The sequence below is a fragment of the Algoriphagus boritolerans DSM 17298 = JCM 18970 genome (genome assembly GCF_900108085.1).
Classification (GTDB): domain Bacteria; phylum Bacteroidota; class Bacteroidia; order Cytophagales; family Cyclobacteriaceae; genus Algoriphagus; species Algoriphagus boritolerans.
In genome coordinates this window covers 57,672-142,542 of record NZ_FNVR01000009.1, presented here as the reverse complement: position 1 = coordinate 142,542, position 84,871 = coordinate 57,672, and the positions used below count along the sequence as shown (strand labels likewise).

The window sequence follows — 84,871 nt, the reverse complement described above, 5'->3', positions numbered from 1 at the left end:
CGGAGAGTTAAAAAACGCACATGGATTTGGAAGGGCAATAGCTTACGGGATAAATAACATGGAAATGCAAGCCGCCATAGCTTTATTCACCGTCAATGTTAAAAGAATCTTAAAACTAGCCCAGTTATAATCAAAAAATAGTTTACAATCGCTGAAAATCATCAAAATTAGCTCAGTATAGGCTTTTTATAGAGAAAATTTAAAAGCAAGCGGCGAAAAAAAAGAAAGCGACTAAGTCACTCTTGTCCGTGACCTAATCGCTCTCAAAATTTTACCTTCAATTTTAGCTACTTTTTCAGTGGCCTCGTCTCAGAGTGGTTTCCTTTAATCTAGTCTCTTGTTTCTCGTTTCTAAATCTTGATACTAATCTCTAGTTACTTGATACTTTTTAGACAACGTCTTCCCCTCTCAGCTTCACCACTGCACCTTCTAGAATATCTCCGATTCGGATCTGGCAGGCAAGGCGAGAGGTAGGGAAGTATTCCGGCAGGTTTTCCAGTTGATCAAGCTCGATGTCTGTGGCATCGCCTAAACCGTCTTTGCCTTCCAACACTTCCACATGACAGGTAGCACAAAGGGCCATTCCCCCACAGGTTGCCAAAACTGGATATTCGGAAGCCTTCAGGATTTCCATCAGGCTGAAGCCCATATCATCCGGCGCTTCGATTTCTTGGCGATTGCCTTCTTGGTCTTCTACAGTGAATTTGATCATGGCTGGGGAGGAATGGTTAGAATGCGTTTACACCGTTGACAGTGGTGTATTTGAAGCTGAGTTTTTGGTCTGGATAAACGTATTTGAAGGCTGAGTGCATCATGATGGCCGCCTCATGGAATCCGCAAAGAATGAGCTTTAACTTGCCGGGATAGGTATTGATATCCCCGATGGCGTAGATTCGCTCCACCCCGGTTGAGTAGTCACGAGTGTCTACTTCAATGGCATTTTTGTCAATACTCAAGCCCCAGTCAGCGATGGGTCCCAGTTTTGGGCTAAGCCCAAAAAGTGGAATCAGGTAATCTGCATCGATACTGAGATCTTGCTTGTATTTGTCCTCTAAAATCACCTTTTCAAGACTTCCGTTTCCTGTTACTTCTTTCAGGTTGGCCGACAGGATCAAATCGATTTTGCCACGATTTGCCAAGTCGAATACTTTGGCAGCAGAATCAGGTGCACCTCGGAAGGTTTCATTTCGGTGCACGAGTGTTACGCGCTTTGATACTTTTGCGAGAAAAATGGTCCAATCAAGCGCTGAATCTCCACCACCGGCGATCACCACATTTTTGTCCCGGAAAGTTTCCGGATTTTTCACCATGTAGCTGATTCCTTTTCCTTCAAACTGTTCCAAGTTGGTCAAAACAGGCTTTCTGGGCTCAAAGCAACCCAATCCGCCCGCAATGATGACTACCTGACAATGAACATGTGTTCGATCGCTGGTAGTTACGATAAAACTTCCATCTGCTTGCCTGTCCAAGTGATCTACACGCTCGCCAAGAGTGAAAGTAGGCTGAAATGGCTTTGCCTGCTCCATTAGGTTGTCAACCAAATCCTGCGCTTTCACTTCAGGATATCCCGGAATATCATAAATCGGTTTTTGGGGATAAATCTCGGAAAGCTGACCTCCCACCTGTGGTAGGGCATCGATCAGGTGACATCTCATCTTGAGCAATCCTGCTTCAAAAACAGCAAACAGCCCAACCGGGCCGGCTCCGATTATGCAAAGGTCAGTATGGATTGTGTTAGTGTTCATGATTTTTGGGCTTTAACCCACATAAATTCCAAATTGTTCGTACAAATATAATTAGTATGCTAAATATTTTTATTCTTCGATGGGATGCCCATCCAGATTTTTATAAATGGTATCCAAAATCCGCTTGAACTCCTCAAAATCTTTTGGGGTCAGATTTTCCCAAGCTTTTTCCCTGATCTCTAGAATTTTAGGTTTCAGTTCACCGACTTTTTCCAAGCCTGAATTAGTCAAATGAAGCTGAAAACTTCTCCTGTCCTGGGGATGTGGAATCCGCTCCACGTATCCTTTTTTGCAGAGCAAATCAATGATCCGTGTTAGGGTGGGGTGATCTTTGAAAACGAGATTGGCCAATTCCGTTTGGCTTAACAGTTCGTTTTCAGAAAGGTTTTTCAATACCAGCCATTGATCTACCGTAACATCGAATTCTCCAGTCTTAAACTGATGTTGGGCATATTGCTTCACCTTTCGAGCAGTACGATCGAGCAGGAAGGAATACCGAGCAAACAGTTCTTGTGTCATACCAATAGTTAGTGTGACAAATATATGAATTTTAAGTAAATCAGGCGTTTGCGAATGAGGATTTGTAAAAAAGATGACTGATTTGGTTCTTTTTGAGGATTGTTCAGGGAGTAGATACAATTAAAGTGATTAATCCTGTTAATTTTAATCCGCTTAATTCATTTCATTTCATGGAGCCGATATTTCAGGCTTTACCCAGACTAAACTAATACTACCGATGAACTGGAATTCCGTAATCGACAAGGCTCTTGAAGTCTTGCGAACATCTGACCGTGGCTATGTGCTGATGGACATGTACAATAATATCTTAACCCCGGAGGAGGCCGCATTCAACAAAGTTCAGGTGACACCCTACAATGCGCTGAAATTTATCACATCCCAATTCTCGGCTATGGGCTTGGATATCTCGGACAAACACGTCCGGATCAAGCTTATTGCTTTGCTTGAGGAGTATGAAAGACTTCAAAAAGAGCGAATCAAATAGGTTTCTTTTTGAGAATAAAGGCAATAAAAAAGGCGACCGTCGGTCGCCTTTTTTATCTTTATCTTCAAAAAGACTTTATTACTTGGCGAAAGAAGCCTTGATAGCCTCTACGTCTACGTTTTTAATTACTGGCTTAGCACTTAACTGCTTGATTTTAATCACGCGTGCAGTCTGTCCTTGTCTTTTTCTTTTCAGTTTTCTCTTCAGTGTAGTTACTGCCATGGGAGTATATGTTTTAATTTTCTCGAATTCGAAACGAAGTGCAAATGTAAAGAAACAATTCTTTTCCGCCTACAAAACTTTGGATTTTATTCCTTTATTCGAGCAGGATTTAATCAGGTGTTTGGTGATTTTTAGATAAATTTGAACTTCAATTACCAAAAATCACCCATGCAAAAGCCGAGTTTGCCAAAAGGCACCCGAGATTTTGGGCCCTTGCAGATGGCCCGAAGAACCTATATTTTGGATACAATCAAGGATACTTTTCAGCTTTTTGGCTATCAGCAGATCGAGACTCCCGCCATGGAAAATCTCAGTACCCTGACAGGTAAATATGGAGATGAGGGAGATCAATTGCTTTTCAAAATCCTAAATAGTGGGGATTTCATCAAGGATGTGAGTACCCTGGATTTGGAAAAGGGGTCTGCCTCTGTTTTGAATAAAGTGTCTGAAAAAGGCCTTCGCTATGATTTGACGGTTCCTTTTGCCCGGTATGTGGTAATGAATCGGAATGAATTGACCTTTCCTTTCAAACGTTTCCAAATCCAGCCTGTGTGGCGGGCAGATCGTCCACAAAAGGGAAGATACCGGGAATTTTACCAATGTGACGCCGATGTAGTCGGGACAGATGGCCTCGTATGCGAAGCAGAAATCATTCTGATGATCCGTCGGGTTTTTGAAAAACTCAGCTTGGACGACTACAGCATCAAAATCAACAACCGGAAAATTCTGACAGGAATATCGGAAGCGATAGGAGAAGAAGGAAAAGAAGGTCCGCTTTGCGTGGCGATTGATAAATTGGACAAAATAGGCTGGGAAAAGGTCAAAGAGGAACTGACTCTCCGTGGATTTGGTGAAGAATCTCTTGATAAACTGGCCCCCCTGGTTGCTCTGGAAAGTGATTTGACGGGAAAAATTGGGTTTTTAAGACAATTTCTGAAAACCTCCGAAACAGGGCTGAAAGGAGTGGAAGAGCTCGAACAGACCTTTGAGATCCTTTCCCAAATGGGAGAAAATCTTGATCATATCGATTTTGACATCATGCTGGCCAGGGGCTTATCCTACTACACAGGAGCGATTTTCGAGGTGAAAGTTCATCATGTTGCTATTGGTTCGGTGAGTGGAGGTGGACGATACGATAACCTGACGGGTGTATTTGGGCTTTCCGGGGTGTCAGGTGTTGGTTTTTCCTTTGGAGTAGACCGATTGTATGACGTGATGGAAGAGTTGGATTTGTTTCCTGCGGAAAGTCACACGAGTACAAGATTGCTCCTGACCTATTTTGATCAGAGTGGTTTTCAATATGCCCTTGGATTACTGAATCAATTTCGCAAAGCGGGAATCAAGACAGAGATTTATCCCAATCAGGCAAAAATTCAGAAGCAGTTTGATTTTGCCAATAAAAAAGGAATTCCTTTTGTAGGAGTTTGTGGAGGGGATGAAATTCTCTCCGGTGGGGTTTCCGTTAAAAATATGGGTTCCGGTGAGCAACAGAAGCTGTCTGTAAATGAAGCAATAAAGCTGGTTTGTTAATCAACTTGAATAATAGATCGAATGGGTAAGTACTTGCCTCCTTTCAGTGCTACAAAACTGTCACCCACGGCCCAAACTGTGGTTTCAACCTGGTAGGTTTGATGGTCTGCTGTTTCGAAAGTGATTTTGACCTTTGTCTGGAGTAGGTTTCCCAGTGTTTGAGATCTATAGAGGTCGGACATTCGTTTCTTTTGTTTATCTGGGTCGAAAATCACGTCTGTTTTTGAAAAAGTCAGATTGGAAATATTTTCTTTTTCGATTAGTTGTATCGTTTTCATGGTGTTGTTGGGTTTGGATAATACTTCTTACTTACTTGATTTCGAAAATGTTGCAAGAATAAGAGAAGAAGGTTCAAGCGTGCTAAAAAAATCCATTAGTAAACACCAGTTATTATTGGGTCATTAACACTTACAATCAGTAAAGAATTTAAAATAAAATACATAAGCTATGTTTGATATTATGGGAATGATGGGCAAAGTGAAGGAAGCCCAAGCGAAAATAAAGGAAACCCAGGCGCGGTTAGTCCATCTGACAGCAGAAGGGGAGTCAGGCGCCGGACTGGTCAAGGTCCTTGTCAATGGGGATCGAAAAGTTTTAAAGATAGACATGGATGAGTCCCTTCTCAACGCCAACGATAAAGAAATGCTCAGCGACCTAATCGTCGCAGCTACCAACAAGGCGATGGAAGCGATCGATGTCAAGATCAAAGCTGAAATGAAATCAGCTACCGAAGGAATGATCCCAAATATCCCGGGAATGGATTTGGGAAGTATGTTTGGATAAATTCGGAAAAAATCAACCTTAGAATGGTTGGCAATCGCTCTGACTTCTGCTTGTCTGCCTCCTTGCAGGTTTGGTCATTGTTGAAAAATTCATAAGTGTATGAACAAGGCCGCAATCGTCATTTTAAATTACAACGGGAGGCAGGTTTTGCCTACTTTCTTACCTTCTGTGCTCATGTACAGTGCGTTTGACTGTTGGGTTATTGACAATGCAAGCTCAGATGATTCGGTTGTTTTTTTAAAAGAAAATTTTCCGGAGATCAAATTGATTACCCTTGACTCCAACTTTGGTTATGCCGGTGGTTATAATTGGGGATTGGAGGAGCTGAGAGGGAAGTATGAATTTTTCATTCTTTTGAATTCCGATGTAGAAGTGACTCAAAGCTGGGATTTGGATTTGGTCGCTTGGTTAGAAAAGAATCCGGACTTCGCGGCACTGCAACCCAAGATTTTATCCTGGCAAGATCGTAAGACCTTTGATTATGCCGGTGCCGGTGGTGGATTTTTGGATGATTTAGGCTATCCTTATTGCCGGGGAAGAATTTGGAATGTTTTGGAAACAGATCACGGACAATACGATGATGCCATTCAGGTGGATTGGGCGTCGGGGGCTTGTTTAATAATCAGAACGGCCGATTTTTTTGATCAGGGTGGGTTTGATGCCCATTTTTTCGCACACATGGAGGAGGTGGATCTATGCTGGAGGATGAGAAAGTCCGGTAGAAAAATCGGGTATTTGGGATCCGTGACCGTTTTTCACCAAGGTGGAGCAACGTTGGATCGGTCTAATCCGCGCAAACTTTACCTGAATATCAGAAACAGTCTCAGTATGATTTATAAAAATGTTCAAGGGTTAAAGTATACTGGAATAATTTTGGCAAAGGCGATATTGGAGAGCTTAGCAGCTCTTGGATATTTGGTGAAATCTCAGAAAAAATACGCAATGGCCATAATTAATGGGTACATAGACTTCTGGCACGGACGTCAGTTACTTGAAAAAGGATTAAAAAAGCCTGAAATGGAAATTGCCAATTCAGGTCCGGTTCGGTTTATATTTTGGAATTACTTGATTTTAAGAAAGCGACGATTTAGCCAACTTTAATCAAATAATACGGGGTTGTTCATTTTTCGGAAATATTTCCGGATTTTCATCATCATAGCCATACTTACATAGAGAATAATCGGCGAACCCATCGTCACAAAAGATGAGTAGATAAAAAACAAACGAATGCTATCAATCGGGAAGTTTAGTTTTTCTCCAAGACGGGAGCATACTCCAAAGGCACGTTCTTCGAAGAATAGTTTCAGTTTTTCCATGGTAGTGTGGCGGTTTGATAATGCAAAAATAAAACAATTTGATTTCAAGTGCTATAATTCAATTTTCCTGCGAAATGTTTAGAATCCTTAGTTTACTGTTTTTGATGTTTTCGTACGCTGGTTCAGCGAAACCAATTATAGTGCCTGAAAACAGATTTTTGAAGGAAGTGCAACTAACTCCCCAAAAATTAAAGTTGGAGGGCGATTCAGTCCGCTTTACGGTCAAAGGTTTGATCCCGATTGAATCCGTACTAATTCCCAAGAATCCGAAGGTAAGTCTTTCTTTTAAGGCTGAGCAAAATAATGTTGACTTAGGAATAATTGATCTGAAGAAAAATGTCTCAAGCTATGCTTATGAGAAGCGAGTGGCTTTAAAATATGAGCCTTGGATGTCCGGTGCTGTTTTGGAATTGTCTTTTTTTCAGGGTAGAAAAGAAAACAATGCTCCCTCTGAGAAAAAAATACTAGCCCGGGGTGTGATGACACCTCAACTGATGGTCAAGTTGGGGGAAGTGTATCCCGACGAACCGATCCCCGTTGTAGGCCTGTTTATTACTTCGGGGATTTTAGATCGGGAAATTGTTCGTAAGCAGGAATTCTCCATTCAATTCGATTTGGGTTCTTCAACTTATAAGTCAACTTCGACCAATCAGAAGACCTTGCAAGAGCTGGATGCCTTTCTGGAAGCAAATCCAACTATTCAAGAAATGAGAATCACGGGAATTCAGTCACCGGAAAACGGGGAAGGCAACAATAGTGCGCTGGGAATGAATCGGGCTGAGTCTGTAAAAGAAGCGCTCGGTATTCGATTAAATTCCTTGCCGGAATCTCAGCTGAAGGTCGATTCCCGTCGGAATGATTGGTTTGATCTGAGATTGCTCCTGAGAGACTACAAGGGAATATCGACCAGCCGAAAAGATGAGCTCTATGCTATCCTGATGAATCAGGAATCCTTTTTGGAACAAAATGAAAGGCTCAAAAAAGTACCCGGTTTTGCTCAAGTTTCACAAGACCTATTTCCTAAACTTCGGGTAGCTAAAATTGAAATTTCAGCGAAACCAAGAGCGGGCTTGGATATGCAGCAGTCCATGCTTTTAAAAGAAGCCCTTTCCAAATCAGACGGTACTAATTCCCTTTCTTTTGAAGAGTGGACTTTGGCGGCCGAGGCGAGCCAGAGTTTGGAAGAGAAGGCAGTCATTTATTCAAAAATGACCGAGTTTTACCGATCCGCACTTCCTTACAATAACATGGCTGTAGTCAGAATGCGACAGGCCCAGCGCACTTTGGATCCGCAATCAAAGGAAATATTATGGGAGGAAGCTCAGCGGCTTTTGACCCAGGCCTACCGCATAGAACCCAATCCATATACGATTCACAATCAAGGCCAAATTTTGGCTTTGGAAGGGAGTTTTTGGGATGCCTATTTGAAGCTGTCCGAGGCTTCTTCTTTAACTAAAGATCCTGATTTTTTAATGCGTAATGAAGCTTTGAAAGGCGCCTTGGATATTTTGAGAGGGGACTACAAACTTGCGACTCTGCGATTTGATTATCAATTCTCTGATCCAAAGGATTATTTCAACAAAGGCCTAGCTTATTTTATGATTCAGGATTATGCAAATGCCACTATTGCATTTGAGGAATCCGTGGTTCAGGGAAGAGCATTTGGTTACGGATTTTATGGACTAGCGATGATTGCAGCGGCAAGTGGCCAACGAGAGGTAGCAGTGATCCATTTGAAAAAAGCTATTGAAGCGAATCGACAGTTGTCGGAGCGGGCTTTTCAGGATCCCTTGTTTGAAGAGCTTCGGGAAAGCGAAGATTTTTTTGTTTGGATTTCGTCAAAATGAATTTGTAATTATTCTTGATAAATTACAAATCGCCCTATTTTTTGTGATTTTTTTAAGTAAACAACTTTTAATTTCGAAAATTTACATTTTTACGACCCTTTTATTAGAGATTATAAGCTAATGAAAGACTGAATTCACATTAGGCAGAAAAAATTCAAATTTTAATTTGGACAAGTAGGTTTGAAATTTGTTTTAGATTATTTAACATTGAGGGTTTAGAATTAACAATTAAACCCAAAATTCAAGCCTATGATCTATTTTACTTAGAATTCTTCCTACTCTCAAACTGCATCATCCGATGCAACCAAACCTATTGGTTTTTAAAAAGCAGGTCCTTTTGGCCATGGTAAATCGCGATCGAAGCTTGAAAATCAAGCAATTCTTATCGTCGTTATTTTAAGGATAATCGCAAACGATTGCATAATCTATTAACAAACAAGTTTTTGAGATTAATCTTGTTACCCAATCTATCTATGTTTATGAAAAATGTTTACAAGTTTCTAAGTGTGTGCCTTACGCTCTTGGTACTTTCCGGCAGTGCTGCTTATGCGCAGAAAACTGTCTCGGGTACGGTACTGGACGAATATGGAGTAGGCCTTCCGGGGGTTTCGATCCTTGTCAAGGGTACTACCACAGGTACTGCAACAGATATTGACGGAAAATATTCCCTCAGTGTCCCAAATGACCAGGCAACCCTGGTATTTTCTTTCATTGGATACACGGCCATCGAACAAGTGGTCGGTTCCAGAAGTGTCATTGATGTAACTATGGCACCGGATGAAAGAACGCTTACAGAATTAGTCGTTACGGGTTACTCTATCGATTCAAGAAGAGAAACAACGGGTGCGATTTCTACTGTCAATCCTAAAGATCTGACGGTCATTCCTACAGGTAACGTTGAGCAGACGCTTCAAGGACGTGTTTCGGGTGTGACCGTGATCACTAACGGTCAACCGGGTACTACTTCTATTATCCGCGTTCGTGGTTTCGGTGCCTTCGGTGGTAACGAGCCTTTGTATGTCGTGGATGGAGTTCCTACAGGTTCTACTGACTTCTTGAATCCTGATGATATCGAGTCAACTACGGTATTGAAAGATGCTGCAGCTGCTTCTATCTATGGTGCTCGTGCTGCAAACGGTGTGATTGTCTACACTACCAAACGTGGTGCGAGAAACAAGAAACTTAGAGTGGATTACAACGGCATGTATGGGGTGACCGGTCCGGGTACAGGATTGGATATGATGAATCCTCAGGATTATGCCGACTACACATGGTTGGCAGAAAGGAATACTGCCACTTTGCAAAACAGACCATTAAATTACGGACACCCTCAATTTGGTAACGGTTCTACACCAGTGATGCCGTATTATTTAAGTTTGATTACCAGAAATCCTACAACAGGTGCACTTGGTGTAGCTTCAGGTCAGCCTGGTCCACTTACACCAGCTGAAATTGAGCAGCAGCGAGAGTGGTATAACATCGATCCTAGAAAAGGAACTGTGAGACAACTAACTAGAGCAGCAACGGGTGAAGGAACGGATTGGTACGATGCACTTACTGCACCAGCAGCATTGCACAGACATTCGTTAGGCTTCAACGGTGGTTCTGAGACAAGCCGATTCTATATTGGCTTTGGTGTTCAGGAGCAACAAGGTATTGTGATCGGTAACGATTTCAAAAGGTATTCCCTGAGAGCCAACTCTGAATTTGATTTAACAAAACGAATCAGAATAGGTCAAAACTTCCAGGGTACTTATCGTCAGGTATTAGGTCAGACCGGTGGTGCAGGTGGACGGGGAGTCGCCCGCGATGAGAATGATATTCTTCAAGCCTTCCGTATGCCTTCGATCATTCCGGTATATGACGAATTCGGTGGTTATGCCGGTACAGCTTCTAGAGGTTTCAATAATCCAAGAAACCCCATTGCAAATAGAGATGGACAAGCGAACAACAGAGGATTTAATGCCGCTGCTTTTGGTAACGTCTATGCAGAATGGGATATTATTGACGACTTAACCTTCAGAACTTCTGCAGGTGGACAGTACAATAACAATTACTTCTGGAATTATACCCGTCTTCAATATGAGAACTCTGAGAACAACTCAGCTTTCGGATATGGTGAAGGTGGAGGATTTTCCTTTGGTTGGACGTTTACCAATACTCTTGCCTATAAAAAGAAAATTGACAAGCATGACTTCAATGTCTTGTTGGGTCAGGAAGCTTTGAATTCAGGTGCAGGTAGAAATATAAACGCCGTAGGTCAAAATCCATTCTCAGAAGATCCTGACTTCATCACGATTTCTAACTTACCGGTTGGAACAAGACAAGTAAACTCAAGCCAATTCAAAGGAGTAAACTTTAATTCATACTTCGGTCAGCTGAGATATACCTACAATGATAAGTATATTTTCAGTGCTGTAGTAAGACGTGACGGTTCTTCCAGATTCGGTGAAAACGCCAGATATGGTGTATTCCCTGCATTTTCAGCCGCTTGGAGAATTTCTTCGGAGTCTTTCTTGCAGAGCGCAACTTGGATTGATGATTTGAAAATCCGTGGGGGTTGGGGTCAAATGGGTAACTCCAATAACGTAGATCCTAACAACCAATTCTCGCTGTTTGCGGGAGATATCGGAGCATCATCTTACGATATCACAGGTTCTAACTCTGGTGCTCAAATCGGTTTCAGAAGATCAAGAATTGGTAACCCAAATGCTCAGTGGGAGACTGCCGTTACGCAAAATATCGGTTTTGACGGTACATTCTTCAACGGCCGCTTGGACGTCATCTTTGACTGGTGGAAAAAAGACACCAAGGACTTGCTCTTTACTGTTCCAATTCCTTTGACTGCTGGTTCTAATGCCGCACCTCCGGCTGTGAACGTTGGCGAAATGTTGAATCGTGGTCTTGACCTTTTGGTAAGTACACGAGGCAATTTGACTGGAGACTTCACCTATGAAATGACTGTGACAGGTTCGATATTAAAGAATGAAATTGTATCGCTTGCAAATGATTTGCAGTTCATCACTTCTGTCAATCCAAGTTTTAGGGGAATTGAGCCCATCCGAAATGCAGTTGGACAGCCACTTTCTTCGTTCTTTGGCTATAATGTAGTTGGATTGTTCAGAAATCAGGAAGATGTAAACTCCCATGCTACTCAAGCAGGAGCTGGACCAGGCAGATTCAAATTTGAAGACGTAGACGGCGATGGAGAGATTACTGCTGCTGACCGTGTATTCATGGGTAGTCCTGTTCCTGATTTTACCGGAGGTATGAACTTTACCATTGGATACAAAGGATTTGATCTTTCTGCGTATTTCTATACTTCAATTGGTAACGAAATTTTCAACCAGTCTAGGTGGTTTACAGATTTCTTCCAGACTTTCGAAGGTGCCGCTATTTCAAATCGCTTGAAGGACGCCTGGACACCTGAAAATCTAGATGCAACAATCCCTGTGGTAGAAAGAACTGCAAACTTCTCTACCTCTGACGTGTCTAACTCGTTCTACGTGGAAGACGGTTCATACTTGAGATTGCAAAACCTTACTTTGGGTTATTCTGCGCCTGCCAGCTTGCTTACTAAGTTGAAAATGGAAAGAGCCAGAGTATTTGCTTCTGTAAACAACGTGTTTACCTTGACAGGTTATGAAGGATTGGATCCGGCAGTAGGTGGTGATGCCGATTTGACATTCGGTATTGACGTAGGTAACTATCCGGTTACCCGTGGTTGGACGTTTGGTTTGAACCTTAGCTTCTAATCCAAACAACTTAATTTGAATCGAGTTATAGAAACTATAATAGATTAAAAAAGATGAACAATTTTAAATTAAAAATCGGCGCCCTACTAGCATCCACAGCGATGATGGTAGCAGTGAGTTGTAGCGACGAATTCTTGGAAGTGCCCCCGGTGGGGCAATTGGCAGAAGCCCAATTGTCATCATTGGCAGGTTTGGATGCGTCTTTGATCGCAGCCTACTCCCAGGTAAATGGTCGTGGAAACAGGTTAGGATCTCCTTCCAACTGGGTGTGGGGGAGTATCAGAGGGGGAGAGGCAAACAAAGGAACCGACCCTGGTGATTTTAGTACCATTAATCCAATCCAGCGATTCGAAAACAATGCCGCTGGTGGTGAAATGGGATCAAAATATACTGTTTGTTACGAAGGGATTGCAAGAGCCAATAATGTGTTGAGGTTGCTGACAAAAGCAGGATCAGATGTAACCGATGCGGATAAAGTTAGACTATCTTCTCAGGCAAGATTCCTAAGAGCCCATTACTATTTCGAACTTGCTCGAGATTACAACCAAACACCGTATATCGATGAGACGGTAGATTATGGTAGTGGATTGGAAGAAGTTAAAAATGATAAGTCACTGTGGCCGTTTATTGAAGCAGACTTCGAATATGCAGCTGCAAACCTTCCAGCTACACAGCCTCAAGTAGGTCGTGTAAATCAATGGGCTGCTAAGGCATATTTGGCAAAAGTTTACTTGTATCAGAAGAAGTTTGCCGAGGCAAAGACCTTGTTTACCGATGTCATTGAAAACGGCGTTACTTCCAATGGATTGAAGTATGATCTGGTTCCTTACTATGATGATATGTTCCGGGGAGCAAATGATAACCATGAGGAGTCTGTATGGGCATATCAGTCTGCGGCAGGTACAGGTTCTGTATTGAATGCAAATCCTGAGTTTGATTTGAATTTTCCTTACAACACCGGACCATCTGGTCCAGGCAACTGCTGCGGATTCTTCCAGCCAAGCTTTACGTTTGTAAATGCATTCAGAACTGCCAATGGTCTTCCATTATTGGATAAATCCTACAATTCTCCTGCAAATGAAGTGAAGAATGATTTTGGAATTGCTTCAGGTGCGCCATTTACTCCTGATGCCGGTCCTTTGGATCCACGGTTGGATCATACGGTTGGTAGAAGAGGTATCCCCTATTTGGATTGGCAAGATCACCCAGGAAATGCTTGGATTCGTAATGAAGCCAATGGAGGACCATATTCCCCAAAGAAATATGTTTATGCCAGATCTGAGCAAGGTTCTTTCCAAGACAATTCATCTTGGACTCCAGGATATACCGGTATCAACTTTATGATTATCCGATTTGCTGATGTGCTTTTGATGGCTGCTGAAGCAGAAATTGAAACTGGTGGATTGGAAAAAGCCCGTGAATATGTAAACCGCGTAAGAACCCGAGCAATCAATTCTAAAATTATGAGAGCTGACGGTACTATGGCTGCTAATTATGTGATTAATACTTACGATGCACCATGGACTAACGCTGATACTGCAAGACTAGCTGTCCGACATGAAAGACTGCTTGAATTGGGTATGGAAGGTCACAGATTCTACGATCTTCAGCGTTGGGGTACTGCCCAGGCCGAATTGGACTTCTATTTTGCTTATGATGCAGTGAAGCTTCCTGCGCCACTTGGTGGTTCTAAATACACTGATAAGTATAAATGGGTGCCAATTCCACAAAACCAAATTGATCTTCAACCTGATATATTAATTCAGAATCCAGGTTTCTAATATTCTGAGTGTAATCAGACAGTTAAATGGGAGGCTTTTGCCTCCCTTTTTTTGTGCCTTTTATTTCTTTACCTTTTTTCTGCAAGTCGGAAAATGCTAATTTCAACTTTGCTAGAAATCTCCCAAAATCGCTATGAAGTACCGTCTAATTTTAATAGTAGTATGCTTTGTTTTTCTTTTTTCTTCCTGTAAAAAAGATTCCACTTTATTTGAATTGAGGTCCCCTGACCAAACCGGAATTAGTTTTAATAATGAAATCATCGAATCTGATTCATTCAATATTCTTACGGATGAATATATTTTTAATGGAGGAGGCGTAGCAATAGCGGACTTTGACCAAAATGGATTGCCTGATTTGTTTTTTACAGGAAATCAGGTTTCCAATCGACTTTACCTGAATGAGGGCGAATTTAAATTCAAGGATATTTCCGAAAGTGCAGGTATAATGGCCGCAGATAAATGGTGTACAGGCAGCGTAATAGTAGATATTAACAATGACGGGTGGCCTGATATTTATGTGGCTGCTGCAATGAAAAAAGGTCCCGGAGAGCGGAACAACCTTTTGTTTGTCAATCAGGGCAAAGATGCTTCAGGTCAGATTACCTTCAAAGAAACGGCCGCTGAATACGGATTAGATGATCCCGGGAATAGTATGGGGGCCGCTTTTGTGGATTATGATTTGGATGGTGACCTCGATCTTTATGTATTAAACAATGAGCAGCTTACCGCAAAGCCAACCAACTTCAGACCAAAAGTAACGGACGGTTCGGCGATCAATAATGACAGCTTCTATCGAAATAACGGGGATGGTACGTTCACCAATGTCACGATTGAAGCCGGAATCACCTTTGAAGGATTCGGGCTGGGATTGCTGGTCGCGGATGTAAATAACGATGGCTGGCCGGATATCCATGTCAGCAACGATTACATTACCAACGACATTCTGTACATCAATAATCAGGATGGGACTTTTTCCAATCAGACTAAAGAGAATTTAAGGCACCAAAGCCAGTTTTCGATGGGTTCGGATATCGCCGATTTTAATAATGATGGTCTTCCGGACTTGATTACCATAGACATGCTGGGTGAGGACAATTATAGAAAAAAGACCACCATTGGCAAAAACGTCTATCAAACTTACCTCAACAATGAACAATTCGGGTATGAGTATCAATATGTCCGAAATATGCTTCATCTGAACAATGGGCCGGGAATTCCTTTCTCAGAAATTGGCCTCATGGCCGGAGTTTACCAGACCGATTGGAGTTGGGCACCGCTTTTCGGAGATGTGGACAATGATGGACTTAGAGATTTGCTGGTCACCAATGGATTCCCACGTGATATTACAGATAAGGATTTTGCCAATTACCGGGCAGATGTGGGAAACATCGCCTCAACAAGGCAATTGTTGGATTCTATTCCTATTGTAAAAATTCCAAACTATGCGTACAAAAACTCCGGTGATTTAACTTTTCAGGATGCCGGGGAAATTTGGGGATTAAATAAACCTTCCTTTTCCAACGGAGCAGCATTGGTAGATTTGGATGGCGATGGGGACTTGGATTACGTGGTCAATAATATCAATGACCCTGCCTTTGTTTTTGAAAATAAATTGAATGCAGGAAAGAAGGAGCCAAACTATCTGCGGGTTAAGTTGAAAGGTTCTATTTCTAATCCTCAGGGGCTAGGTGCAAAAGTTCTTTTAAATCCAACTGCTGAAAGCCTGCAATATCAGGAAATGCAAGTGGCGAGAGGATACATGTCATCTGTTGAACCGATACTTCACTTTGGCCTGGATACGCTTGGTTCTGTGGCAGAGCTAACAGTGATCTGGCCGGATGGCATGGAGTCTAAACTTTCCAAGATCAAATCCAATCAAGTACTTGAAGTGGATTACGCTTCTGCTCAGCGAGGAAGTAATTCGGTGGCCATATTGACTTTAAAGTCTTCTCCCAAATTCTTAACTGAGGTTGCTGATGAGATTGGAATTTCATTTATTCATCAGGAGGTAGATAAAATTGACTTCAACGTGCAGCGGACTTTGCCGCACAAATTGACCCAGTTTGGACCCGCTCTGGCGGTTGGAGATTTGGATGGGAACGGCTTGGAAGATCTGGTAGTGGGTTCCTCCTCAGGATTTGCTCCGGTTTGGTATGCACAGCAGGAAGGCGGTAAGTTTATTCAAAAAGAGCTTCTCCCGGGTGAGAATTCGATTTTTGAAGAAACTGGCATTCTTCTTTTTGATCTGGATAATGACGGTGACCTCGATCTCTATTTGGTCAGTGGAAGTTCGGAATTCCTGCCAGATGCAGCAGAATACCTAGATCGGATTTATCTAAACGATGGAAAATGCCAATTTACTTTGGATAAAACCTTTTCAGCGGTGAAAGCTAATGGCAGTGCCGTTCGAGGTGCGGACTTTGACGGGGATGGATTTATGGACCTTTTCGTAGGTGGCAGATCGCCTATTGGCAAGTTTCCTTTGGCTGAAAAAAGCTTTCTGCTACGAAATATAAATGGACGGTTGACCGATGTAACCGATCAAATCGCCCCAGAACTGCGGAACGTAGGAATGGTGACAGATGCAGTTTGGTCAGATGTGGATGGAGACGGAAAAGTCGATCTTATCGTCGTGGGTGAATTGATGCCCATTACAATCTTCATGAATAAAGGAGATAAGTTTGAAAAGCTACAGGATACCGGATTCGAAAAATATCTTGGTTGGTGGAATTCCATAGCGACGGCGGATTTTGACCAGGATGGGGATTCTGATTTTGTAGTAGGAAATTTGGGGGCAAATAATGCGCATCATCCTACTTTTGAAAGACCTGTGAAAGTCTATGCCAAAGACTTTGACAACAACGGGAGTGTAGACCCAGTGACATTTGCTTATTACAAAGACAAACAGGGAGGGACTTATAATTCATTTCCCAGTCACTTTTGGGATGACCTGAATGGGCAAAGCCCGATGTTCAGAAGAAAATTTGATCGGTATAAGTACTTTGCATTGAGTACAGAAGCCTCATTTTTTACGGAAGAGGAAAAGAAGGACGTGGTGATACTTACCGGAAATTACGATCGGACCATTTGGGCTGAGAATCTTGGCAATGGGAAGTTTAAGGTGCATGAATTACCAACAATCGCTCAAATAGCCCCAACTTATGGAGTTGTCACGGATGATATCAACGGTGATGGTTTTTCTGATATTCTTATGGTAGGCAATGACTATGGAAATGAAATTTTCATTGGAAGGCTGGATGCTTCTGTGGGACTACTTCTTCTCGGAGATGGGAAAGGGAATTTTGAGCCCGTCAATGCCCGAGATAGTGGATTTGTAGTGCCTGGTGACGCTAAAGCTCTGGTAAAAGTGGGTTTTTCCCAAGGAGCACCACTCTATTTTGCTTCACAAAATCGAGGAAAATTACTCACCTTCAAATCAACCTACCAAGAGGCCAAAACGCTCTCTTTTGGGCAAGAAGCCATGGCACTCATTCTCGAACTTGAAAATGGAAAACGGCAGCGCTTTGATTTGAGCTTAGGTTCCGGATTTGGATCCCAATCTTCAAGGGAGGTTATTCTGCCGAAGGGAACCCAATCAGCCGTTATGATTGATTACAAAGGGGAAATGACTCCGGTTGGAATATTCACCAGGAATTGATCACTTGTAAAGTTCTCCCGGTTTAACGTCGCATATATCGGTGATCAATTCTGCGATTTTGTCTGTGATATCTTCGAAATACCTCCTCCCTTTCTCAGGGGAGGCTTTTTTTGGATTTCCGATACCAGTGTCTTCGGTTACCTGAGACCACTTTCGCTCGGCCCAGGCCCATTTTTCCCGAATCCCTTTGATCACGGATTTTCGCTCCGCACCATCTCCTGCCACCTCTACGGGCAAAATTAGTTCAGGGTGTAAGTATTGAATCAAAGCAGTTTCCATCTCATCGGCATGGTCACCGGCTTCTTCAAAATACTTGGATTTGTCCAATGCCTGAAACCAATTGGCAGTAAAAAGTAACATTTCTGGAAATTTAAGTCCTAATTCCCGAAGCATGGGCTGGAAATTATTTCCGCCATGGCTGTTGAGGATGAGCAATTTTTTAATTCCTTGACGGTTAAGGACTTCAATAATATCGGTCAAAATAACCTGCTGAGTGCTTGGGTAGATGTTGATATCCAGGTAAATGTCGCTTTGACCGGTATTGACACCGAACGGAATGGTGGGAAGCACCACGACTTTTGATCCTTTTTCCCAAGCTTTTCTTGCACCTTCTGCGCTCATGGCATCCGCCTCATAAATATCTGTGCCATAAGGCATGTGATAATTATGGGCTTCCGTAGCACCCCATGGCAGGACCGCTAAGTCATAGCGAAATGTTTTAAGATCTTTCCAGGTGGCTTCTTTTAGAAGGTAGGGGCGCATGGGATTAGTTTTTAGGATTTGGACGGATGGTGGGTTGTTTTGGATCAAAATTGATAATTTGAAACCCGGTTCTAAAAATAGTCTCAATGTCTCAAAGAAGAAAGTTTATTAAGCAAAGCCTGATGGGTTCTGCCGTATTTTTTCCCGGTTTGGCCGGGGCATTTTCTCAATCCTTGGAAAAATTCGACCCACAGCGAGAAAAACCACTTCTACTTTCCACCTGGAATCATGGCGTTCCTGCAAATGCAGCAGCTTGGGTCAAACTCAATGAAACGGGCAGTATTCTAGACGCAGTAGAGGCAGGCGTTCGGGATACCGAGTTGGATATGGAAAACTTATCCGTTGGACTACAAGGCTTGCCGGATCGGGAGGGGATCACCACACTGGACGCCTCCATCATGAGGGGGGATGGGGCTTGTGGTTCGGTGGCTTTTGTCCGTCAGATCAAGCATCCGATTACATTGGCAAGAGCGGTGATGGAAAAAACTCCCCATGTCATGCTGGTCGGGGAAGGAGCTAGACAATTTGCGATAGCACAGGGATTTACATTAGAAGAAGAAAAATTAAGTCCAAAAGCCCGGATTGAATACGACAAATGGAAGGTGACTAGCCAATACAAACCCATCATCAATATCGAAAATCACGATACGATTGGTATGATCGGATTAGCTGCCGATGGAAAACTTGCCGGAAGCTGTACGACTAGTGGCTTGGCTTATAAAATGCACGGAAGGGTAGGGGACAGCCCGATCATCGGGGCGGGTTTATATGTTGATGATGAAGTAGGTGCGGCTACTGCCACAGGTTTGGGTGAGACGATTATTAGGATCTGCGGAAGTTTCCTGATCGTGGAATTGATGCGTCAAGGGAGATCACCGCAGGAAGCCTGCGAAGAAGCTGTTCGGAGACTGGTGAGGAAAAGCAAAAATATTCAGGACATTCAGGCCGGTTTTCTGGCGATAAATAAGGATGGAGATACAGGTGCTTACGCGGTGCATCCAGGTTTCAACTTTGCCAAGGCCACTGCTGCCGGAAATGTCTTGCTGGATTCCAAAAGTCATTTTTAAGTGATGGAGAAGATTTTATTAGAAGCTCCGGTTTTTAATTTAGAGGCTGCTTTAGAGGCTGTAAAGTTTGGAATTGACCGATTGGAGCTTTGTTCCAATTTTCCCGAAGGGGGAGAAACCCCAAGTGCTGGAATGCTTCGCTTCCTGAAAAGTGAAGTAGCTATACCGGTCTTTGTGATGATTCGTCCGCGAGGCGGTGATTTTGTGTACACTCAAAATGAGCAAATCGTCATGAAGCAAGATATTCAGTTGTTGACTGATTTGGGAGCGGATGGGTTTGTATTTGGAATATTGGATGAGAAAGGAAAAGTGGATGAGTCGGCTTGTAAAATGCTTCTCCGGACTGCGGGGAGTAAGCCTTGTACCTTTCATCGAGCCTTTGATGCCTCCTCGGATTTGGAGGATTCTCTTGAGCGTATCCTTGACCTGGGGTTTCAGCGGATTCTTACTTCAGGAGGAAAAAACTCCCTGACCGAAGGACTACCTGTAGTTTTAGATCTTTTGGAAAAGGCTCAAGATAGAATCATCATCATGCCTGGAGGAGGAACTAAAGCAGAACATGTTCCGATCTTGAGAGAAAGCGGCTATTTGAAAGAGGTCCACGCATCCTGCAAAGTGGCCAAATCTTCTCCGAATCAGTTTATAAATGATGGCTTGTCCTTTTCGGGCATGCCTTTGGATTTTTCGCTTCGATTTGGAGTGGATCCGGAAGTTGTGAATGAATTTAGATCAGTACTCTAATTAAAAAATGCGAAAGTATCTCTGGATTGTTGGGTTGTTGTGTGGGAGTTGTGGGCCGATTTCAGAGCGAAAGCAGCCACCGCCGAGTTTGCAACAACTGGCTCAGTCTGACTTGGATTTGACAGGGGAGCAATTGGCAAATGGCTATTGTGCCGCTTGCCATGTCAAACCTGAGCCGGATGTCATGGATAAAATCACTTGGGAGACCAAAGTGCTGCCGGATATGCGAAAGCGCATGGGGCTGTATTTGGAGGAGGATTTTGGTACTGCACTTCCGGAGGACGAGGGAGTGCCGGCTGGGATTTATTCCAAAACACAATACATTACCCGAGAAAATTGGGCAAAAATCCTGGACTATTATTTGGATAATGCACCGGAGTCACCACTTCCTCAAGCTGAAAAGGTGGCTCCCAAAAGTGGAATGCCGGGGTTTGAACTCGAAATCCCAGACTTTTCATTTATCAGGCCAAGTCTTACCACGATGGTTCGTGTGCATCCTGAAACCGGGAATTTATGGCTTGGACATCGCTTTCGTTCGCTTTTTGTCCTTGATTCAAAGCAGGGTTTTAAGCAATTGGACTCCATTGCTACACCTGTAGCGCCTGTGGAAATAAAATGGAGGTCCAACGGGAATTTTGAACTTCTGTCTATGGGTTTGATGGATCCTGCCAACGATTCCATAGGGGTTTTACAGACTTACACTCCGCTCAATAAGACCTGGGCTTCAAATCCTCTCCGGGAAAAGCTCATGCGCCCAGTACATGTCGAATTCGCGGATTTTAACGCAGATGGTACTGAAGATCAGGTAATCGCCCACTTTGGAAATCATCTTGGCAAATTGAGCCTTTACCTCTCCGGTTCAACGGGTTTTGAAGAAGTGATTCTGAAAAGTGATCCCGGAGCAAGGCGGACGATTGGGGTGGATTTCGATGAAGATGGTGACTTGGATATTTTGGCTTTGATGACTCAGGCCAAAGAGTCCATTATTCTTTTTGAAAATGAAGGAAACGGGAAATTTCGAGAGCGGGTGTTATTGGCATTCCAACCTGCGTTTGGGTCGAGTGATTTTCGTTATGAGGATATGACAGGAGATGGCAAACCGGATTTGATTCTTGTGAACGGAGACAACGCGGATCAATCCCAGATTTTGAAGTATTACCATGGAGTTCGGATTTTTGAAAATGAGGGTAAAGGGAAGTTCACCGAAAGCTGGTTTTATCCCCTTCATGGTGCCAGTGGATTGGAAGTGGGGGATTTTGATGCGGATGGGATGCCGGACTTGTTTGTCATTGCATTTTTTCCGAGCCGAAAAGAATTTCCCCGCCAGGATTTAATTTATTTCAGACAGAAAAAGCAATCGGATTTTGAGCCGTTTATCTTGGCCAATGCTCCGGATTTTAATTGGTTGACCCTCACCAAAGGCGATTTGGATGGTGATGGAGATCACGATATTGTAGTTGGGACTTTTGCCTTTGATGAGCTGTACAAACAGCCAACTTCAGATTGGAGGCCATTTGTTGTTTTGAGAAACCAGAGTAATAAATGATTGTATATCTGATATATTCAAAATAAAAGTTTGAAAATAATTTTATGTTCACTTTTTAATTTCTTTTTCTCTAAAAAATCAGTAGCTTATTATCTTCCCGAAATAATTAAGCTATGGTAAAAAGTTTTCAGGGGGTCAGAGAGGTTGAACCCAAAGCCCCGATTCAGCAGATTCTGGTCAAAGACCACATGAGTACCAATTTGGTCACTTTTCTGGAAGAGGATACGATTGATCAGGTTCTGGAAGTCCTTGCCAAACGAAAAATCTCCGGAGCACCGGTGTTGGATGAGTCTGGAGCGTTGGTGGGTATAATTTCAGAAGTAGATTGCCTTGGAGAGATTATTAAGGGTAAGTACAGTAATACGGTCAGATTTCCGGCTAAAGTAAAAGAATACATGAGTACCAATGTTATTTCACTGGATCCGGGAATGTCACTTTTTGATGCAGCACAGAAATTTTTGGAACATAAAATCCGAAGGTTTCCCGTCTTAAAAGACGGACATTTGGTCGGGCAATTAAGCTTAAGTGACGTGATTCGAGCATTTCCCAAACTCAAACATACGACTTGGTAAATCCCGGTACTTAAATTCGTCTGACCAAATCGTCACTAAGGTTTTGTAGGTTTGAAAAGAGTTGTTTGTATCAAAACTATTGCTGAACCAATGATCTAATAAAACATTAAGAAATTAAGAAAATTAAGAACTTGGTTATAATGCCATTTTTGGCTTTATTTTTATCGGCGAGGATGAAACTTTATTCTTAATGACCTTAACTTACTTAATGTTTCAAATTTGTCAATCATTAATATGATTATCCGCAATCCTGCCAGTAGATCAAAATGAGCTTGGATGGGGGCGGATAATCGTCCACAGACGACAGTCCACAGTTCACAGCACGGTTTATCGAACTTCAAACCTTACTTAATTTGGCTACTGGTAACAAAGCGGATATACACAATCATTAATATTTGAATTTGGAAATGGCTTTTGAAGATAGTCCTCTTTGAAAGATTTATATTTTTTTACTGTCTATTCACTTCGACTTTTCTATGGCTCGTTCCACATCTCTCAGAATATCTTCATGATGTTCCAGGCCTACCGAAAGTCTAATTAATCCATCACTGATACCCACACGAGCTCTTTCTTCCGTTGAAAGTTTACTGTGGGTCGTAGACGCGGGATGCGTGACAATGCTGCGACTATCCCCCAGATTTGGCGTGATCGAGATCATCTCAAGTTGATCGATAAAGCGCTGGGCACGAGCTAATCCACCTTTAAGCGTGAGCGTAATGATTCCTCCCCCTGCTTTCATTTGTTTTTTTGCCAAATGATGCTGTGGGTGGGAGGGCAGAAAAGGATATTTTACGCCATCCAATTCTGGATTTCCCTCGAAGTATTGAGCTATTTTTAAAGCATTTTCGCAGTGTCGATCCATCCGGACTGCCAATGTTTCCAGGCTTTTGGTTAAGACCCAAGCGTTGAAAGGGGAAATCGAAGGGCCCGTATGTCGAGTAAAAAACTGTACCTCTTTCATCAATTCCTGCTTACCCAAAATAAGGCCCCCCAAGACTCGCCCTTGTCCATCGATGTATTTGGTTGCACTATGGGTGACGATGTGTGTACCCCATTTGGCAGGTTGCTGCAAGTATGGTGTGGCAAAGCAATTGTCCACTACAAGTATCAAATTGTGTGCTGCTGCAAACTTTCCTGCCCATTCCAAGTCGATGATTTCCAGTCCGGGATTGGATGGTGTCTCGAGGAAGAGCATTTTGGTGTTGGGCTGGACGAGTTTTTCCCAGTTGAGGTAATCTGAAATATCTCCATAGGTCGAAGTGATTCCCCATTTTGGAAAAACGCGGGTCAACAATTGATGGGTGGAACCAAACAAAGATCTGGAAGCTAAAATATGATCACCCTGCTGAAGTAAAGCTGCAATACTTCCAAACATGGCGGCCATTCCGGAGGCTGTTGCGATGCCATCTTCAGTTCCCTCTGCCGCACAAACTTTGGCAATCAACTCAGAAGAATTGGGATTGGCATATCGGGAATAAATATTACCGGGGATTTCATCCGCAAACATCGCTCGTGCTTCCTCGGCCGATTCAAAAGTAAAACTGGAAGTCAGGTAAATCGGGGAGGAGTGCTCCCGCTCGTTGGATCGGTTTTGGATTCGGATAGCGTCAGTCTCGAAATGGCTCATACAGCAGTGGTTTGAATACAGTTTTGACGTTCAGGACTGAAAAAGATTTTTCCCAAAGACAGTATTCGAACCAGTAAGTAAGGCAGTTGATGTTGCCAATTTATAGTTCCCGCTGAGGGTAGGATTTGGCACCTTTCACCCGAGTTTGTGATGGTTGCCAGAGGGTCATTGAGCCTATTCTCTCGCCTCTTCTTTATAAATCAGTCTCCTGAAGTGATGCAAAGAAATGGGTTGCTTGGATCAAATCCAAATCTGTTCAATAATCAATCGTTAAACTGTGTCATAGTCTGTGCGATACCGATGGTACAAAAGCTCAAAATCATCTCAATTGCTTTGTCCATCATCATCGGAAGTTCGTCAAATTCTCTTTGAGTAAATCTTCCCAAGACATAATCCACCTGTCTGCCTTTTGGAAAATCATTGCCAATTCCCATTCGAAGTCTGGGATAATCCTGCCCACCGGTAAGCTCCTCGATATTTTTAAGCCCATTATGACCGGCAGCACTTCCTTTGACTCTCATCCGAAGTTTGCCAAAAGGAATAGCTACGTCATCGACAAGGATAAGAATATTTTCTTTGGAAATCCCAAGCTCCTTTATCCAATAATTGACAGCCTTTCCACTCAGGTTCATGTAAGTGGTAGGCTTGATGAGGTGTAGCGTTCTTCCTTTATGTTTGATTTCACTTTTAAAAGCCAGTCGGTCACTTTTCCAAGTCACACCTGCTTTTTCGGCAAGTCTGTCAAGGGTCAAAAAGCCAATGTTATGCCGGGTGAGTTCGTATTCCGGGCCGATATTTCCCAATCCAACGATTAGATATTTCATTTTAAACTTGAATTTTAAGCGGATATAGACCTGTCAGGTTTTCAATACCTGACAGGTCTAGAAATTTTCGAAAATAAAAAAATCCTGCTCGGTTTGGAGCAGGATTTGATAATTGGAGCTAGCTGGATTACTCTCCTTTTTTGCCTCTGAGTGCTCTTGGGATTCCCACAGTCACGATGGATACATTAGGAGAAGTAAGAATTTCAAAACCTTGAGGCTTCAGCTCATTTACTTTGAAAGATTTACCCAAGTCTAGATCTGAAATATCCACTGTGATAAAATCAGGGAAAGTTGAAGCGGTACCCTTTACTTTTAGTTTTCTGGTCTTGAATTCCAGCTTACCACCTTTGGCGATACCGGGAGAGCTACCGGTCACTTTTACCGGGATCTCAAATTTGATTGCTTTGTCCTCTGTATAAGCCATGAAGTCAGCATGAAGTAATACTTCACTGACCGGATGAAATTGTGCTTCCTTCAATACTGCCTTTACAATCGTTCCTTCGATATTCAGCTCAACCAAGTGAACTTCAGGAGTGTAAATCAAATCGCGGAATAAGATAGCAGGAGAGTAAAAATGAATTTGCTCAGGGATGCCAGGTCCGTAAACTACGCAGGGTACATTACCGGCTTCTCTGATTTCATTCAAAGCGGCACTGTCGAGATTTGCTCTTTTAAACCCTATAATCTCTAGTGTTTTCATAAGTATTTGTTTTTTAAATTGGTTTTTAAATAAAAAGAGAACTGATCGAAGTGTTCCCTATGACAGCGTGAATGGCTTTCGCGAATAATTCCGCTACCGACAATACCCGGATTTTTGAGGATTGCTGTTTGAGTGTGATGGTATCAGTGATGACCAGTTCTTCCAAAACAGAATTTTCGATGTTTTCATAGGCTTTGCCTGAAAGAACGCCATGTGTGACAATGGCTCTGACAGATGTGGCACCTTTTTCCATGATAATTTGAGCAGCCTTACACAGTGTTCCCGCGGTGTCGACCAAATCATCAACAAGTATGACATCTTTTCCTTCTACATCACCGATTACTTGCATGGAAGCAATCTCGTTGGCTCTTTTTCTGTGCTTATCACAGACGACCATTTCTACTTCAAAGTGCTTCGCAAAAGATCTCGCCCTTGCTACGCCTCCCACGTCAGGAGCTGCGAAAATCATGTTCGGAAGCTTGAGCGTGCTCAAATAGGGTGCAAAAATAGCAGATCCACTCAAATGATCCAAGGGAATATCGAAAAAACCCTGAATTTGACCGGCATGCAGATCGCAGGCCATGATTCGATCCGCTCCGGCAGAGGTCAGCATATTCGCAATCAATTTTGCAGCAATCGAAACTCTGGGTCGGTCTTTACGGTCTTGGCGGGCATAACCAAAGTAGGGAATAACTGCGCAAACCTTGTAAGCACTGGCACGCTTGGCGGCATCGATCATCAGGCAGAGCTCCAAAATATTATCACTTGGAGGGTTGGTACTCTGAATGATGAATACCGTGCAACCTCTGATTGATTCATCGAAACTCGGCGACATTTCTCCGTCACTGAATTTAGACATCGTCAGATCGCCTAATTTTTTTCCATAATTCTTGGCAATTTTTTCTGCCAATCGAAGACTGTTAGTACCTGCAAAGATTTTGACCTCGGACATGGTGGATTTTTTTTTGGAGCTAAAAGAAAGGAATTAATGACAAAAGTAAGGATTTTTGACGGACAGGCTAAAATCAAACCTTTGGATCAAAGCAATAATGAAAAAAATCCCACGAGACTTCTTTTATTTTAAAAACACAGATCAACTAATCTCCAAAACTTGACCGATCCTGTAATTTTTTTCCTTAAGGATTCAATTATGGTCTGAATACTTGGGTTAAAGATTATTTTTACCAAAAGCTCGTTTTAACCCCGACTTTATGAAACAAATTTTATTTCTATTCCTATTCATTGGGACCTTTCCCTTCTTGGCGAAAGCCCAAACTGTTCCCTCTCCCCAATCCCATTTCGGATTTGATATCGGAGATGAATACATGCTGGCGAATTTCAGTCAAGCTGAAGCTTATTTCAAAAAAGTGGATGAGGCCAGTGACCGCGTGAAACTCGTCGAAATCGGGAAAACTGAATTTGGCAGATCCCAGCCTATGATGATTATCACCGCTCCCCAAAATTTTAACCAAATCGATCGATACAAGGAAATATCCCAGAAACTGGGTCGTGCGGAAATCACCGAAGCTGAGGCTCGTGCCCTTTCTAAGGAAGGTAAACCGGTAGTTTGGATCGATGGAGGCTTGCACGCGAATGAGGTAGTGGGTGCTCAACAACTGATCGAAACACTTTATCAATTGGCATCGAGAAATGATGAAGAAACTCTGAAAATTTTGGATGAGGTCATCATTCTTTTGGTACATGCCAATCCTGATGGAATGGAAATCATGTCGGATTGGTACATGAGAAATGAAGACAAGACAAAAAGAGCACAAAACATCCCTGTGCTTTATCAGAAATATGTAGGTCATGATAACAACCGTGACTTTTACATGAACAATATGTCTGAGTCGACCAATATTTCGCTGCAACAATATGTGGAATGGCTTCCACAGATCATTTACAATCATCATCAGTCCGGTCCTGCGGGAACCGTCGTGGCTGGGCCTCCGTACCGTGATCCTTTTAATCATGTATTTGATCCATTGATTATTACAAGTCTGGATGCTGTGGGTGCTGCTATGATTAACCGGCTGCATGTGGAGGATAAGCCAGGTTATACCCGTCTGGATGGTTCAGTATTCTCCACTTGGTGGAACGGTGGCTTGAGAACAACCCCATATTATCACAACATGATCGGGATTTTGACCGAAATCGTTGGTAGCCCTTCTCCCTATTCGATTCCATTGGTTCCGGATCGATTAATTCCCAATAATGGTACGCCCTATCCTGTGACTCCTGGTCCTTGGCCATTTCGAAGATCAATCGATTATTCTGTCTCACTCAATTATGCAATTCTGAATCACGCCGTAAGACATGGAGATGAGCTTTTGTATAACTTTTATTTGATGGGTAAAAAATCCATTGATCGGGGAAATACCGATACCTGGACCCGATATCCAAAAAACTCGCAGGCGATTCAGGATACATTTGATGCCTCGCAGAGGAAAAAGGCTGACGATGACGCTGAAGAAGCATATTTTGGCAATCGATCAGGTTTGCCTATTCAGTTTTATGATTCTGTCTATAAAGACCCCACGAAAAGAGACCCACGTGGCTATATTCTTTCTGCGGATCAGCCGGACTTCTCGACCGCGATTAAGTTTTTGAATGCCTTGATCAAATCCGGTATTTCGGTTCACAAGGCAACAGCAGATTTTTCTGTAGCAGGAAAAAATTATCCAAAGGGATCTTATGTCGTCAAGACTGCCCAGGCTTTCAGACCACACGTTTTGGATATGTTTGAACCCCAGGATCATCCAAATGACTTCCTTTATCCAGGAGGTCCTCCAATTCGGCCGTATGACGCAGCTGGCTGGACGCTCGCGTTGCAGATGGGCGTTGCCGTGGATCGAATTATGGAAGGGTTTGACGGACCATTTGAAAGAGTCGCTTATGGACAGTTGCTTTCACCAGAACCAACGACTCTACCAAATGCTTCAGGATATCTACTCGATGCTCGGGTAAATGATTCCTATATGGCAGTTAATGATTTGCTTAAAGCGAAAGTAAAAGTCTATCGAACTAATGAGCTTAGCAATAGACTTCCTTCGGGATCTTTTTATGTTCCCGCCTCTGGTAAAAAAGAATTGGAGACGATCACAAAAAGCTACGGTATCAAAGCCGTGGTAAGAAAAGGTATACCAGCTGGATCTAAGGAAGTTAAGCCTTCTCGAATTGCTCTTTACGATTACTATGGAGGTTCGATGCCATCCGGCTGGGTGAGATGGATGATGGAGCAGTATCATTTTGACTACCAGCAAATATTCCCTCAAGAGATAGATGGAGGGGATCTGAATGAAAAATACGATGTGATTTTATTTATTGGCCCAGGAATACCGGGCGCATCCGGTGGATATGGCAGCGGTAGCCAGCCAAAAAAAGAGGAGATTCCTGCTGAATTTCATCACATGATTGGCAGACTGTCTATGGACAAATCCGTCCCTCAACTGAAATCCTTTTTAGAAAATGGGGGCCAAGTAATTACTGTCGGAGCAGCCACATCGCTTGCTTATCACCTAGATCTTCCTGTTTCAAATGCCTTAGTAGAGATTGCTGATGGTAAAGAAAAGTTATTGACGGGAGATAAATATTATATTCCCGGAAGTGTGTTAGAAATGTACGTGGACAATTCCTCTCCTGCTAATTATGGCATGGGTGAGAAAGCAAATGTGCTTTTTAATAATAGTCCAGTCTTTAAGCTTTCTCCCGATGCGGCTTTACAGGGTGTAAAGCCTTTGGCTTGGTTTGGAACCGAAGAGCCATTAAAAAGTGGATGGGCTTGGGGTCAGCAATACCTCAAAAATGGTGTGACTGCCTTTGAAGCTCAGATTGGAAAAGGAAAGTTGTATGCATTTGGTCCTGAGATTACCTTTCGAGGCCAGTCTCATGGGACCTTCAAAATGCTTTTCAATGGATTGTACAAGTAAATTCCAAATAGAAAAACAAAGTAATAGGCTGTCTTGAAAAAGGCAGCCTATTCCTATTTTAGGAATCATACAAAAAACATTTTTAGAACGGACTATTTTATTAGCGCTGTAGCAGAATTTATCTCTTAAGGATTTTTGAAATAATAAGTAGTTGATTTTTTAGCGGTTTTACTATTCCCAAAATACTATTTCTTCAAAAAGAGTATATTGGTTTATAAATACAAAAATATGTCTGTAATCCAGTCTTTCGGTCCAACTTCAAATGCCTATCTCAAAGGTAATTTTTCTCCCCAAGTACATGAGGAGGAATTTAATGATCTAAGAATTGAAGGGATTATTCCTCCCGAATTGAACGGAAAAATGCTGATCCGAACAGGCCCAAATCCAAGGTTTAAGCCACGTGATATGAAATACTATCATTGGTTTGATGGGGATGGAATGATGAATGCATTTTATTTCGAAAACGGAAAAGTGAGGTATAAAAACCGCTTTGTGCAAACAAAAAAATGGAAACTGGAGGATAAAGCCGGGAAAGCGCTTTTTGGTGGAATCCGATCCGGGATGTCAACTTCTTTTTCAGGGTGGATTGCACTGAAGTTTGGCTTTTTTAACCTGCTCAAGCTTGGTGTCCGAACCATTCTGGGAAAAGGGCCCAATCGATCCCAATATGAAAGCATTGCCAGTATTCTAAACGCAGCCAATACAAATGTATTGAAGCAAGGAGATAGGCTATTAGCCTTGGATGAGATTGGTCAGCCTTATGAGATCAACGCTGACATGCAGACTATAGGGATCTATAATTACGAAAACAAGCTCAAAGGCCCTTCTATCGCACATCCGCTCACGGATTTTTTTACCAATGAGACTTTCACAATGGGTTATAATGCCCTCCCTCCCTTTTTTCAATATTATAAAATAGATGCTGCAGGCAAGATCATCAGCTATGAGCCAATCGATGTTCCTTACGGCGTGATGATGCATGCTTTTGGATTGAGTGAAAATTTTGTCATGTTTTATCATATGCCGGCTTTATTTGACATTAAGAATGTCGGAACTAGAGAGCCATTTCGATGGATGCCGGAGAAAGGTGCTCGGTTGGGTGTCATGCCCAGAAATGGAAAAAATTCGGATGTTAAATGGTTTGAAATTCCCCTATGTTGGGTTTTTCATAATATGAATATGTACGAGGAGGGAGATTGGCTGGTGACAGATGTGGCCAAATATTCCAGAATTCCACTTCTTGATTTAGGGACGGAAAATCCAAGTCCCCCGTTTTCATTGGATCCTGTAGCAATCTTGGTGAGATGGCGTTTGAATAGACTTACCGGTGAGTTGAAAGAAGAGATTCTTACTGAAAAGCCAGTAGAATTCCCCAACATGGATGAGCGATTTGCTACAAAAAAACATGCGCATGGTTATTATGTCAGATTGGAAAATGGGGAGCAAAATGATGGACTCTGGAATACGTTGATTCATCATAATTTTGAAACTGGCAAAGAACAACGCTACTGGTTTGGTGAGGATTGCTACACCGGGGAAGCGGTGTTCACTCCAAAACACGCTGATTCTCCTGAGGGAGAGGGGTATTTGATGAATGTCGTATACGACACGAAGGAGAATAAAAGCCGCCTGACAATATTTGATGCCATGGAAGTAGACAAAGGGCCAATCGCCACGGTCCATTTACCAAGAAGGATCGAGTATGATTTTCATGGCAACATTGTGGAAATTCAAAAATCCTAGGAGCATTCCGATAGCATAAGGCTGGTTGTAGGTTTTTTATCGGGCCAGTTTTTCAAGAATTCTTCAGTAGCATTTTCGCCTTGTTGCATTAACGCCAATCTTTGTTCTTTTGAGATAGAAAAATCCAAAGCGCCGATTCCAAGATCATCGAGGAAGACCGTTCGATTATCGTCCAGGGGTTCGGATTTGATCTGTACATACAAACCATTTTTCAAGGATGCAATAAAGTGTTCTTTATACGAAATCAAGTTTTTGATAGGCTTCGCCTTTCGCTCAGGATCAGTCAGGAAAAATCCAATGGTGTTTTGCGGAGGATGTTTTTTGTCAAATTCACTGATTGCGTAATTGCGCATCAACCCGCCATCCACATGAAGATCACCCTTGTAATATTTGGCTTCGAAGAATAATGGAACCGAGGAGGATATTCGCATTGCTTCAGCTACTGGCATATTTGGAGTGCATGTATGTGAAAAAATGACTGACTTGTTCTGTGTTAGATTTGTCCCCACAAGTCGGAGATCCTTATATCCCTTTTCTTTAAAATCCTTGAAGGTACTTTTTCTATTACCTGTTTTTCTTTCGATGATATCTTCAAAAAAAGACTCCATTTTATCCCCTTTGTTCCACCCAAAACGAAAGAAAAAGCGCCAAAGTCCCAATAGGCCGCCATCTTTAAATGTGTTGAAAGGAGCATCGATCAGTATGGTTTTACATTCTTCCGCCGAGTAACCCAGTGCAATCATGGTGGCGGAAATAGTACCTGCGGAGGTTCCGCAGACCCTTTTGATCTGATGAGCAATCTTGTAATCTTCCAAAATTTTCCAGGCGCCTTGGTATGCAGTTCCCAATACACCTCCACCTTCGAAAACTACATTCTCAAAAGGATATTTTCGCTCGATTTCCATAGGTATTAGATAAAAATATGTATTTTTCTATAGGATTATTGTAATAATTCAAGCCAACTATTTTCAACTGTTTATTGAACCAAAGAATTGAATCGATAGACAAAATACCCGAGCCGAGGACGGCTCTGTTTAGAAGTATTCCATTTCACTTTTGTTAAGATAGCAGACTTTACCTTTTATTTCAACCATGGCAAAAATTTCAAAAAGTAGCAGAATTTGTATAGTCGGGGCAGGTCCCAGTGGATTATCCGTTGGGTATTATTTGCAAAAAGCCGGCTACACGGATGTGACCATCCTGGAGAAGCTTCCAGAAGTTGGTGGATTGTGCAACTCCATTACGTATGAACAAAAATCTTTTGACCTGGGAGCAAATTACCTGACTCCTGCCTACAAAAAAACTTTAGCAATTGCCAAGGATGTAGGAGCGAAACTTTACACTGAGACCAAAGCAATCTGTTATGATCCCAAAACTGATAAATACAGAACCATACTCCAGCATGTCACAAAGAATGCATCGTTTTTCAGTTTTGCATGGCAATCCCTACGGTATTTTATAGAACGAAAAAGGGCTCAAAAGCATTTGCCCGTAGCGGGATTTGCAGGGGTAAGCCAGCATCCGGAGATCGCCTGTACATTTAAAGAATGGCTGAAGGATAAGAAGCTAACAGCACTCGAGCCTTTGTTTGAGATTCCCATTTCCTTGATGGGATATGGGAGGTTGGACGAGATTCCTGCACCCTATGCCTTGACCTACATGAGTATTCCGACATTCTGGAATATGCTGGTATTCGGGGCTGGATTGCCCACCCGATGGCCAAAACGGTTTATCTATGGTTTTCAGCGATTTTGGCAGAAAGTAAGTTGGAATCTGACAGTCATCAAAAGCGCCGAAATAAAAAAAATAGAACGGGGCAATGAGGTTATTATTCACTTTGACGTCCCTGAGCACAATATGAATGATAAAAATACAAGAACTGAAGTACGGGAATTTGATTATTTGATCGTAGCAGTCCCACTGACCTTCAATATTGTATCCAATCTTTTTTCAGATAAGCTAGACCTGGGGAAACCCTGTTCACTTACTGATCAGGAAAAGCGCCTCTTTGGCAAAGTAGTCACTAATCCATATTGTATGACTACGTTTATAATCAAAGATTTGTCCTTGAAAAGGAGACTTATAAATATTCTTCCAGTTCAGAAAATTGGGTATCCCTATGTCGTCACTCAACAGTTTCCGGGCAATCCCTTGGTTTCATTTTATTCAAGAACTACGGAAAGGGACCAACCTGACAGAAAGGGGATCATCGCTGCGGCTGAGGCTTTAATTTTAAAATGGGGTAGAGTCGTTTCGGAGGATGATTTATTCACTCATGACCGCTGGACCTATTTCCCTCATGTTCCTGTCCTTGCCATCAAAGAGGGGTTTTATGACGAGCTAGAGGCGATGCAAGGCAAAAATAACACGTTCTATGTAGGTGGATTGATGGCTTTTGAATTGATTGAGCCTATATTAAATTATTCGGAAAATCTTGTCAAGGTGCATTTTACAGGCAAAGAATAATAGTCTAAGTAGGTCTAAATTGCTCAATGAGGTGTATTTTTATTATTAATTAAATCAAGGTATAATGGAAGTTTTGGAAGGGTATACTTTTAAGGATAGTTTATATAAAAGCGAAAATTCTGAGATTTTTCGAGGAGTCAGAAATACCGATGGCCTTTCAGTGGTAATTAAAACAACCCGCAGGAGTTTTAACTCTTCCAGGGAAACCAATCGATTGAGGCATGAATTCAGCATTGGGCAATTGCTTTCGGGATCAAACACTATAAACTACCTCGAACTCCTTTTTCAAAATGATACGTACTACCTTATTTCTGAAGATATCGATGGAATAGTCCTTAAAAACCTCATCGGTAAGCATGGGATGGACTTGGGTGAGTTTCTAATTATTTCAAAAAAAATAGCTGAGGCTTTAGGTGATATTCATGCCCAGAATGTGATCCACAAAGATATTAACCCTACCAACATTCTGTATTTACCCACTTTAGGTGAGATCAAAATCATTGACTTTGACATTTCCACCTCAATGAAAAGGGAAAATCAAGAAGGAGGTGCTGTTAATTTATTGGAGGGGACTTTGGATTACATTTCACCGGAACAAACCGGAAGGATGAATCGCACGATTGATTACCGTAGTGATTACTATTCACTTGGAATTACATTTTATGAAATGCTCACCGGAGTTACTCCATTTTCCTCAAAGGACAAACTTGAGTTGATCCATGCTCACTTAGCGATAGAGCCAAAACCGATTCATAAAGTTTCACCCAATGTTCCGGAAATGCTATCTCGAATCGTTTCTAAGCTGATTTCAAAAACAGCTGAAAAACGTTACAAGAGTACTTTCGGACTATTACAAGATTTGAAAAAGTGTGAAGAAGCGCTCCATTCGGACAAAAAAAACAAACTATTTGAACTGGGGCAACAGGATATTTCGAGCAGGTTTTACATCCCTGAGAAATTGTACGGAAGAGAGCAGGATGTCAAAATTTTGATGGACACTTTTGACAGGGTGTGTGAAGGTCGCCGGGAAATCTTAATGGTCAGAGGGTACTCAGGCGTCGGAAAATCTGCATTGGTTCAGGAAATTCACAAACCTGTCATTGCTCGTAAAGGGTATTTTATCAGTGGTAAATTTGATCAATACCAGCGAAATCTGCCTTACAGTGCCTTGATAGCTAGCTACAAACAGCTGATTCAACAGTTTCTCACAGAAGGAAAAGAAAGTCTGGACGCTTGGAAAGAGAAGTTTTTGAATGCCTTAGGACCAAATGGGCAATTGATCATTGATGTGATTCCTGAGCTCGAACTCATAATTGGAAAGCAAACTCCACCTCCTGTGATTAGAGGCGAGGCTGAAAGGAATAGATTCACACTTGTTTTTCGGAATTTCATAAAAAGCTTAACCTCTGCTGAGCATCCGCTTGTGGTTTTTTTGGATGATATGCAATGGGCGGATAGTGCTACAATCAACCTGATCCAAAACTTACTTCACGTCACTGTTCACGAAGAAACCAAACATCTCTTTCTAATTGGTGCGTACCGGGATAATGAGGTGACGGAGGCGCATCCGTTGAGTCTCATGTTTGATCAGGTCAGAGCGTTCGGAGTAGAAATAAATGACATTACACTATCACCACTAGGCTACCAAGACCTTCAGCAACTCGTAGCTGATTCCCTTGAGAGTTCGATGGATAAAATAAATCCGCTTGCCAGGATTATTTTTGATAAAACAGCAGGTAATCCATTTTTTATCAACCAATTTTTTAGCTCACTTTATGACGAATCACTGCTCTCATTTGACAGTAAAACTGCCACTTGGATTTGGGATATAGAAAGAATTAAAGAAAAAGGTTTCACAGATAATGTGATAGACCTGATGTCTGCCAAAATAAAAAAACTGGATTTTACTACACAGAATGTTCTGAAAATTGCCTCTACGATTGGGCTTAGCTTCAAGGTCAATATGATTTCAGAATTGCTGGGTAGAAAAGAAGAGGAGGTAAAACGTGATTTGTCTATCGCTGTTGCGGAGGGGTTGGTTATTCCAAATGCATATTCGGAAGAAGAAATTTCAAAATATAAGTTTTTGCATGATCGTGTTCAGCAAGCTGCTTATATTTTACTCGATTCGAATGAATTGCTAACGACCCACTATAAAATCGGAAGGCTCCTCCTGAAAACGACCAATCCTAAACAAGAGGAAGCCCTATTTGACATCGTAAACCATTTAAATTTTTCCAAATCCCTTATCATAGACCCAAAGGAGAGAATAGATTTAGCTGCCTTAAACAGAAAGGCTGGATTTAAAGCAAAATCTTCCAATGCTTATGAAGCAGCGCTGGTATACCTTAATACAGGGGTTTCACTTTTGCCGGAAGATGCCTGGAACAACCATTATGAACTCGCACATGGATTGTATGCAGCTTCTGTAGAGGCAGCTTTTCTGAATAAAGATTTTTCTCAAATGGAAGACAAGCTGTCAGTAGTGGAGCAATCTTCTAAAGAACTGATTGATAAAATCCCTTCACTTGAAATTAAAATCCAAGCCCTGGCTGCAGAATCCAAACTGTTGGAAGCCATTCAAGAAGCCACGTCAGTTTTGGCACTTTTAGGAGTGAATTTGCCCAAAAATCCGGGCAAATTGGATATTATGAAGGGACTGATCGAAGCTAAGTGGGCCATAGGCAGGAAAAAACCACAGCAGCTACTGGAATTGCCAGAGATGAGTGATCCTCTAAAGCTGGCGGCTATGCGGATCCTCATTAGTACTACTTCGTCAGCCTTTCTTGCCATGCCCAGTATGTTTCCACTTATTGTTTTCAATTTAGTGAAGCTGTCACTCAATTATGGCAATTCTAAGTATTCCACCTATGGGTATGCCACCTATGGATTGGTGTCCTGTGGTGCTTTGGGTGATATGCAAAGTGGAAATGAATTTGGAAGATTGGCGCTTCAATTGATGCAGAAATATGACGCATCGGAATTGATGGCCAAGGTATACTTTGTTTTTTACGCCTTTATCTATCAATGGAAAAATCCCCTGAAGGACACCAAGCAATTCCTGCTCGAAGGCTATAAAAGTGGCTTGGAGACCGGAGATTTTGAATACGGCGGTTGGAACGCTTACCATTATTGCAGTTATGCATTTTTTGCAGGTGAAGCACTTGAGATAACTTCTCAAAATCTCCTAGCAATGAGAGAGCAAAGCGAAAAATTAGGAGTAAATCAGGTGACTTTACTGATCGATGTTTTTATACCTGTTCTGAAATCACTGAGTGGAAATATTACACCTGAAGAAAGCCTGGTCTCCGAGAACTTTACTGACCATCTGATGCCGGTGTTTAAAACGTTGAAATACACCACAGCTATTTTTGAAAGAAACCTCATGCTGGGGATGTGTAATTATTATTTTCGGAGATATGATCAGGCAAGAAGGTACTTTGATGAGGCAGATCCATTGATTGAGTCGGTCGTAGGAATGGAGTATACGCCTCAATTTTATTTTTTCGCAGCATTGACACTCATCCAAACAGCAGATTACTATCCCAAGAGTTTTTCAAAAAAATTCAAATTATACAGTGGTAAGCTGAAAAAGTGGGCTAAAGATTCACCAACTAACTATCTCCATAAATATGAGCTGGTAATGGCCGAATATTACAGACATAGGGGACACAAGGCTAAAGCTGAAGATTTTTATTGCCAAGCTATTGACCATGCCCATACCCAGCGATACCTCAATGACGAAGCGATCGCCACGGAATGTGCTGCAGAGTATTATCTCTCCCAATACAAAAAAGATATAGCTCTGACCTACATCATCAGGTCAAGATATACGTATTTGAAATGGGGAGCAGAAGCTAAAGTCGATCAACTGGACTTGTTATATCAACAACAAATCAATTTAGCCTTCAAGTCTACTTCTGACTTTAGAAAAAGATATTCAGAAAGTTCCCTGTCTACCACTTTTGCTGATACGACCACAGATGCGGTAGGAGTGGATATTCTTACCGTAATAAAAGCCTCCCAGACTATTTCAGGAGAGATTGTCTTGGAAAACCTCCTGAGGAAGTTGATGGTACTATTAAATCAAAATGCAGGGGCTGAGAAAGGTTTTTTGTTTTTAGAAAACAATGGAAAGCTGTTTCTGCAGGCGGAAAGTTCAAATAAATCTGATGAAGTCAAAACATTACATGCTCAGCCCTTGGAGAATTGTGGAAAGCTTGCTGAATCTATCGTCAAATATGTAGCTATTACTAAGGAAACAGTGATTTTGGATGATGCATTCGAAAGTACTCTTTTTGTCAATGATGAATTTATCAAAACCCATAAACCCAAAAGCATTCTTTGTGCTCCTTTTCTTAACCATGGCAAAATTCAAGGGATTATTTATTTGTCAAATGATCTGACAACTGGGGCATTTACTGAAAAAAGACTTGCTCTACTCAAACTGCTCACAGCCCAAATTGCCATTTCCATCGAAAACGCCCTGTTCTATGACCAATTAGAACAAAGAGTGTCCGAACGGACAAAGGAACTACAGGAAGAAAAGAAAAAATCTGATGACCTCTTACTGAATATTCTTCCACAGGATATTGCCAATGAGCTGAAACAAACAGGACATTCCAAAGCAAGGAGTTACGACCAGGTGAGCGTGATGTTTACAGATTTCAAAGAATTTACCAGGCATAGCGAGATGCTAAAGCCAGAGGAACTAGTCGCGGAAATTGATTTTTGCTTCCGCAAATTTGATCAAATCATCACAAAGCATAAACTTGAAAAAATCAAGACGATAGGGGATGCTTACTTATGCGTAGAGGGAATTCCAAAAATAGCCGATGGCTCGGTTGACAATGTTATTCTTGCAGCATTGGATATTATGGACTTCATGTTGGAACTTAAAGAGGCAAGATTAAAAGAAAATAGAAGTTTTTTTGAATTAAGAATAGGAATCCATACTGGCCCTCTGGTTGCTGGGATTGTGGGGATGAAAAAATTTGCCTTTGACATTTGGGGAGATACTGTGAATACCGCGGCCAGGATGGAACAAAGTGGAGAAGCCGGCAAAATCAACATTTCTCATTCCACCTATAACTTGATCAAAGATAATTTTGAATGCGAATATAGAGGCGAGATAGATGCTAAAAATAAAGGTAAACTGGAAATGTATTTTGTTAAAGGCAGAAAAGACTCTGTCACTGCTTAGTCAAACCATTAGAGACTCTATAATGAAGATAAACTGCTTCAAATTCAGTCGCTACGATAGGAGTCAGCTTGGATATGCTAGCCTTGGTATCCAAAAAGCCTGATTTTTTGCGCCAAAGGTTCTTTCCGATATTCGTCGGGATAGACTCATACAAAACCTAATTCATATATCGGATTAATCTTACAAGGAAACCTAAAGAGCGTTTTGAAAAAAGATGCATAGGTCTTTAGCTTACTACGGGCAGTGATGAAGATGAGGAAGTATTCAAGAATTGGCAAACACCAAAAATAAGATTTATTTATCTATAGAATGAAAAGGATGGATTCATATCAGCACTACATTGATGCGGAAGTTGGGCTTTGGCTGTATGAGTTAAAAAAACCTCCTGGCTTATTCAGTCGGATGACTCATGGGGTACAAGGCAAGATCAATTCGATCATCCCTGAAAAGATCCATAAAGCCATAACAGTTGCAATTGAAAATATGGTGAAAGCCGTAATCACAGGTTCTGCTTGGATCGTTCCAAAAGCAGACCAAAGCCTGAATCTTATGATTCGTGAAAATAGGGTTCGGGAGCGAATCAAGTGGTATCGAAATACAGCTTCTGCTGAGGGGGCAATTACCGGCGCAGGTGGGATTTTATTGGGATTCGTGGATTTCCCTGCTTTTTTGACAATCAAGATGAAAATGCTGTTTGATATTGCAGCGCTCTATGGTGCGAATACCAAAGATTATCATGAGCGCTTGTTTCTGCTTTACATCTTTCAGCTCAGCTTTTCAGACCAAAAACGACGAAATGAACTGGTGGGGTTGATTGAAAATTGGGAGGATTTCCGAAACGACTTGCCCAAGGAAATGAAAGACTTTGACTGGAGGACATTTCAATTGGATTACCGGGATTACATTGATTTGGCTAAGCTTGCTCAGCTGGTTCCAATCATTGGAGCAGGAGTGGGGGCAATCGCCAATTATAAACTTACCGAGCACTTAGGTCAATTTGCCATGAATGCCTATCGGTTGAGACTTTTAAAAATGAATCAAGACCATATTGATTCAACTGAGGTAAAGCCGATAAAATAAAAAAGCTTCCCTTGAACGGGAAGCTTTTGTTGGCCGACCAGGGCTCGAACCTGGACTCTTCTGAACCAAAATCAGACGTGTTGCCAGTTACACCATCAGCCAATTTTGATCATTAGAAAAACATCGTTTTTCTTAAAGTGTCACAAAGGTAGATTCTTGACTTATTTTTTCCAAATGGCCTGTTAAAGATTTTTGAAGTTGAGTCGTAATTTACTTGCATTCAGGTAGAAAAAGTGTTTCTGGGGAAGCGATTAGTATAACTCAGAAATTTACCCTAGGAGAAGTAAGACCTACGAATATATTAAGAACGAAATCGATTGAAATTTGTCTTTTTATTAACTTTTATCTAGTTGTATTGATTGAATGAAAATATTTGTATTGTTTTGTTTCAAATTTGAAAACTAAACTAAAATTATATTGTGCTATGAAGGCGGAAAAAATGGAAAAACTGGTGGCTGAAGTCATTGAAAAATTAGGGAAATTAAAGCATGCAGATTTGGCGGCTGATCTCAGTTGGTGTTGGGTAAGTTTTCAAAATGACCAAAATCCTGTCGGAGTCATTGAAAAGGCATCCCAAGCATTGGCTGCATTCAAAGGGGCTCGGGAGAAAAATGCAAAGTCAGTATCGAAAAAATTGGTAGAAGATCTGGAAAAAGCGTTGGCTTAAACCAAAAAAAGCTCGCTGTTTCAGCGAGCTTTTTTTGGTTTTAAGATTAATTTATTCTCCGGAGACAATAAACTTAACTTTTGTTTTTACTTCTCTGTGAAGATCAATGTCAGCTGAAAATTCACCTGCACCATTTACAGGTACTCCGATTGATATTTTCTTTCTGTCAATTACAAAACCCTGGGTAGCTAGTGCATCAGAAATCTGAAGCGTAGTTACCTTTCCGAAGATTTTTCCAGAATCGCCAATTTTAGCTTTGATGTCAAGGGTAACATCAGCAAGCTGTGCAGCAATATTTTCAGCTTCAGTTTTGATCTTTTCAGCTTTATGAGCTGCCTGCTTGATGTTTTCAGCAAGAATTTTTCTGTTTGAGTCTGTAGCCAAGACTGCAAAGCCCTGAGGAATTAAGTAATTCCTACCATACCCAGGTTTTACTACTACTAGGTCGTTTTTGTATCCAAGACCTTTTATGTCTGTTTTTAGAATGATATCCATTTGTAATGATCTTTTGTGATTGAACGATACAAGACCGAATTATTTCAAACCATCGGTTACGAATGGCAACAAAGCCAAATGTCTTGCTTTTTTGATAGCTTGGGCTACTTTTCTCTGGTATTTCGCAGAGTTACCGGTAAGTCTTCTCGGAAGGATTTTACCTTGCTCGTTTACGAATTTTAAAAGGAAGTTGGGATCCTTGTAGTCGATATACTTGATACCGTGCTTCTTGAATCGGCAATATTTCTTCCTGATTTCGCCTCTGTTGATGGGTTCGTTTACTAGTGTCATTAGGCTTCCTCTTTAACTTCTACTTTTTTGTTAAACTCTCCTTTTCTTCTTCTGTCAGCGTAAGCAATTGAATGCTTGTCCAACACAGTAGTCAAGAATCGCATCACTTTCTCATCGCGTCTAAGCTCAAGCTCAAACTTGCGGATGATAGTGGGATCGGCCTTGAACTCTACCAGCACGTAAAACCCTGTTGTCTTTTTTTCAATGGTGTATGCCATTTTTTTAAGACCCCAGTTCTCCACATTGATAACATCTGCCCCCTCTTCTTTTAACAAGCTTACAAACTTGTCGACGGTATCCTTCATCTGAACATCAGACAAAACGGGAGTTAAAATGAATACCGTCTCATAATTTCTTTGGAACATTTTTTTAATGTGTTTAAGGAATTTGAATAAACAGACCGCAAAAGTAGAGTAAATGCCGCTGTAATCCAAATCATTGTCGCGATTCCCTATAGCTATAAATCAAAAAAGCCTCCAAAAAGGAGGCTTTTTTGGGGCGCTTTTGATTATTTTACTGTAAAGGTCTTTGAACCAACCTGATAGTTGTCTACAAATATTCTTACCTCATGGTTTCCTGAGGAATAATCAGATCCTTTTTCATAATAGAATGTTAATTCTTGCTCCGAATTATCAAAAATAATGTCCTGTTTTACGGTGTAAAATTGTTCTACTCCATCGATCATGAAGGTGCCTGAACCTTTTGCCACATCGAAAATCGGCTGGGCGTTACCGTCCAATACTTGTACATAGACATTTCTTGGGCCTTTCTCAGCGACTTTGTTATCTGCGATGTTAAAGCTCACTTTCAGTCGTTCAATTTGTCGGTTTCTGAAATCTTTGGTCGTTTCGATTCGTTCTTTTCCCCGTGAATTTACAGCTGCAATGGTTATGTTTTCAGCTTTCAGCATCGAAGCAACGTCGACTTTGGCTTGCAGGTCTTGTTTCTGAATATTGAGTTGGACTACTTCTTCTTCAATTTCAGCCTGGGTGGTTTTCAAATCCTCGTTCTCTGCAAACAGCTGTTGGTTCGCCGCTCTTAATTCCAGGATTTCCTGATCTTTCTGAGCAATCAAGCCATTTAGATTTGTGATTTTCCCATTCAAAGCTGCAATTTCGGAGGAACTTCGTTGGCGGGTAGAATTTCGCTCTGCGATCAATTGGTCTCTCACTGCCTCCAAAGCTTGGATATCACCCCCAAGTTTTTCAATTTCTTGGATTCTGAGGTTGAGTTGATAGGTTACAGAATCCAGCCTTTGGTTCAACTCGTTATTTTCTGTTGAAAGGAGAAGTATTTCTTCGGTTTTTTTTGTCCGGTCCACATAGTCCGTGTAGAGCTTGATGCCGCTGATAATGACTAATAAAACAAGAACAATAATAATGATGTTCTTATTCTGATCTTTTTTTGAACCGGATTCCTTTTCGAAATTAGTGCTCATAATTTAAAATTGTTAAGGGCTTGTGATATGCAGAACTTAGACGAAGAATTCTGGTCTTCCCGTTACCAAAATGGATATACCGGATGGGACATTGGATTTCCTTCCCCTCCACTTTATCAATATCTTTGCCAACTTGATACTAAAACCCTTTCTATTCTCGTTCCCGGAGCCGGAAATGCCCATGAAGTAGCCTCAGCTTGGGATTTGGGCTTTCAAAACATTCATCTTCTGGATATTTCTATCCTTCCGATTAAGGAGTTTATCGATAAAAACCCTTCATTCCCTGCCAATCAAGTTTTTCATCAGGACTTCTTTGATCACACAGGAAGCTACGATCTGATTTTGGAACAGACGTTTTTCTGTGCACTTGATCCCAAGCTTAGGGGCAACTATGCGAAAAAGATGCATCAATTATTAAAGCCAAATGGAAGGCTGGTTGGGGTTTTGTTTAATAGAACGTTCAGCACGGAAGGCCCTCCTTTTGGAGGTAGTGAAGGTGAATATAAGGCGTATTTTGAACCGTATTTTGAGTTTGAAAAATTTGAACTTTGCTATAATTCCATCCCTGCGAGGATGGGTTCTGAGATTTTTATTAAGTTGAGAAAGTTAGATATCTAAGATTAAATCTACTTTTCCCCCCGGATATTCAAATAAAACTATCCCGCACTCGAAAAAGTCAAAAGTAAGTTTGACGCTGGGATTAGTTTTTATCTCTTTCCAGGCACGGTCCATTTCAGGTGTCCAATGAATGTCACCGATTGCTATTATTGTTTTGGGATGTGCTTTTTTAAGTATAGAATTAAAAGAGAAAATTGTGCCTTCGTAGGTATGATTTGCATCAATCAATGCGAAATCCACTTTTGGTATTTGGGATAGAAGGGTGGGGAGCGTTTCATGGATAGGTCCCAAGATAAATTCAGTATGATGGGGTTTTGGGTTGCGAGTGGCTACTTTTTGGATTTCCGGCGAACCCTCCAAAGTATAAAGTTTGCCTTTGGTAACTTTGCTAAGGTATCTGGTAGAAATACCCACACAGGTGCCCAGTTCAATCACTTGTTCAGCTGGAGTCAGCCTACAAAAAAACTGATAGAGTTGACAAAATTTAATTCCACTGGTTGAAAATCGGGTGATTTCTGCTACCTGCCGAACCGAATGAGGTGCTTTTTTTGATCCTGCACCCAGATCCAATACTTCAATCTTGGTATAGTCCTTCAATAGGGAATTCCTGAACAGTTCGAGCTCAAGGTTTCCTTTTTTCTTGGCTTTTAAAAATTGGATCAATCCGCTGTATAGGTCAAAAACAAAAGGCGACTGCTGACTGAACCGATCTTCTTTTTTTAACCAATAGCCAAAATACGCCTTGGCTAAAAAAAACCAATCCCTCAAATCAATTATGGAATATGTTTGCAATCATCTGAAATTCAGGAACCTCTACTTCGATAGATTTTCCGTCAAAAAGCTTTTCCATGGTATAGGACCCCTTCATTTTTCCCAGTCCGGATTTTAGATTACATCCCGAAACATAGGAATGTGAATCACCGGGTTCGCGAATGGGTTGTTGACCGACTACACCATTGCCCTCTACAATTTTGGATTCTTCGGCTGCATCAAAAATTTGCCATTTTCTTTTTAAGAGTTGATAGGTATGTTGGCTATTATTTTCAATAGTTACCTTGTATGTAAATACGTAATGATGCTGATGAGGACTGGAAAATTCCGCCTGATAAGTGACCTCTACGCATACCTTAATTCCTTCTGTAACTGAAATAACCATTGGATGATGAATTAAAAAGGGAGTTAATTTACATTTTAAAATGAATAAATCAATATAAATGCAAGTCAAAATTGAAGATAGTTGGAAAAAAGCATTAAGCGATGTTTTTGAAAAGAACTTTTTCCAACGATTAGTTTCTTTTGTTAAGGACGAATATCAGGTCAATCAGGTTTTCCCTCCGGGAAAAGAAATTTTCAATGCGTTTAATCACTGCCCTTTAGACGCTGTGAAGGTAGTCATTCTGGGACAAGATCCGTATCATGGTCCTGGTCAAGCCCATGGGCTTTCATTTTCTGTGAAACCTGGAGTGCCCTTTCCTCCCAGTCTTTTAAATATCTTTAAAGAAATCAAGTCGGACCTGGGAATAGACATGCCTCCAAACGGTGATCTGACAAGGTGGAGCAATCAAGGCGTATTTTTGTTGAATGCGACACTCACTGTACGGGCAAATCAAGCCGGATCCCATCAAAATCAAGGTTGGGAGACTTTTACGGATGAGGTGATTAAGATCGTCAGTAGCCAGCGGAGTAATGTTGTATTTATGCTTTGGGGGGCCTACGCTCAGAAAAAAGCGGAATTAATAGATGCAAACAAACATCTGATTCTGAAAGCTCCGCATCCCAGCCCACTCTCAGCACATCGGGGATTTTTGGGTTGCAAACACTTTTCTAAAGCCAATCAATACCTTGTAGAAAAGAATCTCCAACCTGTTATTTGGTAAAAAAAATCCCGATTAAATCGGGATTTTTTAGTGCTTAATTTATTCCTTTCAGGAATCTACTCCATCTGATTTTATTGAACATTGATTCGTATTTGTCCAGAGAGAGCCAAAGGAACCAAGCCTTGCCCACAATATGGTCTTCAGGGACAAACCCCCAAAATCTTGAATCCAACGAATCGTGGCGATTGTCGCCCATCATGAAATAATAGTTCTGCTTGAAGGTGTAACTTTCAACTTTTTGTCCATCGATTAAAAGCGTGCCTTCCTGAATTTCAACCGAATCATGACCTTCATATTTTTCAATTGTAAAACCATACCGCTGAACATTGTCAGGAGTCATTTCGATGGTCATATTCTCAGCAGGAATTTGTAAGGGACCGAAATTATCTCTATTCCACCCGTAATTTGCTCCCTTGGGGAAGATCAAGGTGTCATTTGCCCCCGGTTCTTCGATTCGTTTACTTATCGAGACGACTACCGGAGAGGTTTTGAGCCGTTCCATCATCTGATCGGTCCCGAAGACCAAATAGCCGGCTCCGTTGGTGAAGGACATAAAACTCTCCGGATTGATGTCATAATCCGCAAAAAAATCCACTGTCAATGGTCTATTGGTGATCAAATCATAGGAATATTGCATTTCCTCGGGATTTGGGGCATTCTCTCCATTGACGATCAGTTGCCCTTGTTTGACTTCTACGATATCCCCCGCAATGCCAACGGCCCGCTTGATGTAATTGGTTTTCAAATCGCTGGGGTATTCAAACTCAACAGGGTAATTGAATACTACCACATCATTTCGCTCCACATCACTAAAACCCGGTAGCCTGAGGTAGGGAATCTGAATGGCATCAGAATAAGAGGGGATTTCAGTTCCCCAGATTTTCTGATGGGTCAGGGGTACCTGTAGTGGGGTTTTGGGGATTCGGGTGCCGTAGTGCATTTTACTTACAAATAGAAAATCACCGACTAAAAGTGACTTTTCCATGGATGCCGTAGGTATTGTAAACGGCTCAAGTAAAAGCCAACGGATTAAGCTTGCTGCAACAACTGCAAAAACCAAAGCATCAACCCATTCCCGGGTAGCTGATTTTTTATTTTTAGATTGACTCATGTGCTCAAATTAATTTCAGAAAGATAGAAAATCATCCATGGAAAGTACTCCTTTTTTACCCTTGATCCACTCTGCGACCAAAACTGCGCCAAGGGCAAACCCCTGCCTGCTGTGAGCAGTATGGCTAATTTCAATTTGGTCAATTTCAGAACTGTAGCGAATAATATGAGTTCCGGGTGCTGGGTCAATCCGCTTTGAAGTGATAGGTAAAGTTTGTTCGTTTTCGGACGAGTGTCCGCTCAATTGCCATTCTTTCAGTTTATCCATATTTTGAATAATTCCCTCAGCGAGGGTAATTGCAGTTCCGGAGGGAGCATCTTTTTTTTCAGTATGATGGATTTCTTCAATGGAGGCAGAATAGCCACTCGTCTCATTCATCAGTTTGGCCAAAAATTCATTGACTTTGAAGAAAATATTGACTCCGATGCTATAATTGGAAGCGTAAAAAAAAGTACCATCCTGAGCTTTGGTCAAGGCTTCGATTTCTCCTTTTCTGGAAAGCCAGCCGGTAGTGCCGGAGACGACAGGAATTCCTCTTGTTATTGCCCAGGTGATGTTGTCCACTGCCGCTTCAGGTTGGCTGAATTCGATTGCCACATCTACTTTGGAAGGATCCAGAGTATTCAAGTCCTCACGATTATCGATGTTGATTTTTGCTGTAATGGTATGGCCTCGGGATTCAGCGATTTCGCCGATGATTTTCCCCATTTTGCCATAACCGAGGATTAAAATGTTCATTATTTAAGTTGAAATTTGAGGGACAGGCCCATTGTATTGCCTGAGGCTGCGAAAGTACCCACATTAGGTTCAATTTTCATGGATATGTCATCAGAAATATCGAACCCTGAAAGGTGTGCATCCACATTGGCATCGATCAGATTAAGTGCATAGATGGCGGCCAGAAGCAGAATCGTCATATCTCGATTTTGTCTCCAGTAATCAACGTTCCGGACCAAAGCTTCTCGATTTAGCGAAGGAAACTGGCTTCTATCCCCATCATCAAAAGCAAAAAGTGCTGTCCGAAATGTTTGGTATCGCTTGTTGTTGAAATTGATAAAATAGATGTCAGCCATGAAACCTGCGTAGAGAATGGGTACTTTCCAGGCTTTGTTATTATAGACTTGGCCTGCACCCGGCAAAATCGCTGAGAGTAAAGTGGCTTTCCTTGGGTTTTTGGGTAATGAAGAAAGATCCGGCCTTTCCACTTCCGGTGTTTCCACTTCTTCGGTTTCTTCTTGATTTTGAGAAAAGCTTGGGCCTGACCACAGAAATAACAAAAGCAAAATCCCCAAGGAAATCCATGGGGTCTTGTTTTTGATTTTTGAATGGAAATGAATTCGGCTCAAATTTTCAGATGATTTCGAGAATTTCAAGAATTCGATTGAGATCTGTGGCAGAGTTAAATGGTATTTTGATTTCTCCTTTGTTTTTCCCGTCTGCTTTTAATGCGACTTTGGTTCCAAAATGAGTTGCCAACCGTTGCTGTATTTTGTTCATTTCGTATTTCCGGACGGGATCAAGACCCTTTGAAGGCTTTTCCTTTTCTTCTTTTCTGGAATTAAGAGCTTTGACCAGTGCTTCCACATTTCTCACACTTAGTTCTTCATCGACAGCTTTTTTGAAAATAGCCAACTGCTTTTCCACGTCTTCGATATTGATCAAAGCGCGGGCATGTCCCATCGAAATCTGCTGATCCCGAATCGCAGCCTGAATTGTGGGTGGTAGCTTCAGAAGGCGCAGGTAATTGTTGACCGTTGTTCTGTTTTTGCCTACCCGATCACCAAGTTCCTCCTGCTTGAGGTTACACTCTACTAATAATCTTTGATAGGAATTAGCAATTTCGAGTGCATTTAGGTTCTCACGCTGAATGTTTTCGATCAGTGCCATTTCCAGCATTTGCTGATCATTTGCAGTTCGGACGTAGGCAGGGATTTGCGTCAATCCGGCAAGTTTGGATGCCTGAAATCGGCGCTCCCCTGAGATAAGCTGAAATTCGTTGGGTGCAAGTTTCCTTACGGTAATAGGCTGGATGATCCCTTGGACAAGAATCGAATCTGCAAGTTCCTGAAGTGTATTTTTGTCGAAATGAACCCTTGGCTGGTAGGGGTTTACCTGAATTTCGCTGAGAGGAATCTCAAAAATTCCTGTTTTGGCGATTTCGGGAAGGATTTCATTTGGTTTATGTTTTGCGGGGCTGTCTTCCAAAAGTGCCCCAAGGCCTCTTCCTAATGCGTTTTTTCGATTGGGCTTATTTTCTGACATAGTTACTCAGTCACTTTTTGATGACCATTTTTTTTAGCGATTTCGCCGGCAAGATTGAGATATGCAATTGATCCTTTTCCGTCTGCATCAAAGGAGATTACAGGCAATCCGAAACTAGGCGACTCAGAAAGACGAACATTCCTGGGAATAATTGTGTCAAAGACCATGTTTTTGAAATGAAATCTCACTTCTTCCACTACTTGATTGGACAATCTGAGGCGGACATCATACATGGTCAGTAGGATTCCTTCTATTTCCAAGTCCGGATTAAGTCGGGTTTGGATGATTTTAATCGTATTGAGCAATTTGCCCAGCCCTTCCAAGGCAAAATATTCACATTGCACAGGAATGATCACCGAATTTGCCGCAGTTAGCGCATTGATCGTGATCAATCCCAGTGAAGGGGAGCAGTCGATAATAATGAAGTCATAAAGATCCTTGAGGGAAGAGATCACTTCCTTCATTTTTTCCTCCCGGTTTTCCAGATTTATCATTTCTACTTCAGCACCGACCAAGTCAATGTGTGAAGGAACTAGATCCAGGTTTTCGAGTGAAGTTTTTCGGATTATTTCTTCGACTTTGACACCATCCACCATGCACTCGTAGATGCTGGCTTCAATTGACTTAGGGTCGTGGCCCAGTCCGGAAGTAGTATTAGCCTGAGGATCAGCATCGATGACCAGGGTTTTAAACTCCAAGACAGCCAAACTGGCCGCAAGGTTCATTGCAGTGGTAGTTTTACCCACTCCGCCTTTTTGATTGGCTATAGCAATTATTTTTCCCATGGTTTAATTAAGGGGTATTTTGATTCAATATTAATCAAATTCAGGTCGAAACTTGTGGAAGGTGGTGCTTTTTTGGAAAGGAACCAAAGTGAAAAATCGTTAATTCCTTCATTTTCAGCGAGGAGGGCTGATTATGATTTTTGACAATACCTAAAAGAACAAAAAATAAGGAGCCGTTGAAAGCTCCTTTTTAGAATTATTTTTTACGGGTATTATCTGCCGCTTTCATTGCGTCCTCCAGCCTTTGCTGAAACTTGGATTTCTTTTTATTGACATTTTTGGCTTTGCTTTCCTCCACTTTTGCTCTGATTTTTTTGTCATCTACGAATAGTTTAATGACTGCCTGCTGTCCAAATGTCACCACATTCGACACGAAATAATAAAAACTAAGTCCCGCAGGGTAAGAGTTGAGTATGAACATAAACATGACCGGCATGATGTAGCCAAGGTTTTTCATTGGCCCCGTAGCGGTTGTCAACTGATTGTTGAAATGGGTGTAAATGATCTGTGATACGGTCATCAGCAAAGTGAATAAACTGACATGAGAACCATAAAAAGGAATGGTAAACGGCAACTTGATAAACTCATCGAAGGTGGAGAGATCGTTTGCCCAAAGGAAGGATTCCTGCCGAAGTTCCACTGCATTGGGGAAAAAGAAGAACATCGCAAACAGAAAAGGCATCTGAAGTAATAGTGGAAGGCATCCGGAAATTGGACTTACCCCCAACTGCGAAAAGAGCTTCATTTGCTCCTGTTGCATTTTAGTGGCATCATCACCGTATTTCTCTTTGAGCTCGTCGATCTCCGGTTTGATCACCCGCATTTTTGCCATTCCGATGTAGGATTTATAAGTCAGGGGCGTGAGTGCAAGTTTGATGATCAATACGATCAGGATGATGATGATTCCATAGTTGTTGAAATACTTTTCCAAGAATTCGAACAGGTGAACAACGATGTATTTGTTGACCCAACTGACGAAAAAGTATCCCATATCTACATTTTCTTCAAATCCTTCTGTGACATTTTTGAGGGTTTTGTATTTATCCGGACCAAAATAAAAGCTGAGATCTGCTTTCCCATTTTGTACAGGTATAGTCAAGGAGGCCGACATGATCCGGACTATCGAAGAGTCCGCAGGTGTAGACTGGGCTATTTTTACATTTTGGAAGACGGAGTCAGCGATAATTCCGGCAGTGAAGAATCGTTGACTGAAGCCAATCCACTTCACGGGCTCAGAAATTTGTTCTTCTTCAGGATCATCTCCTGCACCCAGGTTGTCATAGGATTCTGAGGCAAGAAAATAATTGAGTTTTGTCTGACGTCGGGATTCTGCCAGATCTTTTTCCTGAGCTACTACCTGATCCTCCCACGTGAAGTTTAGGGAATTTCCTAAAAATACACCTTGATAACGGTCAATTTCAAGTGATTTTTTTACTTCATAACTTCCGTCCGCAATCGCATATTTCTTAATAATCTGTCCCGATTCAGATCCGGCCGTGAAGGTTAATACCTGAGTTTTGACCCCTTCGACTTCTTCCTCTGTGAGATTCGGAGTAAAGTAGAAATCCGACAAGCTTACCGGGCCTTTGGAGGTCTCCAAAGAAAAATCCATAACTGAACTCTTCTCGTCCAAAAGTGCCAAAGGCTCACTGTTCCAACTTTTGAAGTCCTTCAAAATCACTTCTTTTATCTGAGCGCCTTTGGTGGATAGGGTGATTAATACCTTATCGTTCTCTAGAGTCACGTCTTTATCCTCGCCAAGTGTCAGTACGGCCAACACACCGTACTGTGCGGTTCGCTGTATATCTACCAGGCTATCCGGAAGTGTTTCACTTGCAGATTTCTGGTTAAGGATTGAAGCAGGAGCTTCGGTTTGCTGCGGAGTTTCTTCGATAGGCGGAACTTCCGGTCCACTCGCAAAAAACAGGGAGTAGATTAAAATGACCGCTGCAAAAAGGATCAAACCTGTTGCTTGATTTTTATCCATAATTAGTTATTTCCACACCATCAATAGGGTGCAAGTCAATTACTTTACTTTTTTATTGTCAATGGCGGCCTGAATAAATCTCACAAACAAAGGATGAGGATTTAGTACCGTACTTTTATATTCTGGATGAAACTGAACGCCCACAAACCACGGATGGTTTTTGAGTTCAATAATTTCTACCAAGCCTGTATCAGGATTTTTACCGGCTGCGATCATGCCTTTGCTCTGAATCTGCTCGAGGTAGGCGTTGTTAAATTCATACCTGTGCCGATGCCGTTCCTGAATTTTGGTTTTTCCGTAGGCGATGGCGGACTTAGTTCCATTTTTGAGGTCGCAAGCATACGAACCCAATCGCATAGTTCCGCCCATTTGATCAATTTTCTTTTGCTCCTCCAGCAATGCAATAATCGGATGAGGAGTAAAAGGGTCCATTTCTGTCGAATTTGCATGCTCTAACCCCAAGACATTTCTTGCAAATTCCACTACTGCAACTTGCATCCCTAGACAGATGCCGAAGAATGGAATATTATGTTCACGGGCATATCGAACTGTCTCAATTTTCCCCTCAAATCCCCGCTCACCAAATCCCGGAGCCACCAAAATTCCATCCAGCTCCTTGAATTTACTTTCATAGTTGTCCAGATGAATTTCTTCTGATGAGATGAGTAACAGGTTTACTTTGCACTCTACGGAAGCTCCGGCGTGGGTAAATGACTCGATAATGGACTTGTAGGAATCCGGAAGCGAAATGTATTTTCCAACCAATCCAATAGTCACTTCCTGAGTTGGGTTTTTTAATTTCCCAAGAAAATCTTTCCAAGTTTCGAGGTCGGGGGATGTTTTGGTCGAAAGCTTTAACTTATTCATTACCCGCTCATCCAGCTTTTCCTTTTTCATCAAAAGAGGCACATCATAAATGGATTCGGCATCCATTGCTTCTATGACGCTGTTGAGTTGGACGTTGCAAAAAAGAGCCAACTTTTTCTTTACATCCAAGGGAAGATGATATTCTGTCCTACAAACCAAAATGTCAGGCTGAATTCCTGCCTCCAACAATTGCTTTACAGAATGCTGAGTTGGTTTGGTTTTAAGTTCTTTGGCAGCTTTCAGGTAGGGGATGAGTATCAGGTGAATGACCAAAAAATTATTTGGGCCCAAATCCCATCGGGCTTGACGCACTGCTTCTATAAAAGGTAAAGATTCTATATCACCGACACAACCGCCTATTTCCGTAATGACAACGTCATATTTTCCGTCCTGGCCAAGCTTATAAAAGTTGCTCTTGATTTCATCTGTAATATGAGGGATTACCTGAACAGTTTTTCCCAGAAATTCACCCTTTCGCTCCCTGGTTATGACATTATTATAGATCCGGCCTGTGGTGATGTTGTTGCTTTGAGAAGTAGACACATTAAGAAATCGCTCGTAATGACCTAAATCTAAGTCGGTTTCCGCACCATCATCAGTGACATAGCATTCGCCATGCTCATAGGGATTGAGTGTTCCCGGATCAATGTTGAGGTATGGATCAAATTTTTGGATAGTCACACTGAAACCTCTGGACTGCAACAGCTTGCCTAACGAAGCCGCAATTATGCCTTTGCCTAGAGATGAAGTGACTCCTCCGGTAATGAAAACGTATTTGGTGGATGAGCCCATAAGAATGGAGAGTGGGTGTTTTTAATTGGAATCTTATGGGATTCAAAATTAGGGAAATTTCCCGACTTGCCTTCTGATCTCTTTACTGATTTTTGGCTTTCTATGATTTTTGATTTTTTAGTTTAAAAGTTAAGGAAAAAGTAAATTGAGACAATATGTGTCAAAAGGTATTTTATTAAAAGGTTAAAACGTACTTTAGTATCGTAGAAACCGAAGCAATTTCTTATAAAAACTACAGTGCATTCTTGTGGGTTATTATACACTTGCTTCAGGTCTTTGGTAAAAATTAATGGATGAAAATTAATCGGTTAACAAAAAAACTATGAGCTCAAAAATCAAAAGTATCGTACTCGTGGATCAGCATCTTGATAGGAATTCGGATTGGCTTGAAAAAGTAGATTTTCAGAAATCGGATTTTGTGCTTTTGGATCCTGTTAGTTTATTTTCAGAGTTGGACTGGACATGGTATGAAGAAGATGTTCGGGTTATTAATAAAATTTATTCACGTCTTTTTGAAGAGGTCGTAATGAATAATAAAAAGTTGGTTTGTTTTTGGCCCCTTGCACAGCAATTGGGAGAAGAATGGTCTAATCTTTCTTCCTTATGTAAGGCTAACTCCTATGAGCTTGAATTATATAAATCCAATTCTATAGAAGATTCAACGTATGGGTTTAATTTGGAAATTCTCAATTCCTGGAAAAGTTTTATTCATTTTTTAATTGAATCGCTGTTTGAGGATATCCGACTTAATGAACAGTTTGATGAAATAGCAACATTAAAGTCGGAGCAAGAAACTATTATTTTATTCAAATTGGTTCAAGACGGAACTATTCGGTATTCCTATGCCTCCGATTCGGATTTCTTAGAATTGATTCCGAGCCCAGTTGACTATTCGGGTAAAGATGATCTTCAAATCGAATCCTTTGCGTCCTTCAATGAAATGCTAAAGAAATTGCTGAAAGAGAGTGACCTGAGTCTTTTCGAATCCAGATTTGTGGATGGAAGCCTAGAAAAAGCATATTTCAGTATTCTTTCCAGGGAATTCAAAACCAAAAATCTTATTGAAAATTGGTTGATGACCTATTCTATGAATTAAAGTAAGGGTTCTATGAATTAAAGTAAGGGCTTATTTTTGGAGAATTTATTTTGCAAATATTCTTTAATTCTATTTAATGAATAGAAAGCAATTTATATATTGCAAGGATTTTTAATTAACACAAATAAATCCTATAAAAAAATGAGAGAATTAATCAAAGAAGCCATCGTTGATCTTAAAAAGACAGATGGATTTATCTACGTTACGGCAGAGGGTAAGAAAATTGAACTTCATGAAGCAGCTGCACGAGGTATTGCAGTGACACCTGTTAATCCTAAAGATGAAGTTATTAAAAAACTGGAAGCTGCTGGTTTGTTTTTGACCGATAGTAAATTCGTCAATGAATTGAATGATCTGATCAGTGTTTTGAGTGGAAGCGGGAGCTCAAAAGGTGCAGGTAAGAGAAGATCTTTTTCAGACTCTGAAAAGAACAAGATCGTAGAAGAATGGAAAAAAGTAGAAGCAGCCGGAAAGAAAACCAAAGCGGCCTTCGCTAGAGAAATTGGAGTTGGTTATCAGACGTTTATCAATTGGTTGAAAAGCTAATTGATTCTAAAACCATTATAAAAAGGACAGCTATTGAGCTGTCTTTTTTTGTTTATATACCTGCTTGTTTATTCCGAATTGCACCTAAAACTATGATAAATTCAAGAATAAAAATACAATTAAGCCCATTAAAATTGTGGGCTTAAATCGACCGCAGGAAACATTACGCTAGATACCTCAAAATTGAATTTAGGTATTTTCGTCGGAGGCAATTTTTCAACAGGAAGCTCGAAAAGGAATAGACCAAACCCACACTTACATTAAGATGATGCCACATTTCGAGGGTTTCGAAATGCGGGATTTCTTTTTGGAATCTGTCTTAAATTTTTAAAACAAGTTGAATTGTGATTTAGGCTTTAGCCAAAGTCAGTTGAAATTCCAACGCTCCACAAGGTTTGAATTCATCTGCTTCCAAGTCATCAAAAATTTCTTCGTCAAACTCCATTTCCGTTTTTTCGATTTTTCCGTCAGGGTGAACGATGAGTTCGATACCGGAATAATCCGTTGGATTGACCATCACGAGTACTTGATAATCGTCGAAGATTCGCTTGAAATACTGCGAAATTGCTTTGGCCATTGTTTTATTGCAAAGCTAATAAATCACTGATTATTATTGAATGTAGTGATTGGCGGTGCGTAATGAATCACATTTACCTGAGGTTTTTGAGTGACTTTAATCCGATCAAAAACAAAAAATGCTTGGGCTAGAAAGTCTCTTTCATTTAGGGTTTTTACGGGACTGATTCCAAAATTTTCCACTTTGAATAGGGGGCCATTCGGACCGATAATTTCATAGCCATTTCTGTTCCTGTCCAATTTTACTTTGAAAACTTCCCCTCCGATAAATTCAAATCTTGCCGTTCCCCAAAAGTAACTTCCTCGGCCTCTTGCTACCATTAAGTTGGAATGCTGATCCACTATCCTTGCTCTTTTAATTATTGCGTTGTTGTTATCATAAAACAATCTAAATACTCGATCATCCTGGCGCAAATCGGCAAAACGGAAACTAGGATCAATATTTAATACTGCTTCCTCGGATTCACCGGAAGTTAATTTCACTTCATGCATTGGAGTTTTCCATTCGGATTCTTGTCCTTTTACTATTCCACTGGAGAAAATAATTCCGAAAAAGAAAAGCGTAAGTTTTTTCATGTCTTATTGGGTTATTTCGAATTTTTCAACGAAGAATTTGAGAAATTGGTTTCGAACTTTACTGTCAAGTATTTTGGAAATCGAATATTTTTTCGAAAAAAATGAAATGATTCTTTGCAAACTCCAATCCCTTTCTAAATTTGCGGCTACAATATGAAATCAAGCGCAAATATGTACTGGTGGTGGTCTTTTTTAACTTTCCAAGGGAAAGCTCAGAAAGCCGTTGCCTAAAATTTGTGCAACACATAGTAAAAGGCTTACTGGATTTCCCGGTAAGCCTTTTTTAATGCAAAAAATCAACCCCAAATGAGCCACGTAAAATTCCCGATTCTGACTACTTACCGCAAGCGATTGGCGGATACGATCACTCCGGTGAGCATTTACCTGCAGATTAGAGATCGGTTTGCAAATCCGATTCTGCTGGAAAGCTCCGATTACCACGGCCAGGAAAACAGCTATTCGTTTATCTGTTTTAATCCCATTGCCACTTTCAGTTTCAATGCAGGGCAGGTCAGAGAAACACTTCCAGTTGGTGAGGATTTGGAGTATGAGGTTTCCGAAAAAAAGCGATTGATGGACTGCCTGAGAGCTTTTGGGAATAAATTTGACCCGGCTTCTGATACTTTTAAATTCAGTTCCAACGGACTGTTTGGATACATACAGTACGATACCTTGGCTTATTTTGAAGACATCAAACTTCAAAATACCAAACCGAACGAGACCCCGATGATGCAGTATTCGATGTACCAAAACATCATTGTAGTCGATCATTACAAAAATGAATTACACCTGTTCGAGCATCGTGTCGCAGGAGCGGATCAACCGGAATACATGGATGAAATCGAGACCTTGCTCAATAACAAGAATATTCCAGCCTATTCATTTAAAAAAATCGGCGAAGAAGTATCCAATTATACCGATGAGGAATTTCTCAAAATCCTCAATCAGGGTCGTGAGCATTGTTTTCGTGGTGATGTCTTTCAGATTGTGCTTTCAAGACGCTTCACTACCGACTTCAAAGGGGATGAATTCAATGTCTACCGTGCGCTACGTTCTGTTAATCCCTCACCTTATTTATTCTATTTCGATTACGGATCCTTCAAAGTTTTCGGAAGCTCACCTGAAGCACAGATTGTGGTCAAAAACCAAAAGGCAACCATTTTCCCGATTGCAGGTACGTTCCGGAGAACCGGTAATGATATCGAGGATGCGGAATTGGCCAAAAAGCTTTTCGACGATCCCAAAGAAAACTCTGAGCATGTGATGTTGGTGGATTTGGCCAGAAATGATCTTTCCAGATCCTCTGATAAGGTGGAGGTCGATGTTTTCAAAGAAATTCAATTCTACTCCCATGTGATTCATCTCGTTTCGAAAGTGACCGGCCATCTTCCGGAAGGAGCCAATCCACTTCAACTCGTAGCAGACACTTTTCCTGCTGGGACTTTGAGCGGAGCGCCAAAGTACCGTGCGATGGAACTGATCGATGAATTGGAGAATACCAGCAGGCAATTCTATGGCGGAGCGATCGGGTATCTTGGCTTTAATGGAGACTTCAATCATGCCATTCTAATCCGATCATTTGTCTCAGAAAATAATCAGCTCAGATTCCAGGCAGGGGCAGGGGTCGTAGCGAAAAGCTCGATTCCTTCTGAACTGCAGGAGGTGGCGAATAAACTTGAGGCGTTGCGAGTGGCGTTGCGAGCGGCGGAAGGGATTTAAGTTGTAAGGTTGTAAAGTGTAAAAGTTGTAATGTTTTGGAGAGTTTGTCGATTGTCTTAGAATATGACCTAAATGACATTGATATGAAAGTTAATAGTTTTGAAGAGTTGGTTATTTGGCAAAAGGCAATAGAAATAGGTGTGGAAATTTATAATATCTCTGATCAGTCTCCGCTCAAAAATGACTATAAGTCTCGAGACCAATTGATTGGCAGTGCAGTTTCTATTTCCAACAACATTGCAGAGGGTTTTGAATACAACAATAGCGTTCAGTTTGTCAAATTTCTTGGATATGCCAAAGGTTCAGCCGGAGAGTTAAGAAGCCAATTAGCACTCCTTGTCAAAGTAAACCGGGTTTCTGAAGAGAAATATCTGATCCTGAAGGAAGAGCTAATTGGACTTTCCAGACAAATCAAAGCTTTGGTAACCTATCTAAAAACAAAAAAGATTAAATAAGAAGCCTGTTTTAAATTTTGCTAATCCCTGAAAAAATAAGGTTTCAACAATTCAAATTCTTAAAGAGTAAAACCTAACCTATTGAACAAGGCCCGACTTTGGAAAACTTTCCAACTTTCTGACCTTGACACTTTACAACCAAAAAAATGAAAATCCTCGTCCTCGATAATTACGACTCCTTTACTTATAACCTGGTGTACATCGTGCGTCAGTTGGGGTACGGCACTAAAATGGATGTCTTTCGAAATGATAAAATCAGTTTGGAGGATATAGACCAATATGATAAAATCATCCTTTCCCCAGGGCCCGGGCTTCCATCCGAAGCAGGGATCATGCCTGAATTGCTGAAGCAATATGCCGAAACTAAATCAATCCTTGGTGTTTGCCTAGGACATCAGGCAATCGGTGAAGCTTTTGGAGGTAGCTTAATCAACCTTTCTGAAGTGCTGCATGGGGTGGCTTCCAATGTGACTATTCAAAAGGACTTGCTTTTCGAAGGAATCCCAGATACATTTAATATTGGAAGATATCATTCTTGGGTCATCGACGAATCCACCCTTTCGCCTGATCTCGAAGTAATCGCCAGAACGCCTGATCAGCAGATCATGGCTGTACGTCATAAGAAGCTTAACGTAAGAGGTGTCCAGTTTCACCCGGAAAGTATCCTCACCGAAAACGGAGTCAAAATCATGCAAAACTGGCTGAAATCTTGAGACCTATTTCTAATCTATGATCATCCCACCCACCTACAATGAAAGAAATTCTTAACCAATTGATCGAACATAAAACGCTCTCTCAGGATCAAGCACGGGACGTGTTGAAAAACCTCGCTACTGGTTCGTACAATTCGAGTCAGATCGCAGCTTTTATGACCGTCTATCTCATGCGTAGTATTACTGTGGAGGAGCTAAAGGGATTTCGTGAGGCAATGTTGGAGTTGTGTATTCCTGTGGAGATCCAAGAATACGATGCCATGGATCTCTGTGGTACAGGGGGAGACGGCAAAGACACCTTCAATATTTCTACACTGGCATCCTTTATCGTGGCGGGAGCAGGACAAAATGTTGCTAAGCATGGAAATACAGGTGTTTCTTCAATCTGTGGCTCATCCAACCTTCTGGCGTACTTTGGTTATGATTTTACGAATGACATCAGTGAAATTCGCAGATCTTTGGATGAGGCAGGAATCTGCTTTCTGCACGCACCGCTTTTTCATCCGGCAATGAAAAATGTCGCTCCAATCCGTAAAGAGCTTGGTGTAAAAACATTCTTCAACATGCTTGGGCCAATGGTGAATCCAAGCTTCCCCAAAAAACAATTAGTAGGCGTATTTAGTCTTGAACTTGCCCGGCTGTATGGGTATCTCTATCAGGAAATGGAAGGTCAATTTTCTATTCTTCATTCGCTGGATGGCTACGATGAGATATCCTTGACCGGACCGTTTAAGATGATTTCAAACCGAGGTGAAAAGTTGCTCATTCCTGAAAATCTTGGACTGAGCAGATTATCAGCTGACAGTATTGCCGGCGGAGATACGGTCCAGGAGTCTGCAAAAATATTTGAACACATCCTAAAAGGTGAGGGGACCCCAAGTCAAAATTCAGTAGTGATTGCAAATGCCGCCGCGGCCCTGGTGACAGCAAGCGATACCTTGAGTTTCCATGATGCAGTCGCTCAGGCTGAGGAAGTTCTACTTAGCGGAAAAGCTTTTCGTGTATTCCAAGGTCTAGTCAATCCAAAAACCACAGTTTCTTTAGCTTAATCAAATCAATGAATATTTTAGAAAAAATCATCGCGGACAAAAGACGCCAAGTAGCCGAGAAAAGCAGCATACTTCCTGTGAAGTTGTTGGAGCAAAGCATTTATTTCGAAGGGAAAGTGGTCTCGATTAAAAAGTATGTGACCAATCCTGAGAAGTCAGGAATCATCGCCGAGTTTAAGCGAAAATCTCCTTCCAAGGGAATGATCAACGGGTCAGCTTCCGTCGAAAAAGTCAGTATTGGCTACATGCAGGCAGGCGCATCAGCATTATCGATCCTCACTGACAAGGAATATTTCGGAGGGACCAATGAAGACTTGAAAACTGCTCGAAAATTCAACTTCTGCCCAATTCTAAGGAAAGACTTTGTGGTGGATGAATATCAAATCATAGAAGCTAAGTCCATCGGAGCTGATTGCATTTTGTTGATCGCTGCGGCTTTGGAACCTGCCAAACTGAAAGAATTGGCTTCTTTTGCAAAAAGTCTTGGTTTGGAAGTTCTCTTGGAAGTGCATGACAGAGAAGAGCTTGAAAAAAGCCTCAACGAAAACGTCGACCTGGTTGGAGTAAACAATCGAAACCTGAAGACCTTTGAGGTTTCACTTGACACTTCTTTGGATTTGGTCAATCAGATTCCGTCCAATTTTGTGAAAGTTTCCGAAAGCGGGATTTCTGATTCCAAAACCTTGATTGAGCTCAAAAAAGCCGGATATGATGGATTTCTTATAGGAGAAAGATTCATGAAATCAGCCCGTCCTGATCAGGCAGCTTACAATTTTATTAAAGAATACCGAAAACTTCTGGCCGCAACCGAGCTGAGCAAATCATAATGGAGATCAAAGTCTGCGGCATGCGTGATCCGGATAATATCCGGAGTCTGATTTCAAAGGTGAAGCCGGACTGGATGGGGTTGATCTTTTATTCCAAGTCACCACGTTTTGTTTCGGATGAAAAGGCTGCAGAACTGAAAGATACTCCGGTCAAAAAAGTCGGGGTTTTTGTCAATGAATCTGAGGAAGAAATCATGACAAAGGTGAAGGAATTCCGGCTTTCAGTTGTTCAACTTCATGGAAATGAATCCCCAGACTTCGTCAAAAGTTTATCAGAAAAGACCGATTGTGCCCTTTGGAAAGTGATTTCAGTAGGAGCGGAGATCGATTGGAAAAGTCTGGAGGGATACCTGCCATTTGTGAGTAAATTTCTGTTTGATACCGCCACGACGACTCATGGAGGCTCAGGAAGGAAATTTGACTGGAAGATTTTGGAAACTTATCCCTTCGACAAAAGCTTCCTACTGAGTGGCGGGTTGGATGATGAAAGTGTGGACCAAGTTTTGGCTTTGCGCGAGCGACTCCCCCAACTCCAAGGAGTAGATCTCAACTCGAAATTTGAAGATGCTCCGGGTCTAAAAAATATTGAAAAGTTAACCCGTTTTAAAAGGCAGTTAACTCAAATTTAGAGTACCGATTTGGCTAAGGTTTGAACACTGAAAACCCTTAACCATTAAACATTTAACTATTAACTCACAGCCATGATACGTGTAGATGAAAAGGGCTTTTATGGAAAGTTTGGCGGGGCATACATCCCCGAGATGCTTCATCCAAATATTGAGGAGCTAAGGGAAAATTGGGAAGCGATCATAGCCACTCCGGAATATCAAACTGAGTTTCAGATGCTCCTGCGGGATTTTGTAGGTCGCCCGACGCCCTTGTACTTTGCTTCACGACTTTCTGAGAAATTTGGAGCCAAAATTTACCTCAAGCGGGAAGATCTTTGCCACACAGGAGCGCACAAAGTGAATAATACGGTCGGGCAAATCATTTTGGCAAAGAAGCTCGGGAAAAAGCGGATCATCGCCGAAACCGGAGCCGGGCAGCATGGTGTGGCAACGGCTACTGTTTGCGCCTTAATGGGTATGGATTGCACCGTATACATGGGTTCGCTGGACATCGAGCGCCAAAAGCCAAACGTGGAGCGGATGAAAATTCTTGGAGCTAAAGTGGTTCCGGCCACTTCCGGTTCGCAGACACTCAAAGACGCCACCAACGAAGCCATGCGTCAGTGGATCAATAATCCAGTCGATACGCATTACATCATCGGTTCGGTGGTGGGTCCGCATCCTTATCCTGAAATGGTTGCCAGATTTCAGTCGGTGATTTCCGAAGAGATCAAGTGGCAGTTGATGGAAAAGGAAGGGCGTGAAAATCCCGACGCGGTCATCGCCTGCGTGGGTGGCGGATCTAATGCTGCGGGAGCTTTCTACCACTATTATAATACCCCGGAAGTTCGGCTGATTGCTGCCGAGGCGGCAGGATTGGGAGTGAATTCCGGAAAGTCCGCTGCCACAACGGTTCTGGGTACTCCGGGGATTTTGCATGGATCGAAGACGATTTTGATGCAAACAGAAGATGGCCAGGTGGTGGAGCCGCATTCCATTTCGGCAGGCTTGGATTATCCGGGAATCGGACCGGTTCACGCGCACTTGTTTGACATTGGTAGAGCTGAGTTTGTCGCGGTGGAGGATGAGGACGCCATGAAGGCGGGTATTTTGCTCAGTCGGACAGAAGGAATTATTCCCGCTATTGAAACTGCTCACGCCATTCACGCTTTGAATTTGATCGAATACCGAAAAGATGATGTGATTGTCATCAACCTGTCCGGAAGAGGAGACAAGGATCTGGAGACGTATATTAAGTGGGGAGGATATTGAGGGAAGTACGAGGGACGAACTAGGAAATACAAGGTATTGAGGGATTTCAATTCATTTTCTTCCAATTTTCCAGGATAGTAAAATAATGAATATCGAATATCGAATGCTGAATATCGAAGTCACATACCTTCCAACCTTAGTTCGCTACGCCCTTCCAACTTAATTTTCCAATTTTCCAATCTTTCAAATAAGAAAATGAATCGCATACAATACTTATTCAACACCAAAAAAGAACGGGTGCTTTCGATCTACTTCACCGCGGGTTTTCCGGAGTTGGAGGATACACTACCGATCATGGAGGCGATTCAGGCCGGAGGAGCAGACATCATCGAGATTGGCGTGCCTTATTCCGATCCGATTGCTGATGGGCCTACGATTCAGGACAGTAACATGATCGCTTTGGCAAATGGAATGAGTCTGAAGAAACTTTTCGAGCAGTTGAAAGGTTTTCGTGCCAAAATCCATCTTCCCGTAGTTCTGATGGGTTACCTCAATCCGATCATGCAGTATGGAATGGAGGCTTTTTGCAAAAAATGCAAAGAAGTCGGCATCGACGGCCTGATCCTTCCCGATCTCCCAATGCAGCAGTATCAGGATGAGTTTAAGGCTCTTTTCGAAGAATACGGCTTGTTCAATACCTTTCTGATTTCTCCCCAGACCTCTGAAAAGCGAATCCGGGAAATCGACCAAAACTCAAACGGATTTATCTACATGGTTTCGGCACACAGCATCACCGGAGCCCGTGCAGGAATCAGTGAAGAACAAATCGCCTATTTCGAGCGGGTGAAGGCCATGAACTTGAAGAATCCGAGGCTGATTGGTTTTGGGATTTCAGATTCCGAAACATTCACGACCGCCTCGAATTATAGTCATGGAGCCATTATTGGTTCGGCTTTTATCAAGAAAGTAAAAGAGGCCAAGGATCTGAGTGCAGATATTCAAGATTATATTAAATCAGTTATTAGTTAATAGTTATCAGTAAGTGGTTATTGGTAAAGCGTTGATTCATGGATTAAGGTCAAAAAGATCAGTAAAAAGCCTGCTCTACCTTTTCAATAAGGGTCGGGGGATTTCCCAAAATTTGCTTTAATCTCAAAGTGTACCAAAAATCTCGTAATTCACATTTCGTAAATCGTAAATCAAAATGATTATCCAACTTCAACCCGATATTTCCGACCTCCAAAAGGAAAAATTGATCAATCAGGTCAATGAAATCGGCTACAAAACTACCGAGGTCAAAACCCAGTTGGGAGACTACCTGATCGGCATCGGAAAGAATGAATTTGACATCCGTAAAATCGGCCAAATGGACGGCATTCAAGACATTCATATTGTGTCTGACGAGTACAAGCTGGTTTCCAAAAAGTGGAAGGCCAAACCCACTTCTGTCGATCTCGGCGATGGAGTCTTTATCAAAGACGGAGAAATGGCCATCATCACGGGTCCTTGCTCCATCGAAACGGAAGAGCAGATCCGGAAAGTCGTCGCTCACTGCATCGAAAACGGAATTAAAATGATGCGAGGCGGCGTATTCAAGCCACGAAGCAGCCCGTATGCCTTCCGAGGATTGGGGTTGGAGGGATTAAAACTCTGGTATGAAATTGCCTCAGCTGCTGGGATCAAGATCGTGACCGAAGTGATGCAGACTTCTCAAATTGAAGAAATGTATCCTTACGTGGATGTCTATCAGGTCGGCGCACGAAATTCCCAGAATTTCAATTTACTCGACGAACTCGGCAAGGTTGATAAGGCGGTAATGATCAAGCGGGGAATTTCCGGCACCATTGAGGAACTGCTTCAGTCTGCTGAATACGTCTTTTCCGGAGGAAATGAAAAGCTGATCCTCTGCGAGCGGGGCATCCGAACCTACGAGCGGGCTTCCAGAAATACGTTGGATCTGAATGCGATTCCGATCCTTAAAGCCAAATCCCATCTTCCTGTGATCGTAGATCCTTCGCATGGCATCGGTATTCGATCCTATGTGCCTCAGATGGCTTTGGCAGGGGTGATGTCAGGTGCTGACGGAATCATGTACGAATCGCATGAAATTCCGGAGAAAGCCTATTCTGATGGGCAGCAAACCTTGGACTTTGCCCAAAGTGCAAGATTGGCGGCTTGGATCAGGGAGAGCTTTGCGATGCGGAAATCGTTTGAGTTACTTTAATAACATTGACGTATCGGTTGCTGCATCTGGCAACCGATATGTTTATTATGAGGCGGTCCAAATATGTTTTTATGTGTCAGCCTGAGCGGAGTCGAAGGCCATTTGCTTTAAACGGGGCTACATTTCGAACTTCCCAACTGAAAAATCAAAACTTATGAGATAGCCCGTTTTTATTTGGATTGAAAAATAGGTTTCGTTTTAGGAGAAGAAATAAACCATAAGATCACAAGATTTTAGATAAATCTTGCCTCCCAACATTAGCCATTATTTGCGCAGTTTCCTGATTTATTTTAAAGTAAATGCTAACAGATCCACAGACACATCGTCTGTATCCAGCTTAGATGTGATCGATAGATTCGAAGGAAAAGGGTCTTTCTGCAATCATCTCAAAGCAGTTGAAAAAATTGTCGAAATACCGATCTGCCTGGATCATCCCAAATCTTTTTACACCCCACTGGTAGATTCGGATCAAGTCTTCCTTTGCCTCTTCACCTAATCTATAGTTATCCATTCACCAAGGCCTTAGCTTCTGCTAAAATTTGTTCTTTGGTTTTGGTGGTGGATCCGCTTTTTTCGACTTTTTCGAGTTTGATTCTAATTCAATCAATTTCAGCTTCTTGTTTTCCTGCCAGTCTGATCAGATCATTTACCAATTCGCTTTTGCTGGAGTATTCTTGGTTGTCCACTTGTGATTTTAGCCATTCGTCGTTGGGTGGGGTGAAAGAGATACTTTGTTTTGCCATAAGAATCTGGTTTGATGTAATTATACACCAAAAGCAAATCAAGTTCAAACCTTTTATCCGTGATGGCAGGTGCGGACTGAATCGTCTATGAATCTAATGAGATTCCTGAGAAAGCATTTTCTGATGGTCAGCAGACTTTGGACTTTGAGCAAAGTGTAAGATTGGCGGCATGGATACAGGAGAGTTTTGCGATGCGGAAGGGGCTGAGTTGATTTGAGATATTTTTTTCACCAACTGGTAGCTGGCAATTTGTTAAGAGAAATTCCACTTTCGAAAGCAAATTGAGTATAGTCGAGTTCTGCATTGGTCGCCAGCCATTATTTTAGATGGTAAATTATAAATACAGGGTTTTGATTATTTGGAGTGTTCAGTTTTTTTAATTTTTTGGTGAATTCATTTTGTTCTAGATTCATGGATATTATTTTTTCATAGGCGTAATCAGGGTCAATATTTATTATTGCAGTTTGAGAGTATATGTCTCCCGGAGCAGATAGTGCTTGATTTGGAAGTATTTCCTCTAGGCCATCTTCAAAAGTCGATATGATTTTGGTAGTTTTTTTTTCTGTATCGAATACTATTGTTCCATAGGCATTCATCCCTTTTTCGATTGGGATCAATAGATTTGATTGGCTGATGTTGAGGTGACTTCCTATATGAAAAGGCTCGGATATATGTAGTTGATCTATGATGTCAACCGGGTTATGTATTTTTTCCGGGTTTAATTCTAGTTGGTTTTCATTAAATTTGAATTGCTGAATTGAGTAGTTCCCGTTCCAATCCATTTTCACAATATTACTTGAATACAAATCAAGGAAATAGAAGTTTTCGGAGCCATGAGTTCCGAAGAAGAATTGTGATTTGCTTGATAAGACTTTAATGTATTGACCTGGGTAATTTGTGAAATATGATATATTCTTATCTATTGGATATGTTTCTAGATTTAATTTTCCAATTCTTTTGTCTGCCTCAACTGTCATCACATTGAGAAATATAATTTCTTTATCTCTCTCTATAAAGTCTCCTATTAGTCCGATTTCATTGATAAGAGTTTCTTCGATGTAATTGCCATTCATATCGAATTGCAGTATTTTTTTTGTTAATGAGCAATAAACTAAAATCCTATCACCAACTTGATTTATTCGTACTAGATTAGGAGTTTTAAACTGCCCAGGCCCTGCTCCGGATGCTTTGATCTCAAAAAGGTGATTTCCTTGTGTGTCGAAAACCTGAACTTTTTTTTGTTTATAGTTATCTATAATGATGAGCTTTTCCTCATAGACAAAATAGTTACTTACATGAGCTACTATTTCCATCTCGTTAGGCTGTATAACTTCGATGCTTTCAATTATTTGAGATAGAGAGATCCTTTCTCCCTGCATTGGGTCAATCAGGTGTGAAATAACTAATTGATCATCGAGTCTGCTTTTTTCTTGACAAAAGTTGAAAAGTATTACTAAAGATATTAGATAGATGTATTTCATTTTGTTTATAAATAAATGCCATAGGGCTTTATCTAAAAACCCCATGGCAGTTGATGATTTAACTATATTGACTAGGCATATTGCATTGGACAGCACCAACCGCCTTCCCTGCACTCGTATCTTCTTGTATAAATGGGTACGCCTATTGGGGACATTCCTACCGAATACCCTAACTCGTATTGGTAATGCAGGGCAATGTCAGTTCCTGGGCAAGCGTCGTATACGGAAGAGCTTGATTGTGCCAATGCAGCATTGTCTAAATTTATAAATGGATCTGTCAAGCTCACCTTCACATTGAAGAACAGTGCCATAAAGAATACCCCTATGGCAAGGGGTTTTGCGATTTTTTTGATAAATGATTTCATGATTTTAGTTTTTAAAAGTGATTGTTGTTTTGAAATAGGGTTATTTCGTTTCCCCGATACGTTTTGATCATTCTTTTCGAACTATCAAAAGGGTGTTTCGACTAAGTCATGGCTTTCCTCCTCTCTGTTTGTATTGAAATGACTTGATCTACCTGTTGGTAAGTTTGTGATAAATCCAAGTTGGTTTTGGATATCAGGTAAGTGGGACGCTGACTCACCTCCCGGTAGATTTTTCCGATATATTCTCCGATTACTCCCAGGACAATCAATTGGATGCTGGAGAGAAACACAATACTGGCCACTAGAGAGGCCCATCCGGGGACGGTCATTCCCAGGAAAACAATGGTAATTGCGTACATGCCATATACTGTGGCCAAAAAAGCAAAGCCTACCCCCATAGCCAAGGCCATTCGTAGGGGTTTGATACTTAGTGATGTGATGCCATTACTTGCCAGATTCAACATTTTAATCAAGCTGTACTTTGTTGTTCCGGCCATTCTTTTTTCTTCCCGATAGAAAACTGTGGCTTGGGTATAGCCTGCCCATGCGAAAATTCCTCGCAGATACAGGTTTTGACCGGATATTCCCCGGATGACATTCGCTACTTTCTGGTCGAACAGCCTAAAGTCCGCTCCATGTTGTACGATTGGATGCTCGGCTAACCAGGTTAACATCCGGTAAAACCAAGCTGATGTCCATCGCTTAAATCTGCCGGGCTGCCCTTCGTTTTTACTGACTGCGGTTACTATTTCATTCCCCTTTTGCCATAGGATGATCATTTCAGGAATGATCTCGGGTGGTTTTTGCATATCGGCATCCAGAGTTACGATGCAGTCCCCTTGGGCATGGTCTATCCCAGCTTTGAGAGCCGCTTGGTGGCCGAAGTTTCTCGAAAAGCTCAGATAAGAAACCCTGCTGTCCAGAGTGGAAGCCAGTTCCAATTCCTGCTGGGTATCCGTACTTCCATCATTGACCAGGATGATTTCAAAGGAATAGGCAGCTAAGGCAAGCTTGAGGCGATTGATGAGAACCGGAATATTTTCAGCCTCATTGTAGCAGGGTACGACTACGGATATCAAAAAGTCATTCATGCTCGATCAGGTTAAAGAGTGGATCAGTTTCTTCCGCCTCACGTTTTTTCTCAATGAGTTCGATCACATTGGATTTGGTGGATTCGGTGTCTTTCCATTCGGCGGTTCGTAGATTTGTCTGAACTCCCAAAAAGATCATCCAAACCAAGCCACCAAGAAGGATAATATTCAGGTTTTTGGACTTGACCGAAGTAATCCAGCTTTGTCCCCAGCCAATCAATGCCCAAGCGAGACCTATCACACTGAGATACATGTAGCGGTCGGCTGTAATGACTGGTCGGGGTAGGGGAATAATGTGGAGGACCAATACCAAATTGACCAGGAAAAACAAAAAGCCGATCAGTACGATGGGATTCCCATTGCGATAATGCTCCCAAACAAAATACCCGATGATTACTGCCAGAAGTAGGTATCCCCAATAGAATAGGGGTAGTGATTCTCCTGGAGTCATCGGATAGGGGTGGAAGAAGTACAGTTTGGCAGGAGTCAAAAACCGGAAAACATATTCCACCAAGCTATAAAAGGCAAAGACAATTCTTTGATAGATGGGATACCCTGCTTCCTGTTGAACCGTTCCGAGACTGTTGGCCCAAGTGAAAAAGAGGAAGGCTAAAGCCAGTAGGAAAAATGAGATTTTCTCCAGGACGACCCGGGAGGAAAGGAATTGGCTCCATTTTATTCCTGTAAACCGGCCCCAGGCAAAATCAATAAGCAGTAAATTCAGTGGAAGAAGGATTGCCTGTTCCTTGGATGCAAATCCAAAAACATAAGCTGAGGCAGTAATGATTAACCAGATCGGTTTACTGTTCTGAATGTACCTGAAATAAGCCCAGATCGCGAAAAGGGTAAACAGTCCATAGAGGATAATTTTGGAAGCGCTGATCCAGGCGACAGATTCTACCTGGATAGGATGGATAGCAAAAAGCAAAGCTGTAAAAAAAGCGTAACCTTGAGTTCTGGAATAACCAGTGCTTGGTAAAAATCTCGAAATGAAACGTAATGAAATAGAAAAGACCAACCAGGAATTAATCAGATGGATCAACAGGCATGCGGTATGAAAAGCGGTGGCATTCATTCCAAAAAGCAGATCGATCAAGAGGTAATATAGAGAGTTGACCGGGGAATATTGTCCTTGCCAAAAATGGGTGAAATGATATAAGATTACCTCCAATGAAGAATCGTGAACGAGCGGATTTTCCAGGACTTGCCAGGTATCATCCCAAGCTAGCTGAAAGTCATTGGAGAATGTAGGTGAAAACACGAAAAATGCTAGGATTGAAACTAACCCTAAGACAACATTCCGGTTTAACAAAACCTCACTGCTCAAAAAAGAAAATTTCAAAGAGTTCTCCCTTTCCATTTCAAAAATTTTAATGAATAAAATTAAAGAATAGAAATTTTATTAAATCGGACAAAATCGGACAAAATCGGACAAAATTGGACAAAATTGGACAAAATTGGACAAAATAATCTTTGTAAAAGTCTATTTCATGTAAATGATAGCTTGATTCATTATGATTTTTGTGTTTTGAATACATTTTTTGAAATTTTCTTGGTGTTTTTAAATTGATTAGTTATCCTTAATGCTAAATAGACTTTGTAGTTGAAATTTTACTTTTTTTTTCAAATGACCCAAAAAGCCAAATCCCGTCAGGAAATCGCCGAGGAATTTGGGATTTCCGCCAAGACACTTTCCCGGTGGATCTTAAAGGAGAAGCTTCAAATTCCGCAAGGGCTGATTTCTCCCAAGGATCAGGAATTGATTTATGAGAAATTTGGGAAAGCAATAAGCAAGTGAAGTCTTGAGTGGATTTTCGCCGGTACTGCTTTAGGAAAACTTCTGACCTCCTGTAAAATTTGTTTGCGCCTAGCAAATAACCTGCTTAACTTCACGGCATGAATCCTACACCAAGAACCTATGTGCATCATTCTTATCGTCTCTTCCATTGAGGGAATAGGAATGCTTTGGTTTTTGCTGAAGAAATATAAAAGGCCTATTCCGTATCCGGTTTAGGCCTTTTTTAGTTTATATAGAAATCATCCAAGGGTCCAAGTCCCTTGGAGGGTTGAGATTAGGAAATTTCAACTCTCCAAGGGATTCCAAACCCTTGGAGAGTACCCATAAACCCAAGTATAAAATGACTGACAAACCCAAAGACTGGGTCTTTAATGACCCGAGATTAAAAGAGTTGAAGCAGGACTATGCTGCCTACACAGAGGAAGATTTCAAAGTTTGGAGAATACTCTTCGAGCGACAGATGCCCAATCTTCCCAAAGCAGCTTCTCAGGCTTATTTGGAAGGGGTGAAAGCTGTAAAGTTTACAGCTGATCGGATTGCCAATTTCGAAGAACTAAATGAGGTTCTCGCAAACACAACAGGTTGGCAAGTGGAAGTTGTGCCGGGATTGATTGATAACGATTTGTTTTTCGGATTGATGAATCTCAAGCGTTTTCCTTCGTCCACCTGGCTTCGCAAAATGGACCAACTTGACTACCTAGAGGAGCCGGATATGTTTCACGATGCCTTCGCTCACATGCCTTTGCTGGTAAATCAGCCTTATGTAGACTTCTTGGAAAAGCTGAGTGGGATTGCACTGAAGCATATTCAGAATCCTTGGGCCATCCAGTTGCTCAGCCGGATATACTGGTTTACCATTGAGTTTGGATTGATTCGGGAAAATGGTGAGTTAAAGGTGTATGGAGCCGGAATATTGAGTTCGGCAGGGGAGACGAAGTTTTCCCTTTCTGACGAGCCTACCCATTTCCCTTACAACGTGCGTCAAATCATGAGTACTGAATATTGGAAAGATCGCTTCCAAGACAAATATTGGGTGATTGACAGCTACGAGCAGCTTTTCAATTCTATTCCTGAGATAGAGGAAGTGTTGGAGGAGATGTTGGCTGAGAAAGAAGCGAAAAATTAGATTCAAGATATAAGACAAAAGACTTAAGATGTTGGACACTAGATTTTAAAAAGTCTTGCGTCTTGATTCTTGTGTCTTGATACTTCAAAAATGAAAATAGCCGTAATCAAATATAACTCGGGCAATGTCCAATCTGTCCTTTACGCCCTAGAGCGATTGGGGGTGGTTGCCGAACTTACAGATGACCCGGAGAAAATCCGGGCTGCCGACAAAGTCATCTTTCCCGGTCAGGGTGAGGCAAGTACAGCGATGTCCTATCTTAAGGCCAGAAAGCTGGATCAGTTGATCAAAGCGTTGAAGCAGCCATTTCTTGGAGTTTGTCTCGGTTTGCAGTTGCTTTGCGAGCATTCGGAGGAAAACGATACCGAATGTTTGGGGATTTTCCCGGTTAAAGTGAAGCGGTTTATTCCTGAGAATTCTCAGGAATTCAAGGTGCCGCATGTCGGATGGAACGAACTCGAAAACCTGGCTGAAAATCCGTTACTGACAGATCTTCCAGCGAATCCATTTGTGTATTACGTCCACAGCTTCTTTGCCGAGCTAAGCGATTACACCATCGCCACCTCACATTACATTCACGATTTCACCGCGATCTTGCATCGGGATAATTACTGGGCGATTCAAGCTCACCCGGAGAAAAGTAGTGTGGTGGGGGAGAAGCTGTTGGCAAATTTCCTTTCAATTTAGAAATACCAAGTTAGAAGTACGAAATACGAAGGAATAACCAACCAACTTTACCGAATTGAAACTTTTCGACTTTCCAACTTCAATTTTCCAATCTTTCAATTTTAAAATTTTCCAATCTTTCAAATGCACATCATTCCAGCCATCGACCTCATCGGAGGCAAGTGCGTCCGACTCAGTCAGGGCGACTACAGCAGCAAAAAAGAATACCATGACGACCCGCTCGAGATGGCCAAGCGCTTCGAAGGCGTAGGGATTCAGCGGCTTCATCTGGTTGATCTGGATGGAGCCAAGGCCAAAAAAATCATCAACGCCGATGTTTTGGAGCGAATTTGCTCTGGGACGAGCCTGCAGGTTGATTTTGGTGGAGGAATTCAAGCGGATAATGAGATTGAAAAGGCTTTTTCTCTTGGTGCTACGCAAGTGACCGGTGGAAGCATTGCGGTGAAAAATCCCAGTTTATTCGAAACTTGGATTTCTACCTACGGAGCAGAGAAAATCATTCTCGGTGCTGACGCAAAAAACAAGAAAATCGCAGTTGGTGGTTGGGAGGAGACTACCTCGGTGGATTTGATTCCGTTTGTCAAGAGCTATTTCGAAAAAGGTATCCGCTATGTGATCTGTACAGATGTAGCCAAAGACGGTTTGCTTCAAGGGCCCTCTATGGATTTGTATCGTGAGATTTTGCAGGAAATTCCGGATTTGAAGCTCATCGCCAGTGGGGGAGTTTCTTCTGTCAAGGATTTGGAAGAGCTTGAAAAAATCGGTGTTTACGGAACGATTGTCGGAAAGGCCTATTATGAAGGAAGGGTGACGCTGGAGGAACTGGCGAGCTTTGGATAAGAGTCATTCAATGATCAATTAGCAAACTCAATGGTCAATGATCAAGGAAGTCAAACCTTAAGATTTGGTAATTGGTCATTGATAATTTTAATCGTCATCCGTAAATCGTAAATTTTCAATATCGAATAACGAACGCCGAATGGTGAATAATGAAGTTTTGAAGAGTATATTATGCTAACGAAAAGAATCATCCCCTGCCTCGATATCAAAGACGGTCGCACGGTCAAGGGAGTTAATTTTGTCCAGCTACGTGATGCCGGAGATCCGGTCGAGCTGGCAAAAATCTACTCTGACGAAGGGGCGGACGAACTGGTATTTTTGGATATCACGGCTACGGTGGATAAGCGGAAGACGTTGGCTGAACTTGTAACAAAAGTGGCCAAAGCAATCAATATTCCTTTTACCGTCGGTGGTGGGATCTCTACTGTGGAGGATGTGAAGGTCCTGCTTTACGCCGGGGCGGACAAGATTTCCATTAATTCGGCTGCGGTAAATAATCCGGGTGTCATTGATGAAATGGCTCGGGAGTTTGGATCTCAGTGCATCGTCGTAGCCATTGATACCCGGAATGTGGATGGCTTGGACTTTGTCCATACCCATGGAGGAAGAAAGCCAACTTTGCTTCAGACACAAGCTTGGGCCAAGGAAGTGGCAGACCGTGGTGCTGGAGAGATATTGCTTACTTCCATGGATCATGATGGAACCAAAGCGGGTTTTGCCAATGAGATTCTGGCGGAGATTTCATCGGCATTGTCCATTCCTGTCATAGCATCGGGAGGAGCAGGAACGATGGTCCATTTCAAGGATGTGTTTACCTTTGGCAAGGCAGACGCCGCATTGGCGGCCAGTATTTTCCACTTCAAAGAAATCTCGATTCCTGATTTGAAGCGGTATTTGGATGGGGAGGGGATAAGTGTCAGGAAATAAGATATGCTTCGGGTAAAATGAAGATATGCTTCGCGAGATAGGTTGGAGAAGATAAGCTTCGCAAGATAAACAGGGATAATCGATGGTGAATAAGATTTAGCTTCCAGTTAGCTTTCTGTAAATGTCTCGGCTTTAGCCATATCTTAACAAATGTCTGCATAGCTATCTTTTATTATAAATAAGATCAAAAATTAGAATTACGATGAATATCGACTTCAACAAAATGAACAACCTCGTCCCGGCAATTGTACAAGATTCACTGAGTGGAAAAATCTTGATGCAAGGCTATATGAATGAGGAGGCTTTGGCGAAAACCAAGGAAAGTGGCATGGTGACTTTCTTCTCCCGAAGCAAAAATCGACTCTGGACCAAGGGGGAGACTTCAGGGAATTTCATGGAGCTGGTTTCTATGGCTGTGGATTGTGATGGAGATTCGATTTTGGTCAAAGCAAATCCGCGTGGCCCGGTTTGTCACACGGGTGCAGATACGTGTTTTAACGAAAAGAACCAGTCCAAGACAGGTTTTATCGACCAACTTCGGGCGATCATTAAAGACCGGAAAAACAATCCTACAGATAAATCCTACACCGCATCTCTTTTTGCCAAGGGCATCAATAAAATCGCACAGAAAGTGGGAGAGGAAGCGGTAGAACTTGTAATCGAAGCCAAGGACGATAATAAGGATTTGTTCCTGGGTGAGGCGGCAGATTTACTTTTTCACTACTTGGTTTTGCTCGAGGCCAAAAACTATGAGCTAGATGAGGTGATGCAGGTGTTGATTGAGCGGCATAAAAAATGAACCGTATTATCGTATTTATCTAGGATTCAATGTTTTGAAATGCCTGTTTTTTGAAGGGATAGGTTAACTTTAAAATAGAAATGACTTTATGTTGATTTCAAAAGATCCTGATTTCAAATTAAGTTATCTTATCAAAAAGAAACCTCTTAAGCTCATAAAAGTAAATCTTGGAAATGTATCTAATAGTGCTCTTTTAGAATTATTTAGTAAAAAGTTGGAGTAGATAAGAAAATTAGAATTCAAACCGCATTTCATGCTTGAAGTAGGTTTGGAATCCCAGTTTTTTGTTGAATAATAAGCCCGATCAGACGATCGGGCTTTTATCTTTTAGTACGATGGAAACTCTTGTTGCAATCCTTTAAATGCATCTATCATTTCCCACTTGGGTTTGAAGTAGGTGTCCATCATTCTTCCTGATACATTTCCGTTTTGCACAAATTGAAGTGCAGCGGCTAGCCTGAGGTCTTGGGGATCTCCCCATTCGAATTGAGGTGAGTCTCCAACATTGAAATTGGCGGGAAATCCGTCGAAATATTCTGCTTTGCCCTCCGAATTGGCGGTAGCAAAGGTGATCGGAACCACTTCCACGTTGTTATCTTTCAATAGCCTGTTAAACTGCGAAAGCGGAAATGAACCTACCGGTTTTCCAAAGGTATTGTCTCCGATCAGGACTACTTCCATGTACGGGTCCAAGTTATTGATGACTAATTCGGAAGCAGATGCCGAGCCTCGTGAGGTAATAAAGATTACTCTGGAAAGGGCTAAGGTTCCGATTTTAGAGAAGTTTTTAGAGTTGTTTTGGCTGGATTTGGTTGCATTCAACTTATTGGTGTACATCAATTTTCCAGAATTGGAACTTTGTATTAAATAATTTGAAATCTGTTCTGCAACGGCTACCGAACCTCCTCCATTATATCTCAAATCGATGATCAGATCTTGTATTCCCTGACTTTGGAAAAATTCCATGGAAGAGGTCACCTCAGCACTTCGGGTTGGGTTAAGTCCAGCCGTAGCTTTGAAGCTCTGATAAGCCCAATAACCCACTTTTTTACCACCAGCATCGAATACTTTTTGTTCCAGAACCGAATTGGATTGGTACTCCGCTTTGATGTTAGTTCTGGTTGTAGTGGTTCCGTCAGGAAGTTTGAACGTAAATGAGTTGCTGATTCCTGGATCTGGAGGACCTAGTTTGAAGTCGTATCCGCCTGAGGAGGTTTTGTATTCAGCGATTGGTTTTCCGTTGATTTGGATGATTTCCCAGCCACGTTTCCAACCGTCCTTTCCGGCAGGAGATTCGTCAAAAACAAAGGATATGAAAAGCTTTTCATCTGAAGTGAAAGCAAACCCAAATCCGTGACCTGCATTTCTCCCGACAAAGGCGTTGGTGAACGCTTCTTGGGTGGTCAAATAGGAAAATCGATCCAAAGGCTTGAAAATGATTCCGTCCAAAAGGGCTTCGTTGGAATCAAAGTTGGCTAAATTCACGGTAGCGGGCAGTTCCTGATTCCAAAAGTACCACTCCTTCATACTGTCGAAGATGGCCTGCTTGACTTCCTGGCCTGGAATCGTAGGGGTTGGGTCATCTTTTGGATCACATCCCCACACAATCAAAATCCCCAATCCGATAATCCAACTTAACTTTTTCATAGACTTTTACAATTTGACTTTACTCATTTACGGAAATTATGGCGATGCGGGTTTTAATTAAATCGCTATGTCGTAGACTTTCACCGTTTTCCACATGTGGGAGTACTTTTCAATAAACTGCAGGTGAAGAGGATCAGTTTGATAGGCAGCTTGTGCCTCCAGAGAATCAAAAAACAAGGTGCAGGATACGTGAAAGCTGTGATCGACTACCTCACGCTTTTCCGTCGGAGCTGGAGTTCCCATGATAAAACTTGCGACGTCCTTGCATCGACCCAGCATGGGTGCTGCATCAGTTTTAAATTCGTTTAAATCGGAGTCTTTGTGCAACCAGAAATAGACCTGGTGAATCATTTTTTGTGTGGGCATAATTGATGCGATTGTGTGAATAGGTATAAAGGCAGCGGCACTCGCCAAGCCTAGGGTTTGAATTACTTTTCGTCGAGAAGTCATAGGTTGATTCAGCTTCTGCTGAGTTTAACTCGGTTTGAATTGATCTTTCTGACCAAAGTTTAAAGATAAAAATTTAAATTACTTTAAAATAACATTGGGGATAGATCGAAGCTAAATGAATGTTCCAAACTGTGATTAAGCAATATGTGCCGTTTTTTGATGTTGCCTAAACTTATTTCCTGATCAACTATGACTCTTTTAAATAAATTCAATAAAGTAATCCCTTCTTTGATGTCATTCTTGATCTTGACTCCTCTTAGTTTTGGGCAAAGTGAGGGTCTTTTTGAGGACGAGGAAATCCTGGAAATAGAGTTGAAGGGGGATGTTAAAAACCTGTTAAAAAACACAAAAGGAGAGCCTGAATACTTTGATTTTTTAATTGCCTACTCCGAATCCGCTGATAATAAAAAAGTTATACCACTTCGGCTTAGGACACGTGGACATTTTAGAAGAGAAATGAACATTTGCGAATACCCCCCTATACTCTTGAATTTCGCAAAAGAAAGTACTAAAGGCACTCTTTTTTCAGCTCAGGATAAGATCAAACTGGTGATGCCTTGTCGGGGTGAAAAGTATGTCATAAGGGAGTATTATGCCTATAGGTTATATAATCTGCTGACTCCCAATAGTTTTAAAGTTAGGTTGGTGAGATTAACACTAGTGGATCAAAGCGATTTTGATAAAAGTTTTGGACCATTTATCGGATTCTTGATCGAAGAGGAAGATCAAATGGCGAAGCGGAACCTGATGGAATCTCTGGACAAGGATTTGGTACAGCCGGAAACTGTGAAAGAAGAGGACTTTCTGAGGATGGCGGTATTCCAATATCTAATCGGAAATACGGATTGGTCCGTTCAGTACCGTCAAAATATAAAGCTGATCAGTTCACCAAATCTTGGCAAACCGGTGGCAGTGCCGTATGATTTTGACCACGCGGGTATAGTCCGAGCCCCCTATGCCATGCCTGCACCCCAACTGAAGCTGCCTTCGATTACAGACAGAAGGTATCGTGGATTTTGTATCGATGATATGGACCGTTTTGAGAATACTTTCAAGGAATTTATTGGCCAAAAAGATGCTGTCTATTCTTTGTATGCTGACAGCGATTTGTTGGACGAAAAATACATCAAATCATCATTTAAATTTTTGGATGCGTTTTATACGACCATCACTTCACCAAAGCGTGCAAAGATTGATTTTCAGTATCCCTGCTTGCCTGGTGGTACTGGAAATGTGGTAATTAAAGGGATGAATTGAAATTAATACGGCTCTGTTGGAAAGTGAGAATGACTAATGAGTAAGGTATATCCAATTTTAAAGCTATTGGTAGATTTCTTCTAACCTAAATTTTAATTAATAACCCTACGGATCGTAGAAGGATTTTTAAGAACGTCACTTTTTTCAGTTAGTAAAATGTAATTATAAATTTTATTGTTTAACTGTTTCATTAGTACAATTTGATTTTCATTTGCTCTAATTACCTGTAAAGCGTTAGTTTTGCTTTTGAAATCATTGATTTTTACAAAAAGCTTCCCATTGTTTTCAAATACTTCTGTGATTTCTGTCATCAAATGATTTCGATCTGAATCATATTTGGTGGAGACAGTCATTTCGGGATAGTCCATTCTTTTGTTTAGTCTATAAGTCAAATAATAATGGACTTTTTTATTTTTTAGTTCTTCTTTAAGTTTTTCAATATTCAAGGGAAAGGAGTTGTACGCTTGACCAAAAAGTACAGTTTGAGTAGATACTGAAGGAACATTCTCGTTGCCATAGGTATTCCCTCTTGACGATGAATTTCCGATCAAAATCACATTTGCCCCTAGCATTGCAGCCTCCATCTTCATTTTGTCAAACGCACGATTTTTGACATTATACATAGATGAAAGAGATGTGACTCCTGTAGTTTTGCTGAAAAGCTGACCTATATTTTGAAGTCCAGCAACTTCATCAGGATTGTAGGTTACAAATATATCCTCTGCCTTGTCAAGTCCATTAATTTTCTTAAAAGGACTCTCAAATACCTCTTCTCTTCCGCTGGCATACTCAATTTTATTGACTTAATGTTTGCTGATGCTGTAAAATGTTTTTTCATTCGGAAAGGAATATTTAATCGTATTGAATCCGACTTCTATGACTTGAACTTCCTTTGGGCCTTCAGCTAGGTGAATTACATCATTTTTACTCCGCGCGTAAGAAAAGTAGAAAGAGTCAGATCGATCAAAAAGAGCAGGGATGATTTGTTCATAAGAGGGAATTTGGATTTAGTTTTAAACACGAAAGATTCGAGAATTGGTTGGGAATCAGAAGAAGATTTATGACAGATGGAAATGAAAAATCCTCCGGCAGAGTAGCTGGAGGATTTCAATTTGAAGATTAAATATCCTTAGAATCAGAGCTTTTAAGACTCTTTTTTTGCCATTCTGGCTCTTTCGTTTTCATCCAGATAAATTTTTCTCATTCGGATGGATTTAGGAGTGATCTCCAGGTATTCATCCTTTTGGATGTATTCCATGGATTCTTCCAAAGAGAATTTTTTTGCGGGAATGATTCTCACGTTGTCATCAGAACCTGAGGCTCTCATGTTGGTGAGTTTTTTACCTTTTTGAATATTTACCACGATGTCATTGTCTCTGGAGTGCTCACCCACTACCTGACCTGCATACAAATCATCTCCCGGATCTACGAAGAATACACCTCTGTCCTGAAGTTTGTCAATGGCATAGGCAGTACAAGGTCCGTTTTCCATAGAAATCAGCGAGCCGTTGATTCGACCAGGAATAGTCCCTTTGAACGGCTCGTAAGCAGAGAATCTATGGTTCATGATCGCCTCACCTTGAGTAGCGGTCAGCACATTGTTTCTCAAGCCGATCAATCCTCTGGCAGGAATTCTGAACTCCAAATGCTGAAGGTCACCCTTAGGCTCCATGACGGTCAATTCACCTTTACGCTGGGTAGCAAGCTCGATTACCTTTCCGGCAGTCTCCTGTGGTACGTCAACTACGAGCAATTCGATTGGCTCGCACTTTACTCCGTCAATTTCCTTGAAAATCACCTGAGGCTGACCCACCTGAAGTTCGTATCCCTCTCTTCTCATGGTCTCAATCAAGATGGACAAGTGAAGGATACCGCGTCCGTAAACCAAAAATTTATCTTCCGAATCGGTTGGTTCAACTCTTAGCGCAAGGTTTTTCTCAGTTTCCTTGTAAAGTCTATCTCTTAGGTGACGGGAAGTCACGAATTTACCTTCTTTACCGAAGAAAGGAGAATTGTTAATCGTGAAGAGCATATTCATCGTCGGCTCATCAATCGAAATTCTTGGAAGTGCCTCGGGCGTATCCGGATCGGAGATGGTATCACCGATTTCGAAATCTTCCACACCCATCACCGCACAGATATCGCCGGCAGGGACTTCAGCTACTTTTACCCGACCCAATCCTTCGAACACCTGCAATTCTTTCACCCGCATCTTTTTGATCGTTCCATCTGACTTGCAAAGCGCGATCTGTTGGTTTTCAACGATTTTTCCTCTTTTCACACGGCCGATAGCAATACGACCTACGAAGTTGGAATAATCCAAAGAAGTGATTTGCATCTGAAGGCTACCTTCCTCAATTTTTGGTGCAGGAATGTATTCCAAAATTGCATCCAAAAGCGGGAAGATGGAATCGGTTGGATTTTTCCAATCCGGTCCCATCCAGTTGTCTTTTGCAGAACCGTAAAGCGTGAAGAAATTCAGCTGATCTTCTGTCGCATCCAAATTGAACATTAAGTCAAAAACTGACTCTTGTACTTCATCTGGACGACAGTTTTCTTTATCTACTTTATTGACTACCACGATTGGAATAAGTCCAAGCGCCAACGCTTTGCTCAATACAAAACGGGTCTGAGGCATTGGACCTTCGAATGCATCGACCAAAAGAATAACGCCATCAGCCATCTTCAAAACGCGCTCTACTTCACCGCCGAAATCGGCGTGACCAGGCGTGTCAATGATATTGATTTTTGCGTCTTTGTAGCGTACGGATACGTTTTTTGAAAGTATGGTGATGCCTCGTTCGCGTTCAAGGTCATTGCTGTCCAAAATAAGATCTTGGAATTGTTGATTTTCTCTGAAGATTTGAGAGGCGTGGATGATCTTATCCACAAGGGTTGTTTTACCGTGGTCAACGTGAGCGATGATCGCGATATTCCGAATATTCTGCATGGTTTTGCCTAATTGAGGGTGCAAAAGTAAGAATTTTATTTGGGAGTAAGGTTATCGCTCTGTGAAGTTTACAGTGACAAGTTGGAGATTGGTCTGTTGAACGATGTCCAAAAGAGCATTTTAAAGTCTATTGTCCAAACCCTGAAAAGTCATTTAAAAGTCGATTTTTGCTTTTATTTCATAATGAGGTTTTTACCAAAGAATAAAATAAAACTTGAAAGGAAGACAATTTTCTAGCTATTATTTAGTTTTACCTGATATTTTTAACGCTGAATATTTTCTAAAGTGAAAAGGTTAATCATCTGTATCTGTCTCCTATCCATAAGCTTTGCTTCTTTTACTCAAGTTCAAACCAATGCCCTAAAAAAAGCTAAAAGGTTAACCAAGGGAGAAAATTACAAGAGTTTAAGTGATGAAAATGGATACTACGTTTTGCCATTTTTTGGTATGAGATATGGAGTTAATCAAGATTCTCAGTTAAGCGGAAATGAAGACCTGAGTCTCTATTATGGACTGGGTTTTGGGTTTAGAAAAGATAATTTATCCTTGGAATCAGGGCTTTCATTTTTTCACCATGATTCAAGTCCACTATATCTTGAAGTTTATGGAAGATTTCTGGATGTTTCAGGGGCTGGGTCAACAAATTTGGTTTTACCTTTCACATTTCGGTATGATATTCCTACCGGGGCTGAACAAAACATCCGAATTGGGGCATTTTTGAATGCTAATATGGCAGTTTTTGGCTTTGACAAAGAATCACAAAACAGGTCTGGACAGATCCAAACCTCGGAAGGAGAGTTGCTGAATTATAAAATTGAGCTGATAAAAAGAAATCCATTTTTCTTTAAAACTGGCATTCATTCCAGGATCAGGATTTTTAAATCATCCTTTTTGAATCTTGAGGTAGGTCAGTTTTTTACTTTGGGAGCGAATCGACTTTATGAGTTTACTTTAGCGGATGATTCTCCGGTTCGTATCGCTAGAAAGTGGGAGGGTTTTTCTTGGACAATTGGAGGCAATCTTCCGCTCAGTGTTTGGGAGAAAAAGTTAAGAAAGAAAACCTGAAACTCTTACTTTTTAGAAGTACGACTTAAAAATCCTCGTCCAGAGTTCATATCCATTTTCATTCAAATGAAGCTGATCTTCCAAGAATAACTCAGGTCTTGGATTTCCTTCCGCATCAATAAGCGCAGCCCAAGTATCGATGAATTCTACGCCTTCTTTGGATAGGGAGTATTCTTTAAGCTTCTGATTCAAGACCTCATAGTTTGCTTTCTTTTCCCATCTGGATGGACTTGGTTTTGCCCCGATTAGGTAAATCTCCATAGTTGGGTCAATGAGCTGAAGACGATTAACAATATTGTCCAAGCTTGTCATGATGTCAGCTACCTCGACTCCCGCCCAAATATCATTGTCTCCTTCATAAATAAATACCCGGCTGGGCTGCAGTCTTATAACTAAAGGAAAAAGGTGCGTTTCCAGATCGGAAGCCTTCGAACCGCCAAACCCCGTGTTTAGGATGTTTTCATTCGGAAATGAGGGTTCCAAGCTTTTCCACATTCTAATGGTCGAACTTCCGGTGAAAACCGTACCGCCCTTTTCCCAACCTAAACTGTCAATCCGCGCAGAAATATGTCTGACTTCCTGTTCAAAAGGAACTGTTTGGGAAAATGCCGTGAGTTGAATTAGTCCGACAACCAGTAAAAGGAGGATTAGCTGCTTATTCATATTTTCAAACTTAGTCGATTTTTCACCTGAACCAAAACCGTTCAACAATTGACCGAATACGTACATGTCGGACGAAATCCAGTGTTGTTCCATGCTTTCCGTTTGCATAATTAGTGCTTTTCTACCCCTTAAAAGCCGCATTTCGTCCCTTTTTAATATGCTCCGAGTTAATTGGTAGTGTTTTAGCGCTATCATGATCGGATCCATCTCTCAACCGACATGCAGCATATCACCCGATTCTTCTGGTTTTGCAGTGGCGCAAACTTTGCCCTGCTCAAACGTGCCCCAACTGAATCGAACAAATATTTCGGGATCGGGGCGACGGTTTTTTTTACCGGAGTTTTTGCTGCTTTGGCTGCCGGCTATGCGCTTTTCACCGTCTTTCAATCCCTCGTTCCGGCTATTTTCTTTGGCCTGCTTTGGGGATTGATGATTTTCAATCTGGACCGGTTTATTGTTTCCAGTATGCGAAAACGGGAAAATGCATGGACAGAGTGGAAGCTTGCCATTCCTAGACTCGTTCTGGCAGTCTTGCTGGCATTGGTGATTTCCAAACCTATAGAATTGAAGATGTTTGAGCGAGAAATCAACCGTAAATTGGATGAGAAAAAGACGGAGTTTATCGCCCAATCCAAGGCCAATTTGGCAAAGGGCTTTCCCGAAATTCAAGAACTGGAAGCCAAAATCGACTCGCTGAAAAGTGAAGTTTCTCAAGCTGAATCCTTTCGCGATCAACTTCAAACCGAATACGATTCCGAGCGGTTTGGGGAGAAAACATCGGGAACCAGCGGAATCGTAGGCTTAGGTACCCATGCCAAAAAGAAGGAAGTGCAACTCGATGCTGCACAGCTTGCCTTAGATGAGCTACGCAAAAGAAATCAGGTTCGGGTGGATACGATAGAAGCTCAAATTCGGGAATTTATCACTTTACGTCAAGCGGAGTTTGAAAAGCAGCTACCCGGAATCGAAGGTTTCGACGGTTTGGCAGCCCGAATGGATGCATTGTCTGTTCTGACAAGGGAAAGTTCGGCCATGGCAATGGCAAATATTTTTATCATGTTGCTTTTCATTGCGATCGAGACCGCACCGATCTTCGTCAAGCTGATCTCTGCTCGGGGTCCATATGATGAACTACTGGAGCTACACGAGGAAAAGGTGAAACTTTTCAAGGGTGAAAAGTGGACCAAAGCCAAAGGAGAATCCGAAGCCCGGGTGAGTTATTTTCAGGATACTCACTTCTATGCCACTGATCTGAACAAAGAAAAAACCAACAAGAAGAATAAGGCACAAACAGAAGCTGAAATTGCTGAGATTGAGGGACGGTGGAGGAGAGGGGTTTAACTTGTCAATGGACAATGCGCAATTATCAATGAGCAAATGGTCAATTAACAATGGTCAAAATTCCTCGACAGTCCATACTTGTCCGCGGTGGCGGGGTACACACCTGGTTTTTGTGAACTTCAATCTTTTTTCCAGTTAATTACCAGGGAGTGAACTGGCATAGTTGCTGTACGTAATGGGTTAAATTTCAAATCTTTCGGAGAAATTTTTTGAGAAAACCTTGGCAATACGTATAGGTTTATTTTTGTTTACGTATAAATTTTACAGTAAACTTAAATCGGTATGGACGCTAAAATCACCCTCGCTTTTAATAAAGAAGTCATCGAAAAGGCCAAGGATTTTGCAGAGCTAAATAACATCAGCCTATCCAGATTGACGGAATATCTTTACACTCAGATCACCTCCAAAAATTATAAATCCTTGGAAGAATTGCCTGTTTCGGATTGGATCAATGAGGTATCTGTTGGACCGATGGAATACAAAAAGCTTCCCGGCCGAAATGACCTCAAGAATGAATTTTTTGAAAGTAAAAAATGAGAGTTTTTCTGGACGCCAATGTGTTGGTTTCGGTCTTGAACAAGGAGTATCCACTTTTTCCAAACTCATCCCGGATTTTAAGTTTGGCGGATAAGCCCGGTTTTGAGCTTTATACTTCTCCGATTTGTCTGGCCATTGTTTTTTATTTTTCTGAGAAAAAAAGCGGAACTGCCCTAGCTAAGAGGAAGCTTGAAATCCTTTCCACCAAGCTTAAAAGTACCTTAGTCGATCAGGATACCGTGCGGTTGACTGCATCGGACGAGCGAGTGTATGATTTTGAAGATGGCTTGGAGTACTATTCGGCGTTGAATTCTGACTGTGAGGTGATCATCACTGAGGATTCGGGTGGCTTCCATTTCTCCAAAATTCCGGTGATGAATTGTGAGCGATTTATGCACGAGCGATTGTTCTAG

General features: G+C 41.6%; 80 protein-coding genes, 1 tRNA gene, 1 pseudogene and 1 riboswitch. Of the genes and pseudogenes, 43 read left to right on the top strand and 39 right to left on the bottom strand.

All coding sequences use genetic code 11. The features are described 5' to 3' along the window. Positions 1-388: 388 nt before the first annotated feature. The 3 genes from C4S61_RS10520 to C4S61_RS10510 form a co-directional block, all read right to left on the bottom strand. Complete coding sequence (locus C4S61_RS10520; RefSeq protein WP_103924762.1) at positions 389-712, bottom strand: 2Fe-2S iron-sulfur cluster-binding protein; 324 nt, start codon at positions 710-712, stop codon at positions 389-391. Positions 713-728: 16 nt separating this feature from the next. Further along, positions 729-1,745 (bottom strand): NAD(P)/FAD-dependent oxidoreductase, encoded by a 1,017-nt coding sequence (locus tag C4S61_RS10515; protein WP_103924761.1) that lies wholly within the window; start codon positions 1,743-1,745, stop codon positions 729-731. A gap of 69 nt (positions 1,746-1,814) precedes the next feature. Continuing rightward, positions 1,815-2,264 carry a MarR family winged helix-turn-helix transcriptional regulator gene (locus tag C4S61_RS10510; protein WP_103924760.1) on the bottom strand — a complete coding sequence of 150 codons (450 nt, stop codon included), beginning with the start codon at positions 2,262-2,264 and terminating at the stop codon, positions 1,815-1,817. A gap of 217 nt (positions 2,265-2,481) precedes the next feature. On the opposite strand from C4S61_RS10510, the gene C4S61_RS10505 reads away from it, so the two are divergent. After that, entirely contained in the window at positions 2,482-2,748 is a 267-nt protein-coding gene (locus C4S61_RS10505) for a hypothetical protein (RefSeq protein WP_103924759.1), read from the top strand. Positions 2,749-2,826: 78 nt separating this feature from the next. Here C4S61_RS10505 and C4S61_RS22065 read toward each other — a convergent pair whose 3' ends face one another. Then, a complete protein-coding gene (locus C4S61_RS22065) occupies positions 2,827-2,970 on the bottom strand; it encodes a hypothetical protein (RefSeq protein ID WP_200820564.1) in 144 nt (47 codons plus the stop codon). Between the two features lie 168 nt (positions 2,971-3,138). Here C4S61_RS22065 and hisS point away from each other — a divergent pair, with 168 nt between their 5' ends. After that, on the top strand, positions 3,139-4,500 hold the full coding sequence (gene hisS, locus C4S61_RS10500) for a histidine--tRNA ligase (RefSeq protein ID WP_103924758.1): 1,362 nt from the start codon (positions 3,139-3,141) through the stop codon (positions 4,498-4,500). On the opposite strand, the gene C4S61_RS10495 is transcribed toward hisS, so the two are convergent. Further along, entirely contained in the window at positions 4,497-4,778 is a 282-nt protein-coding gene (locus C4S61_RS10495; RefSeq protein ID WP_103924757.1) for a hypothetical protein, read from the bottom strand. The genes hisS and C4S61_RS10495 overlap by 4 nt on opposite strands. Before the next feature lie 169 nt (positions 4,779-4,947). Between C4S61_RS10495 and C4S61_RS10490 the strand changes: the two genes are divergently transcribed. Continuing rightward, positions 4,948-5,283: a YbaB/EbfC family nucleoid-associated protein gene (locus tag C4S61_RS10490; protein ID WP_103924756.1), complete on the top strand. Its 336-nt coding sequence runs from the start codon at positions 4,948-4,950 to the stop codon at positions 5,281-5,283. A 99-nt stretch (positions 5,284-5,382) separates the two neighbouring features. After that, positions 5,383-6,384 (top strand): glycosyltransferase family 2 protein, encoded by a 1,002-nt coding sequence (locus tag C4S61_RS10485; RefSeq protein WP_103924755.1) that lies wholly within the window; start codon positions 5,383-5,385, stop codon positions 6,382-6,384. On the opposite strand, the gene C4S61_RS10480 is transcribed toward C4S61_RS10485, so the two are convergent. Beyond that, entirely contained in the window at positions 6,381-6,599 is a 219-nt protein-coding gene (locus tag C4S61_RS10480; RefSeq protein WP_103924754.1) for a PspC domain-containing protein, read from the bottom strand. The genes C4S61_RS10485 and C4S61_RS10480 overlap by 4 nt on opposite strands. Positions 6,600-6,673: 74 nt before the next feature. On the opposite strand from C4S61_RS10480, the gene C4S61_RS10475 reads away from it, so the two are divergent. The 4 genes from C4S61_RS10475 to C4S61_RS10460 all read left to right on the top strand — a co-directional run bounded on the left by C4S61_RS10475 (position 6,674) and on the right by C4S61_RS10460 (position 17,640). After that, complete coding sequence (locus tag C4S61_RS10475) at positions 6,674-8,446, top strand: TPR end-of-group domain-containing protein (RefSeq protein WP_146064378.1); 1,773 nt, start codon at positions 6,674-6,676, stop codon at positions 8,444-8,446. A 473-nt stretch (positions 8,447-8,919) separates the two neighbouring features. Further along, on the top strand, positions 8,920-12,201 hold the full coding sequence (locus C4S61_RS10470) for a SusC/RagA family TonB-linked outer membrane protein (protein WP_103924752.1): 3,282 nt from the start codon (positions 8,920-8,922) through the stop codon (positions 12,199-12,201). A gap of 53 nt (positions 12,202-12,254) precedes the next feature. Further along, positions 12,255-13,982: a RagB/SusD family nutrient uptake outer membrane protein gene (locus tag C4S61_RS10465; RefSeq protein ID WP_103924751.1), complete on the top strand. Its 1,728-nt coding sequence runs from the start codon at positions 12,255-12,257 to the stop codon at positions 13,980-13,982. Between the two features lie 133 nt (positions 13,983-14,115). After that, positions 14,116-17,640 (top strand): FG-GAP-like repeat-containing protein, encoded by a 3,525-nt coding sequence (locus C4S61_RS10460; RefSeq protein ID WP_103924750.1) that lies wholly within the window; start codon positions 14,116-14,118, stop codon positions 17,638-17,640. Here C4S61_RS10460 and C4S61_RS10455 read toward each other — a convergent pair whose 3' ends face one another. Next, positions 17,641-18,402 carry a creatininase family protein gene (locus tag C4S61_RS10455; protein WP_103924749.1) on the bottom strand — a complete coding sequence of 254 codons (762 nt, stop codon included), beginning with the start codon at positions 18,400-18,402 and terminating at the stop codon, positions 17,641-17,643. An 86-nt stretch (positions 18,403-18,488) separates the two neighbouring features. Between C4S61_RS10455 and C4S61_RS10450 the strand changes: the two genes are divergently transcribed. The 4 genes from C4S61_RS10450 (at position 18,489) to C4S61_RS10435 (ending at position 22,328) form a co-directional block, all read left to right on the top strand. Further along, a complete protein-coding gene (locus C4S61_RS10450) occupies positions 18,489-19,469 on the top strand; it encodes an isoaspartyl peptidase/L-asparaginase family protein (RefSeq protein ID WP_103924748.1) in 981 nt (326 codons plus the stop codon). 3 nt (positions 19,470-19,472) lie between these two features. Beyond that, positions 19,473-20,210 (top strand): copper homeostasis protein CutC, encoded by a 738-nt coding sequence (locus C4S61_RS10445; protein ID WP_103924747.1) that lies wholly within the window; start codon positions 19,473-19,475, stop codon positions 20,208-20,210. A gap of 7 nt (positions 20,211-20,217) precedes the next feature. Then, complete coding sequence (locus C4S61_RS10440; RefSeq protein WP_103924746.1) at positions 20,218-21,756, top strand: FG-GAP repeat domain-containing protein; 1,539 nt, start codon at positions 20,218-20,220, stop codon at positions 21,754-21,756. Between the two features lie 113 nt (positions 21,757-21,869). Further along, positions 21,870-22,328: a CBS domain-containing protein gene (locus C4S61_RS10435; RefSeq protein WP_103924745.1), complete on the top strand. Its 459-nt coding sequence runs from the start codon at positions 21,870-21,872 to the stop codon at positions 22,326-22,328. Between the two features lie 460 nt (positions 22,329-22,788). Here C4S61_RS10435 and C4S61_RS10430 read toward each other — a convergent pair whose 3' ends face one another. From C4S61_RS10430 to C4S61_RS10415, 4 genes are all read right to left on the bottom strand, one after another. Then, positions 22,789-23,955: a trans-sulfuration enzyme family protein gene (locus tag C4S61_RS10430; protein WP_103924744.1), complete on the bottom strand. Its 1,167-nt coding sequence runs from the start codon at positions 23,953-23,955 to the stop codon at positions 22,789-22,791. A 97-nt stretch (positions 23,956-24,052) separates the two neighbouring features. Continuing rightward, positions 24,053-24,157: riboswitch (SAM riboswitch) on the bottom strand. Positions 24,158-24,218: 61 nt separating this feature from the next. After that, positions 24,219-24,779, bottom strand: coding sequence for an aminoacyl-tRNA hydrolase (gene pth, locus C4S61_RS10425; protein WP_103924743.1), 561 nt, complete (start codon positions 24,777-24,779; stop codon positions 24,219-24,221). A 127-nt stretch (positions 24,780-24,906) separates the two neighbouring features. Beyond that, positions 24,907-25,479: a 50S ribosomal protein L25/general stress protein Ctc gene (locus tag C4S61_RS10420; protein WP_103924742.1), complete on the bottom strand. Its 573-nt coding sequence runs from the start codon at positions 25,477-25,479 to the stop codon at positions 24,907-24,909. A 25-nt stretch (positions 25,480-25,504) separates the two neighbouring features. Then, positions 25,505-26,431, bottom strand: coding sequence for a ribose-phosphate pyrophosphokinase (locus tag C4S61_RS10415; protein ID WP_103924741.1), 927 nt, complete (start codon positions 26,429-26,431; stop codon positions 25,505-25,507). A 259-nt stretch (positions 26,432-26,690) separates the two neighbouring features. Between C4S61_RS10415 and C4S61_RS10410 the strand changes: the two genes are divergently transcribed. Both C4S61_RS10410 and C4S61_RS10405 read left to right on the top strand, forming a co-directional pair. Beyond that, positions 26,691-29,408 carry a M14 family metallopeptidase gene (locus tag C4S61_RS10410; RefSeq protein WP_103924740.1) on the top strand — a complete coding sequence of 906 codons (2,718 nt, stop codon included), beginning with the start codon at positions 26,691-26,693 and terminating at the stop codon, positions 29,406-29,408. A 228-nt stretch (positions 29,409-29,636) separates the two neighbouring features. Beyond that, positions 29,637-31,151, top strand: a complete 1,515-nt coding sequence (locus C4S61_RS10405; RefSeq protein WP_103924739.1) for a carotenoid oxygenase family protein — start codon at positions 29,637-29,639, stop codon at positions 31,149-31,151. Here the strand turns inward: C4S61_RS10405 and C4S61_RS10400 are convergent. After that, a complete protein-coding gene (locus C4S61_RS10400; protein WP_103924738.1) occupies positions 31,148-32,056 on the bottom strand; it encodes a patatin-like phospholipase family protein in 909 nt (302 codons plus the stop codon). The two genes, C4S61_RS10405 and C4S61_RS10400, sit on opposite strands and share 4 nt — an antisense overlap. A gap of 187 nt (positions 32,057-32,243) precedes the next feature. Between C4S61_RS10400 and C4S61_RS10395 the strand changes: the two genes are divergently transcribed. The 3 genes from C4S61_RS10395 to C4S61_RS10385 all read left to right on the top strand — a co-directional run bounded on the left by C4S61_RS10395 (position 32,244) and on the right by C4S61_RS10385 (position 39,900). Further along, positions 32,244-33,617, top strand: a complete 1,374-nt coding sequence (locus C4S61_RS10395; RefSeq protein WP_103924737.1) for an NAD(P)-binding protein — start codon at positions 32,244-32,246, stop codon at positions 33,615-33,617. Between the two features lie 64 nt (positions 33,618-33,681). Continuing rightward, positions 33,682-38,820 carry an adenylate/guanylate cyclase domain-containing protein gene (locus tag C4S61_RS10390; protein ID WP_103924736.1) on the top strand — a complete coding sequence of 1,713 codons (5,139 nt, stop codon included), beginning with the start codon at positions 33,682-33,684 and terminating at the stop codon, positions 38,818-38,820. A gap of 318 nt (positions 38,821-39,138) precedes the next feature. After that, a complete protein-coding gene (locus C4S61_RS10385) occupies positions 39,139-39,900 on the top strand; it encodes an EcsC family protein (RefSeq protein ID WP_103924765.1) in 762 nt (253 codons plus the stop codon). Positions 39,901-39,929: 29 nt separating this feature from the next. Here the strand turns inward: C4S61_RS10385 and C4S61_RS10380 are convergent. Beyond that, positions 39,930-40,002, bottom strand: a tRNA-Gln gene (locus C4S61_RS10380). A gap of 322 nt (positions 40,003-40,324) precedes the next feature. Between C4S61_RS10380 and C4S61_RS10375 the strand changes: the two genes are divergently transcribed. After that, positions 40,325-40,567, top strand: coding sequence for a hypothetical protein (locus tag C4S61_RS10375; protein WP_103924735.1), 243 nt, complete (start codon positions 40,325-40,327; stop codon positions 40,565-40,567). A 51-nt stretch (positions 40,568-40,618) separates the two neighbouring features. On the opposite strand, the gene rplI is transcribed toward C4S61_RS10375, so the two are convergent. The 4 genes from rplI to C4S61_RS10355 form a co-directional block, all read right to left on the bottom strand. Beyond that, on the bottom strand, positions 40,619-41,062 hold the full coding sequence (gene rplI, locus C4S61_RS10370; RefSeq protein ID WP_103924734.1) for a 50S ribosomal protein L9: 444 nt from the start codon (positions 41,060-41,062) through the stop codon (positions 40,619-40,621). Between the two features lie 39 nt (positions 41,063-41,101). Beyond that, a complete protein-coding gene (rpsR, locus tag C4S61_RS10365) occupies positions 41,102-41,353 on the bottom strand; it encodes a 30S ribosomal protein S18 (RefSeq protein ID WP_092729973.1) in 252 nt (83 codons plus the stop codon). Then, entirely contained in the window at positions 41,353-41,718 is a 366-nt protein-coding gene (gene rpsF / locus C4S61_RS10360) for a 30S ribosomal protein S6 (RefSeq protein ID WP_103924733.1), read from the bottom strand. Before rpsF ends, rpsR begins: the two co-directional genes overlap by 1 nt. Before the next feature lie 143 nt (positions 41,719-41,861). Beyond that, a complete protein-coding gene (locus C4S61_RS10355) occupies positions 41,862-42,791 on the bottom strand; it encodes a hypothetical protein (RefSeq protein WP_103924732.1) in 930 nt (309 codons plus the stop codon). A 27-nt stretch (positions 42,792-42,818) separates the two neighbouring features. Here C4S61_RS10355 and C4S61_RS10350 point away from each other — a divergent pair, with 27 nt between their 5' ends. After that, the gene (locus tag C4S61_RS10350) at positions 42,819-43,409 is read left to right on the top strand and encodes a class I SAM-dependent methyltransferase (protein ID WP_103924731.1); all 591 of its coding nucleotides are present in this window, start codon (positions 42,819-42,821) and stop codon (positions 43,407-43,409) included. On the opposite strand, the gene C4S61_RS10345 is transcribed toward C4S61_RS10350, so the two are convergent. Both C4S61_RS10345 and apaG read right to left on the bottom strand, forming a co-directional pair. Continuing rightward, the gene (locus C4S61_RS10345; protein ID WP_235009924.1) at positions 43,398-44,201 is read right to left on the bottom strand and encodes an O-methyltransferase; all 804 of its coding nucleotides are present in this window, start codon (positions 44,199-44,201) and stop codon (positions 43,398-43,400) included. The two genes, C4S61_RS10350 and C4S61_RS10345, sit on opposite strands and share 12 nt — an antisense overlap. Then, positions 44,179-44,565: a Co2+/Mg2+ efflux protein ApaG gene (gene apaG, locus C4S61_RS10340; protein ID WP_103924729.1), complete on the bottom strand. Its 387-nt coding sequence runs from the start codon at positions 44,563-44,565 to the stop codon at positions 44,179-44,181. The genes C4S61_RS10345 and apaG overlap by 23 nt, the downstream gene beginning before the upstream one ends. Before the next feature lie 58 nt (positions 44,566-44,623). Between apaG and ung the strand changes: the two genes are divergently transcribed. Beyond that, on the top strand, positions 44,624-45,286 hold the full coding sequence (gene ung / locus C4S61_RS10335) for a uracil-DNA glycosylase (RefSeq protein WP_103924728.1): 663 nt from the start codon (positions 44,624-44,626) through the stop codon (positions 45,284-45,286). 34 nt (positions 45,287-45,320) lie between these two features. On the opposite strand, the gene lepB is transcribed toward ung, so the two are convergent. The 7 genes from lepB to C4S61_RS10300 form a co-directional block, all read right to left on the bottom strand. Next, the gene (gene lepB, locus C4S61_RS10330) at positions 45,321-46,397 is read right to left on the bottom strand and encodes a signal peptidase I (protein ID WP_103924727.1); all 1,077 of its coding nucleotides are present in this window, start codon (positions 46,395-46,397) and stop codon (positions 45,321-45,323) included. Between the two features lie 15 nt (positions 46,398-46,412). Continuing rightward, the gene (gene dapB, locus C4S61_RS10325) at positions 46,413-47,135 is read right to left on the bottom strand and encodes a 4-hydroxy-tetrahydrodipicolinate reductase (protein WP_103924726.1); all 723 of its coding nucleotides are present in this window, start codon (positions 47,133-47,135) and stop codon (positions 46,413-46,415) included. Then, positions 47,135-47,743: a DUF5683 domain-containing protein gene (locus C4S61_RS10320; protein ID WP_235009922.1), complete on the bottom strand. Its 609-nt coding sequence runs from the start codon at positions 47,741-47,743 to the stop codon at positions 47,135-47,137. The genes dapB and C4S61_RS10320 overlap by 1 nt, the downstream gene beginning before the upstream one ends. Positions 47,744-47,747: 4 nt before the next feature. Further along, on the bottom strand, positions 47,748-48,659 hold the full coding sequence (locus C4S61_RS10315) for a ParB/RepB/Spo0J family partition protein (protein WP_103924725.1): 912 nt from the start codon (positions 48,657-48,659) through the stop codon (positions 47,748-47,750). A 2-nt stretch (positions 48,660-48,661) separates the two neighbouring features. Then, positions 48,662-49,444, bottom strand: coding sequence for a ParA family protein (locus C4S61_RS10310; RefSeq protein WP_103924724.1), 783 nt, complete (start codon positions 49,442-49,444; stop codon positions 48,662-48,664). Positions 49,445-49,640: 196 nt separating this feature from the next. Continuing rightward, a complete protein-coding gene (gene yidC, locus C4S61_RS10305) occupies positions 49,641-51,431 on the bottom strand; it encodes a membrane protein insertase YidC (protein ID WP_103924723.1) in 1,791 nt (596 codons plus the stop codon). 39 nt (positions 51,432-51,470) lie between these two features. Beyond that, on the bottom strand, positions 51,471-53,090 hold the full coding sequence (locus C4S61_RS10300; protein WP_103924722.1) for a CTP synthase: 1,620 nt from the start codon (positions 53,088-53,090) through the stop codon (positions 51,471-51,473). Positions 53,091-53,412: 322 nt separating this feature from the next. Here C4S61_RS10300 and C4S61_RS10295 point away from each other — a divergent pair, with 322 nt between their 5' ends. Both C4S61_RS10295 and C4S61_RS10290 read left to right on the top strand, forming a co-directional pair. Further along, positions 53,413-54,186, top strand: a complete 774-nt coding sequence (locus C4S61_RS10295) for a hypothetical protein (RefSeq protein WP_103924721.1) — start codon at positions 53,413-53,415, stop codon at positions 54,184-54,186. 99 nt (positions 54,187-54,285) lie between these two features. Beyond that, complete coding sequence (locus tag C4S61_RS10290; protein WP_103924720.1) at positions 54,286-54,732, top strand: hypothetical protein; 447 nt, start codon at positions 54,286-54,288, stop codon at positions 54,730-54,732. 349 nt (positions 54,733-55,081) lie between these two features. Here the strand turns inward: C4S61_RS10290 and C4S61_RS10285 are convergent, their stop codons facing one another. Further along, positions 55,082-55,309 (bottom strand): hypothetical protein, encoded by a 228-nt coding sequence (locus C4S61_RS10285; RefSeq protein WP_103924719.1) that lies wholly within the window; start codon positions 55,307-55,309, stop codon positions 55,082-55,084. 23 nt (positions 55,310-55,332) lie between these two features. After that, positions 55,333-55,884: a hypothetical protein gene (locus C4S61_RS10280; protein ID WP_103924718.1), complete on the bottom strand. Its 552-nt coding sequence runs from the start codon at positions 55,882-55,884 to the stop codon at positions 55,333-55,335. Positions 55,885-56,190: 306 nt separating this feature from the next. On the opposite strand from C4S61_RS10280, the gene C4S61_RS10275 reads away from it, so the two are divergent. The 9 genes from C4S61_RS10275 to C4S61_RS10235 all read left to right on the top strand — a co-directional run bounded on the left by C4S61_RS10275 (position 56,191) and on the right by C4S61_RS10235 (position 64,691). Next, complete coding sequence (locus C4S61_RS10275) at positions 56,191-57,603, top strand: anthranilate synthase component I family protein (RefSeq protein WP_103924717.1); 1,413 nt, start codon at positions 56,191-56,193, stop codon at positions 57,601-57,603. Positions 57,604-57,686: 83 nt separating this feature from the next. Further along, a complete protein-coding gene (locus C4S61_RS10270) occupies positions 57,687-58,058 on the top strand; it encodes a four helix bundle protein (protein ID WP_103924716.1) in 372 nt (123 codons plus the stop codon). A 146-nt stretch (positions 58,059-58,204) separates the two neighbouring features. Then, the gene (locus C4S61_RS10265) at positions 58,205-58,771 is read left to right on the top strand and encodes an anthranilate synthase component II (RefSeq protein WP_103924715.1); all 567 of its coding nucleotides are present in this window, start codon (positions 58,205-58,207) and stop codon (positions 58,769-58,771) included. Between the two features lie 38 nt (positions 58,772-58,809). Further along, positions 58,810-59,820: an anthranilate phosphoribosyltransferase gene (gene trpD / locus C4S61_RS10260; protein ID WP_103924714.1), complete on the top strand. Its 1,011-nt coding sequence runs from the start codon at positions 58,810-58,812 to the stop codon at positions 59,818-59,820. An 8-nt stretch (positions 59,821-59,828) separates the two neighbouring features. After that, positions 59,829-60,647 (top strand): indole-3-glycerol phosphate synthase TrpC, encoded by an 819-nt coding sequence (trpC, locus tag C4S61_RS10255; protein ID WP_103924713.1) that lies wholly within the window; start codon positions 59,829-59,831, stop codon positions 60,645-60,647. Continuing rightward, on the top strand, positions 60,647-61,276 hold the full coding sequence (locus tag C4S61_RS10250) for a phosphoribosylanthranilate isomerase (protein ID WP_103924712.1): 630 nt from the start codon (positions 60,647-60,649) through the stop codon (positions 61,274-61,276). The genes trpC and C4S61_RS10250 overlap by 1 nt, the downstream gene beginning before the upstream one ends. A gap of 72 nt (positions 61,277-61,348) precedes the next feature. Then, the gene (gene trpB, locus C4S61_RS10245) at positions 61,349-62,527 is read left to right on the top strand and encodes a tryptophan synthase subunit beta (protein WP_103924711.1); all 1,179 of its coding nucleotides are present in this window, start codon (positions 61,349-61,351) and stop codon (positions 62,525-62,527) included. Positions 62,528-62,722: 195 nt separating this feature from the next. Further along, a complete protein-coding gene (gene trpA, locus C4S61_RS10240; protein ID WP_103924710.1) occupies positions 62,723-63,496 on the top strand; it encodes a tryptophan synthase subunit alpha in 774 nt (257 codons plus the stop codon). A gap of 175 nt (positions 63,497-63,671) precedes the next feature. Then, a complete protein-coding gene (locus C4S61_RS10235) occupies positions 63,672-64,691 on the top strand; it encodes a bifunctional 3-deoxy-7-phosphoheptulonate synthase/chorismate mutase (protein WP_103924709.1) in 1,020 nt (339 codons plus the stop codon). A 337-nt stretch (positions 64,692-65,028) separates the two neighbouring features. Here C4S61_RS10235 and C4S61_RS22060 read toward each other — a convergent pair whose 3' ends face one another. Further along, positions 65,029-65,202 (bottom strand): type II toxin-antitoxin system RelE/ParE family toxin, encoded by a 174-nt coding sequence (locus tag C4S61_RS22060; RefSeq protein ID WP_200820563.1) that lies wholly within the window; start codon positions 65,200-65,202, stop codon positions 65,029-65,031. An 88-nt stretch (positions 65,203-65,290) separates the two neighbouring features. Further along, positions 65,291-65,434, bottom strand: a complete 144-nt coding sequence (locus tag C4S61_RS22055; protein ID WP_200820562.1) for a ribbon-helix-helix domain-containing protein — start codon at positions 65,432-65,434, stop codon at positions 65,291-65,293. Between the two features lie 50 nt (positions 65,435-65,484). Between C4S61_RS22055 and C4S61_RS22305 the strand changes: the two are divergent. Further along, positions 65,485-65,646 (top strand): annotated as a pseudogene (locus C4S61_RS22305) (3-deoxy-7-phosphoheptulonate synthase); the annotation flags it as partial. Between the two features lie 105 nt (positions 65,647-65,751). On the opposite strand, the gene C4S61_RS10215 reads toward C4S61_RS22305, so the two are convergent. From C4S61_RS10215 to C4S61_RS10200, 4 genes are all read right to left on the bottom strand, one after another. Further along, the gene (locus C4S61_RS10215; protein WP_103924708.1) at positions 65,752-66,960 is read right to left on the bottom strand and encodes a 6-bladed beta-propeller; all 1,209 of its coding nucleotides are present in this window, start codon (positions 66,958-66,960) and stop codon (positions 65,752-65,754) included. 26 nt (positions 66,961-66,986) lie between these two features. Then, complete coding sequence (locus C4S61_RS10210) at positions 66,987-67,280, bottom strand: hypothetical protein (RefSeq protein WP_103924707.1); 294 nt, start codon at positions 67,278-67,280, stop codon at positions 66,987-66,989. A 101-nt stretch (positions 67,281-67,381) separates the two neighbouring features. Beyond that, positions 67,382-68,371 (bottom strand): glycosyltransferase family 2 protein, encoded by a 990-nt coding sequence (locus tag C4S61_RS10205; protein WP_103924706.1) that lies wholly within the window; start codon positions 68,369-68,371, stop codon positions 67,382-67,384. Next, entirely contained in the window at positions 68,364-69,632 is a 1,269-nt protein-coding gene (locus tag C4S61_RS10200; RefSeq protein ID WP_146064377.1) for a hypothetical protein, read from the bottom strand. Before C4S61_RS10200 ends, C4S61_RS10205 begins: the two co-directional genes overlap by 8 nt. 366 nt (positions 69,633-69,998) lie before the next feature. Here C4S61_RS10200 and C4S61_RS21810 point away from each other — a divergent pair, with 366 nt between their 5' ends. The 6 genes from C4S61_RS21810 to hisIE all read left to right on the top strand — a co-directional run bounded on the left by C4S61_RS21810 (position 69,999) and on the right by hisIE (position 74,548). Beyond that, positions 69,999-70,169 (top strand): hypothetical protein, encoded by a 171-nt coding sequence (locus C4S61_RS21810; protein WP_160111225.1) that lies wholly within the window; start codon positions 69,999-70,001, stop codon positions 70,167-70,169. 340 nt (positions 70,170-70,509) lie between these two features. Next, positions 70,510-71,295 (top strand): phenylalanine 4-monooxygenase, encoded by a 786-nt coding sequence (locus C4S61_RS10190; protein ID WP_103924703.1) that lies wholly within the window; start codon positions 70,510-70,512, stop codon positions 71,293-71,295. Between the two features lie 90 nt (positions 71,296-71,385). Further along, positions 71,386-71,982: an imidazole glycerol phosphate synthase subunit HisH gene (gene hisH, locus C4S61_RS10185; protein WP_103924702.1), complete on the top strand. Its 597-nt coding sequence runs from the start codon at positions 71,386-71,388 to the stop codon at positions 71,980-71,982. Positions 71,983-72,105: 123 nt separating this feature from the next. Then, positions 72,106-72,822 (top strand): 1-(5-phosphoribosyl)-5-[(5-phosphoribosylamino)methylideneamino]imidazole-4-carboxamide isomerase, encoded by a 717-nt coding sequence (gene hisA, locus C4S61_RS10180; RefSeq protein WP_103924701.1) that lies wholly within the window; start codon positions 72,106-72,108, stop codon positions 72,820-72,822. Between the two features lie 171 nt (positions 72,823-72,993). Continuing rightward, positions 72,994-73,749 carry an imidazole glycerol phosphate synthase subunit HisF gene (hisF, locus tag C4S61_RS10175; protein WP_103924700.1) on the top strand — a complete coding sequence of 252 codons (756 nt, stop codon included), beginning with the start codon at positions 72,994-72,996 and terminating at the stop codon, positions 73,747-73,749. Between the two features lie 202 nt (positions 73,750-73,951). Next, on the top strand, positions 73,952-74,548 hold the full coding sequence (gene hisIE, locus C4S61_RS10170; protein WP_103924699.1) for a bifunctional phosphoribosyl-AMP cyclohydrolase/phosphoribosyl-ATP diphosphatase HisIE: 597 nt from the start codon (positions 73,952-73,954) through the stop codon (positions 74,546-74,548). 327 nt (positions 74,549-74,875) lie between these two features. On the opposite strand, the gene C4S61_RS10165 is transcribed toward hisIE, so the two are convergent. Further along, positions 74,876-76,195, bottom strand: coding sequence for a S41 family peptidase (locus C4S61_RS10165; protein WP_103924698.1), 1,320 nt, complete (start codon positions 76,193-76,195; stop codon positions 74,876-74,878). A 57-nt stretch (positions 76,196-76,252) separates the two neighbouring features. Next, on the bottom strand, positions 76,253-76,645 hold the full coding sequence (locus tag C4S61_RS10160) for a Dabb family protein (RefSeq protein ID WP_103924697.1): 393 nt from the start codon (positions 76,643-76,645) through the stop codon (positions 76,253-76,255). A 231-nt stretch (positions 76,646-76,876) separates the two neighbouring features. On the opposite strand from C4S61_RS10160, the gene C4S61_RS10155 reads away from it, so the two are divergent. Next, the gene (locus C4S61_RS10155; RefSeq protein WP_146064376.1) at positions 76,877-77,902 is read left to right on the top strand and encodes a HipA domain-containing protein; all 1,026 of its coding nucleotides are present in this window, start codon (positions 76,877-76,879) and stop codon (positions 77,900-77,902) included. A 92-nt stretch (positions 77,903-77,994) separates the two neighbouring features. Here the strand turns inward: C4S61_RS10155 and C4S61_RS10150 are convergent, their stop codons facing one another. Both C4S61_RS10150 and typA read right to left on the bottom strand, forming a co-directional pair. After that, positions 77,995-78,492 (bottom strand): hypothetical protein, encoded by a 498-nt coding sequence (locus C4S61_RS10150; RefSeq protein WP_160111224.1) that lies wholly within the window; start codon positions 78,490-78,492, stop codon positions 77,995-77,997. Between the two features lie 554 nt (positions 78,493-79,046). Then, the gene (typA, locus tag C4S61_RS10135) at positions 79,047-80,852 is read right to left on the bottom strand and encodes a translational GTPase TypA (RefSeq protein WP_103924692.1); all 1,806 of its coding nucleotides are present in this window, start codon (positions 80,850-80,852) and stop codon (positions 79,047-79,049) included. A gap of 285 nt (positions 80,853-81,137) precedes the next feature. Here typA and C4S61_RS10130 point away from each other — a divergent pair, with 285 nt between their 5' ends. After that, positions 81,138-81,917 carry a hypothetical protein gene (locus C4S61_RS10130; protein ID WP_103924691.1) on the top strand — a complete coding sequence of 260 codons (780 nt, stop codon included), beginning with the start codon at positions 81,138-81,140 and terminating at the stop codon, positions 81,915-81,917. A 12-nt stretch (positions 81,918-81,929) separates the two neighbouring features. Here the strand turns inward: C4S61_RS10130 and C4S61_RS10125 are convergent, their stop codons facing one another. Continuing rightward, positions 81,930-82,688 carry a GDSL-type esterase/lipase family protein gene (locus tag C4S61_RS10125; protein ID WP_160111223.1) on the bottom strand — a complete coding sequence of 253 codons (759 nt, stop codon included), beginning with the start codon at positions 82,686-82,688 and terminating at the stop codon, positions 81,930-81,932. A gap of 111 nt (positions 82,689-82,799) precedes the next feature. Between C4S61_RS10125 and C4S61_RS10120 the strand changes: the two genes are divergently transcribed. From C4S61_RS10120 to C4S61_RS10110, 3 genes are all read left to right on the top strand, one after another. Beyond that, positions 82,800-83,921 (top strand): DUF4407 domain-containing protein, encoded by a 1,122-nt coding sequence (locus C4S61_RS10120; protein ID WP_103924689.1) that lies wholly within the window; start codon positions 82,800-82,802, stop codon positions 83,919-83,921. Positions 83,922-84,203: 282 nt separating this feature from the next. Then, the gene (locus C4S61_RS10115) at positions 84,204-84,458 is read left to right on the top strand and encodes a DUF6364 family protein (RefSeq protein WP_103924688.1); all 255 of its coding nucleotides are present in this window, start codon (positions 84,204-84,206) and stop codon (positions 84,456-84,458) included. Next, positions 84,455-84,871 (top strand): PIN domain-containing protein, encoded by a 417-nt coding sequence (locus tag C4S61_RS10110; protein ID WP_103924687.1) that lies wholly within the window; start codon positions 84,455-84,457, stop codon positions 84,869-84,871. The genes C4S61_RS10115 and C4S61_RS10110 overlap by 4 nt, the downstream gene beginning before the upstream one ends.

Excerpts from the sequence above, each read along its gene's own strand:
- C4S61_RS10480 (WP_103924754.1), bottom strand. The coding sequence starts at position 6,599 with ATGGAAAAACTGAAACTATTCTTCGAAGAACGTGCCTTTGGAGTATGC.
- yidC (WP_103924723.1), bottom strand. The coding sequence starts at position 51,431 with ATGGATAAAAATCAAGCAACAGGTTTGATCCTTTTTGCAGCGGTCATT.
- C4S61_RS10415 (WP_103924741.1), bottom strand. The coding sequence starts at position 26,431 with ATGTCCGAGGTCAAAATCTTTGCAGGTACTAACAGTCTTCGATTGGCA.
- C4S61_RS10520 (WP_103924762.1), bottom strand. The coding sequence starts at position 712 with ATGATCAAATTCACTGTAGAAGACCAAGAAGGCAATCGCCAAGAAATC.
- typA (WP_103924692.1), bottom strand. The coding sequence starts at position 80,852 with ATGCAGAATATTCGGAATATCGCGATCATCGCTCACGTTGACCACGGT.
- C4S61_RS10460 (WP_103924750.1), top strand. The coding sequence starts at position 14,116 with ATGAAGTACCGTCTAATTTTAATAGTAGTATGCTTTGTTTTTCTTTTT.
- rplI (WP_103924734.1), bottom strand. The coding sequence starts at position 41,062 with ATGGATATCATTCTAAAAACAGACATAAAAGGTCTTGGATACAAAAAC.
- C4S61_RS10315 (WP_103924725.1), bottom strand. The coding sequence starts at position 48,659 with ATGTCAGAAAATAAGCCCAATCGAAAAAACGCATTAGGAAGAGGCCTT.
- C4S61_RS10400 (WP_103924738.1), bottom strand. The coding sequence starts at position 32,056 with ATGGAAATCGAGCGAAAATATCCTTTTGAGAATGTAGTTTTCGAAGGT.
- hisH (WP_103924702.1), top strand. The coding sequence starts at position 71,386 with ATGAAAATAGCCGTAATCAAATATAACTCGGGCAATGTCCAATCTGTC.
- C4S61_RS10505 (WP_103924759.1), top strand. The coding sequence starts at position 2,482 with ATGAACTGGAATTCCGTAATCGACAAGGCTCTTGAAGTCTTGCGAACA.
- C4S61_RS10475 (WP_146064378.1), top strand. The coding sequence starts at position 6,674 with ATGTTTAGAATCCTTAGTTTACTGTTTTTGATGTTTTCGTACGCTGGT.
- C4S61_RS10270 (WP_103924716.1), top strand. The coding sequence starts at position 57,687 with ATGAAAGTTAATAGTTTTGAAGAGTTGGTTATTTGGCAAAAGGCAATA.
- C4S61_RS10110 (WP_103924687.1), top strand. The coding sequence starts at position 84,455 with ATGAGAGTTTTTCTGGACGCCAATGTGTTGGTTTCGGTCTTGAACAAG.
- C4S61_RS10155 (WP_146064376.1), top strand. The coding sequence starts at position 76,877 with ATGTCATTCTTGATCTTGACTCCTCTTAGTTTTGGGCAAAGTGAGGGT.
- C4S61_RS10375 (WP_103924735.1), top strand. The coding sequence starts at position 40,325 with ATGAAGGCGGAAAAAATGGAAAAACTGGTGGCTGAAGTCATTGAAAAA.
- C4S61_RS10300 (WP_103924722.1), bottom strand. The coding sequence starts at position 53,090 with ATGGGCTCATCCACCAAATACGTTTTCATTACCGGAGGAGTCACTTCA.
- C4S61_RS10205 (WP_103924706.1), bottom strand. The coding sequence starts at position 68,371 with ATGAATGACTTTTTGATATCCGTAGTCGTACCCTGCTACAATGAGGCT.
- C4S61_RS10495 (WP_103924757.1), bottom strand. The coding sequence starts at position 4,778 with ATGAAAACGATACAACTAATCGAAAAAGAAAATATTTCCAATCTGACT.
- C4S61_RS10430 (WP_103924744.1), bottom strand. The coding sequence starts at position 23,955 with ATGAGCCATTTCGAGACTGACGCTATCCGAATCCAAAACCGATCCAAC.
- hisIE (WP_103924699.1), top strand. The coding sequence starts at position 73,952 with ATGAATATCGACTTCAACAAAATGAACAACCTCGTCCCGGCAATTGTA.
- C4S61_RS10515 (WP_103924761.1), bottom strand. The coding sequence starts at position 1,745 with ATGAACACTAACACAATCCATACTGACCTTTGCATAATCGGAGCCGGC.
- C4S61_RS10150 (WP_160111224.1), bottom strand. The coding sequence starts at position 78,492 with ATGAAGATGGAGGCTGCAATGCTAGGGGCAAATGTGATTTTGATCGGA.
- C4S61_RS10485 (WP_103924755.1), top strand. The coding sequence starts at position 5,383 with ATGAACAAGGCCGCAATCGTCATTTTAAATTACAACGGGAGGCAGGTT.
- C4S61_RS10490 (WP_103924756.1), top strand. The coding sequence starts at position 4,948 with ATGTTTGATATTATGGGAATGATGGGCAAAGTGAAGGAAGCCCAAGCG.
- C4S61_RS10350 (WP_103924731.1), top strand. The coding sequence starts at position 42,819 with ATGCAGAACTTAGACGAAGAATTCTGGTCTTCCCGTTACCAAAATGGA.
- C4S61_RS10420 (WP_103924742.1), bottom strand. The coding sequence starts at position 25,479 with ATGAAAACACTAGAGATTATAGGGTTTAAAAGAGCAAATCTCGACAGT.
- C4S61_RS10235 (WP_103924709.1), top strand. The coding sequence starts at position 63,672 with ATGATTATCCAACTTCAACCCGATATTTCCGACCTCCAAAAGGAAAAA.
- C4S61_RS22055 (WP_200820562.1), bottom strand. The coding sequence starts at position 65,434 with ATGGCAAAACAAAGTATCTCTTTCACCCCACCCAACGACGAATGGCTA.
- C4S61_RS10295 (WP_103924721.1), top strand. The coding sequence starts at position 53,413 with ATGAGCTCAAAAATCAAAAGTATCGTACTCGTGGATCAGCATCTTGAT.
- C4S61_RS10210 (WP_103924707.1), bottom strand. The coding sequence starts at position 67,280 with ATGAAATCATTTATCAAAAAAATCGCAAAACCCCTTGCCATAGGGGTA.
- C4S61_RS10160 (WP_103924697.1), bottom strand. The coding sequence starts at position 76,645 with ATGACTTCTCGACGAAAAGTAATTCAAACCCTAGGCTTGGCGAGTGCC.
- C4S61_RS10410 (WP_103924740.1), top strand. The coding sequence starts at position 26,691 with ATGAAACAAATTTTATTTCTATTCCTATTCATTGGGACCTTTCCCTTC.
- trpD (WP_103924714.1), top strand. The coding sequence starts at position 58,810 with ATGAAAGAAATTCTTAACCAATTGATCGAACATAAAACGCTCTCTCAG.
- hisS (WP_103924758.1), top strand. The coding sequence starts at position 3,139 with ATGCAAAAGCCGAGTTTGCCAAAAGGCACCCGAGATTTTGGGCCCTTG.
- C4S61_RS10280 (WP_103924718.1), bottom strand. The coding sequence starts at position 55,884 with ATGAAAAAACTTACGCTTTTCTTTTTCGGAATTATTTTCTCCAGTGGA.
- C4S61_RS10450 (WP_103924748.1), top strand. The coding sequence starts at position 18,489 with ATGTCTCAAAGAAGAAAGTTTATTAAGCAAAGCCTGATGGGTTCTGCC.
- C4S61_RS10215 (WP_103924708.1), bottom strand. The coding sequence starts at position 66,960 with ATGGGGTTTTTAGATAAAGCCCTATGGCATTTATTTATAAACAAAATG.
- C4S61_RS22065 (WP_200820564.1), bottom strand. The coding sequence starts at position 2,970 with ATGGCAGTAACTACACTGAAGAGAAAACTGAAAAGAAAAAGACAAGGA.
- C4S61_RS10115 (WP_103924688.1), top strand. The coding sequence starts at position 84,204 with ATGGACGCTAAAATCACCCTCGCTTTTAATAAAGAAGTCATCGAAAAG.
- dapB (WP_103924726.1), bottom strand. The coding sequence starts at position 47,135 with ATGAACATTTTAATCCTCGGTTATGGCAAAATGGGGAAAATCATCGGC.
- C4S61_RS10355 (WP_103924732.1), bottom strand. The coding sequence starts at position 42,791 with ATGAGCACTAATTTCGAAAAGGAATCCGGTTCAAAAAAAGATCAGAAT.
- C4S61_RS21810 (WP_160111225.1), top strand. The coding sequence starts at position 69,999 with ATGACCCAAAAAGCCAAATCCCGTCAGGAAATCGCCGAGGAATTTGGG.
- C4S61_RS10465 (WP_103924751.1), top strand. The coding sequence starts at position 12,255 with ATGAACAATTTTAAATTAAAAATCGGCGCCCTACTAGCATCCACAGCG.
- C4S61_RS10120 (WP_103924689.1), top strand. The coding sequence starts at position 82,800 with ATGCAGCATATCACCCGATTCTTCTGGTTTTGCAGTGGCGCAAACTTT.
- hisF (WP_103924700.1), top strand. The coding sequence starts at position 72,994 with ATGCTAACGAAAAGAATCATCCCCTGCCTCGATATCAAAGACGGTCGC.
- C4S61_RS10390 (WP_103924736.1), top strand. The coding sequence starts at position 33,682 with ATGGAAGTTTTGGAAGGGTATACTTTTAAGGATAGTTTATATAAAAGC.
- apaG (WP_103924729.1), bottom strand. The coding sequence starts at position 44,565 with ATGGTTATTTCAGTTACAGAAGGAATTAAGGTATGCGTAGAGGTCACT.
- C4S61_RS10190 (WP_103924703.1), top strand. The coding sequence starts at position 70,510 with ATGACTGACAAACCCAAAGACTGGGTCTTTAATGACCCGAGATTAAAA.
- rpsF (WP_103924733.1), bottom strand. The coding sequence starts at position 41,718 with ATGTTCCAAAGAAATTATGAGACGGTATTCATTTTAACTCCCGTTTTG.
- C4S61_RS10470 (WP_103924752.1), top strand. The coding sequence starts at position 8,920 with ATGTTTATGAAAAATGTTTACAAGTTTCTAAGTGTGTGCCTTACGCTC.
- C4S61_RS10125 (WP_160111223.1), bottom strand. The coding sequence starts at position 82,688 with ATGCAAACGGAAAGCATGGAACAACACTGGATTTCGTCCGACATGTAC.
- C4S61_RS10385 (WP_103924765.1), top strand. The coding sequence starts at position 39,139 with ATGGATTCATATCAGCACTACATTGATGCGGAAGTTGGGCTTTGGCTG.
- C4S61_RS10310 (WP_103924724.1), bottom strand. The coding sequence starts at position 49,444 with ATGGGAAAAATAATTGCTATAGCCAATCAAAAAGGCGGAGTGGGTAAA.
- C4S61_RS10440 (WP_103924746.1), top strand. The coding sequence starts at position 20,218 with ATGCGAAAGTATCTCTGGATTGTTGGGTTGTTGTGTGGGAGTTGTGGG.
- C4S61_RS10510 (WP_103924760.1), bottom strand. The coding sequence starts at position 2,264 with ATGACACAAGAACTGTTTGCTCGGTATTCCTTCCTGCTCGATCGTACT.
- pth (WP_103924743.1), bottom strand. The coding sequence starts at position 24,779 with ATGAAATATCTAATCGTTGGATTGGGAAATATCGGCCCGGAATACGAA.
- C4S61_RS10285 (WP_103924719.1), bottom strand. The coding sequence starts at position 55,309 with ATGGCCAAAGCAATTTCGCAGTATTTCAAGCGAATCTTCGACGATTAT.
- trpA (WP_103924710.1), top strand. The coding sequence starts at position 62,723 with ATGAATCGCATACAATACTTATTCAACACCAAAAAAGAACGGGTGCTT.
- C4S61_RS10250 (WP_103924712.1), top strand. The coding sequence starts at position 60,647 with ATGGAGATCAAAGTCTGCGGCATGCGTGATCCGGATAATATCCGGAGT.
- trpC (WP_103924713.1), top strand. The coding sequence starts at position 59,829 with ATGAATATTTTAGAAAAAATCATCGCGGACAAAAGACGCCAAGTAGCC.
- C4S61_RS10395 (WP_103924737.1), top strand. The coding sequence starts at position 32,244 with ATGGCAAAAATTTCAAAAAGTAGCAGAATTTGTATAGTCGGGGCAGGT.
- C4S61_RS10405 (WP_103924739.1), top strand. The coding sequence starts at position 29,637 with ATGTCTGTAATCCAGTCTTTCGGTCCAACTTCAAATGCCTATCTCAAA.
- trpB (WP_103924711.1), top strand. The coding sequence starts at position 61,349 with ATGATACGTGTAGATGAAAAGGGCTTTTATGGAAAGTTTGGCGGGGCA.
- rpsR (WP_092729973.1), bottom strand. The coding sequence starts at position 41,353 with ATGACACTAGTAAACGAACCCATCAACAGAGGCGAAATCAGGAAGAAA.
- C4S61_RS10455 (WP_103924749.1), bottom strand. The coding sequence starts at position 18,402 with ATGCGCCCCTACCTTCTAAAAGAAGCCACCTGGAAAGATCTTAAAACA.
- C4S61_RS10265 (WP_103924715.1), top strand. The coding sequence starts at position 58,205 with ATGAAAATCCTCGTCCTCGATAATTACGACTCCTTTACTTATAACCTG.
- hisA (WP_103924701.1), top strand. The coding sequence starts at position 72,106 with ATGCACATCATTCCAGCCATCGACCTCATCGGAGGCAAGTGCGTCCGA.
- lepB (WP_103924727.1), bottom strand. The coding sequence starts at position 46,397 with ATGAGTCAATCTAAAAATAAAAAATCAGCTACCCGGGAATGGGTTGAT.
- ung (WP_103924728.1), top strand. The coding sequence starts at position 44,624 with ATGCAAGTCAAAATTGAAGATAGTTGGAAAAAAGCATTAAGCGATGTT.
- C4S61_RS10445 (WP_103924747.1), top strand. The coding sequence starts at position 19,473 with ATGGAGAAGATTTTATTAGAAGCTCCGGTTTTTAATTTAGAGGCTGCT.
- C4S61_RS10275 (WP_103924717.1), top strand. The coding sequence starts at position 56,191 with ATGAGCCACGTAAAATTCCCGATTCTGACTACTTACCGCAAGCGATTG.
- C4S61_RS10435 (WP_103924745.1), top strand. The coding sequence starts at position 21,870 with ATGGTAAAAAGTTTTCAGGGGGTCAGAGAGGTTGAACCCAAAGCCCCG.
- C4S61_RS10165 (WP_103924698.1), bottom strand. The coding sequence starts at position 76,195 with ATGAAAAAGTTAAGTTGGATTATCGGATTGGGGATTTTGATTGTGTGG.
- C4S61_RS22060 (WP_200820563.1), bottom strand. The coding sequence starts at position 65,202 with ATGGATAACTATAGATTAGGTGAAGAGGCAAAGGAAGACTTGATCCGA.